General features: G+C 32.6%; 101 protein-coding genes, 1 tRNA gene and 1 pseudogene (1 of these 103 cut by a window edge). 40 read left to right on the forward strand and 63 right to left on the reverse strand.

From position 1 onward, the window contains the following. Positions 1-1,182 carry the 3' portion of a glutamine--fructose-6-phosphate transaminase (isomerizing) gene (glmS, locus tag ACKTTV_RS04285; protein WP_408029577.1) on the forward strand. It extends 675 nt beyond the left edge of the window, so 1,182 of the gene's 1,857 nt are visible here — the last part of the coding sequence; the start codon falls outside the window, past its left edge; its stop codon occupies positions 1,180-1,182. 31 nt (positions 1,183-1,213) lie between these two features. On the opposite strand, the gene ACKTTV_RS04290 is transcribed toward glmS, so the two are convergent. Further along, positions 1,214-2,185: an endonuclease/exonuclease/phosphatase family protein gene (locus ACKTTV_RS04290; RefSeq protein WP_408029578.1), complete on the reverse strand. Its 972-nt coding sequence runs from the start codon at positions 2,183-2,185 to the stop codon at positions 1,214-1,216. A 323-nt stretch (positions 2,186-2,508) separates the two neighbouring features. Here ACKTTV_RS04290 and ACKTTV_RS04295 point away from each other — a divergent pair, with 323 nt between their 5' ends. From ACKTTV_RS04295 to ACKTTV_RS04315, 5 genes are all read left to right on the forward strand, one after another. Beyond that, positions 2,509-2,829 carry a hypothetical protein gene (locus ACKTTV_RS04295; RefSeq protein ID WP_408029579.1) on the forward strand — a complete coding sequence of 107 codons (321 nt, stop codon included), beginning with the start codon at positions 2,509-2,511 and terminating at the stop codon, positions 2,827-2,829. 201 nt (positions 2,830-3,030) lie between these two features. Beyond that, positions 3,031-4,227 carry a GTPase HflX gene (gene hflX, locus ACKTTV_RS04300; RefSeq protein ID WP_408029580.1) on the forward strand — a complete coding sequence of 399 codons (1,197 nt, stop codon included), beginning with the start codon at positions 3,031-3,033 and terminating at the stop codon, positions 4,225-4,227. Positions 4,228-4,590: 363 nt separating this feature from the next. Further along, positions 4,591-5,307, forward strand: coding sequence for an energy transducer TonB (locus ACKTTV_RS04305; RefSeq protein WP_408029581.1), 717 nt, complete (start codon positions 4,591-4,593; stop codon positions 5,305-5,307). A gap of 375 nt (positions 5,308-5,682) precedes the next feature. Next, complete coding sequence (locus tag ACKTTV_RS04310; protein WP_408029582.1) at positions 5,683-6,471, forward strand: energy transducer TonB; 789 nt, start codon at positions 5,683-5,685, stop codon at positions 6,469-6,471. Positions 6,472-6,506: 35 nt separating this feature from the next. Continuing rightward, positions 6,507-9,323, forward strand: coding sequence for a TonB-dependent receptor domain-containing protein (locus ACKTTV_RS04315; RefSeq protein WP_408029583.1), 2,817 nt, complete (start codon positions 6,507-6,509; stop codon positions 9,321-9,323). Positions 9,324-9,400: 77 nt separating this feature from the next. On the opposite strand, the gene ACKTTV_RS04320 is transcribed toward ACKTTV_RS04315, so the two are convergent. Together ACKTTV_RS04320 and aspS are read right to left on the reverse strand one after the other, a co-directional pair. Beyond that, positions 9,401-9,844, reverse strand: coding sequence for a hypothetical protein (locus ACKTTV_RS04320; RefSeq protein WP_408029584.1), 444 nt, complete (start codon positions 9,842-9,844; stop codon positions 9,401-9,403). A gap of 172 nt (positions 9,845-10,016) precedes the next feature. Then, positions 10,017-11,771 (reverse strand): aspartate--tRNA ligase, encoded by a 1,755-nt coding sequence (gene aspS / locus ACKTTV_RS04325; protein WP_408029585.1) that lies wholly within the window; start codon positions 11,769-11,771, stop codon positions 10,017-10,019. A 159-nt stretch (positions 11,772-11,930) separates the two neighbouring features. On the opposite strand from aspS, the gene ACKTTV_RS04330 reads away from it, so the two are divergent. After that, positions 11,931-12,644, forward strand: coding sequence for a M50 family metallopeptidase (locus tag ACKTTV_RS04330; protein ID WP_408029586.1), 714 nt, complete (start codon positions 11,931-11,933; stop codon positions 12,642-12,644). Between the two features lie 172 nt (positions 12,645-12,816). Beyond that, entirely contained in the window at positions 12,817-13,164 is a 348-nt protein-coding gene (locus tag ACKTTV_RS04335) for a HopJ type III effector protein (RefSeq protein ID WP_408029587.1), read from the forward strand. 14 nt (positions 13,165-13,178) lie between these two features. On the opposite strand, the gene ACKTTV_RS04340 is transcribed toward ACKTTV_RS04335, so the two are convergent. From ACKTTV_RS04340 to ACKTTV_RS04365, 6 genes are all read right to left on the reverse strand, one after another. Beyond that, a complete protein-coding gene (locus tag ACKTTV_RS04340) occupies positions 13,179-14,549 on the reverse strand; it encodes an alanine/glycine:cation symporter family protein (protein ID WP_408029588.1) in 1,371 nt (456 codons plus the stop codon). Between the two features lie 174 nt (positions 14,550-14,723). Then, positions 14,724-16,013 carry an aminopeptidase P family protein gene (locus tag ACKTTV_RS04345; RefSeq protein ID WP_408029589.1) on the reverse strand — a complete coding sequence of 430 codons (1,290 nt, stop codon included), beginning with the start codon at positions 16,011-16,013 and terminating at the stop codon, positions 14,724-14,726. Positions 16,014-16,093: 80 nt separating this feature from the next. Further along, entirely contained in the window at positions 16,094-16,675 is a 582-nt protein-coding gene (locus tag ACKTTV_RS04350; protein ID WP_408029590.1) for a Crp/Fnr family transcriptional regulator, read from the reverse strand. 176 nt (positions 16,676-16,851) lie between these two features. Next, positions 16,852-17,103 carry a hypothetical protein gene (locus ACKTTV_RS04355; RefSeq protein ID WP_093670597.1) on the reverse strand — a complete coding sequence of 84 codons (252 nt, stop codon included), beginning with the start codon at positions 17,101-17,103 and terminating at the stop codon, positions 16,852-16,854. A 75-nt stretch (positions 17,104-17,178) separates the two neighbouring features. After that, positions 17,179-18,144: a succinylglutamate desuccinylase/aspartoacylase family protein gene (locus ACKTTV_RS04360; protein ID WP_408029591.1), complete on the reverse strand. Its 966-nt coding sequence runs from the start codon at positions 18,142-18,144 to the stop codon at positions 17,179-17,181. Next, positions 18,111-19,013 (reverse strand): RimK family alpha-L-glutamate ligase, encoded by a 903-nt coding sequence (locus ACKTTV_RS04365; RefSeq protein WP_408029592.1) that lies wholly within the window; start codon positions 19,011-19,013, stop codon positions 18,111-18,113. The genes ACKTTV_RS04360 and ACKTTV_RS04365 overlap by 34 nt, the downstream gene beginning before the upstream one ends. Before the next feature lie 281 nt (positions 19,014-19,294). Between ACKTTV_RS04365 and ACKTTV_RS04370 the strand changes: the two genes are divergently transcribed. The 3 genes from ACKTTV_RS04370 to ACKTTV_RS04380 all read left to right on the forward strand — a co-directional run bounded on the left by ACKTTV_RS04370 (position 19,295) and on the right by ACKTTV_RS04380 (position 22,713). Further along, a complete protein-coding gene (locus ACKTTV_RS04370) occupies positions 19,295-22,117 on the forward strand; it encodes a WD40/YVTN/BNR-like repeat-containing protein (protein WP_408029593.1) in 2,823 nt (940 codons plus the stop codon). A 106-nt stretch (positions 22,118-22,223) separates the two neighbouring features. Next, positions 22,224-22,586, forward strand: coding sequence for a dihydroneopterin aldolase (folB, locus tag ACKTTV_RS04375; RefSeq protein ID WP_408029594.1), 363 nt, complete (start codon positions 22,224-22,226; stop codon positions 22,584-22,586). Positions 22,587-22,642: 56 nt separating this feature from the next. Then, positions 22,643-22,713: transfer RNA gene (locus tag ACKTTV_RS04380), tRNA-Cys, on the forward strand. A 94-nt stretch (positions 22,714-22,807) separates the two neighbouring features. Here the strand turns inward: ACKTTV_RS04380 and ACKTTV_RS04385 are convergent. Next, positions 22,808-24,469 (reverse strand): O-antigen ligase family protein, encoded by a 1,662-nt coding sequence (locus tag ACKTTV_RS04385; protein ID WP_408029595.1) that lies wholly within the window; start codon positions 24,467-24,469, stop codon positions 22,808-22,810. Positions 24,470-24,993: 524 nt separating this feature from the next. Here ACKTTV_RS04385 and ACKTTV_RS04390 point away from each other — a divergent pair. The 6 genes from ACKTTV_RS04390 (at position 24,994) to ACKTTV_RS04415 (ending at position 33,023) form a co-directional block, all read left to right on the forward strand. Next, positions 24,994-25,839, forward strand: coding sequence for an MBL fold metallo-hydrolase (locus ACKTTV_RS04390; RefSeq protein ID WP_408029596.1), 846 nt, complete (start codon positions 24,994-24,996; stop codon positions 25,837-25,839). Positions 25,840-25,849: 10 nt separating this feature from the next. Further along, entirely contained in the window at positions 25,850-27,490 is a 1,641-nt protein-coding gene (locus tag ACKTTV_RS04395) for a S8 family serine peptidase (protein WP_408029597.1), read from the forward strand. Between the two features lie 93 nt (positions 27,491-27,583). Beyond that, complete coding sequence (locus ACKTTV_RS04400) at positions 27,584-29,428, forward strand: M1 family metallopeptidase (protein WP_408029598.1); 1,845 nt, start codon at positions 27,584-27,586, stop codon at positions 29,426-29,428. A 398-nt stretch (positions 29,429-29,826) separates the two neighbouring features. Next, positions 29,827-30,273, forward strand: a complete 447-nt coding sequence (locus ACKTTV_RS04405) for a hypothetical protein (protein ID WP_408029599.1) — start codon at positions 29,827-29,829, stop codon at positions 30,271-30,273. Continuing rightward, a complete protein-coding gene (locus tag ACKTTV_RS04410; RefSeq protein ID WP_408029600.1) occupies positions 30,263-31,165 on the forward strand; it encodes a sensor histidine kinase in 903 nt (300 codons plus the stop codon). The genes ACKTTV_RS04405 and ACKTTV_RS04410 overlap by 11 nt, the downstream gene beginning before the upstream one ends. Before the next feature lie 163 nt (positions 31,166-31,328). Further along, positions 31,329-33,023 (forward strand): glutamine--tRNA ligase/YqeY domain fusion protein, encoded by a 1,695-nt coding sequence (locus ACKTTV_RS04415; protein WP_408029601.1) that lies wholly within the window; start codon positions 31,329-31,331, stop codon positions 33,021-33,023. Positions 33,024-33,061: 38 nt separating this feature from the next. Here the strand turns inward: ACKTTV_RS04415 and ACKTTV_RS04420 are convergent, their stop codons facing one another. Next, positions 33,062-34,657 (reverse strand): Ig-like domain-containing protein, encoded by a 1,596-nt coding sequence (locus ACKTTV_RS04420; RefSeq protein WP_408029602.1) that lies wholly within the window; start codon positions 34,655-34,657, stop codon positions 33,062-33,064. Between the two features lie 54 nt (positions 34,658-34,711). Then, a complete protein-coding gene (locus ACKTTV_RS04425; RefSeq protein ID WP_408029603.1) occupies positions 34,712-35,257 on the reverse strand; it encodes a ComF family protein in 546 nt (181 codons plus the stop codon). Between the two features lie 191 nt (positions 35,258-35,448). Between ACKTTV_RS04425 and ACKTTV_RS04430 the strand changes: the two genes are divergently transcribed. The 4 genes from ACKTTV_RS04430 to ACKTTV_RS04445 all read left to right on the forward strand — a co-directional run bounded on the left by ACKTTV_RS04430 (position 35,449) and on the right by ACKTTV_RS04445 (position 39,533). Then, the gene (locus tag ACKTTV_RS04430; RefSeq protein ID WP_408029604.1) at positions 35,449-36,009 is read left to right on the forward strand and encodes a class I SAM-dependent methyltransferase; all 561 of its coding nucleotides are present in this window, start codon (positions 35,449-35,451) and stop codon (positions 36,007-36,009) included. Positions 36,010-36,074: 65 nt separating this feature from the next. Continuing rightward, complete coding sequence (locus ACKTTV_RS04435; RefSeq protein ID WP_408029605.1) at positions 36,075-36,941, forward strand: hypothetical protein; 867 nt, start codon at positions 36,075-36,077, stop codon at positions 36,939-36,941. A 25-nt stretch (positions 36,942-36,966) separates the two neighbouring features. Further along, the gene (locus ACKTTV_RS04440; RefSeq protein ID WP_408029606.1) at positions 36,967-37,845 is read left to right on the forward strand and encodes a hypothetical protein; all 879 of its coding nucleotides are present in this window, start codon (positions 36,967-36,969) and stop codon (positions 37,843-37,845) included. Positions 37,846-37,991: 146 nt separating this feature from the next. Beyond that, the gene (locus ACKTTV_RS04445; protein ID WP_408029607.1) at positions 37,992-39,533 is read left to right on the forward strand and encodes a glycine--tRNA ligase; all 1,542 of its coding nucleotides are present in this window, start codon (positions 37,992-37,994) and stop codon (positions 39,531-39,533) included. Between the two features lie 139 nt (positions 39,534-39,672). Here the strand turns inward: ACKTTV_RS04445 and ACKTTV_RS04450 are convergent, their stop codons facing one another. Beyond that, on the reverse strand, positions 39,673-41,166 hold the full coding sequence (locus ACKTTV_RS04450) for an ankyrin repeat domain-containing protein (RefSeq protein ID WP_408029608.1): 1,494 nt from the start codon (positions 41,164-41,166) through the stop codon (positions 39,673-39,675). 165 nt (positions 41,167-41,331) lie between these two features. On the opposite strand from ACKTTV_RS04450, the gene ACKTTV_RS04455 reads away from it, so the two are divergent. Next, a complete protein-coding gene (locus ACKTTV_RS04455; protein WP_408029609.1) occupies positions 41,332-41,553 on the forward strand; it encodes a hypothetical protein in 222 nt (73 codons plus the stop codon). Positions 41,554-41,586: 33 nt separating this feature from the next. Here the strand turns inward: ACKTTV_RS04455 and ACKTTV_RS04460 are convergent, their stop codons facing one another. Continuing rightward, positions 41,587-43,125, reverse strand: a complete 1,539-nt coding sequence (locus ACKTTV_RS04460; protein WP_408029610.1) for a G-D-S-L family lipolytic protein — start codon at positions 43,123-43,125, stop codon at positions 41,587-41,589. A gap of 13 nt (positions 43,126-43,138) precedes the next feature. After that, positions 43,139-45,850, reverse strand: a complete 2,712-nt coding sequence (locus tag ACKTTV_RS04465; RefSeq protein ID WP_408029611.1) for a TonB-dependent receptor — start codon at positions 45,848-45,850, stop codon at positions 43,139-43,141. 321 nt (positions 45,851-46,171) lie between these two features. Between ACKTTV_RS04465 and ACKTTV_RS04470 the strand changes: the two genes are divergently transcribed. The 3 genes from ACKTTV_RS04470 (at position 46,172) to serS (ending at position 48,836) form a co-directional block, all read left to right on the forward strand. After that, on the forward strand, positions 46,172-47,110 hold the full coding sequence (locus tag ACKTTV_RS04470) for a bifunctional riboflavin kinase/FAD synthetase (RefSeq protein WP_408029612.1): 939 nt from the start codon (positions 46,172-46,174) through the stop codon (positions 47,108-47,110). 158 nt (positions 47,111-47,268) lie between these two features. Next, a complete protein-coding gene (locus tag ACKTTV_RS04475; RefSeq protein ID WP_408029613.1) occupies positions 47,269-47,496 on the forward strand; it encodes a helix-turn-helix domain-containing protein in 228 nt (75 codons plus the stop codon). 65 nt (positions 47,497-47,561) lie between these two features. Continuing rightward, positions 47,562-48,836 carry a serine--tRNA ligase gene (gene serS, locus ACKTTV_RS04480; RefSeq protein WP_408029614.1) on the forward strand — a complete coding sequence of 425 codons (1,275 nt, stop codon included), beginning with the start codon at positions 47,562-47,564 and terminating at the stop codon, positions 48,834-48,836. 57 nt (positions 48,837-48,893) lie between these two features. Here serS and ACKTTV_RS04485 read toward each other — a convergent pair whose 3' ends face one another. Next, positions 48,894-49,037, reverse strand: a complete 144-nt coding sequence (locus ACKTTV_RS04485) for a hypothetical protein (protein ID WP_408029615.1) — start codon at positions 49,035-49,037, stop codon at positions 48,894-48,896. Between the two features lie 206 nt (positions 49,038-49,243). On the opposite strand from ACKTTV_RS04485, the gene ACKTTV_RS04490 reads away from it, so the two are divergent. The 4 genes from ACKTTV_RS04490 to mgtE all read left to right on the forward strand — a co-directional run bounded on the left by ACKTTV_RS04490 (position 49,244) and on the right by mgtE (position 53,599). After that, positions 49,244-51,019, forward strand: coding sequence for a tetratricopeptide repeat protein (locus tag ACKTTV_RS04490; protein ID WP_408029616.1), 1,776 nt, complete (start codon positions 49,244-49,246; stop codon positions 51,017-51,019). 71 nt (positions 51,020-51,090) lie between these two features. Next, positions 51,091-51,420, forward strand: coding sequence for a DUF4286 family protein (locus tag ACKTTV_RS04495; protein WP_408029617.1), 330 nt, complete (start codon positions 51,091-51,093; stop codon positions 51,418-51,420). Positions 51,421-51,456: 36 nt separating this feature from the next. Continuing rightward, the gene (gene rsmA, locus ACKTTV_RS04500; RefSeq protein ID WP_408029618.1) at positions 51,457-52,269 is read left to right on the forward strand and encodes a 16S rRNA (adenine(1518)-N(6)/adenine(1519)-N(6))-dimethyltransferase RsmA; all 813 of its coding nucleotides are present in this window, start codon (positions 51,457-51,459) and stop codon (positions 52,267-52,269) included. Next, a complete protein-coding gene (mgtE, locus tag ACKTTV_RS04505) occupies positions 52,250-53,599 on the forward strand; it encodes a magnesium transporter (RefSeq protein WP_408029619.1) in 1,350 nt (449 codons plus the stop codon). Before rsmA ends, mgtE begins: the two co-directional genes overlap by 20 nt. Position 53,600: 1 nt before the next feature. On the opposite strand, the gene ACKTTV_RS04510 is transcribed toward mgtE, so the two are convergent. The 5 genes from ACKTTV_RS04510 to ACKTTV_RS04530 form a co-directional block, all read right to left on the reverse strand. Beyond that, positions 53,601-57,899, reverse strand: coding sequence for a T9SS type A sorting domain-containing protein (locus ACKTTV_RS04510; RefSeq protein ID WP_408029620.1), 4,299 nt, complete (start codon positions 57,897-57,899; stop codon positions 53,601-53,603). Between the two features lie 134 nt (positions 57,900-58,033). Further along, positions 58,034-59,482, reverse strand: a complete 1,449-nt coding sequence (locus ACKTTV_RS04515; protein WP_408029621.1) for a T9SS type A sorting domain-containing protein — start codon at positions 59,480-59,482, stop codon at positions 58,034-58,036. Between the two features lie 175 nt (positions 59,483-59,657). Further along, a complete protein-coding gene (locus tag ACKTTV_RS04520; protein WP_408029622.1) occupies positions 59,658-60,914 on the reverse strand; it encodes a T9SS type A sorting domain-containing protein in 1,257 nt (418 codons plus the stop codon). A gap of 83 nt (positions 60,915-60,997) precedes the next feature. Then, entirely contained in the window at positions 60,998-61,684 is a 687-nt protein-coding gene (locus ACKTTV_RS04525; RefSeq protein ID WP_408029623.1) for a LysE family translocator, read from the reverse strand. A 15-nt stretch (positions 61,685-61,699) separates the two neighbouring features. Then, positions 61,700-62,743: a 2Fe-2S iron-sulfur cluster-binding protein gene (locus ACKTTV_RS04530; protein ID WP_408029624.1), complete on the reverse strand. Its 1,044-nt coding sequence runs from the start codon at positions 62,741-62,743 to the stop codon at positions 61,700-61,702. Between the two features lie 133 nt (positions 62,744-62,876). On the opposite strand from ACKTTV_RS04530, the gene ACKTTV_RS04535 reads away from it, so the two are divergent. From ACKTTV_RS04535 to ACKTTV_RS04550, 4 genes are read left to right on the forward strand one after another with little or no spacing between them, the layout of a single operon-like run. After that, positions 62,877-63,215: a PadR family transcriptional regulator gene (locus ACKTTV_RS04535; RefSeq protein ID WP_408029625.1), complete on the forward strand. Its 339-nt coding sequence runs from the start codon at positions 62,877-62,879 to the stop codon at positions 63,213-63,215. An 11-nt stretch (positions 63,216-63,226) separates the two neighbouring features. Then, positions 63,227-63,874 (forward strand): hypothetical protein, encoded by a 648-nt coding sequence (locus ACKTTV_RS04540; protein WP_408029626.1) that lies wholly within the window; start codon positions 63,227-63,229, stop codon positions 63,872-63,874. Next, positions 63,874-64,542 carry a hypothetical protein gene (locus ACKTTV_RS04545; RefSeq protein WP_408029627.1) on the forward strand — a complete coding sequence of 223 codons (669 nt, stop codon included), beginning with the start codon at positions 63,874-63,876 and terminating at the stop codon, positions 64,540-64,542. Before ACKTTV_RS04540 ends, ACKTTV_RS04545 begins: the two co-directional genes overlap by 1 nt. A 2-nt stretch (positions 64,543-64,544) precedes the next feature. After that, positions 64,545-65,249: a hypothetical protein gene (locus ACKTTV_RS04550; RefSeq protein WP_408029628.1), complete on the forward strand. Its 705-nt coding sequence runs from the start codon at positions 64,545-64,547 to the stop codon at positions 65,247-65,249. Here ACKTTV_RS04550 and ACKTTV_RS04555 read toward each other — a convergent pair. Then, positions 65,242-65,511, reverse strand: a pseudogene (locus ACKTTV_RS04555) (16S rRNA (cytidine(1402)-2'-O)-methyltransferase); the annotation flags it as partial. The gene ACKTTV_RS04550 and the pseudogene ACKTTV_RS04555 sit on opposite strands and share 8 nt — an antisense overlap. Positions 65,512-65,581: 70 nt before the next feature. Here ACKTTV_RS04555 and ACKTTV_RS04560 point away from each other — a divergent pair. Then, positions 65,582-66,229 (forward strand): hypothetical protein, encoded by a 648-nt coding sequence (locus ACKTTV_RS04560; RefSeq protein WP_408029629.1) that lies wholly within the window; start codon positions 65,582-65,584, stop codon positions 66,227-66,229. A 103-nt stretch (positions 66,230-66,332) separates the two neighbouring features. Here ACKTTV_RS04560 and rsmI read toward each other — a convergent pair whose 3' ends face one another. Then, entirely contained in the window at positions 66,333-67,010 is a 678-nt protein-coding gene (gene rsmI / locus ACKTTV_RS04565; protein ID WP_408029630.1) for a 16S rRNA (cytidine(1402)-2'-O)-methyltransferase, read from the reverse strand. 117 nt (positions 67,011-67,127) lie between these two features. Between rsmI and dxs the strand changes: the two genes are divergently transcribed. Continuing rightward, on the forward strand, positions 67,128-68,897 hold the full coding sequence (gene dxs, locus ACKTTV_RS04570; protein WP_408029631.1) for a 1-deoxy-D-xylulose-5-phosphate synthase: 1,770 nt from the start codon (positions 67,128-67,130) through the stop codon (positions 68,895-68,897). A 68-nt stretch (positions 68,898-68,965) separates the two neighbouring features. Here the strand turns inward: dxs and ACKTTV_RS04575 are convergent, their stop codons facing one another. Continuing rightward, positions 68,966-69,169, reverse strand: a complete 204-nt coding sequence (locus ACKTTV_RS04575) for a hypothetical protein (protein ID WP_408029632.1) — start codon at positions 69,167-69,169, stop codon at positions 68,966-68,968. 193 nt (positions 69,170-69,362) lie between these two features. Here ACKTTV_RS04575 and ACKTTV_RS04580 point away from each other — a divergent pair, with 193 nt between their 5' ends. After that, entirely contained in the window at positions 69,363-70,181 is an 819-nt protein-coding gene (locus tag ACKTTV_RS04580; protein ID WP_408029633.1) for an alpha/beta hydrolase, read from the forward strand. 101 nt (positions 70,182-70,282) lie between these two features. Here the strand turns inward: ACKTTV_RS04580 and ACKTTV_RS04585 are convergent, their stop codons facing one another. Next, complete coding sequence (locus ACKTTV_RS04585; protein WP_408029634.1) at positions 70,283-73,312, reverse strand: fibronectin type III domain-containing protein; 3,030 nt, start codon at positions 73,310-73,312, stop codon at positions 70,283-70,285. 197 nt (positions 73,313-73,509) lie between these two features. Between ACKTTV_RS04585 and ACKTTV_RS04590 the strand changes: the two genes are divergently transcribed. After that, positions 73,510-74,382 (forward strand): hypothetical protein, encoded by an 873-nt coding sequence (locus ACKTTV_RS04590; protein ID WP_408029635.1) that lies wholly within the window; start codon positions 73,510-73,512, stop codon positions 74,380-74,382. 60 nt (positions 74,383-74,442) lie between these two features. Here the strand turns inward: ACKTTV_RS04590 and ACKTTV_RS04595 are convergent, their stop codons facing one another. The 26 genes from ACKTTV_RS04595 to ACKTTV_RS04720 form a co-directional block, all read right to left on the reverse strand. Then, on the reverse strand, positions 74,443-74,946 hold the full coding sequence (locus tag ACKTTV_RS04595; RefSeq protein ID WP_408029636.1) for an energy transducer TonB: 504 nt from the start codon (positions 74,944-74,946) through the stop codon (positions 74,443-74,445). A gap of 205 nt (positions 74,947-75,151) precedes the next feature. Then, positions 75,152-77,320: an energy transducer TonB gene (locus ACKTTV_RS04600; RefSeq protein ID WP_408029637.1), complete on the reverse strand. Its 2,169-nt coding sequence runs from the start codon at positions 77,318-77,320 to the stop codon at positions 75,152-75,154. 84 nt (positions 77,321-77,404) lie between these two features. After that, complete coding sequence (gene atpG / locus ACKTTV_RS04605) at positions 77,405-78,265, reverse strand: ATP synthase F1 subunit gamma (protein WP_408029638.1); 861 nt, start codon at positions 78,263-78,265, stop codon at positions 77,405-77,407. A gap of 73 nt (positions 78,266-78,338) precedes the next feature. Beyond that, the gene (gene atpA, locus ACKTTV_RS04610) at positions 78,339-79,919 is read right to left on the reverse strand and encodes a F0F1 ATP synthase subunit alpha (protein WP_408029639.1); all 1,581 of its coding nucleotides are present in this window, start codon (positions 79,917-79,919) and stop codon (positions 78,339-78,341) included. Between the two features lie 21 nt (positions 79,920-79,940). Then, positions 79,941-80,498, reverse strand: coding sequence for an ATP synthase F1 subunit delta (gene atpH / locus ACKTTV_RS04615; protein ID WP_408029640.1), 558 nt, complete (start codon positions 80,496-80,498; stop codon positions 79,941-79,943). A gap of 7 nt (positions 80,499-80,505) precedes the next feature. Beyond that, positions 80,506-81,003, reverse strand: a complete 498-nt coding sequence (locus ACKTTV_RS04620; RefSeq protein ID WP_408029641.1) for a F0F1 ATP synthase subunit B — start codon at positions 81,001-81,003, stop codon at positions 80,506-80,508. Between the two features lie 96 nt (positions 81,004-81,099). Beyond that, positions 81,100-81,288, reverse strand: coding sequence for an ATP synthase F0 subunit C (gene atpE / locus ACKTTV_RS04625; protein WP_136950250.1), 189 nt, complete (start codon positions 81,286-81,288; stop codon positions 81,100-81,102). A gap of 44 nt (positions 81,289-81,332) precedes the next feature. Next, a complete protein-coding gene (atpB, locus tag ACKTTV_RS04630) occupies positions 81,333-82,451 on the reverse strand; it encodes a F0F1 ATP synthase subunit A (RefSeq protein WP_408029642.1) in 1,119 nt (372 codons plus the stop codon). A gap of 125 nt (positions 82,452-82,576) precedes the next feature. Next, a complete protein-coding gene (locus tag ACKTTV_RS04635) occupies positions 82,577-82,957 on the reverse strand; it encodes a DUF6168 family protein (protein WP_408029643.1) in 381 nt (126 codons plus the stop codon). Continuing rightward, positions 82,950-83,183 carry an AtpZ/AtpI family protein gene (locus ACKTTV_RS04640; RefSeq protein ID WP_408029644.1) on the reverse strand — a complete coding sequence of 78 codons (234 nt, stop codon included), beginning with the start codon at positions 83,181-83,183 and terminating at the stop codon, positions 82,950-82,952. Before ACKTTV_RS04640 ends, ACKTTV_RS04635 begins: the two co-directional genes overlap by 8 nt. After that, positions 83,152-83,559, reverse strand: a complete 408-nt coding sequence (locus ACKTTV_RS04645) for a bactofilin family protein (RefSeq protein WP_408029645.1) — start codon at positions 83,557-83,559, stop codon at positions 83,152-83,154. The genes ACKTTV_RS04640 and ACKTTV_RS04645 overlap by 32 nt, the downstream gene beginning before the upstream one ends. Beyond that, positions 83,560-85,827 (reverse strand): type IX secretion system periplasmic lipoprotein PorW/SprE, encoded by a 2,268-nt coding sequence (gene porW / locus ACKTTV_RS04650; protein WP_408029646.1) that lies wholly within the window; start codon positions 85,825-85,827, stop codon positions 83,560-83,562. A gap of 147 nt (positions 85,828-85,974) precedes the next feature. Beyond that, positions 85,975-86,670: an ABC transporter ATP-binding protein gene (locus ACKTTV_RS04655; protein WP_408029647.1), complete on the reverse strand. Its 696-nt coding sequence runs from the start codon at positions 86,668-86,670 to the stop codon at positions 85,975-85,977. 15 nt (positions 86,671-86,685) lie between these two features. Further along, entirely contained in the window at positions 86,686-88,164 is a 1,479-nt protein-coding gene (locus ACKTTV_RS04660) for a DUF5687 family protein (RefSeq protein WP_408029648.1), read from the reverse strand. A 163-nt stretch (positions 88,165-88,327) separates the two neighbouring features. Then, entirely contained in the window at positions 88,328-88,828 is a 501-nt protein-coding gene (locus ACKTTV_RS04665) for a DUF1761 domain-containing protein (protein ID WP_408029649.1), read from the reverse strand. 90 nt (positions 88,829-88,918) lie between these two features. Continuing rightward, positions 88,919-89,908 carry a DUF4837 family protein gene (locus ACKTTV_RS04670; protein WP_408029650.1) on the reverse strand — a complete coding sequence of 330 codons (990 nt, stop codon included), beginning with the start codon at positions 89,906-89,908 and terminating at the stop codon, positions 88,919-88,921. Positions 89,909-89,912: 4 nt separating this feature from the next. After that, the gene (locus ACKTTV_RS04675) at positions 89,913-91,457 is read right to left on the reverse strand and encodes a lytic transglycosylase domain-containing protein (RefSeq protein WP_408029651.1); all 1,545 of its coding nucleotides are present in this window, start codon (positions 91,455-91,457) and stop codon (positions 89,913-89,915) included. A gap of 78 nt (positions 91,458-91,535) precedes the next feature. Next, positions 91,536-92,297, reverse strand: coding sequence for an exodeoxyribonuclease III (locus ACKTTV_RS04680; RefSeq protein WP_408029652.1), 762 nt, complete (start codon positions 92,295-92,297; stop codon positions 91,536-91,538). Positions 92,298-92,741: 444 nt separating this feature from the next. Further along, positions 92,742-93,527, reverse strand: coding sequence for a hypothetical protein (locus ACKTTV_RS04685; protein ID WP_408029653.1), 786 nt, complete (start codon positions 93,525-93,527; stop codon positions 92,742-92,744). A 48-nt stretch (positions 93,528-93,575) separates the two neighbouring features. After that, a complete protein-coding gene (locus ACKTTV_RS04690; protein ID WP_408029654.1) occupies positions 93,576-94,052 on the reverse strand; it encodes a hypothetical protein in 477 nt (158 codons plus the stop codon). A gap of 496 nt (positions 94,053-94,548) precedes the next feature. Further along, the gene (locus ACKTTV_RS04695) at positions 94,549-95,202 is read right to left on the reverse strand and encodes a 3-oxoacid CoA-transferase subunit B (protein ID WP_408029655.1); all 654 of its coding nucleotides are present in this window, start codon (positions 95,200-95,202) and stop codon (positions 94,549-94,551) included. 36 nt (positions 95,203-95,238) lie between these two features. Beyond that, complete coding sequence (locus ACKTTV_RS04700) at positions 95,239-95,592, reverse strand: four helix bundle protein (protein ID WP_408029763.1); 354 nt, start codon at positions 95,590-95,592, stop codon at positions 95,239-95,241. Between the two features lie 31 nt (positions 95,593-95,623). Beyond that, complete coding sequence (locus tag ACKTTV_RS04705; RefSeq protein WP_408029656.1) at positions 95,624-96,322, reverse strand: CoA transferase subunit A; 699 nt, start codon at positions 96,320-96,322, stop codon at positions 95,624-95,626. 20 nt (positions 96,323-96,342) lie between these two features. Next, entirely contained in the window at positions 96,343-98,640 is a 2,298-nt protein-coding gene (locus tag ACKTTV_RS04710; protein ID WP_408029657.1) for a penicillin-binding protein 1A, read from the reverse strand. After that, positions 98,640-99,143: a gliding motility lipoprotein GldH gene (locus tag ACKTTV_RS04715; RefSeq protein ID WP_408029658.1), complete on the reverse strand. Its 504-nt coding sequence runs from the start codon at positions 99,141-99,143 to the stop codon at positions 98,640-98,642. Before ACKTTV_RS04715 ends, ACKTTV_RS04710 begins: the two co-directional genes overlap by 1 nt. Next, entirely contained in the window at positions 99,118-100,725 is a 1,608-nt protein-coding gene (locus ACKTTV_RS04720) for a PSP1 domain-containing protein (RefSeq protein ID WP_408029659.1), read from the reverse strand. The genes ACKTTV_RS04715 and ACKTTV_RS04720 overlap by 26 nt, the downstream gene beginning before the upstream one ends. A 301-nt stretch (positions 100,726-101,026) precedes the next feature. Here ACKTTV_RS04720 and ACKTTV_RS04725 point away from each other — a divergent pair, with 301 nt between their 5' ends. Next, on the forward strand, positions 101,027-102,247 hold the full coding sequence (locus ACKTTV_RS04725; protein WP_408029660.1) for a S8 family serine peptidase: 1,221 nt from the start codon (positions 101,027-101,029) through the stop codon (positions 102,245-102,247). 78 nt (positions 102,248-102,325) lie between these two features. Here ACKTTV_RS04725 and gdhA read toward each other — a convergent pair whose 3' ends face one another. Continuing rightward, positions 102,326-103,669 carry an NADP-specific glutamate dehydrogenase gene (gdhA, locus tag ACKTTV_RS04730; protein ID WP_408029661.1) on the reverse strand — a complete coding sequence of 448 codons (1,344 nt, stop codon included), beginning with the start codon at positions 103,667-103,669 and terminating at the stop codon, positions 102,326-102,328. 193 nt (positions 103,670-103,862) lie between these two features. Between gdhA and pheS the strand changes: the two genes are divergently transcribed. Next, a complete protein-coding gene (pheS, locus tag ACKTTV_RS04735) occupies positions 103,863-104,882 on the forward strand; it encodes a phenylalanine--tRNA ligase subunit alpha (RefSeq protein WP_408029662.1) in 1,020 nt (339 codons plus the stop codon). A gap of 112 nt (positions 104,883-104,994) precedes the next feature. Continuing rightward, positions 104,995-105,390 (forward strand): hypothetical protein, encoded by a 396-nt coding sequence (locus tag ACKTTV_RS04740; protein ID WP_408029663.1) that lies wholly within the window; start codon positions 104,995-104,997, stop codon positions 105,388-105,390. A 162-nt stretch (positions 105,391-105,552) separates the two neighbouring features. On the opposite strand, the gene ACKTTV_RS04745 is transcribed toward ACKTTV_RS04740, so the two are convergent. The 11 genes from ACKTTV_RS04745 to ACKTTV_RS04795 form a co-directional block, all read right to left on the reverse strand. Next, complete coding sequence (locus ACKTTV_RS04745; RefSeq protein WP_408029664.1) at positions 105,553-105,915, reverse strand: plastocyanin/azurin family copper-binding protein; 363 nt, start codon at positions 105,913-105,915, stop codon at positions 105,553-105,555. Positions 105,916-105,941: 26 nt separating this feature from the next. Next, positions 105,942-106,499, reverse strand: coding sequence for a carboxymuconolactone decarboxylase family protein (locus ACKTTV_RS04750; protein ID WP_408029665.1), 558 nt, complete (start codon positions 106,497-106,499; stop codon positions 105,942-105,944). Between the two features lie 555 nt (positions 106,500-107,054). Then, the gene (locus ACKTTV_RS04755) at positions 107,055-107,894 is read right to left on the reverse strand and encodes a helix-turn-helix domain-containing protein (RefSeq protein WP_408029666.1); all 840 of its coding nucleotides are present in this window, start codon (positions 107,892-107,894) and stop codon (positions 107,055-107,057) included. Between the two features lie 663 nt (positions 107,895-108,557). After that, positions 108,558-108,899, reverse strand: coding sequence for a YrhB domain-containing protein (locus ACKTTV_RS04760; protein WP_408029667.1), 342 nt, complete (start codon positions 108,897-108,899; stop codon positions 108,558-108,560). 29 nt (positions 108,900-108,928) lie between these two features. Continuing rightward, positions 108,929-109,471 (reverse strand): hypothetical protein, encoded by a 543-nt coding sequence (locus ACKTTV_RS04765; protein WP_408029668.1) that lies wholly within the window; start codon positions 109,469-109,471, stop codon positions 108,929-108,931. Positions 109,472-109,490: 19 nt separating this feature from the next. Next, positions 109,491-110,045 (reverse strand): hypothetical protein, encoded by a 555-nt coding sequence (locus ACKTTV_RS04770; RefSeq protein WP_408029669.1) that lies wholly within the window; start codon positions 110,043-110,045, stop codon positions 109,491-109,493. Positions 110,046-110,226: 181 nt separating this feature from the next. Further along, positions 110,227-110,373: a hypothetical protein gene (locus ACKTTV_RS04775; RefSeq protein ID WP_408029670.1), complete on the reverse strand. Its 147-nt coding sequence runs from the start codon at positions 110,371-110,373 to the stop codon at positions 110,227-110,229. A 238-nt stretch (positions 110,374-110,611) separates the two neighbouring features. Next, positions 110,612-111,154, reverse strand: a complete 543-nt coding sequence (locus tag ACKTTV_RS04780; RefSeq protein ID WP_408029671.1) for a hypothetical protein — start codon at positions 111,152-111,154, stop codon at positions 110,612-110,614. A 136-nt stretch (positions 111,155-111,290) separates the two neighbouring features. After that, positions 111,291-111,836 carry a hypothetical protein gene (locus tag ACKTTV_RS04785; RefSeq protein ID WP_408029672.1) on the reverse strand — a complete coding sequence of 182 codons (546 nt, stop codon included), beginning with the start codon at positions 111,834-111,836 and terminating at the stop codon, positions 111,291-111,293. Positions 111,837-111,841: 5 nt separating this feature from the next. Beyond that, complete coding sequence (locus ACKTTV_RS04790) at positions 111,842-114,571, reverse strand: hypothetical protein (protein ID WP_408029673.1); 2,730 nt, start codon at positions 114,569-114,571, stop codon at positions 111,842-111,844. A gap of 14 nt (positions 114,572-114,585) precedes the next feature. Next, positions 114,586-115,182 carry a hypothetical protein gene (locus ACKTTV_RS04795; RefSeq protein ID WP_408029674.1) on the reverse strand — a complete coding sequence of 199 codons (597 nt, stop codon included), beginning with the start codon at positions 115,180-115,182 and terminating at the stop codon, positions 114,586-114,588. Positions 115,183-115,343 lie beyond the last annotated feature (161 nt).

A 115,343-nucleotide genomic window follows, 5' to 3' on the forward strand; every position in this document is an offset into this window, starting at 1 on the left:
GGAATAAAAGTTCGTAAGATTGAAACCGACAAAGAGGTTGATGCAGATATTCAAGAATTGCAATTAAACCTTGAACAGATTGAAAAAGGTGGTTTTGATCATTTTATGATTAAAGAAATCCATGAGCAACCTAAAGCTATTTTAGATACCTATAGAGGTAGAATGCTTCCAAATGAAGGAATTATTAAAATGGCAGGGATTGATGATAATTTACCTAAATTTTTAAATGCGGATAGAATTATAATCGTTGCTTGTGGTACTTCATGGCATGCTGGTTTAGTTGGAGAATATCTTTTCGAAGATATGGCTCGTATTCCGGTAGAAGTTGAATATGCCTCTGAGTTCAGATATAGAAATCCTGTAATAACGTCAAAAGATGTTGTTATTGCGATATCTCAATCAGGAGAAACAGCTGATACACTTGCTGCTATTAAATTAGCAAAGTCTAAAGGAGCCTTCGTTTTCGGAGTATGTAACGTCGTTGGATCATCTATTGCAAGAGAAACTCATGCAGGAGCTTATACTCATGCTGGACCAGAAATAGGTGTAGCATCAACAAAAGCATTTACTACTCAAATTACTGTACTTTCTTTAATTGCGTTAAAACTAGCTCAAGAGAAAGGAACTTTATCAAAAACAGCGGTAAACAACTATTTACAAACACTTCAACAAATTCCTAATCAGATTGAGAAGTTGTTAGAAATTGATCCTCTTGTACAGCATATTTCAGAAGTATATATGCATGCCACTAACTGTTTATATCTTGGTAGAGGCTTTAACTTTCCTGTTGCGTTAGAAGGAGCTTTAAAACTTAAAGAAATCTCTTATATACACGCGGAAGGATATCCTGCTGCAGAAATGAAGCACGGTCCAATTGCGTTAATCGATGAAAACATGCCTGTTTTTGTCATTGCAACAAACAAAGGGCATTACGAAAAAGTAGTTAGTAACATTCAAGAGATAAAGTCAAGAAGTGGAAAAATAATAGCCATTGTTACTGAAGGCGATGTAACCGTAAAGGAAATTGCGGATCACGTTATTGAAATTCCAGAAACAGAAGAAGCTTTTACTCCATTACTTACTACCATTCCTTTACAGTTATTATCTTACCACATTGCTGTAATGTTAGGTAAAAATGTAGATCAACCGAGAAATTTAGCTAAGTCTGTTACCGTAGAATAGTATTTCTCTAAGAAAAAATAAAAAAAGCTAGTTATTGATAACTAGCTTTTTTCTTTTTAAGTTTTAAATAAACGGGGAAATGATCGGAAAAACCTCCTTCATACCATGGTCCAATAAACGTTCTGAACGGACTTCCTTTTAACTTACCTTTATAAACTCTCATCCAAGGCTTCTTAAATATTTTTGCCTCAACAAACCGCAAACTACTACTCTCATCAAAAAAGTTCTTAGAAAGGATTATTTGATCGAACAAATGCCACTCTCCATAATAGGTTAAAGTACCATTATTCTTTTTATGCAACGCTTTCATCGGATTGAACAATGTATCATCTACTAAATAATTATCTATACTCATAGATGATGGATTATCATTAAAATCACCCATCACAATAAACTTCGGTTCATGACGCTCTTCTTTTTTTATCCTCTCTATTGTATCAGAAACCACTTTAGCCGCATTTACTCTTTTATATTCACTCTCTTTTTCCCCTTCTGCTCTTGACGGCCAATGGTTCACTATTACATAAACCAAATCATTATTTAAAATCCCTTTCACAACCAAAATATCTCTAGTATAATCGGTTGATCCATCCTCATCAGTTATCCCAACATAAACAGATTCAGAGGAAAGCACGGTAAACAAGCTCGGGTTATAAAGTAAAGCAACATCGATACCTCTTTCATCTGGAGAATCGTAATGTATGAATCTATAATTATGCTTGATTAAATTTTTATGCATAATTAAATCGTTCAATACTTTCGGATTTTCCACTTCAACTAATCCAATTATCGCCGGTCCATTGTACGATTCATGTTCGCCAATCATTGATAACACAGATGTAATCTTCCTTAACTTTTGTCTATATTTACTCTTGTTCCATTTAAATCTCCCTATAGGTGTAAAATCTCCATCGTCCTTATGAGGATCTTTTATTGTATCGAACAAGTTCTCTACATTATAAAAAGCTACTGTAAGTGTATTTTTTAATTTATCCTTAGCCATTTTAAGAATTATTTCATCATTTAATTAACTAGTATTTAACAAGGTATAACTTAATTCTAACACCAAAAATTAACATCTACACATTAAGTTATTTATAAAAACCATGAATATATAAAAATTAAAACCTTTCATTTACATTCTTCCAAAAAACAGCTTGAATCTTCCTTAAACCTTTAATATTAAGAAGATGTAAACTATTTAAATTAATCTACATAACTTACTATTAAACAATGTTTTAGTAACACCAGAAAAGTACTCAAACAACTAAAAGTCAATACTTTTACATCAGTAAAACATAACAGTTATAATCAAAAAACAAAAAGATGAGAAAGCTAGTTTTATTCGTATTATTTGCAATGATTAATATTTCTTTATTTGCAACTAATGAAAATCCTACCAAACAGGAAATTAGAACCACGATTGTAAAATTATTAGGAAAAACAGACTTTAAAATTGAAAAAGAACTTACCACGACGGTTGAGTTCATCATCAATAAAAAAGGAGAATTAGTGATTTTGGATATTGCTTGTCCAAATCCTTCAGTATGCGACTTTATAAAAAATAAACTTAATTATAAGAAAGTACACAGTACTATTACTGATGTACAATTTTTTAAAATGCCTTTAAGACTACTTAAAAGCTAAACTTTAGTTGTGTTTAATTAAAAGCCTTGCCTCTAAAGCAAGGCTTTTATATTTTCTTTAATTTTAACAACCTCATATTCCCAAAACGTCCAAGTATTCATGTATCAATAAACTCTACTTCAAACAATCATACTTGAAAAGTACTACAACACCAAGTTATCCTGTAGCTTAACCAGAAGAAATTTGTACTTTTGCCCGCGTATGATAGAAACCAGAGAATCCATATCAGAACGAGTAGTACTCATTGGAATTATTACTCAACATCAAGACGAAAAGCAATCGGAAGAATATTTAGACGAGCTAGAATTTCTTACACTTACCGCTGGTGGAAAAACAGCTAAACGATTTGTTCAAAAGTTAGATAGGCCCAACCCAAAAACTTTTCTTGGGTCTGGGAAACTAGATGATGTAAAAGCATATATTGATTCTCATGATATTGGGACTGCTATTTTCGATGATGAACTTTCACCAGCACAATTAAGAAATATTGAGCGTATTTTAAACTGTAAAATTCTCGATAGAACAAACCTTATTCTAGATATTTTTGCGAATCGTGCACAAACAAGTTCAGCTAAAGCTCAGGTTGAGCTTGCTCAATACCAATATTTATTGCCTCGATTAACAAGAATGTGGACTCACTTAGATAAACAAAAAGGGGGTATTGGTATGCGTGGTCCTGGTGAAACAGAAATAGAAACTGACCGTCGCATTATTAGAGATAAAATAACGTTACTAAAGAAAAAACTCGAAACCATTGACAAGCAAATGTCTGTTCAACGAAAAAATCGTGGTAAGATGGTTCGTGTTGCTTTAGTTGGATATACCAATGTTGGTAAATCGACACTAATGAATGTTGTAAGTAAAAGTGAGGTTTTCGCAGAAAATAAACTTTTCGCAACACTTGACACTACCGTAAGAAAAGTAGTTATTAAGAATATTCCATTTTTAATGACAGATACCGTTGGATTTATAAGAAAACTTCCTACTCAACTGGTTGAATCATTTAAGTCGACACTTGACGAAGTAAGAGAGGCCGATTTATTACTACATGTAGTTGATATATCTCATCCAAATTTTGAAGACCATATTTCATCTGTAAATAAAATTCTTGATGAAATAGACAGTGTTGACAAGCCTACTGTTATGGTATTCAATAAAATTGATGCCTATACTCATAAAACCATTGAGGAAGATGATTTAGTTACGGAAAAAACAAAAGAGCATTATTCTTTGGACGATTGGAAAAAAACCTGGATGAATGATATTGAGAAACAAAGTATTTTTATTTCAGCACTCAACAAAAGTAATCTAGAAGAGTTCAGAGAAAAGGTATACGACGAAGTCAAGAAAATACACGTACAACGTTTCCCTTATAACGATTTCTTATACTATGAATAACAATATTTTACATTTTTTTTAAAATAGGTTAACGAAAATCAAATAGTTTATATTGCTTATTTCCTTTTTTTTTATTAACTTTAAATTCCAGTAATATAAAATATTACGTACTAATTATTAACACTTTAATTCCCCCTAAAGATGAAAAAACCGTACACTACACTACAGATTAGAATACTCAATTCTAATATTCTCGAAGAAAATAGCTATCGTACTTCATATAATTACGTTGTTTAATTATTAATTTTTCTTTGTAATAGTTTAGTATAACATTAATTACATTTTAAGTATATTTTATTAGAGTTACTCTGTTACTCTAATGACTTTACAGCTCTATTACTTAGGAAGCAAACGATAAGCATCATGAGAAAGTTAGCTATATTCTTGCAATTTGTACTAATGGTTCAAGTCGCAGTTTCTCAAGAAGTTTGCGAAACCAAAGAAACCATTGAAAACGAAAATGATATCTCTAGCATTGCCAAGTGTTCAGTTACTGGCAAGTTAAATGATAATGGATCTAACACAAAATCTAAAGTTACCGTTGTTTCTTCTAGAAGTCGCCAAAAAAGACGTTCTAATGAAACCAAACAACTTTTTAGCAACAATGTTGTTAAACAAACTAAAATAAATGACAGTATTCAGCAACTAAAACTGGATCACATAAAAGAAAACATTACGGCAATCAATACAGCCTTAGAAGAAAAATTAGTTAATGAACAGGTATCGTTTAACGATGTTGAGTACATCCCTCAGTTCACAAATTGTTCTGAAGATATAGATGTATCGGAATGTTTTAATTATAAAATGCAAAAGCATTTAATAGATAATATTGTCTACCCAGAAAAAGCACTTAAAAAGAAAATTCAAGGTGATGTTTGGGTAAGTTTTATTATTACTAAATCAGGTCAAGTAAAAAACATTATTGCAACAGGTCCTGAGAACAGTGAAATGTTGAAAGAAGAAGCTATAAGAGTTATCTCTATTCTTCCTCAATTTATACCTGGAAAACAGAATGATCAAAATGTAAACGTAAGCTATACTTTTCCAATAAGTTTTAATTTAGATAACGTACTGGAATAAAATTAACATTTAATAAAGAAGAAAAAGTCATCTCTACTTGACGTTTTTGTCATTATCTATATCAAAAATATGACAGAAAAAAGTCATTTATTTTACTTGTATTGCAAAAAACACAAAAAAAATACAAGTTTTTTTTTCAAATCCATAAAAGATTCCCAATTTCGCTCAATCCTACTATTTATCAGTGGTTAACAGCGTATTCTTTTCTTAATTTTTGAGGATTTTTCACTTAAATTTTCCCCAAAAACATCCTATGCTAGAATAAAAAAATATAAGTCCAATTTTTATTCTATTTTTTTTTATACTTTTGCGCCGAGAAAAACTACTAACCTACTATAATACAGTTGAATAATAATTTTTCTTAACCCCTTATATATGAAAAGAATAATTGTATTGTTAGTATTATTAATACTATCATTTAATGCTTCCGCACAGGAAGTTTGTGAGACCCCAAATGAAGATGCTGCTGACTTAAACAGCATTACTAAATGTTCTATTAAACCTTCGAAAAACCCGAAGAATAAAAGATCAAGACAAATTACCGTAAAGGTATCAGCAAGTAAGCGCTTTCTTAAGAAAAGAGAAATTATAAAAAAACAAAAATCCTCAGGCCTCGGTAGCATAAATACTGCTGGAGTTTCTAGCTTAAATACTGGTCAGGGAATAGAAAACAACCAAATAGCAACTTCGTCATTAGCAAACGAAGAAACCACTGCTATAAGTTCAGGTGAATCCAAGTCTAAAAACTTAAAGAACAACCTAGAATCATTAACTGAAAAATTATCCAGAGAAGAAATTAAAAAAGCAGAACGTTTTAGTACTGTTGAAGAATTACCTTCTTTTGATGCTTGTAATGGTTCAAGTGAAGACGAGCGTTTAGACTGCTTCAATTTAGAGATGATAAAACACATTCAAAAGCATTTCCGTTATCCAAGTGAGGCTGTACGCAGCCAAATTGAAGGAGAAGTTTGGGTTCGTTTTATTATTGACAAAAACGGTTATGTAAAAAACATTAAAACCTTAGGTCCTAAAGGAGGAGATCTTCTTAATGAGGAAGCTAAGAGAGTAGTTACAAAATTACCTCGTTTTGCTCCTGCGAAGAAAAACGGCAGGTCTGTATCTGTTAAATATGGTTTCCCTATTAACTTCTCACTAGAAGAATAAATCAATAATTACACATATATTAAAAACCCCAGAAAATGGTAAAAAAACAATTAACACTAATTGTTTTTACTTTGCTGGCAATTACTTCTATTGCCCAAGTAAAAATAAGTGGAACTGTTTATGACGAGTATTTAGAGCCTTTCTATGGTGCTAAAATAACTGAAGGCAGCAATTTCACTCTCTCAGACACCTCTGGAGAATTTACAATTAACCTTGTAAGTAATCTTCCTTCAACAATAACGGTATCTGCATTTGGATATAGAACAGAGGTAGTTGAAATAACTTCACCTGACCAAGAAATCAACGTTATTCTTAAAGAAAACTTTCTTTTAGACCAAGTTGTAATTTCTGCTTCGCGTGTTCCTGAACGAATCATTGAATCGCCAGTAACTGTTGAACGTTTAGGGTTAAGTGAAATTAGAAGAAACACTTCTAACTCATTTTATGACGGATTAACCAATTTAAAAGGTATTAACTCGAATGAAACTAGTTATGGCTTTAAGTCAATTAACACTCGTGGTTTTGCTGATTTTAGCAATTCTCGTTTCGTTCAGTTAGTTGATGGAATGGATACCGCAGCACCAGCCTTAAACTTTAGTGCAGGGAACTTATCAGGAGTATCTGATTTAGATATTCAAAGTGTAGAAATATTACCTGGTGCATCTTCTGCCTTATATGGAGCAAATGCCTACAACGGTATTATGATTCTAAACACTAAAAACCCATTCGACTTTACAGGAATTAGCACAATTTTTAAAGCTGGTGCTACTCAACAAGAAGCTGGAGGTTTAAATGCCTTTTACGATCTTTCTTTAAGAATGGCGTATCGTTTTAGTGATGCTTTTGCTGCTAAAGTAAATGTTTCTTACTTCGATGCAGAAGAATGGCATGCTACTGATTTTCGCAATAGAGAAGTTGACACAAATGAGTTAATTGAAGGAAATATTGAATCAACTGTAAACTACGATGGAGTAAATACTTATGGTGATGAATTGTTCTATGATTTATCTTTAAACAATCAGTCTTTACCTCCAACACATCAAATTCCTGTAGGAACATTATTAAGAAGAACTGGATATACTGAAAGAGAACTTATTGACACTTATAGATCAAATAACTTAAAATTTTCGGGATCTTTACACTACAGACCGTTTAAAGATGACAGATTAGAAGTTCAATTCACTTCTAGATTAGCTATGGGTGATAACACATTCCAAGGAACTAGTAGATATTTACAACGTAACTATTACATCGGTCAGTCTAAATTAGAAGTTAAAGGAAAAAACTTCTACGTTAGAGGTTATTATACTAGAAACGATGCTGGAAATAGCTATGATTTAACTCGTTCTGGAGTTATGTTAAACGAAGCGTATAGTCCATTCAGAACTTGGGTTGAGGACTTTTTCACTACTCGTTATGGTCAAGGTTTAAGTATTCAGGAAGCAAGAGCTTATGCCGATAGAAACAGACTCCAACCAGGAACAGAAGCGTTTAACACTACCTTAAATACAATTAAAACCACTCTAATTACTGAAGGTGGTAGTGCTATTTATGACAGAAGTGCTTATACTCATGCTGATGGTAACTATAACTTCAAGAGCCTATTAAATGATTGGGCAGATGTACAAATAGGTGGATCATACCGTAAATATTCTCCAGATTCTCAAGGAACTATTTTCAATGATGCAAACGAGCCAATTAGAGTTGAAGAGTATGGTATTTATTCTCAAATTCAAAAGAAATTCTTAGATGATCGTTTAAAATTAACAGGGTCTGTTCGTTATGACAAGTCTCAGAATTTTGATGGAAACTTCTCTCCTCGTTTTGCCGTAAACTACGCATTAGGAGAAAGTAAAACACATATTTTAAGAGCATCATATCAAACAGGTTTCAGAAACCCTACAATTCAAGAACAGTATTTACTTATAAATACTGGAACTAAAACAAATGTTGGTTCAACTAAAGACAACTTAAGACGAATTTTTTATGATTATGGAAATGGTTTTGAAGTTTCTGGTGATGATATTATCAATAATTCATTATTAACCAGATCTGTATATGATGCAAATTTCGGTCAATCAAACGTGAAGTCTGATTATAAAGAAATTCAACCAGAAGTTGTTCAAACCATTGAGGCTGGTTACCGCGGTTTAATTCGTTTAAACAACAACAATAACCTTGATTTAGATATCAATGGATTTGTAAGTAGACATACTGATTTTGTTTTTGCACAAGATGTTGTTGTTCCTATGCTTGGAGAAATTTATCCAAACGGAAATCAAGCATTAAGCGACGCTGATGCCGCTCAAGCTCAAAGTCAAGGGGCACTTGTAGTAAATAATGTTGTAGTTTTAAGTCCGAATGCAAACTACTCATTCTCTCAAGGTTTTGTACAAGAGTTTTTCTTAACCACTAATGCTAATTCAATTGTACATTCTTATGGTATCGGAGTAGGGCTTCATACTAAGTTATTCAAAAACTATGATTTTGGTTTAAACTATAACTACATGGACTTTACCTTTGATGATGAAGATTATGGTTCTTTCGAGCCTAATTTCAACACACCAAAGCATACAGTTAAAGCTCAATTTGGAAACGAAAATTTATTTAAGAATTTCGGATTCAATGTAAGTGCAAGATGGCAAGACGAATTCAGATGGGTTTCTCCATTTGTAAGAGGAACTGTTGATGCTAGAACTGTAATTGATGCTCAAGTAAACTACCGTATTCCATCGTTTAAATCGAAATTAAAGATTGGTGGTACTAACTTATTCGGAAAAGAATACTTCGTAGCTCCAGGAACAGGTCAAATAGGGCAATTATACTATATATCTTGGACTATTAATAACTAAGAATACAAAAGACTTATTCATATATAAAAAAAGCCGTAAACTGATGTTTACGGCTTTTTACATAATACAATGTATAACTAACCAATTATACTGTTCTTAAGCTCTATTAAAACATTTTTAGCATCAGTTTTATTCGTTGATAAAATTGATTTGGAATTAACGATTAGAAATTTTTCATGAGTAGCATCTTCGTTTTCCATTTTAACTGAGGTATAAACAGTATTCTTTATTCTTATTGACTTCGGCTCCCCTATTTTATCGAAAGAATATTCTTTAGCCGGACGAAACAACTTCTTCATTATTAAAACACCATTCTCTACTTTTGCTGTGCAAACAAATCGAAAAAGATAAATTTGTAAAGCAATCATTCCTAAGAGGAAGATTCCCGTAAATAACATTAGCCCAGTAGATCCATTTTTTATCACTCTATCATAAGCCACTGGCATAATAGCTAAGATTACAATTGCACTTAAAAAAACTCCTGGAATTGTTAAGTTAGATGATAATTTTCTCGTTTTCATTTGAGGGTAATTTTTAATTATAGTTTATTTCTTACCATAAAGTTCTTTAAAATATTTTCAGAAATCTCAAATACTTATTATCTGTTACCATCTATCTATTAATTGATATAAAACCATAAAAAAAGCCTCCTAATAAAACATTAGGAGGCTTTTTAAATGAAGTAATTTTATACTATTCTTTAACGTCAAGCTTTATACTTAACTCCTCAAGTTGCTCGTTATCGATAGTTGCAGGAGCATCGATCATTACATCTCTTCCTGAATTATTCTTTGGGAAAGCAATAAAATCTCTAATCGTTTCTTGACCTCCTAAAATAGCTACCAAACGATCAAGTCCAAAAGCCAATCCTCCATGAGGTGGAGCTCCGTATTCAAAGGCATCCATTAAGAACCCAAACTGCGCTTTAGCTTCTTCTGGGGTAAACCCTAAGTGTTTGAACATTATTGCCTGTGTTTCCTTATCATGAATTCTGATAGATCCACCACCGATTTCGTTTCCATTCAATACCAAATCATATGCATTTGCTTTTACAGCTCCTGGATCGGTATCTAATAATTCTAATTGTCCTGGTTTTGGCGAAGTAAATGGATGGTGCATTGCGTGATAATGACCTGTTTCTTCATCAAGCTCTAATAATGGGAAATCAATTACCCATAACGGTGCAAACTCATCTGCTTTTCTTAAACCTAAACGTTCAGCCATTTCCATGCGTAAAGCACTTAATTGTGCTCTTACTTTCGAAGTATTTCCTGAAAGCACACAAATTAAATCTCCTGCCTTCGCACCTGTTGCCTTCGCCCAATTTGCTAAATCATCCTGATCATAGAATTTATCTACTGACGACTTAAAGCTTCCATCTTCATTACACTTCACATATACCATTCCTAAAGCACCAACTTGCGGACGCTTTACCCAATCGATAAGTTTATCAATTTCTTTACGAGTATAAGAAGCACCTCCTGGCACAGCAATACCTACAACCAATTCAGCATCATTAAAAACTTTGAATTCTTTGTGTTGTGCTACTTCATTTAACTCACCAAACTCCATCCCAAAACGAATATCTGGCTTGTCATTTCCGTACTTACGCATAGCCTCGTCGAAAGTTATTCTTGGGAACTTAGCAACCTCAACATCATTAATCTCTTTCAATAAGTGACGTGTCATTCCTTCAAAAATCTCTAGGATATCTTCTTGCTCAACAAACGCCATTTCACAGTCTATTTGTGTAAACTCAGGTTGACGATCAGCACGTAAATCTTCATCTCTAAAACACTTTACAATCTGGAAATACTTATCCATTCCTCCTACCATAAGCAATTGCTTAAAAGTTTGAGGAGATTGTGGTAATGCATAAAACTGACCAGCATTCATTCTTGAAGGAACTAAGAAGTCTCTCGCACCCTCCGGAGTAGATTTGATTAAATATGGAGTTTCCACGTCAATAAATCCTTTATCTGAAAGATACTTGCGAACTTCCATTGATACTTTATGACGGAAAACTAAGCTTTCTTTTACTGGATTACGACGAATATCTAAGTAACGATACTTCATGCGTAAATCTTCTCCACCATCCGTTTCATCTTCAATAGTGAACGGAGGAAGTTTAGCGTCATTTAACACGGTTAACTCCGACACCAACACCTCAACATCACCTGTAGGAATGTTTTCGTTTTTCGAAGCTCTTTCAATCACAGAACCTTTTACCTGAACTACGAATTCACGTCCCAAAGTTTTTGCTTTATCCATTAACTCTTTTGGAGTACGCTCTTCATCAAAAATTAACTGAGTAATTCCATAGCGATCACGTAAATCCACCCAAATCATAAATCCTTTATCACGTGACTTTTGTACCCATCCTGCTAGGGTAACTTCGGTATTTATATGCGATGCTCTTAACTCACCACAAGTATGCGTTCTGTACATTTCTTGAATTTTTAGCTGCGCAAATTTAACCATAAATGTCAGTATGCAAAAAAATTAGAGTAAGTTCGTTTTTTAAATTCAGTAATCTTTGTATTATTAACTGAAAAATCAGTTTTACAGAGGCAATCATTGCTTCTTAAAAGAAATTAAATATTTACTATGAAAGAAAAACAACATTACATACCACTACTACTCACCCTATTCATATTTCTGCTTTTACAGTTACCTGGTTTAACTTTTATTCAATACCCTTTTAGATTGTTAGGAACTTGGTTTCACGAAATGGGACATGGTGTTACCGCTTTGCTTTTAGGTGGTAAATTCATGCATTTAGAAATTTATGAAAATGGAGGCGGTGTTGCTTATTCAAGTGTATCTAATTCCTATTTACCTTACAACATAGCAAGAGCACTTACCGCTGCTGGAGGACTCATAGGATCAACCATTGCTGGGGCAATATGTATTGTTGCTGCCAAAAAACCTAAAACTACCACCTATGCACTTGGAAGTTTACTTTTTGTAATTATCCTCTCATTGATTCTATGGATTCGATCTTTTTGGGGTATCCTGATCCTATCAGCCTTTGCTTTAGGACTTGTTATTATTTTTAAAATGAAAAATGCGAGTCTTCAAAAATCGACTCTCTTATTTTTAGGACTTCAAGCAGTCCTAAGTAGCTATTATGAATTAGGCTATCTTTTTACAAAGCAATTTGAGCGTTTTGGAAAGATTAATTACTCCGATACTGAAACCATTGCTCAAAATACCTTTGGAACCTATTGGTTTTGGGGAATAATCATAAGTGCTATCAATCTTTATATAATTATTAAAGCCATTGTTTCCTATTTTGAAAATAAAAAGAGTAACTATTAAGATATTCTTATGATCACCCCATATTGAAATGGATTAGTCTCCTTCTCTGATTTTTCGCTAACCTTGCTTTGAAAAGCGAGGTTCTTAACGAAAAAAACAAGTCTGTTAAAAATTCAAAATAATTGGTTATGACAGATCCTTCCTCGTTTATTTGCTATTCAAAATAAACACAATGACATTAGAAGATTTTAAAGCCAAATTAAATAGCAATCCTGAACAGATTGAGTTTTCAGAAACAATAGCAACGATTGATGCTAGTTATGACTTTACTCCTACAGCTTTCAAAAACGGAGAAACGAGCAACAATGCGAACGAGAACAATGGATCTTGCAAAGTATTTGCATTCGCATTAGATCAAAAATTTACTCAAGAAGAGGCATTAGCATCTTTCGGACAATTCTATTTCAAAGATGTTTTAGAAAATCCTGAAGGAACCGACCATCAGAATATCCGAAACTTTATCAAATTTGGATTCGACGGACTAAACTTTGAAGGTACTGCACTTACTCCAAAGAAATAACCATAAATAAGCCGTTAATTGTTAAACGCTCCTTCTTTGAGTCTAGTAAAATAATCTTTAGCGGCTTTTTTAACTTTTGGTGCCAAAATTAACGTCGAAAGTACAGTTGGTATCGCCATTAATGCATACGCACTATCAATTACATTAATCACAAACTCCAATTTAATAATCGAAGCAATTACGATAGTGACAATGTAGATGTAGTTATAATACTTCCCAACTTTAATTCCGAATAAGTAACTTAAACAGCTATACCCATAAAATGAATAGGTAAATAAAGTAGAAAAGGCAAAAATCAACACGCAAATTGTGATGATAATACTTCCTAAATTGGCAGGCAACACACTATCAAAAGCCACTAAAGTTAGTGAGATACCATTTCCTTTAAACCCTTGCCAGATTCCTGAAGCTAAAATAGCCAATGCAGTTAAGGTACATACCAACAACGTATCAATAGCAGGACCTAACATTGCTACCAAACCTTCTCGGATAGGTTCATTGGTTTTGGCAGTTCCATGCATCATTGGAGCGGTTCCTAAACCAGCTTCATTTGAAAAGGCGGCTCTTCTAACACCCGTTATAATTAATGTTCCCAAAGCTCCTCCTACAACTGCTTGACCAGAAAATGCATCCGTAAAAATTAAAGAGAAAATTGATGGAACTTCTCCAATTTTTAATATTAAAATTGTTAAAACGGTAATCAAATAAACAACTACCATAATAGGTACCAACTTCCCTGCGACTTTTCCAATTCTTTTTATTCCTCCAAAAATTACCATTGCTGTGATAATGGCAATACTAATTCCTAATAGTAATTTTGCAGTATCAATGTTTGCTTCTCTTACTTCGAAAACATCTACCAACGTTTGAGTTAATTGATTCGCTTGAAAGGCAGGTAAGGTTCCAAATAATCCTGCAAAAGCAAAAAACACAGCCAATGGTTTCCATTGCTTTCCTAAACCTTCAGTAATTACATACATCGGACCTCCTTTAGTATTACCTTCTGCATCTTTACCTCTATACATCACGGATAAACTACAAGTAAAAAATTTAGTAGCCATCCCTACAAAAGCACTCACCCACATCCAAAAAATAGCACCAGGACCTCCAGTAGCAATCGCAATAGCTACTCCACTGATATTTCCCATTCCTACGGTAGCAGCAATAGCAGAAGATAAAGCCTCATAATGCGATAAATCACCTGGAGAATCGTGTTTATCGTACTTACCTGTTAAAACTCCAACGGCATGTCTCATATATCTGAAAGGAACCAGACCTGAGTATATAAAAAGGAATAGCCCTCCTCCAATTAGAAGAATTAATAATGGAATTCCCCATACCCATTGAGAAAATTCAGAAACAACGCTTTGTAATGATAAGTACATACTGCTTTAATTTTGTGCGAAATTAAGGAATCCTGAGAAACTAGTCTTATGATGTAGTTCAAATGCTGTATTGGATGTTTATAGATTCCCAAAGAATTCAACTCTAAAAAGAAAAAGAATGACGAAATCGCCATTCTTTTTTATGATAATTCATTGATCCTTTAATTTGAAAAATTAATTCATCAAATCTTCGATTTCGTCAGCATCAATTGGAATGTTTCTCATTAAGTTAAATGGATCTCCATTTTCTTGAACAACAACATCATCTTCTAAACGGATACCAAACCCTTCATCTGGCAAATAAATTCCTGGCTCAACTGTAAATACCATATTTGCTTGCATAGGCTCGTGTAATAAACCATAATCGTGCGTATCAAGTCCAATATGATGTGAAGTTCCATGCATAAAATATTTTTTATACGCTGGCCAATTAGGATCCTCATTTTGAACATCTGCTTTGTCCAACAATCCTAAACCTAATAATTCTGAAGTCATGATTTTACCCACCTCAACATGATAATCTGCCCAAATAGTTCCTGGCACTAACATTTTAGTAGCTTCATTCTTCACTTTGTTTACAGCATTATATACAGCTTTTTGTCTATCTGTAAACTTTCCAGAAACAGGAATCGTTCTTGTCATGTCTGCCGAATAATTTGCGTACTCTGCACCAACGTCCATCAAGATTAAATCTCCTGCATTACACTGCTGATTATTTTCAATATAGTGCAATACATTCGCATTATTTCCTGAAGCAATTATTGGAGTATAAGCAAACTTCTTTGACCTATTTCTCAAAAACTCGTGGATGTATTCTGCTTCGATTTCATATTCCCAAACACCTGGCTGAACAAAATCCAGTACGCGTCTGAATCCCTTTTCAGTAATATCACATGCTTTTTGCATTAAATCAAGTTCAATAGTATCTTTTACTGAACGTAATCTCTGTAAAATAGGATTACTCTTAGCTACTGAATGTGCAGGATATTTGTTTCGTAACCATTTTGTAAAACGATCCTCTCTAGTTTCAGTTTCAACGTTTGCTCTATAGTGCTCATTGGTATTAATATATATCGTATTGGCATAACTCATCAACTCAAACAATACTTTCTCTAGGTCTTGTAGCCAAAAAACAGTTTTTACTCCACTAACCTCAAAAGCTCTTTCTTTTGTTAATTTTTCACCTTCCCAAACAGCGATATGTTCATTCGTTTCTCTTAAAAATAAGATTTCTCTGTATTGTGGTTTTGGACAATCAGGAAATAGTACTAAAATACTCTCTTCTTGATCTACTCCACTTAAATAAAAAATATCTCTATGTTGTTCAAAAGGTAAAGTAGTATCTGCACTAACTGGATAAATATCGTTTGAATTGAAAACCGCTAAACTGTTATCTGACATTTGAGCCATAAAGTTTTTACGATTTTTTATAAATAGGTTACTATTAATAGGTTCGTATTTCATCTCTGTATTTTTTAATGTTTTAGTAATATCTTGCTTCAAAATTAACTAAAATCATAACGAGAATTTGCAGCCAAATGGCACTATTTTACATTCTTTCTTATTCTACTCATATGTCTCTTTGAAATTCCAAGAAAAGAAGCCAAGTAATGAAGTGGTACTTCATTTAAGAGATTGGGTTCATTAATTAATAATTTTCTATATCTATCTTCAGGCTGAAGTGTCAGTAAATCAAGACGATAATCGTCAATTAAAAAAATTTGATTTTCTATAAGGTTATAATAGAATTGCTTGAAGGCGAGATTACTTTTCATGAGCTCATTAAATTTACTTATTTCTATAATTTTGAGCTGGCATTCACTCAAAGCCTTTATATTTTTTGATGAAGGAATCTGTTTCAAAAAACTCTTTAAAGAGGTGGTACAACTATTCTTTAGTGCTAAATAGGTTGTTTTATCTTCATCATTCACGGTAATTGAATGTTGTAAAATACCACTTTCTACAAAACAGAAATACTTACAAACCTCATCTGCCTCTACAAACATTTTGTTTTTTGGAAGTGTGTAAGAGTCGAATGCTTTCGAAATTTCATCAATACGAACACTCAAAGTATTATCATTGATTACTTCAAAAAGGTAGCTTTGAAAATTTGCTTTATCCTTCATTACTGTGTATTACTTTTGACTTTAAATGTATAAAAAAAGAAAGATGCTATTACTAACATCTTTCTACCCTTCATTCTATTTCACTCACTAAGTGAGTCAAATTCTTTCAACTTTAGTCGAAATATTTTAAAAAAGGATTCTGATTTACATTGGACTAACCACAGTAATAACAGATCCTATTTACTCATGGCGTTTTTAATAAGTCCAATAATGACCATTAAAACTCCACCTCCTACTCCACCACCTGCAATACTTCCTAAGATTCCTCCGAGATCAATACCTAACATTCCAAGTAATTGACCTCCAAGACCACCTCCAAGAATTCCTACAACAGAATTCCACAGTGTTCCCATAGAGAATTTTTTAAGCAAAGCGCCAGCCAGGTTACCACCTAGGGCACCTGTTAATAAACTAATTATTAATTCCATGTTTTGATTTTTTTGGTAGTTATCACTACCTAAATTAACTAAAAATAAAACAATAAAACAAATAAAATCAACACATTACAGTTCTCCAACATGAAACAAAGCGTCTCCCATGTTAATGATTGGAAAGTTATTTTTTGCAATTACATAGCCATTAATTGGAGATTTTACTTTATAATTTGTCTCACCATAAGTATCCATAATACTCCCTAAAATTTCACCTTTTTTGATAGGGCTACCATTCGCCACTTTCGCCGAAAATAACCCAGCGACTTTAGCTCTTACCCATTTCCTTTTGTTTAAATGAATACTTTCGTGTTGAGATTCTATTTCTGGAACATGAGCTATCATTTCAAAATGTCTTAATACTCTTAATGTTCCTTTTATTCCTTCTTGAATTGAATGCTCATCTAATCTCAAAGACTCTCCTCCTTCATAAACAATTACTGGGATATTATTTTTATAACATTCATTTCGAAAAGACTTAGGAATTAGTTTAGAACCAAACATTAAAGGCGCGTTGAAAATTTTAGCCAATTCAAAGCCTCGTTGGTCTTGTGGTGTATACCTTATTTGAGGAAAATTGTTTCTTTGTGCCCCTCCAGTATGATAATCAATAGCGAAATCAACATTTTTAATTAACTCTTTCATTAAATAGTGAGCGATTCTACTTGCTAAGGAACCAGACTTCGATCCTGGAAAGCTTCGGTTAACATCTTTTCCATGCATATTTCTTGTTAAATCAAGAAAGCCAAAGACGTTTAGCAAAGGAAGGACAATTACACACCCCTTATGAATTTTATATCGTTTATCAATAAGCATTCGTCTTACCAGTTCAATACTGTTGGTTTCATCACCATGTAACCCACCTTGAAGTAAAACCGTAGGCCCTAATTCATCACCATTAAAAACATAAACAGGAATTTCGATTAAAGTTCCAGTTGCTAATCTATCAACAGGTATTTTGATCAGTTTAGACTCTCCCAATCCAATTCTTTCATGTCGTATAACTACCTCTTCGTTCTTGAACCCTTTGTCAAACATTTTTTCTCGATATATTTTATAATTCCTTCTGCCACATTAACTTTTGTATAAGCTTCTATTCCTTGCAAACCTGGTGTTGAGTTTACCTCAATTAACAAAGCGCCTCTCTTTGAACGTATCAAGTCAACCCCTGCTACTGGGAGTCCTAAATAGTGAGCTGCTCTAATAGCCATTTCTTCTTCTTTTGAAGATAAACTTACTACTGAACCAACACCACCACGGTGAATATTGGATCTGAAATCATCTTCCAAACCTTTTCTCTTCATTGAAGCTATTACCTTGTCTCCTACAACCAAAGCTCTTATATCTTCACTGTTACTTTCTTTAATAAATTCCTGTAATAAAAAGCTTGTATTCATAGTATGTAAGGTATCAATAATTGACTTAGCTGACTTTTCGGTTTCAGCTAAAATCACTCCCATCCCATGAGTTCCTTCTTGTAGTTTAATAATCACAGGAGCTCCACCTAAAAGATCAATTTGCTCTTTAATATTATCAGTATTAACGGAAAAAACAGTATCAGGAATTGGAATATGCTTCCTATTCATAATTTGTAAGGTTCTCAATTTGTTTTGAGCTCTTAAAATCCCTAACGATCTCGCAGTACTAAAAACACCATTCATCTCGAACTCTTTAACAATAGCTGCTCCATGACCCGTAATTGAAGCTCCAATCCGTGGAATAATAACATCTGGTTCACCTATAATATCATCCCCTTCAAAAATAACCTGTCTTTTTCCTTGACTCAATTTAACAGAACATTTGGCATGATTGATTATGCTTACATCATGTCCGCGATTAATGGCTTCATCATAAAGGCGTTTAGTAGAATAAACCTGATCACTAACCGAAAAGATAAAAATGTTCATAAGCAAGATATTATTATATATGTACAACTACGATTATGATTCTTCATTAAATCTATCTTGCTACCGCTACTATCAGCCATTACCTCTTTTAATTTCAAAATTTGCGATTAATGAAATTATCTCAACGATTTTATGTAAGAATTTTCGTGTTCTCACAAATCTAAGATTTTTTTTAACTTTTATGTAATCTTAGCTTAAAGGAAAATCTTAATAAGTGTTAATTTTTTTGAATTAGATATGGGTTGTAGTACTTTCATTACTTCAACCAAAACATCAACTAAATGAAAACGATTCTAAAAGCAGCCTTAGCGTTGTTGTCTATGAATGTAGTAGCGCAGCAGGCGCCCACTTCTTCAGAGATTATCCAGCAATCTTTGAAAAATAAAGAAGCACTTCATAACAATTCAATTGTTAAAAATATACCTTTTAAAAACATTGGTCCAACGGTGATGAGTGGACGTGTAGTAGATGTTGACGTAAATCCAAATAATACCGCGGAGTTTTATGTTGGGTATGCATCCGGTGGTGTTTGGCATACTGATAATAACGGAACTACATTTACCCCTATTCTTGATAATTCTCCAACACAAAACGTTGGTGATATTGCAGTTGACTGGAAAACAGGGACTATTTGGGTAGGAACAGGAGAAAACAATTCTTCTCGTTCATCATATGCAGGAATTGGTATTTTAAAATCTACAGATAAAGGAAAAACATGGGTAAACATGGGATTACACGATAGTCATCATATCGGAAGAATCCTTATAAACCCAAATAATTCTAACGAAGTTGTTGTTGGAGTCATTGGGCACTTGTATTCTCCAAATGAAGAAAGAGGAATTTTTAAAACAACAGACGGAGGAAAAACATGGAGCAAGACGTTATTTATAAATGACAAAACAGGAATTATTGATGTTCAACAAGTGCCTAATGACTTTAATGTTTTGTACGCGGCTTCATGGGAACGTGAGCGTAAAGCTTGGAATTTCGATGGAGATGGCTCTGGATCGGCAATTTACAAAAGTACAGACGCTGGAAAATCATGGACAAAAGTTACTGAGAAAAATGGTTTCCCTGAAGGAACTGGAGTAGGAAGAATTGGATTGGCTGTGTTTAATGAAAATACGGTATATGCCATTCATGACAATCAATTCAGAAGAAAGAAAGAAAAAGATAAAAAGAAATCTTCAAGTGCATTAACCAAAGAAGATTTCAAAACAATGAGCGTTGCAGATTTTTTAAACTTAACGGATAAAAAGTTGAATACTTACTTAAAAACAAATGGTTTCCAAGAAAAGTATAGAGCTGAAAACGTTAAACAAATGGTACGTGCTGGATCTGTAAAACCAATTGATTTAGCAAAGTATTTAGAAAATGCGAACTCTTTACTTTTTGATACTCCTGTAATTGGAGCTCAAGTTTTTAAAACAACAAACGGAGGTAAATCATGGAAAAAAACGCACGATGGGTATTTAGATGATTTATACTATTCGTATGGATATTACTTTGGTGAAGTAAGAGTTGATCCACAAGATGAAAATGGAATTTACGTTTTAGGAGTTCCTATTTTAAAGTCGAAAGATGGTGGTAAAACATTTAATTCGATTAGTAAAGAAAATGTGCATGCCGATCATCAAGCATTATGGGTTAACCCAAAAAAATCAGGACATTTAATTGACGGAAATGACGGTGGTTTAAATATTTCTTACGATGATGGTGAAAACTGGACAAAACTGAACTCTCCTGCTGTTGGACAATTCTATTCTGTATATGCCGACAACCAGAAAAACTATAAAGTTTATGGTGGTCTTCAAGATAATGGGGTTTGGGTTGCTAACAACAATGCGAAAGTGAACAAGTCATGGAAACAATATGGTAAAAACCCTTATGAAAACTTAATGGGTGGAGATGGAATGCAAGTGGCTGTTGACGATAGAAATCCAAACATTGTTTATACTGGTTATCAATTTGGAAACTACTATAGAATTGATAGAGAAACAGGAAGACAAAAGTACATTCAACCAAAACATACTCTAGGGGAAAATCCTTATCGTTTTAACTGGCAAACTCCTATTTTACTATCAAAACACAATCAAGATATTCTTTATCTAGGAGGAAATAAATTACATCGTTCATTAGATAAAGGTAATAATTGGGAAACTATTTCTGAAGATTTAACTCAAGGTGGTAAAAAAGGAAATGTGGCATATGGAACATTAACCACCATTTCTGAAAGTCCTTTCCAATTTGGATTATTATATGTTGGTTCTGACGATGGTTTTATTAACGTTACCAAAAACGGTGGTGGATCATGGGAGAATATTTCAACAAATCTACCTAAAGATTTATGGGTAAGTAGAGTAATTGCCTCAAAGCATAAAAAGGAACGAGTATACGCTACCTTAAATGGATATCGTTTTGACGATTTCACAACCTATGTTTTCCAATCTGATGACTACGGAAAAACATGGAAAAACATAGCTAATAATATTCCAACTTCACCAGTAAATGTAATTAAAGAAGATCCTTCTAAAGAGAACATTTTATATTTAGGTACTGATAATGGAGCCTATGTTACTTTCAACAATGGAACAGAATGGCATCCATTTTCTAAAATCCCAAATGTTGCAATACACGATTTGGTAGTTCAGCCTAAAGCAAAAGAATTGATACTAGGTACTCATGGACGTAGCCTGTACAAAGCAAACATCGCTTCTTTCCATTTATTAAAGGATACAAACAAGAATACTCTTTTTCCTATTAAAAACTTGAGAAAGAGTTCATATTGGGGAAGTTCATGGAGCAAATGGTTAAAACCAAATACTCCAAAACATGCGGTAGCCTTTTTCTCTGATTCAGATAAAAAAGTAGATCTGACAGTTAAATCTGGAGACATTGTCGTAAATACTATTTCAGTAAATGCTAACAAAGGATTTAATGAAGCTACTTACGATGTTTCTTTTTCAGAAAAGGGCAAGAAAGCATATTTAAAGAAAAACAAAGAAACCGATTTAAAAAAGGCTAAGAACGGAAAATACTATTTACCAAAAGGAAAATATACCGTTGAATACTCAGGAGAGAAACAAACTTTTGAAGTTAAATAAAAATGGCGCCTAAGGGCGCTTTTTTTATGTCATAAATCTAAATTTATTAGTGCTTTATTCTCTAGAAAATACTACTTCAATGTTAAAAGATTAATATCTTTGCTCCATGGGAATAATACAAGTAAATAATATCCGTTTATTTACCAATCACGGATGCTTAGAAGAAGAGGCAAAAATAGGTTCAGAGTACAAAGTTGACCTTGAAGTAAAAGCTGATTTAACCAAATCTGCAGAATCAGATGTGCTAGCAGATACAGTTGATTATGTTCATTTAAATAATATTGTCAAAGAAGAAATGGCCGTTCGATCTAAGTTACTTGAACATGTAGCGAAAAGAATTTTAGATCGTATATTTAAAGAGCTATCTTTAGTGGAAGAAGCTGAGGTTAAGGTTGCTAAGATCAACCCGCCAATTGGTGGAAATGTTGAAGAAGTTGTGATTGTTTTAAAAGATACTCGTAAAAATTAAAAAACATTTGCAATAAACAATAAAAGGTGTAAATTTGCAATCCCAATCACTATTAGGGTGTCGTGGCCGAGTGGCTAGGCAGTGGTCTGCAACACCATCTACAGCGGTTCGAATCCGCTCGACACCTCTGGAAACCCTTGCTAATCATATGATATGATTTTCAAGGGTTTTTAATTTTTAGGGAAATGAAACAAGGCTTTTGATAGTTATTCTAAATAAGTTTATTCCTTTACCAACCCTTTTTTATAATCTTCTAATTCTTTTTTACTTTCAGGGTTAATGGTTATGGCAGAATCTATAATCTCATCAACTCTTTTCTTATTTTTAAAATAAACATAATGATTATATGCTTTAGACATCCAAGTTTTAACTTCATTCGGACTATGCTTTAAAAACCTATTCATAGTATTCATTACCTCAACAGTGTCTTTACCCTCCTTATACAAACCTCTCAATATTAAATAATTACCCTTATCAAAAGGATAATTATTAAATTGATCTTTAGAATAAAACAACGCACTATCCTTATTTTTCAGGTTGTGATAATATACCTCTATAAGACCTCTTACAGGCAGTTTATTACTTGGCATTTGTACAATGGCATTTTTATAATGTTCAATTGACTGTTTATATCTTTTTTCAGCTCTGGCAAAAATAGCTTTATACATTTCTAAAGATTGACCATCGGCTCCTAACTGATTTGGGAGAGTATTTATTTTGTCGACAAGATTTTGATAAGTATAGGTTTTATTTTTAGTCAAGTCTTCATAGGATTTATTTTTAACTGAATAGTATATTTTCTTTTCATACATTGATGAAGAAAATAGCTTCCAATTAAAGAATAAAGTAAACACCACAATTGAAAGTATTGCCAAAAAAACTATATTGATTACGATAGGTTTACGTATTCTTTTCTTTTCCAAAGGTTGAGATTGAGGATTGTTAAATAAAATCAATCCAGATGTTAAAACAAATAAAATAAAAACAGAAGGCCTTTCGAAAGGAAAATTAAAAATACTATCAGACAAAAAAACTACAAGTGCTAGCAACAAACAAAAGAACATGTCCTTTTTATGCACAACCTCTTTATCTAGAAACGAATTAATGCAAAAGTAGAAAAGTAAGACAAAGATACTTGTAAATAAAAACAACCCAAAAACCCCAAGCTCGGCTGCCATTTCAAGAAAATCATTGTGAGCTCTGTAAGGCAAAAAAGAAATACTTCTATTCTTAGTTATCATACTGTCCTTAGAGCTTAATTTCCAGTTTCCCAATCCTACCCCCAATAAAGGGTAATTTTTAAATGTATTTATTGCATTTCGCCAATAAATTTCACGACCCGATAGATTAGTAAATACACTTTTTTGAGAAGTGTTATCTATTTTAACACGAAAATCTGGTGAAAACATTTGCTCAATTCTATTGAGTTTATATCTATTTACTTTATTAATATTCAGGGTAAAAAAGATACTTACCCCAATAAAAACCAATAAAACGCCGCAATAAGTTAAAAGCTCCTTCCTCCTCCTAAACAGTAAAATATATAGTAGAAATAAACCAGAAATTATGAGTAAATTATAAAATCCTGTTCTTGCAGAAATAAACAAGGTTACTGAAAATGTACTCGCTACAGTAAAAAGAGCTAGGAATTTCCAAAATCTTTTTGTTTCGTTTACTATAAAAAAAAGAGCAAAAGGAACTTTTAAAACTAAACTAGCAGACAGAATGTTAATATTTGAGTAATTATGAGAAAGATTACTCAACAACTTACTTGATCTGGCGACATTCTTATTTTCTAAGAAATAATTTATTACAGAAAAGTTATCGACCAATAAAGCGATAAGCAAAGCTTTAAAGAGCCAGTAAATCTGTTTTTTAGACATTATAAAAAGCCATAAAAACACACAAAAAAGACTAATAATTTTAGTCATCAGTTGCATTGCTGATAAAAGTGATTCATTCCTATTTATTGCCCAGGTGGATGAACATAATGCCCAAAAAAACAATATCCAAAAAAGGAATATATAATATTTTACCCCCGTTGGAACCCTTTTTTCAAGGATACTGAATCGTTTATTATAAAACAGCACTATACTCAAAATGTTAAGAATAGAAGCAAACAAGAAATGTGTATGTTTTGTTTCAAGTGCATTGAAGCTGGGAACAAACCCAATCATTATGTATGCACACAAAAAAATGAAAGGGACGTAACTATTGTTTAGCAGTTTTTTTTGCATAACCGATATTAATTTTACAATCGTTGTTTTGAGTAACCCGAGTTTGACTCACGTCTGATTACACTCAAAGCTATATCATCTATTTGGAATTCAGGTTGTTTTGACAACCAAATTAGCTCTTTTGCTTTTTATTAACAAAAAATTAGTTAAAATTCTGCATCTTTGTAGCTATGCGTATATATCCTATTGAAACAGGTAATTTTAAATTAGATGGAGGAGCCATGTTTGGCGTTGTACCGAAGTCTATTTGGCAAAAAACAAATCCAGCCGACGATAAAAACATGATTGACATGAGTATGCGTTGTTTACTTATTGAAGATGGTGATCGTTTAACCCTAGTTGACACTGGTTTAGGAAACAAACAATCGGATAAGTTTTTTGGGTACTACTACTTGTTTGGAGATTTTTCATTAGATACTTCTTTAGCGAAATACGGTTTTCATCGTGATGACATAACCGATGTGTTCCTAACTCATTTACATTTTGATCATTGTGGAGGCGTAATTGAGTGGAATAATGATCGTACTGGTTATATTCCTGCTTTTAAAAATGCTAAAGTTTGGAGTAATGACAGACATTGGAAATGGGCAGTTGAACCGAATCCACGTGAAAAAGCTTCGTTTCTAAAAGAAAACATTTTACCCATTGAAGAAAACGGACAGCTGAACTTCATTCATAGAAATGCCAAAGATCAAATAGGGTTTGACGTAATTTTTGTTGATGGCCATACCGAAAAGCAAATGCTCCCTAAAATTGAATATCAAGGAAAAACTATTGTTTTTATGGCCGATTTATTACCAACGGTTGGACATATTCCGCTTCCTTATGTTATGGGATATGATACAAGACCACTACTTACCATTAAAGAAAAACAAGTTTTTTTAAATGAAGCCGCAGATAAGGAATTTTATTTGTTCCTTGAACATGACGCACATAATGAGTTATGTACAGTTCAACATACTGAAAAAGGTGTTCGTTTAAAAGAGAGTTATAAATTTATAGACATTTTTAATTAAGACTGATATTATGAGAGTTTTGAAGCCTGTATTTTATTCGGCTATGGCTATTACAACCTTAGTTGGTTGTTCTTCAATAAGCAAACTTCCTGTTCCTGCAGGTAGCAATACTGTAATTAACATTGCTTCTAAGAAAGCACCTTTAACAGAATACCAAGAAAACAATTGGCAACATTTAGATTTAGCAACTGACTCTATTCCTGGAATGAGTGTTTTAAAAGCATATAAGTTTTTAAATGATAAAAATGGCACAGAAGTTATTGTTGGTGTTGTTGATAGTGGAACTGACCTAAAGCACGAAGATTTAAAGGATGTTGCTTGGGTTAATAAAAAAGAAGTTGCTGGTAACGGTATTGACGACGATAAAAACGGTTATGTTGACGATATCACTGGATGGAACTTCTTAGGAAAATCATATGCTGAGCACTTAGAATATGAACGTATTTTAATGAACCCATCAATCGCGGATGCTGAAACATTAGCTGAAGTAAAGGCTTTTCAAGAGAAGAAAGTTGATGAAGCTCATAAAACGAAGTTAAACTACGGAAACTACCTATTTGGATGTGTTGAGTCTGGGAAGATTTTAGCTGATCACTTTGGAAAAAGCGATTATACAGCCAAAGATTTAAAAAGTATTAAAAACCCAAGCCCCGAATTAGAAAGAGCTGTGGCTTTTGGCGGACAAATGCTAAGTTACTTTTCATCTATAGATGAAGCGAAAGAATATTTTGAAAAAGAACTAAAAAAAGCAGACAAAACCATCAACGGAGAAAACTTAAAAACAAACTATCGTGAAGTTGTTGGCGATAATGCTTACGACATTAACGATACCCCTGGATATGGTGATGGAAATACAGGGCATTCTGAGAAAGGAGAATCTCATGGGTCTCATGTAGCTGGAATTATTGGTGCTACCAGAGGAAATAATAAAGGAATGGATGGTGTTGCTGGTAATATCAAAATTATGGCAGTAAGAACCGTTTCTGATGGTGACGAGTATGATAAAGATGTTGCTTTAGGTATTCGTTATGCAGTTGATAATGGTGCTAAAGTAATTAATACAAGTTTTGGTAAAGCATTTTCACCTAATAAAGAATGGGTTTATGATGCTATAAAGTATGCAGCCAAAAAAGATGTGTTAATTGTTAACGCAGCTGGAAACGACGGAAAAGACATTGATGTTGAAAAAACTTTCCCTAATGATGCTCCAGATTTAAAAAATGAAATTGCCGATAACTTCATTACTATTGGTGCTATGAGTGCTAATTACAATGAGAGCTTACCTGCAAGTTTTTCTAACTATGGTAAAATAAATGTTGACGTTTTCGCTCCAGGAGTTGATATATATTCAACTACTCCGGAAAATGAGTACGGTAAAAAAAGTGGTACTTCAATGGCTGCTCCAAACGCCGCTGGTGTCGCTGCATTAGTACGTTCTTATTACCCACAACTATCAGCTAGTCAGGTAAAGCATATTTTAATGAACTCTGGAACTAAAATTGGTTTAAAAGTTTTAAAACCAGGTTCACAATCTCAATCGTCTCCAAGAGGTATTTTAGTTCCTTTCTCTGATTTATCTGTTTCTGGACGTGTTGTTAACGCATACAATGCTTTAAGAATGGCAGACAGAATGGTGAACGGAAGAAAATAAATAATTTAATTTAAGTATATTTGAAAAGAGCATTTATGAAAATTAAATGCTCTTTTTGCATAAAAGAGAGCGATTTAACTAAAATTTATTCGTGTGAAAAAACTAATATTAGCAGTACTATCTATTTCTGTATTGAGTTGTGCTTCAGCGCAAGACCAACACACAGCAGATAAAATTCAACAAAAAACGAACAAAAGTGGTTATTGGCAGCAACATGCCGATTACACTATGGATATTGATGTAGATGTGAAAAAATTTCAATACAAAGGAAAGCAGAGTATTACGTATACCAACAACTCTCCTGACGTATTAAACAAAGTTTTCTATCATCTATATTTTAATGCATTCCAACCAAATTCTCAAATGGATGTTCGCTCAAGAAACATTCAAGATCCAGACAGAAGAGTTGGCGATCGTATTAGCAAGCTATCTCCTTCTGAAATAGGGTATATTAAAGTAAAAAGCTTAAAACAAAACGGAATTGATGTAAAACACGAAACCGTAGGAACCATTCTTGAAGTTACATTAAACCAACCTATACAACCAGGTGAGAGTGCAACTTTTGACATGGATTTTGATGCACAAGTTCCAAAACAAATCCGTAGATCAGGTAGAAATAGTAAAGAAGGCGTTGCCTTATCTATGACGCAATGGTATCCAAAAATGGCCGAATACGATTTTGAAGGGTGGCATACACCTCCATACTTAGGAAGAGAATTTCACGGTGTATGGGGTAACTTTGATGTAACTATTCATATTGATAAAAATTATACAGTCGGTGGAACAGGGTACCTTCAAAATCCTCAAGAAATAGGTCACGGTTACGATACCAATGGACTTCCAGTTGAATCTGCAAAAGGGAAAAAACTTACTTGGCATTTTAAAGCACCAAATGTACACGACTTTACTTGGGGAGCTGATCCTGAATTTATACACGACACCTATACTATGAAAAATGGTATTGTGCTACATTTCTTCTATAAAAAAGATATGGATAAAACTTATATCGAAAACTGGAAGAAGTTGCAAAGTAAAACAGCCGATTTAATGAATTATTTCAGTGAAAACATCGGTCAGTACCCTTACAAACAATACTCAGTTATTCAAGGTGGAGATGGTGGAATGGAATATGCCATGTGTACACTAATTACTGGACAACGTAAGTTTGGAAGTTTATTTGGTGTTACCGCTCATGAATTAGCGCATACCTGGTTCCAGTTTTTATTAGCTACAAACGAAGCAAAGCACCCTTGGATGGATGAAGGTTTTACTACCTATATTTCCAATAAAGCGGTGAATGATATTATGAAACAAGGTAAAAAGAATCCTAACTCAGGATCTTATGGTCATTACAACTATATTGTTAATAAAAATGCTGAAGAACCTTTAACAACGCATGCCGACAGATACCATACCAATGGAGCTTACAGCATGGGTAGTTATTCAAAAGGAAGTATCTTTTTATGCCAATTAGAATACATCATCGGAAGTGAAAATGTTAAAAAAACTTTGAAGAAATATTTTGATGATTTCTCATTCAAGCACCCAACGCCTAACGATATTAAAAGGGTTGCAGAAAAAGTTTCTGGAATCCATTTAGATTGGTACTTAAACGAGTGGACACAAACAACGCATACAATCGATTATGGTGTTAAAGGAATTGATGGTAAAAATGTTACATTGGAACGTGTAGGACAAATGCCGATGCCAATTGATGTAGAAATTACCTATACTGATGGCTCTAAGGAAATGTTCAACATTCCTTTAAGAATGATGAGAGGAAATAAACCAACCAAAGCAAAAGTTATTGAAGACTGGACCTTTGCACATCCGACATATACATTTTCAACGTCGAAAAATGTAAAGTCTGTTGAAATAGACCCTTCTCAACTTATGGCAGATAAAAATCTTTCAAACAATACTTTCACTATTCAATAAGAATAGAAAAAAACAAAAAAAGGCGGAGAGTTTTCTCCGCCTTTTTTTGTTTATATAAAATCTAACAAATAACTTTTGATTTTACTAACATGAAATAAAGAGCTCGAATTTTACACAATCCTTTCAAAAAACTATAAATAATTAATTTTCATATTGTTGCATGTGTAAATAAAATAAATTAAGTTTAGATAGTCGAAATCAAGAATACAATTGTTGTTGAAAAATAGGATTTATAAACAGGCCCCTAGAACCCAGAAAAATTTAACTCAAATTCAATAACATACAACGACTATTACAGGGCTTTTATCGAAATAAAACACATAAAATCAGGTGACTCTTATTTTAGCATTCTAAGATTCAATGAGCTCCTGACAGTTTTAATACTGTTACTATTAATTATGACAATTACCGAATTAGAAGAACGTTTAAAAAACTGTAAAGATCTCGTCGATCCCCAAGAAAACTTAACTGAAGAAGACAAAGAAGCTATTATCTCAACAGTTTTCTTCTGTCATCCCAACGTCTTATACATGTATGAAACAACACATCATAACATGCACAAAATAAAAATTCAAAGAGAATGGTTATTTAAGATAACAAAAGACTATGAATCCTATAATTTAATTGTGGATTTATCACGATCAAAACCTCCAAGCGCCGAAATAAGAGAAGGAATTAAAACATTTTTGAGTGATAAAATGAACCGTATCTACATCTATATAGGATCGAACGTACTATTAAAACTTGCTGCTAAGTTTATTCTATATTCAGTATTTAAGGATATGGATTATAAGTTTGTAAGTTCAAGAGAAGAAGCCTTAAAATTATCTACTAATGACAGTTAGTATTCAATTTTTAAAAGAGGTGGTTCAGCATATTGTTGATATTTCAAATGACAAATGCTCTATATCTGAAAACGATATCATTTCTGCGTATGATGAAAATGAATTAAAAGCCGAATTGCTTTCTGGTTTATTCTTCTTGTACGAAACAATTGAACTCCAAAAAAAACGGCTTAGAGAAAAGAATAAGGTTCTTGAAAAAAACAATATAGAACTAGAAGAATATGCCCATTTAGTTTCTCATGATTTAAAATCTCCTTTGCGAGGAATACATTCATTATCAGAGTTTATCGAAGCCGACCTAGAGGATAAAAACTATCAAGGGGTTTCGGACTATCTAACTCTTTTGAAAAAGAGAATAGAAAAAATGGAAAACATGATCAATGGTGTTTTAAAATATTCAAAAATAAGTAAAAGTAAGTCTCCTATTGAAGAAGTAGATGTTGGTAAATGTATTAATGAAATTTACGAAACCTTTTATCATACCGATGTCGACCTTATTGTTAACGACAAATTACCCATCATCAATAGTGAAAAAGTGAAGATATTTCATCTTTTCTTCAACCTAATCGAAAATGGCATTAAACACAATACTAAAACAGAGAAAACAATAACTGTTTCCCATAATGAGAACAGAAATGACCATATTTTCTATATAAAAGATAACGGTCCTGGCATACCAAAAAAATATCAGAAGAAAATATTCTCTTTATTCGAAACCCTCGATGAAAGTAACAAAAACAATACAGGTATTGGTCTTTCAATAGTTCACAAAATTGTTCTTGGCCTTGGAGGAACTATCGATTTAGAGTCTGAAGTTAAAAAAGGAACTACTTTTATCATAACATTACCCAAAAACTTTGAAACTCCTGAATCAAATCTTTTAGATCAATAAGAGTTTACTGTTACTACTGCACCATCGAAATTGCAGGAATAATAATTACTAGCAACAAAAATTTTCTTTAATTTATCTCCTCTTCACACGTTGATTTAGAATCGCTTTATACCTCAACTATTTTACGTAATTTTGTGAATCATTAACACGCGATATAAAAGAAATGTCAGAAGAAAAAAAATCGTTAAACTTTATTGAACAAATAATCGAGGAAGATTTGGCTAATGGAATGCCAAAGGAAAATTTACGTTTTCGATTTCCTCCTGAACCTAATGGTTATTTGCATATTGGACATACAAAAGCGATTGGTATCAGTTTCGGGTTAGGAGAGCATTATAACGCTCCTGTGAACCTTCGTTTTGATGATACTAATCCTGCTAAAGAAGAGCAAGAATATGTTGATGCTATTAAAAAAGATGTTTCATGGCTAGGTTATCAATGGGCTAGTGAATGTTACTCATCTGATTATTTCCAGCAATTGTATGACTGGGCTGTTCAATTGATTAAAGATGGTAAAGCTTATGTAGATTCTCAATCTTCTGAAGAAATGGCGCAACAAAAAGGTACTCCAACCGAGCCTGGTGTTGCTGGACCATACAGAGATCGTTCTGTTGAGGAAAATCTTGATTTATTTACCAGAATGAAAGATGGTGAGTTTGAAGAAGGAACACATGTTTTACGTGCTAAAATCGATATGGCATCTCCAAACATGTTAATGCGAGATCCTATCATGTATCGTATACTTAAAAAAGCACATCATAGAACAGGTAATGACTGGGTAATATATCCAATGTACGACTGGACTCACGGTGAAAGTGATTATATAGAGCAAGTTTCTCACTCTTTATGTTCATTAGAATTTAAACCTCATAGAGAGCTGTATAATTGGTTTAGAGATAATGTATACGATTACAGTAAGTCGAACTATCCATTAGCTCCGAAACAACGTGAATTTTCACGTCTTAACTTAAGTTATACCGTAATGAGTAAACGAAAGTTAATGAAGCTTGTAGAGCAAGGAATTGTTTCTGGTTGGGATGACCCAAGGATGCCTACAATTTCCGGATTAAGAAGGCGTGGATATACTCCTGCTTCGATAAGAAGTTTTGTTGAAACTGTAGGAGTTTCGAAAAGAGAAAATGTTATTGATGTAGCTTTGTTGGAGTTTAAGATTAGAGAAGACTTAAATAAAACGGCTAATAGAGTCATGGGAGTATTGAACCCTGTGAAATTAGTAATTACCAACTATCCTGAAGATAAAGAAGAGGTATTAATTGCCGAAAACAACCCAGAAGATGAAAACTCAGGTTCAAGAGAGGTTCCATTTTCTAGAGAACTTTATATTGAACGAGAGGATTTCAAAGAAGAAGCGAATAAAAAGTATTTCCGTTTAACTCTAGGAAAAGAAGTTCGTTTAAAAAATGCCTATATCATAAAAGGTGAGAGCTGTATTAAAGATGATGAAGGAAATATTACGGAAATTCACTGTACTTATGATCCTTTAAGTAAGTCTGGAAGTGGTACTGAAGAAAGTAAGCGTAGAGTAAAAGGTACATTGCATTGGGTATCTATTAAGCATGCCGTAAATGCTGAAGTAAGAGTTTATGATCGTTTATTCTCTGATGAAGCACCAGATAGTCATAAAGACAAAGATTTTATGGAGTTTTTAAATCCTGATTCTTTAAATACCATTAATGCTTTTGTTGAGCCTAGCTTACAGGAAGCTAAAATAGGAGATCGTTTTCAATTCCAGAGATTAGGGTATTTCAATGTTGACGATGATTCAACTCCTGAAAAACTAGTATTTAATAAAACTGTTGGACTCAGAGACACTTGGGCTAAGTCTAACAAAAAATAATTCCATCCAAAAAAAAGTCCGCGATTTGCGGACTTTTTTTATTCAATTTCAAAAATTTCGTTTTGTATCCAATTTGCTCTAAGCTTAAATTCTTGAGGCATATAAATTACTTTTTCGGGTTGAATCCTTTTTAAATAATTACCAGTATCCCAAACACCATTTTCATTTTCATCAATAATTGCTCTAACTGAATATTCTTTTGGTTCTAATAACTCATAAGTTATCTTTTTAGACGATTTTATTACTTCTTCAATAGCGACCTTATCTCCTAATAATAACTGGATAATAACCGTTTTGTTTTTCTTATTTTGAACATCCAATACAATACTACCATAATCTTCAACATCTCTTGTTCCAAACTGATAGTTTAGAGTATCATTTTTTGTTTGATATAAATCGCCTATAGCATTTGGTAAAACTTGCATACGATAATTCCAGTTCTTCTTTGACTCAAACAAAACGGCAACCTTATTTGAATTTATCTTTTTTAATTTATAAGGCACATTGATTGTGTCTTTATCAACAAATGATATTTTGGTTGAATCAATAGTTTTTATTGGATTATTTGTTTCTAAAAACAACGTGTCTCTTGGATTCAACACAGACGAAATACTTGAGGTAACTTTTAAGGAATCAATCTTCTTTTTTCTCAACCGAACTGTAATAGTGTCAATATAATCCTTCTTTGTAACCAAAAAGTTTAAAGAATCAGCCTCTATTGGCGTATGCCAATAATATAAAGTATCCTTTTCTTTTTCAAATTGAGTAAAGGATTCAAATGGCTCAGGAGTTTTAGATAACAATTTTATTTCTAAATCCTTTTTTCCTCCCTGGAAACCAAATTGTAGTTTTCCTTTGAATAATTCCTTCGGGCGTTTTAATACAAACGGTTGCTTTTCCTTGAACAATCTTATTTCTTTTGCAATAATACTGTCTCTTGGTAACACAATGGTATCATTTATAAACCCTAATTGATCCGTTTTTGGATTAAACAAATAATCATTAGCAGGTTCTTTCAAAGCCATCATAAAATACTTCCCTTCTTTAATATTTGTAAAATTAAACTGGGTAGAATCTAATGTATTTGTTACGTACTCTGGTTTCTTTTTATAAACAATTGAATCTGTAAATGAACTATCAAGTTTGTACAATAAAACACTAATATTTTTCTCTTTTTCTCTGTTAAAAGAATGAGTAATGCTTCCACTTACCTCAAGAGAATCAATAGTAGTCCCTGTAGAAAACACATACTTAAAGCTTTCCAACTTATTCCCTTCATTATTATCCTGAATGGCATTTCCAAAGTTAAAAGTGTAAGTAGTATTTGGTTTTAACATATCCAGTATTTTAATATTAAAATATTTGCTTGGAGTTCCTTGCGGAGTTATTACCAATGGATTTTTCAATGGAGGTGAAACAACCAACTGTTTGGTCAGATCTTTTAAAACCACATATTCATCAAAATAGATTCTAACCGTCTTTTTATCAAAATTAATGCTTTCATAAGGAGGGTTTGCTGTAACCATAATTGGAGCATCCTCATCTTTAGGACCTCCTTCAGGTCTACCTTTTCTAGCACAACTAGAAATTAATACGACCAGAAAAAAAACACAAGTTTTTGATATTATCTTCACTAAGCAAGTATTTTAAATAAAAACCAAAAGTAGTAAAATAACGGTAATCAATGCTCATTCATTCTCTGTATAAGCCATTGTACACACACTTATTTTGATATTTTTAACTTTTAGCAACTCTTCACAACAAGAAACCAATGTTGCTCCAGTTGTAATTACATCGTCAATTAACAAAACATGTTTATTTTTAAGACAATCAACATCTGAAATATGGAATTTCGAATCTGCATTTGAAAACCTTTCAAATCGTTGTTTTAAAGTTTGGGTTTCACTTCTCGAAACTCTTTTTAATACACCCAGAATATAAGGTACTTGTAAATAATTGCTAAGTACTACTCCAAATTTATCAACTTGATTGTAGCCTCTTAGTCTAAGCTTGTTCTTATGCAATGGTACGGGTAAAACGCAATCAACATCACTAAACAACTTTAATTTTTCAATTTCATAACACATCCTTCTTCCAAGAAAAGTTCCTATGTTTTGTTCTTTTTTGTATTTTAACTCGTGAATTAACTTTTTAGTAATTCCATATTTATTAAAATACAAAAAAGAATAAACATTTTGGACCGGCACTTTCCCAAAGAAAATATTTTGTAACATTTTTTTTGTTGTGTCGTTATATATTATAACAGGGAGATCATTTAAACAAACAATGCATAAAAATTGCTCATTTCTTAAAAGTCTTGATTGACAATTGACACATATATTAGGAAAGAAAATAGAGAATACATCCTTCAAAGGTTTCATTTTCAATAGCTTTTTTGTGTAAGATATTAAATTATAGCAGTATTGTGAGTAAAACAATAAGTTTTTTCAAAGAGGCGGTAAAAAATTACAAAACATCAGGGACCTTAGTTCCTAGCTCAAGGTTTTTGGCTAACAAAATGCTTAGCAATATTAATTTTTCCGATTCTAAAGTAATCATAGAACTAGGACCAGGAAATGGGGCGATTACCAAAAATATTCTAGGAAAACTAAACCCAGAAGCAGTATTGATATGTTTTGAAATAAACGATGTCTTTTACAAAGAACTTACAGAGATTGAGCATCCACAACTTATTGTACTTAAAGAATCAGCTGAAAACATTACTTCCGAAATTGAAAAATTAGGGTTTCAAAAAGTAGATGCTATTGTTTCTAGCTTGCCTTTGACCATCATACCCAAACAAATTTCCAGTAAAATACTGAATAACAGCCACTCATCCTTAAAAAAAAATGGAGTTTTCATTCAGTACCAATATTCCCTGTCATACCTAAAGAAATTAAAGGAAGTTTTTGGAAAAAATATCGCATTAGACTTCGAAACACTAAATTTTCCTCCCGCTTTTATTTACAAATGTGTTAAAAAATAGTATTTTAGCGTAAAACTTATTAGTTTTATCCATTGTAATTCCCCCTTAAGATGGTTGCCAAAAATTTGAAAAATAAAGGATTAATAGCCTTCTTACTCTTGTTAGTTATTTTCATCGGTCTTCTGGCCTACCAGAATTCTAGAGACTTCTCAATGTTAAAAGATGCTTTTGATACTGAAAAGCAAGAACTCGAAAACGAACTGCAACAGGTAATTGAAGAATACCAAAGTATTAACTACGAAAATCATGAATTTTCAGGTAAAATTAAAGATCAGCTAGGAAAGGCTATATCTTTACGAGACACTATTCAAGGTTTAAAAGTATCTAACTTTAACCTTTTACGCATGTATAGGAAGCGTATTTCTAATTTAGAAAAGGAAAATAAGGAATTACTGAATAAATTAGATTCTATTAGTAAACTTAATCAAAACTTATTTATTGAAAATGATAGTGTAAAAGGAATATTAAGTGAAACAGAACAGTTAAACTCTGAACTTTACAATAGTAATAGAGCTTTATCAAGAAAAATAGAAACGGCGACAGCTCTTGAAATTTCCAATGTCGATTTCAGCGCCATGAAAAAGAAAAGTAGTGGCAAGCTAACTACGACATATAGATCATGGAAAACAGATGCTTTCCGTGTAAAATTTGATCTACTTGAAAACAAAATCATCGATAAAGGCATAATTCCAATTTACATACAATTAATAAATCCGAAAAACGAAGTAATTTACGTAAAGGGAAGGACTCAGCTAAAAAATGGAAAACGAATTATATACACCAATACCCTAAAAGCCAACTACTTTAACAACACACTCGCCATCATGTCGTTAATTGACGTAGATAAGGAAAAAATGGAAAAAGGAAACTACAAAGTAAAAATTTATGTGAATGGAAAATACTTAAAAGAATCAATTATTAAACTAAAATAACAACCCTAAAATCCCCTGAATTATAATGAAAGCAAACACTACAAAAAATGCGGTTTTAATAGTTCTTTTGTTCGCTGTTTTATTTTTAACACTCTACAACCTAAAAGTCTCTAGTGAAATAAAAGACCTCCAAGGTGTTTTTAAACAAGAAAAGAAAGATTTGAAGAATGCCTTAGACGAAATGATTAAAGACTACACCGATGTTGTTGTGCGAAAGAAAAGCCTTTCGAAGAGACTACGAGTTGAAGTTGAAAAAATGAAAAACTTACGTGACTCTGTAGCCAAACTAGAAGGAAACAATTACAACTTAATAAGAAAATATAGAAGTAAAATAGCAAGTCTGGAAAGAGAAAACAGACGTTTATTTATAAAAATTGATTCGCTTAACTCCGCCAATCAAGCCTTAGCTCAAGAAAATGTAATTACTAACGAAATTTTAAGTCAAAAAGAAACAGTAAACACCGAGTTAATTGAGAAAAACAAAGAGTTAGAAGCTAAAGTTGCTGTTGCTTCGAAAATTGAAATAAGTCCAGTGAAGGTGATTGCTATGAAAGAACGAAGCAGTGGAAAACTTACTAGCACTTCCAGATCAAGTAGAACCGACGCTTTTAAGGTTAACTTTGATTTACTAGAAAATGCTGTAACTACTGCTGGAAAGAAAAGAGTATACATTCAAATTATTGATGAAAAAAAGAATGTAATTACCCCTAAAGGTAAAGCTAGCTTAAATAATGGTGCAAGAATTCAATACAGCGATTCTCTTTTGGTAAATTATAATAATACCAGATTAAGCTTAGTTTCTTTTATTTTGGTTAATCGCGATGAGATATTTAAAGGAAAATACACCATAAGTGCTTTTGTCGAAGGAGAATATTCTGGAAACTCATCTGTTAGTTTAAGATAAACGCACATAACATATTGTAAGAAAAACACATAACAAATACTTATTTGAATTCATAAGTATTATAAAAATCAAAAGTGGAGGTTAAAAATCTTCACTTTTTTTTATGGATTTAACAATAGTTTAAAAGCTTCTGTTATTTTTGCAAAATGGCAAAACAAGAAGATTTATTTAAAAAAGTAATTTCGCACGCAAAAGAATATGGTTATATCTTTCAATCTTCTGAAATTTATGACGGATTGAGTGCGGTATATGACTACGCTCAAAATGGAGCTGAGCTTAAGAAAAATATTAGAGACTATTGGTGGAAAGCCATGGTTCAAATGCATGAAAATATTGTTGGTATCGATGCCTCAATTCTTATGCACCCAACTACTTGGAAAGCTTCAGGCCACGTTGACGCTTTTAATGATCCTCTTATTGATAACAAGGACAGTAAAAAAAGATATCGTGCCGATGTTTTAGTGGAAGATTACTGTGCTAAGATTGAAGCAAAAATTGAGAAGGAAGTAAAAAAAGCGCAAAAGCGTTTTGGCGAAGCTTTCAACAAAGAAGAGTTTGTGACAACAAACCCTCGAGTTCTTGGCTATCAGGAAAAAATTAATACGATACTAAGCAGGTTAGCAAAATCATTGGAAAATGAAGATTTGGCTGATGTTAAATTATTGATTGAAGAACTTGAAATTGCTGATCCTTTAACTGGAAGTAAAAACTGGACAGATGTTAAACAGTTTAACTTAATGTTTGGAACACAATTAGGAGCATCCGCTGATAGTTCAATGCAAGTATATCTTCGTCCAGAAACTGCTCAAGGTATTTTTGTTAACTTTTTAAATGTTCAGAAAACCGGACGTATGAAAATTCCTTTTGGAATTGCACAAACTGGTAAGGCATTTAGAAATGAAATTGTAGCGCGCCAGTTCATTTTTAGAATGAGAGAGTTCGAACAAATGGAAATGCAATTCTTTGTAAAACCTGGAACTCAAAAAGAATGGTATGAAAAATGGAAAGAAACTCGTTTAAAGTGGCATTTATCTCTTGGAATGGGTGAAGATAACTATCGTTTCCATGACCATGAAAAGTTAGCACACTATGCTGATGCAGCTGCCGATATAGAATTTAAATTCCCTTTCGGTTTCAAAGAATTAGAGGGAATTCATTCTAGAACTGACTTTGATTTAAAAGCGCACGAAGAATTCTCTGGAAAAAAGCTACAATATTTTGATCATGAAGAGAACAAAAGTTATGTACCATATGTAGTTGAAACCTCTATTGGTTTAGATAGAATGTTCTTAGCTGTTTTTGCTAATTCATTACAAGAAGAAGAGCTTGACAATAACACCACAAGAGTTGTGTTAAAGTTACCAGCTGTATTGGCTCCTGTTAAGGCAGCTATTTTACCTTTGGTTAAAAAAGATGGCTTACCTGAGATTGCACGTAAAATTGTAGATGACCTAAAATGGGACTTCAATGTTGCTTATGATGAAAAAGATGCTGTTGGACGTCGTTACCGTCGTCAAGATGCTGCAGGAACACCTTTCTGCATTACGGTAGACCACGATACCTTAGAAGACAACACTGTTACCATACGTCATAGAGATACAATGGAGCAAAAACGTGTTAAAATAGACGATTTAAGAGCAATTATCAAAGAAGAGGTAGATGTACGTACCTGGCTTCAAAAAATGTAATAAAACTACTTTTAAATAACGCAAAAACCTATCTGAGTTCAGATAGGTTTTTTTATTAATAAATGATTTAAATTTAAAACTAGTAGGTTTCTTCGAACTATTAGGTTTTAGTTGAAAATCCTACTTTATTTTCGCTGATTTAGTTCACTCTTAAAAATTTTAGGCTAACCTTCTCCTTTTTCAAGATTTCATTTTCCATTGCTAAATCATAAGCACTTTCGTTAAAATCAGTTGTAAGGTATTTGTTAGCTCCATTTTCCAGAAGTAAGTTCAATAGCTCTTTATTTTTAGCTTGCATTGCGGCCAAATGCAATGGGCTTAAATTTAAGTTGTTCTGATTGTTTATATTTGCCCCTAATTCAATGGCTTTTTCTAGTAAAAAAGGACTACTTTTTTCAATAGCTATATGAGCCAAGTTATTTCCTTTTTTATCTGTTGACTTAGGATCGACTCCAGCCTCTAGCAATTTTGCAATCATATGCGAAGCTTCTTCTTTTCTTTTCTTACTATAACCATTAAATACATGATGAAGTAAATTCATACCTTCTTTATCTGACACTAAAGGATCTGCTTTTTTTTCGATTAAAATATCAAAAGCTTTCTTAGACCTCCTCATAATAGACAAAGTTAATGCCGATTCACCTTTATTGTTTTTATGGTTTATATTGTTTGTATGTGGCAGTAATTTCTCAAGGTTCTCAGTCTTTGACGATACAGAATTTATCAAAGCTATATTTCCATTTTCATCAACCTGGTTAGGAGAAACTCCTTTTGAAATAAAAAAATCAAGCAACTCAGGTGTAGCTCTTCTTGATGCTAAATGTAAAGGAGACTTCCCTTCCCAATTTACCATATCAATTTCCATTTTCAGTTCATTTGATAAATAATTAAAAACTTCCATATCGAGTGTTCTTCTTCTCCTTCCATAAGAGGCGAACAATACTGGATTTTCACCCTTTTTATTAATGGTTTTATAGGATACTCCTTTATTAACCCAGAGCTTCATTACATTTAAATTACCACCTCTTGCTGCGTAATTAAAAAGGTTATTACCATCGTTATCTTCGCATTTAATTGAAACACCCTTATCCAAAAAGTATTGAAATATTGATAAATCCTTTGCTTTAGAACCTGATAATACCATTAAAGCATTGGCTCCAGATTTATTTTTGTGACTAGGTTCAATACCATAAGAAAAAATTAAGTCATAAATAGATTTATCTTCGACACCACCTATTGCAGCCATAAGTAACATATTAGTCCCTCTTGAAGAACTAAAGTTAGGGTCAGCTCCAAGCTCCAATAAATGTTTAACTAAATCTTTGTTTCCTTTATAAGCAGCCCATAATAAATATGGGATTCCTCCATGAGTTTGTTTGTTTGCCGGATTTCCTTTAAGAGTAAGCATATATTTCAAACTTTCAACAGGAGCGTCATCAATAATTCCATAGGCAGTTCCGTCGAAAGCAAAAGGTCCTTTCTCAATAGGGTCGTGCCCCTCCTTTATCTTTTGTTTTATTTGAGCAATCGTTGGTTTTCCTTTCCAAAAATCTCTATCTAAAAAAATATTTTTCTCTTGTGCATTTATTCCGAATGATAGAAAAAGAAAGAGTAGTATCACGTGTGTTTTCATATCAAATGATCTGTTTATTTAGTTTATAGTTTCATTATGTTGGTATTTCCAATAAAAGGTTGAAAGAACAACATTGACAAATCTAACTATTTAAAATCATTCTAAATAAAAAAATCAATAGAAAAACACTAATTTTACAACCTCAACGCATAATTATAACTTAAAATGAAGTTGATTAAAATATTATTCGCAATATTCTTGCTTTGGATGATTACTGGTGCTGTACTTCTCAATATTGAACATCCAAAAGCAGAAGTTGTTATGGGGCTCGGAGTATTTTACATGGCCTTTATACTTATGCCTGTTTTTATTTATTACCGATACAAGGATGGTAAGTACAAGAAATACATTTTAGATTCTGATAAAAACAAAAAGGTCGAAGATTAATCTTCGACCTTTTTATTTGGTTTATTTAAATTACTATTCCAATGCTGGAGAGTAATTTGTTGGATGATCTGCAGCTTTTGCCAATCCATTAGTGGCATCTGCGAAATTCGATCCATATGTTGTATCAATAGCTTTTAAAATGGTATTCGCCATTAACGCATATCCTCTACCCGTTAAGTGAATTCCATCTAGACTTACTAAACCACCGAAAACAAGACTTGCATTCGTTGTAAATTCATCAAATACAATTCCTGTAGTAGATGCTTGCTCCAAAAGCGCTTTAAAATCAGCCAACGCTAATCCTTTTGCACTTGCAACACTAGTTATTGTAGCATTATAAGCATCAGTAGCGGTTTTTACTCCAGCCACTTCTTCAGCAGTTAAAACCCACTGATCTCCTAATGGAGCTGAAACCCCGTTTATCATCTGTGGATTACCTCCAACCGTTGTTCCAATAAAAGCTGAAGCAGGCAACACTATTAAATCGTCAGCAGTTGTTTGTCTTAAACTCAGTAATCGAGGATTAATTCCTGTTAAATCAGTTAATCCCTCTTCATCTAAAATTACTACAGCATTCTGTCCTTCAGCAAAAGTAATGGTACGTTTTGCAATTTCAGCATCCGCCATTTCTTGTGTCATTGGGGTGTTTGCTACTAAAAACGCAAATGCCTGTTGTATTCCTACGTTATATGCAGCATATCCTTGATTTACCGCTCCTGCTGTAGCGGCATCCATTGGTACTGGGTTATAAGGGACTGTTGTAAAATAAGGCAACGAAGTAATATAAGGAACTGTTGCTACAACTCCTTTTGCTCCATTAGCGGTTAAGGCATCAACAAGACCTGAGAAAGTCTGCGCAAAAAGATCTGGATCTGTAATATCTGTTGATCCATAAGTCGCAGGGTCAGGGTTTCCTGTTTGGTTTTCACCTGCTCCTCCAGCAATTGCATATCCCAATACATCATTTCCTCCGATTTCAGACAGTGTAAAGAATGTTGGTTGTTTGGAAACAGCCTCTGCGATCACAGTAGATTGTGTTGGTGACATTCTTACAAAGTAAGGATTTGCCGTACCATTTGCCAAACCTGCTAAAGAACCATATCCAGGTGCTACAAAATGAAAGCTCTTTGCTCCTGGAACACCATAGTTATGAAAGTCTGGAGCCCCTGTAGCTGGAACACCTACTTGTGTCGTTGGCATTTTATCAAGCCTTGCAGGTCCAGCTCCATTAAAGTAAAAACGCGGTTCTTGCACTACCGTTGTACCACTTACCAAACCACCAATATTATCAGACATTAATGGTTGATTAAAAGTACCTCCATTGGCCATAGAAAACTTTCCAGACAAGATATTCGGAAAAGAATTCTCTTGTCCTTTTATAAACATTGCTCCATCAGTGAAACCTGCTGTAAAGGAAGCTCCAACTGAAATATATTTTGAAAAGTCGGCACTTCCTGCTTGCAAAGCAACATCAGGAACTACTGGACCTTGAATTTCTTCTAATTCATTATTTACATCACAGGCGGTTAAAGCTACTGCTAAACCTAAAACCCATCCTATATTTTTTTTCATCATCATCACGTTTTTAGTTATTAATAGTCCAAGAAATAAAATACTGTGAACCTATTGCTCCAACTCCAGGAGCACTTAAATACTCTTGTCCTGTTAAATTAGCTCCACCTAACTTAAATACAGACTTCCATTTTGGAACTCTATAATTTACCTGTGCATCTATCACTGTTCTTGAATCGATAACAGCATCTAAGAAAGTAGATTCCCATAAGTATTCATCTTGCCATCTAGCATTCACGTTAAATCCGAAGTTTTCAAACAAATTTGTTTTTCCAAACTGTAACTTCACCTTATGTTCAGGAGTGTTAAACCCTGCCTCAAAGTCAGGATCAGAAGCTTGATCAAAATCAAACTTTGCATAAGTATAGTTAACACCTAAGTTAAACCCATTAAAAACTTTTGTATTTAATCCGATAGTTGCTCCATATGAACTAATATCTGCTGCAGAGTTTGTATATGTTGAGAATACTCTCGTGTCTCCATTTGCTAAAGCAAGTAAAGCATCCGCATTTCCAACAGTTCCATATAATGGCACCATTACGTTCTCATTTGCAATGAAATCTTCATATTGGTTATAATAAACACTTAAATCAATACTTAATTTTTGGTCAGATACAGGAATAACTCCACGATATCCAACTTCATAAGCTGTAACTTTTTCTGGCTTTACCAAATCTACCACCGCTTTTGTTGGAGCTCCTGCTAAAACAGACGCCAAAGAAAATGCATTCTCATATGCACTTCTACCAACAATTGATCTCTGAGTATCTCCAGTCAAAGCTTGACCAGGAGTACTTAGGTTTATAGGAGTTGTAACATATCTATCTAAGTTATCTGGAGCAGATCCTACTAAGAAAGCTCTACCTGCATTTAAACCAATATATTGATCTTGAGTTGTTGGGTTTCTGAATCCTGTTTGGAAAGAAGCTCTGAAGTTATGATCTCTTGTTTCACCAGCTGCGTAAGCTACCGAAATTCTAGGTGAGAAATTACCATCGAAGTTTTGAGCTTTATCATAACGGATAGATCCTGTTAACTTTAAACGATCATCCATTAATTTCTTTTGAATTTGAGAATATACTCCGTATTCATCGTAATCAATTGGACCATCAAAGTCAGTAAATATTGTTCCTTGAGAATTTAAAACATATTGACGGTAAGAACCTCCAAATTGAACTTCAGCCCAATCAATATAGTCTCTTAAATTTAAGTTGGCATCAACGTGGTACAACTTTGTATTATCAATAAACTTAGCTCCAGTTGATAAATCACCATCAGCAACTACTTCATCAAAAGCTGCTTGGAATCCAGGAGTTCCAGGAAGAAGTCTACCTGTATCTGCAACTCTTCTAGCCTCTGCATGAGAACCAGTCATTAAATAAGCTCCAGCATATTGAGTGAACCAATCTGTATCCGATTTCCACTTTCTGTTAACATTGATAGCTGCGAAACGAGTATCATAAGAATCTCCTGCATCTTCATCGGTAACATATCCTCTTACGAAGAAGTTTTTACCTCTAGCCTCAATCTTGTGTTGTTGCATAAAGAAATTCTTGATGCTATACCTATTTGTACCTTGATAAATGGTATTTCCTACCCCAATTTTAGTATCATAAATTAATTCTAAACGGTCGTTACCCCAAGGTCTGTAATGTAAAGCTCCACCAAACTTAACGCTTCTTGCATCATAGTTCATTAAATCTACTTCATTATACCCTGTTCTACTAACTGTTCCAATAGCTCCACCAAGATTTGTAGAAACCTCATCACCATAAACGTTTAATCCGTCATAGTCATTGTTAGACCTATCTCCAGGAACATGAGTTCCTAAATCTCCATTTGTATTTCTATAATCTGTAGCGTACCATTCAGTTCCTTGTAATAAAGAGAATGTTGCTTTTGCTGCAAACTTATCATCAAAAGCATGCGCCATTCTAATACCTACATCGTAAAAAGCATTGTCTCCTGCCGCTTCCTGACTGGTAATTCCTGTTTTAACCACCGTACTAATCCCTTGATGGTCAAATGGGTTTTTACTGGTCATAAACATAATACCATTAAAGGCATTTGCACCATATAATGCAGAAGAAGCTCCAGGAAGTAATTCAACACTCTGAACATCTAATTCTGATAAACCTAGTAAGTTACCTATTGCGAAATTTAACGCAGGAGATGAATTATCCATCCCATCAACTAACTGTAAAAACCTTGTATTTGCAAATGTCGCGAAACCACGAGTATTTACAGATTTAAAAGTTAAACTGTTTGCATTAATATCAACACCTTTAAGATTTTCTAAACCATCGTAGAATGAAGGAGAAGAGGTATTTCTTATTTCTCTAACATCCATTCTTTCAACAGTTACTGGAGATTCCATAATACGTTCAGGAGTTCTCGAAGCAGAAACTACTACCTCATCCAAAGCAGTATCATTTTCTGACAAACTCACTTCTACATTTTGATTGTTTTGTGTTATCTCAACCGATTTCGTTTGATAACCAATTAAAGAAACTTCAATTGTAAAAGGAGGGGTGTCTGTAACAGTTAATGTAAATTTTCCATCGAAATCTGTAGTTGTACCTACAGCTTTTCTTGAAACCTTGATATTAGCTCCTGGCAGGGGACCTCCCAGTGTTGCGTCATTCACAGTACCCGTAATTGTTGTTTGCGAAAACATCAAACTACTGCACAATGCAAATGCAACTAGTAATAATCTATTCATCATAATAATTGTGTAAAATAATTTGTTAACTAAACGCAAAATACGATTTTTTTTGTTTTTCTAATTATTTGTGTTAAATTTTATTAAAACCTCTATATTTTACTAATCGTTTGCGAAAATTTTAACACAACTTCATTGAACTCCTATATCTCAATGAAAAATCCGCAATCTGTAGAAAACAACATAAAATCCAATATCCTACTTTACCTTTTTGAATTTCCATTAGACCGCAAACAGATTGCAATGTTTGTTTATGTATAAATGTACATACTGTTTCAAAATGTGTCTTACAAATTGTACATTTGTAAAAATTTATATTGTAAATTGGAAGTAACCCATTCTATTTTTGATTTTAATCCCTCTCAAAAAACGTATGTTACCATTGGAACTTTTGATGGGGTTCATATCGGTCATCAAAAAATCATTAAGAAATTAATTGAGGATGCTAAATTAAATAACAAGAAGTCCGTTGTACTTACTTTCTTCCCTCATCCAAGAATGGTGCTTCAACAAGATGTATCTATTCAGCTTATAAACACTATTAAGGAAAGAACTCAACAATTAGAAAACCTAGGGCTTGACTATTTAATTATTCATCCATTTGACAGAGAGTTTTCGCGTCTTACTGCATTAGACTTTGTTAGAGATGTTTTGGTAAACAAGTTGAATATTGATAAGTTGATAATCGGATACGATCATCATTTTGGAAAAAACAGAGAAGGAAACATAGAGCAACTAACGGAATATTCGTACTTATATGACTTCCATGTTGAGGAAATACCAGCTCAAGACATTGATCATGTCTCGGTTAGCTCTACAAAAATTAGGAAAGCACTTCTAAATGGCCAATTAAAAACAGCTAACAAATACCTTGGGTATAATTTTAGTTTAACAGGCACAGTGGTGACAGGGGAGCAACTAGGGGGAAAAATAGGTTTTCCTACAGCAAACATCCATATTGAGGAGGAATACAAATTAATTCCAAAGACGGGCGCCTATGTTGTCAAATCTAATATAGATAACCAGTCGGTATTTGGAATGATGAATATAGGGGTTAGACCCACTGTCAGTGGTGATAACCGAACAATCGAAGTACATTTCTTCGATTTCAATAAAGATATATACAGTCAACAAATCACAATTGAGCTACTCTATTTTCTAAGAGAGGAGCAAAAATTTAATTCGATAAATGAATTAAAAGAACAATTAGAAAAAGATGAAAGAAACGCGGGCGAATTCTTAAAAAGTTACGCCAACTTCTAATTTCAAAAATTATTAAATAAATCCCCCCTTATTCTTAAACCTCTAGAATTAGCCTTTGACGCAACTGTAGACAAAGTTAATTCTTTTAAAGTCTTTATAATGACACACTTGTCATTATGTAATTCATATGTTTTTAAGAATTTGTATCAAAAAAAAGAATGATACTGTCAAAAGAGGAGATAACTTTAAAAAAGATTGCCCTTTGCGTTAAAATTCTACGAGATGAGTATAATGTGACTTTGAGTGAATTTTATATTGACACGGGGATTCATTTAGCGAGGATTGAACAGGGGAAAACTAACATCACCATTTCTACGCTACAAAAAATATGCGAATACTTCAATATCACCCTATCTGACTTCTTCATGATGATGGAAAAAATTTAGTATTAACAAGGCATTGCTTAAATCTATTACTTCCTTTATCTTTGCTCTTCTTAAAAAAATAAAAGATGTTACAAATTCAGTTTATTAGAGAAAACAAACAAACTGTTTTAGAAGGGCTTGCAAAGCGTAATTTTGCAAATGCTGAAACAATTATTGATGAAGTATTAAATACAGACGAAGCTAGAAGATCTACTCAAGTTTTACTAGACAATGTATTAGCTGAATCTAATAAGCTGTCCAAGGAAATAGGTGCTCTTTTTAAGTCTGGTGAAGTTCAAAAAGCGAACTTAATTAAAGAAAAAACTGGTCAGTTAAAGGAGCAATCAAAAGAGCTTACCGAGAAACTAAATACAGTTTCGGATAAGCTACAAGATCTTTTATACCAAATTCCAAATGTACCACATGCTTCGGTAGTTGCTGGAAAAAATGAGGAAGATAATGAAGAGGTATACAAAGAAGGTACTATTCCTGATCTTGGTGACAAAGCGTTACCTCACTGGGAGCTTGCAAAGAAATATGATATTATCGATTTTGATCTTGGAGCAAAAGTAACTGGGGCTGGTTTTCCTATTTACAAAGGGAAAGGGGCTCGCTTACAACGTGCTTTAATTTCTTATTTCTTAGATAAGAATACGGCAGCTGGTTATACTGAAGTACAGGTGCCTCACTTAATTAATGAAGCTTCTGGTTACGGAACTGGTCAATTACCAGATAAAGAAGGACAAATGTATCATATTACAGTTGATGATTTGTATTTAATCCCAACAGCAGAAGTTCCAATAACAAATATGCTTAGAGGTGATTTATTGAAAGAGGCCGACTTACCTAAGTCTTTCACTGGATACACTCCTTGTTTTAGAAGGGAAGCTGGAAGTTATGGAGCACATGTAAGAGGTTTAAACAGATTGCATCAGTTTGACAAGGTTGAAATCGTAAGAGTAGAGCATCCAGATAATTCTTATAATGCTTTAAACGGAATGGTTGAGCATATTAAAGATATTTTAAGAGAGTTAAAACTACCTTATAGAATTTTACGTTTATGTGGTGGTGATACTGGTTTTACCTCAGCTTTAACTTTCGATTTTGAGTTGTACTCTACTGCTCAAGAACGTTGGTTAGAAATTAGTTCTGCTTCGAATTTTGAAACGTATCAAGCTAACAGATTAAAACTACGTTTTAAAAACAAGGATGGAAAAAGTCAATTAGCCCACACCTTAAATGGTAGTTCATTGGCTTTACCTAGAGTATTAGCTGGAATCCTAGAAAATTATCAGACGGAAAATGGAATAAAAATTCCTGAAGTATTAGTTCCTTATTGTGGTTTCGATATGATCGATTAATTCTTATAATTAGGGATGTATAAAACAAAAAGTAAGTTTCTGTAGAAACTTACTTTTTTAGTTTGCAATTACTGCAACCATTAATTTCTTATATCTATTCATTTCTAAAAGAGCATCAAAATACTGAGATATTTGTCCGTTTTTCATAAACTCATTTGCTCTTTCTTTTGCCGATTCGTATTGTTTTGATAAAGTTTTCATTTGTGTATAATTTAGTTATGCTACATAGAAAACAAAGTTCGTGCCAAAAAATAATTTTGTTGAATTTTATGTTGTAAACGAAACTTGTTTTCTGTGATATTAATTTGTTATAAAATATTTAAAAAGAAAGTAACCCTTTGATAATAGGTCTTTTTTTAAGATTTTTGTGTAACTAGTGTTTCTAAAAATTCATTGGTCCCATTTTAATGAAAAAAAATATAGCCTTTCTTTTTTTGTTTTTTCTTTGTTCTTTTTCTTTTGCTCAGAAGAACAATTTTATCATTGCTGAAAATTATTTCAGAAATAATGAGTTCAAAAAAGCGATTCAACTTTATAAAGAATTATATAAAAAGAGTCCATATAATACTACTTATTTAAAACGATTAGTTACCTGTTATCAAGAAACAAATCAGTTTTCTTTGGTTGAAACCCTTGTTACCGAAAAAATTAAAAGATTTCCAAAGCAAACTTTTCTTCTAGTAGTCTTAGGACATAACTACGAAAGACAACAGCTTTCTGATAAAGCGAATGAATACTATCAAAAAGCACTAGAAACCATTAAAAGTAAACGAGGGTATGGTAGCGTAACAGCCAATCTTTTTAAAGAATATAATAAACTGGATTACGCTATTGAGGCATATACCACTGTTATGGAACAAAATCCAAAAGCTAATTTTGGATTTCAGCTAGCTCAGATTTATGGTGAAAAAGGAGATTTTGGAAAAATGTTTGAATCTTATGTTGATCTAGTAGATAAGAATGAGAACTTCGTTAACAATGTAAAACGTTATGCAAACCGATACATTAATGAAGAGCCAGAAAACGAAAATAATATTCTATTCAAGAAAGCATTACTAAGAAAATCTATTAGCAACCCAAAAAACATCTGGAATAATCTTCTTGCTTGGCTTTTTATAAAACAAAAACAATATCAAAAAGCATTAACTCAATACAAAGCTTTAATAGCTCGTGATGCAGATCATTTATCTAGTGTGAAAGAGCTAGGTAAGATAGCCTTTGATAATTTAGATAATGATACGGCTAAAGATTGTTTTAACTTAGTTATTGAAAAAACAAATTATGAAAGCGATAAGTTTCATGCCATTTACATGAACTTAATTATTGATATTGCCAACAAAGAACCAGAGTTAGATAACAAGTTTAAATCAGTTTTAGATCAATATGGTATCAGTAGAAAAACTATATACATACAACTTGCCTATGCTGATTTTTTAACCTTTCAACGAAACAATCCAGAAGAGGCTATTTCTGTTTTAGAAAAAGCACTGAGTTTGGCTGGTTCAAAGTTTGCTAAGGCCTCCGTTAAATTAAAACTAGGAGAAGTCCTTGTGTTTACAAGAAAGTTTAATAAAGCCTTAATTTATTTCTCTCAAGTTCAAACAAAGTTTAAGAATCATCAATTGGCGCAAGAAGCTCGCTTTAAAGTAGCCCAAACCTCCTATTTTAAAAGCGATTTTACTTGGGCAAAAGCACAATTAAAAATATTAAAAGGTTCCGCTACACAACTAATAGCCAATGATGCCACTGAGCTTTTTTTAACCATTTCGGACAATCAACCTTCAGATAGTATTCCTACAGGATTGAAAGAATATGCAAAAGCAGATTTACTTGCTTATCAAAATAAAAATGAGGAAGCTATTAGTATTTTATCAGAGGTTATCACAAACTACAAAAATCAACCAATTGAAGATGAAGCTCTATTTAAACAAGCAGAACTTTATGTAAAAAAGGAAAAATTTAATGAGGCTATTTCTAATTTTGAAAAAGTCCTATTGCTAAATCCTGAAGGGGTTTTAATTGATAATAGTTTGTATGCTTTAGCAGAATTATACAATACAAAATTAAATAACCCGAAAAAGGCTTCAGAATACTACCAAAAGATTATTTTTGACCACGCTTCAAGCATCTATTTAGTAGACGCAAGAAGAAAGTTTAGAAGGTTAAGAGGCGACGACATTTAATTAACTCATGCATAGACTATTTCACGTACTAATGTACCCTATATCTTTGCATTTTTATCGAATTTAAATTTATGTACATATATAACGTTACTGTAAACGTAGACGAAAGTATTCAAGCTGAATGGTTAGTTTGGATTGAAAAACATATACCAGAAGTTTTAGCTACAGGTCATTTTTTAAGTGCAAAAATGACACAGGTTTTAGTCGAAGAAGAAATGGGAGGTGTTACCTATTCTATTCAATATAGTGCTAAGACAAAAGAAGACTTAGAGAACTATTATAAGTTTAGCGCAGAAAAATTAAGAGGCGATGGAATGAAAAAATTCGCTGATAAAATGTTAGCTTTTAGAACAGAATTAAAGCTTATTAAAGAGTTTTATCCTGTTTCAAATAATAACTAATAGTTTTAAAAATTCTTAAAACGATAACTGAAAGAAATGAGTGTAAGAGCGAAAAAACATTTAGGACAACATTTTTTAACTGATGAAAATATAGCGAAAAAAATAGCTGATTCTCTAACAGAACAAGGCTATGACAATGTTTTAGAGATTGGTCCAGGAATGGGAGTTCTTACAAAATATTTACTAGAAAAAAGACCAAAAGTTACTGTCATGGAGCTTGATTCTGAGTCAGTAACTTATTTACAGGAAACATTTCCATTGGAGCATATTAAACTGGATACCTCTGCTGAAAAATTTACTATTGTTGAAGGCGACTTTTTAAAGCAAAATTTAAAAACTTTTTTTTCGGGAAATCAAGTGGCCATTATTGGTAACTTTCCATATAACATTTCTTCTCAAATCGTATTTAAGGCAATAGAGAATCGTGAATTTGTTCCAGAGTTTTCAGGAATGTTTCAAAAAGAGGTAGCTCAACGTATCGCCGAGAAAAAAGGAAGTAAAACCTATGGAATACTTTCAGTACTTACTCAGGCCTTCTACGATGCTGAATATTTATTTACAGTACCGCCTACTGTTTTTAATCCACCGCCTAAAGTTGACTCAGGAGTTATCCGACTCATTAGAAAAGAGAACTATACACTTCCTGTTGACGAAGCTTTATTTTTTAGAGTAGTAAAAACAGCCTTTAACCAACGAAGAAAAATGCTTCGTTCAAGTTTAAAATCATTTAATCTTTCGGTCACTTTAAAAGAAGACCCTATATTTGCTATGCGTCCTGAACAACTGTCAGTACAGGATTTTGTTGATTTAACATCTAAAATAGCAAACAATGGCACTGGAAATCACTAAAGAACTTATTGAGAATGTAGAAGATTTAATTCTAAACAAAAAAGACGTTGCTTTAAACGACTTTTTTGCAGAGACACATCATGCCGATATTGCTGAAGTTTTAGAGGAACTTTCTTTTGACGATGCTATTTATATTATTCGTTTATTAGATTCTGAAACCACTGCCGATGTTTTAATGGATGTGGATGAAGATGTTCGTGAAAAAATATTTGAAAGACTTTCTTCTAAAGAAATTGCCGAAGAAATTGAAGAGTTAGATACCGATGATGCAGCCGATGTCATTGCCGAACTTCCAGAAGAAAGGAAACAAGAGGTTATTCAAAAGATTGAGGACAAAGAACACGCCAAAGAAATTGTTGAATTACTTCGATACGATGAGGACACAGCTGGTGGATTAATGGCAAAAGAGCTTGTAAAAGTAAACGAGAACTGGAATGTACTTACTTGCGTAAAAGAAATGCGTTTACAAGCTGAAGAAGTTACAAGAGTTCATTCTATTTACGTGGTTGATAGTGATGGAAAACTAAAAGGTCGATTATCTTTAAAAGATCTACTGATGGCTTCTACTCGATCGAAAATTGCCGATGTATATATTCCTAAAGTTGATTTTGTAAATGTTCATGACAAAGCTGAAGATATTGCTAATGTTATGATGAAATATGACTTAGAAGCAATTCCTGTTGTTGATGAGCTAGGTGTTTTAGTTGGACGAATTACCATTGATGATATTGTTGATGTTATTAAAGAAGAAGCCGATAAAGATTATCAGTTAGCAGCCGGAATTACCCAAGATGTTGAAGCAGGTGATTCAATTATTCAACTTACAAAGGCAAGACTTCCTTGGTTGTTTTTAGGTTTAATTGGAGGTATTGGAGCCTTTTTAATTATGGGTGAATTCGAACATACTTTCAAAAAACATGCATTCTTATTTTTCTTTACGCCATTAATTGCAGCAATGGCAGGTAATGTTGGAGTACAATCTTCCGCTATTATCGTTCAAGGACTTGCCAATGATGATGTAAAAGGGAGTATTAAAAATCGTTTGGTTAAAGAGATGCTTTTGGCATTATTGAATGGAGTAGTGTTAGCGATTTTCTTATTTTTATTTGTTTTAGCTTACGAGCGCGACTTTATGAAAGCTTTGGCTATCTCTGTATCTTTAATTGTTGTTATCGTCGTAGCAGGCTTAATAGGTACCTTTATTCCTTTGTTTTTGGATAAAAGAGGAATAGACCCTGCTATTGCAACAGGGCCTTTTATTACTACTAGTAATGATATTTTTGGAATATTAATTTACTTCCTAATTGCTCAATTGATATTGGGAGTGTAAATTACTTTTTAATAACTTTTCTTGTAGCTGTTTTTCCGTTGGTTCCTGTAATTTTTACCAAATATATTCCATTCGGATATCCTGACATATCAATTGAACTACTTTGAGTACTCAATAATTTTGTTCCTAAAAGGTTATATAAAGTACAGTTTTTAAACTCGCTATTGTTCTTTAATGAAATAACTAATGTATGACTTACTGGGTTAGGTGCAACTTTAACCTCATTTTTAAAATATTCATCGTCAACAGAAGCTGTTTGACAATTTTCACTAAAAATTGCTGCTGCATCCTTTTCCCATGCTGCATTACCCAAAGATTGCTGAGCATTATCAACTTGAATACAATTTAAATCTGGATTATTCAACGCAACAAAACCTGTGATATTCGTATTCCTTCTATTCTTAATATTTAGGCTTCTTAGCTTATTGTTTTCACATGAAACACTGGTAAGTCTAGTATTTCTAGATAAATCAAGTGCCTCTAGCTTGTTATTGTTAACATTGATAATCGATAGAGATCTGTTTTCCGATAGATCTATTTCCGTCAATAGATTATCTTGTAAATAAAGATCAGTTAAACGAATAGCTCTATTCAAGTTAACTTTATTGATTTTATTATTTCCAGCCCACAAATCTGTTAAATACAAATTGTCTGAGACATCTAGTTCTTCAATATTATTTCCAACGCAAAACAAACTTTTCAACAACCTATTGTCAGCCGTGTTTAATACGGTAAAGTTGTTTTCATTTATATTTAGAGTTCTTAAGTTTATAACACCCCTAGTGTTAATGTTTTCTAGCTTATTATTGCTTAAGTCTATTGTTTTTAATTGCACAGAATAATCTGGCAGTACTACATTATCAATTTTATTATGAGAGCATATGGCTTTCTCTAATCTTAAATTACTGCTAATATCTAAACCTGTAAGTGCACATCGAACAGCAGAAACTTCTCTTAAGTTAGTACAGGCAGAAACATTAATATTGGTTAAAGAAAGATTATCTAATAGATGAATTTTTTTCAAACGAATATTGCGCTTAAAATCAACTGTTGTAAGTTTTGTATGAGAAAACGCTAGCTCTTCTATTTTACTATTATTAGGAATTTGAACCTCCTCAAGATAAGTTCCTGTAAAACTAACTTTTAACAAGTTAACATTTGAGCTTAAATTTAAATTTGTTAAACCTGACCCTGTAGCTATAATATTTTCTAAAGCTAAACATTCCGTTACATCTAAGCTTACCAAACCATCATTCTCTCCAAAAGTTAAATCAATAAGCGCTGTATTATTAGCTAAACTTACATTTGACAAACGTCTATTCCCTGTAAAATTTAAATGAGTTAGCTTAGTATTCGTCGATAAATCAAGAATACTTAAATCGTTCTTTGAACAATCTAACTTCACTATCTTAATAAACGCTTCTATTCCTTTAAGAGACGTAATGCTTTTATCACTACAAAAAATGTTTCCAGTGAATGCTTCCGCCTCCGGCACTTGAATTTCAGTATCTCCATTAGAGTTTATGGCAGGAATTCCTAATAAATAAGCTTTAAAGTTGGCATCAGGTATATCAACAATAGCCTCTATTTGACATGATTCTCTATAGGCTGCCGTATCATCTTTTACCCAAGCAGCATTACTATCAGACTGTCCTGCGTCATCTACCTGAATACAACCTAAATCTGGGTTTGATGTAGCTGTAAAACTTGTTATATCTGTATTTCTTCCATTTTTAACATCTAAGCTCTTAAGTTTATTATCTTTACATGAAACAGTTGTTAATTTAACATTTCTAGATAAGTCGAGTTCTTCCAATTGATTATTATCGACATTTAAAACGGACAACAACCTGTTTCCTGATAAATCAATTTGCGCTAACTTATTATTTTGAATCCTAAGGTTGAGCAATCTTCCAACTCGAGGCAAATCAATTTTATTTATTTCATTCTTTTTAGCGTTTAGAGTTGTCAGAATAGGATTGTTTGACAGGTTTAATTCTTGAATATTATTTTCTTCACAATACAAAACACGCAAAAATCGATTGTGAGTCACATTCAGAGTAGTAAAGTTATTGTTATTTAAGCTTAAGGTACTTAAATTCACTAGTCCAGAAGTATTAATATTATCCAAGTTGTTATTATTCAAGCCTAATGTTCTTAATTGTCTTGAATAAACTGGTAATACTATATTTTCCAAACGATTATTTTTTAGAAAAGCCTTCCCTAAGGCAGTGTTTTGACTAATATCAATTGCGGCAAGTCCATTTTCGGTTGCTTCAATTTCCCTTAAGTCTGTACATAATGAAATGTTAACACCTCTCAACTGCTGATTTCTAAACAATTTAATTTTCTTTAAACGAATGTTGTTTTTAAAATCGATTACCGTAAGCTTCGTATGATCAACATCTACTTCTTCTAACTTACTATTGCTAGGGAGAACCAAATTTTCTAATTTAGCCCCCGTAAAGACAACTTTTCTCAAATTAACATTTGTACTTAAATCTAATCCAGTTACCTTAGAATCGACGGCTGAAATTCGCTCTAGCTTTAAGCACTTTGACACGTCTACATTGATTAATGCATCATATCCTAGACTTAAATCTTTAAGCTCTATATTATTGATCAAATTTACATTTGACAAAGCCTGATTTCCATAAGATTCTAAATGTGTTAATTTTTTATTCTCAGACAAGTCCAGATTTACCAAACGATTATGTGAACAATCTAATTTGACAATATTTACAAAGGCTTCTATTCCCTTTAAATTGGCTATATCTTTACTTCTACATTCAATATTTCCAACGAAAGCAGTTGCCTCTGACACTTGAATTTCAGTATCTCCATTGGTATTTATAGCTGATGTACCTACTAAATAGGCTTTGAAGTTTGCATCGGGTATATCAACAATGGCTTCTGTTTCACATGTTTCTTTAAATGTAGCGGTATCGTCCTTTATCCAATTAGCATTACCTCCAGACTGTACCGGATCATCAACTTGAATACAAGTTAAATCAGGATTTCCTAATGCGTTGAAATTAGCTATTCTATTATTCCTTCCATTTTTAATATTTAAACTTTTCAACTTATTATTACCAACATATACTCGTCTTAACAATAAGTTATCTGTAACATCAATATTTTCAATAAAATTGTTGGAACAGTTCAATGAACTTAATTGAGTATTACCAGAAACATCTAATGCCTTTAATTGATTTCCATTCAAAAACAAAGTTCTTAAAGTTCTATAATTAGAAACATTAATACTAGTCAGCATATTATCACTCAAACTCAATAACCTTATTCTTTGGGCATTAGGCAACAATATTTCTTCCAATTTATTTTCATAGCCTTCAATTTTTTCTAATCTTGTATTCGTACTTAAATCTATACGTGAAAGGTTACTTTTAGAAAAATAAATCTCCCTTAAGCCTAAACAATTTGTGACGTTAATTGATGTCAATTCATCGCAATTAAAAGCTATTAGAAAAGTAAGATCTGGATTAAACGAGCAATCGAGTTCTTTCAGTGAAGTTCTCATGCTTGTTAACTTTTTTAACTTTATGTTTTTCGACAAATCCAACTGAGCAATTTTTGTATCACTAATATCTAAATTTTCAAGGTTGACACAATTAGATATATTAATAGTTTGAAATGGTCCATTATTTAAAATAATACTCTTTAAGTCATTATTATTCTTAAAATCCAAATGTGTAATTCTTGAGCCAGTAAGCTTAAAATCTGTCAAATTACCATTACCTGGAATTTCTATATTACTTAAGTCTCCACCATTTGCATCAATTTCTAATAAATTAATATTCTGGCTTAGATCAATGTTTGTTAGCTTAGTTCCATAAAAATAAACATTCTTTAAAGCCAAACTTTGAGAAACATCAATTGTTGTTAATGATTCATTTAAACCAAACTTTAAATCAACGAGTTTAGGATTGTTTATCATCAAGCTCTGAAAGCTATTAGCTTCACAATCCAAATGGGTTAACTCAACATTATTTGATAAATCAAGACTTGTTAAGAGGTTTCCAGAACAATTCAATTTGGTTAAGTTGATAAACGCCTCTATTCCTTTTAAAGATGAAATACTGCTATGTCTACAATCAATACTTCCTGTAAAGACATTTGCCTCTGACACCTGAATTTCGCCATCGCCATTGGTATTAATGGATGTGTTATTGACCAAATAGTCCTTAAACTTTTGATCTGGGATGTTCACAATTTCATTGGCATATGAAAATGAAAACGAGATAAGGGGGATAAATAAAATTAGTAGTTTAATGTTTCTCACAATAAATTTCGATTAATAAAAAATTAAAATATAGGTTGATTTTTCACTCAAATAGGAAGCCTAAGATTCAGTAAAGGGGAAACTTTACAATCTTATTTTATCATAAAAAGAAGCTTTATTTCGTTTGAAAAAAACTAGCTTTTAATTATTTTTTTAATAGCTACTCGACCATCTTTTCCTTCTACTTTGAGTAAGTATAACCCTTTGGTTAATCCAGATAGGTCTAATTCATGAGAAGTTGTCTTAAATACTTCTTGCCCAAGATTATTAAAGATGGTACACTTTTTATAATCATATTGATTCTTCAAAGTAACTTTGGCGTTATTAATTACTGGGTTTGGTACCACTCCAACCTCATCATTAAAGAGAGGGTCGTCAATTGAAGCTGTTTGACAGGTTTCACTATAAATTGCTGGATCATCTTTTTTCCAAGCTGCATTATTAGCTGAATCAGTTGGGTTATCTACTTGGATACATGTCAAATTTGGATTTTCATTTGCCTCAAAAGTAGTTATCAAAGTATTCTTTCCATTTTTAAGGTTCAGTGACTCTAACCTATTAGATCGAAACGAAACTGTTTCAAGAGCTATGTTTACAGAAAGATCCAATTCTTTAATCTCATTGTTTGAAGCGTATATGGTTTCTAATAGTAAGTTTTTAGAGAGGTCAAGTCCTTCAATCTGATTATATGATATGGTTAAAAACCTCAAGGCAATATTTTTGCTTAAATCAATATTTTTCAAATGATTACTTCTCACACCTAATGATCTTAATCTTATATTTTCTGAAAGATCCAACTGTGTAATTTCATTTGTGTTTAGCTGTAAAGATTCTAATTCTAAATTTCTAGAAGTGTTAATCGTTGGAAGATGGTTATTAATAATATGAATGGTTCGTAAACGTGAACATCCACTTATATTAATTGATTGAAGTTCATTATAAGAAGCTCCTACAATTCGCAGATTATCATTTGTTTTAAAATCAATATCAACCAGTTTGTTATTCTCTAACCTAACTGATCTTAACTTACCATTGTTTGGAAATGTAATGGATGTCAATGCATTTTTTCGCCCATCTAAAGACATTAAATTAATATTGTTGCTTAAATCAGCTTCAACAAGTTTACATTGAGAAAAATCAATCTTTTCTAAATTGACACAAGTGCTAAGATCAAATGCAGAAAGGTAGAGGTTATTATTACAATTTAGATCTGTGAGTTTTATACACTGGGAAATGTTTATACTCCTCAACAAGTTTCCCCCACAATTTACACGGGTCAACTCGACATTTTTCGATAGATCTAGATTTTGAATCTCATTAATTGAACAATCAAGACGAACAATATTAATAAATGCTTCAATACCTTTTAAGCTTTTTATTTCTCGATTCCTACAATTTAGGAAACCGTCGAAAGCTTCGGCTTCAGAGATTTGTATTTCATCATCACCATTAGTGTTTATGTATAACCGATCTAGCAATATTTGCTTAAACTTTGGGTCAGGAATATCAACTATTTCATTGGCGATTGTGGTTAAAGTGAATAGGAAAAGGGGGAGGTTAAATAGTAGTTTGTTGGTTTTCACAATTCTTCTTTTGGTTATTTTAGTTTTTGGTAAAAGTATCCCCATCAATTCCGAACATTTCCTATAATTACGTTAAAATTTCAATTTTAACTGTTAATATCCTTAACACTCGATTTTTGATATAAAAAAACCCCTGAAAATTCAGAGGTTTGTTTCAAGTAAACTATGTTATGTCCTAGCTTTTAAATATTTTTTTAATGGCTACCTTTTTATCAACACCCATGATTTTTACAATATAAATACCCTTTGATAGGTGAGACATATCAATTAATATCTCTTTTGTTTTAAGAATTTCTTGCCCAGTAACATTAAAAATTGAACAGCTTTCGAATTTTGAAAAATCTTCCACTCCTATAGAGAGTATATCTTTAACTGGATTAGGAGTAGTTTCAACACCGTTACTAAACGACAAATCAAATAGAGATGCTGTAGCACATTGTATCTTAAAAGTAGCTGAATCATCAACATTCCAACCAGGTCGATTGTCAATTAATTCCAAATTATCAACTTGAATACATGATAAATCAGGATTATTATATGCTCTTAGCTGTGTTAACTTAATATTATTCCCATTCTTAAGATTCAATGAATGTAAATCGGCTCCATGACATGTTAAACGTTCTAAATTTATATTTAATGATAAATCTAAGTCACGTATATCAGTTCTCGCGCAATGCAACACTTTTAAGGCTGCATTATTTCTTAAGTCTAATTCATTTATTGGATTATTTCCACAAGAAAAAAAAGAGAGGTTAGGGTTGTTAGATGTATCAATTGACTCCAACTCGTTTCGACTACAAACCAACGTAACCAATTTAGAATTTCCAGATGTATTTAATCCACGTATTCTATTAGAAGCACAAGATAAAATTCTTAACTCTGTATTATTGCTTACGTCTAAATTAGTCAAATTGTTTTGTTGTATCCATAAATGATTAAGATTAACATTGTTTGATATATCAATAGAAGAGATCCTGTTATCAAAAATCATTAAGTAATTTAACTTTGTATTTCGAGTTAGATCAATAGAGCGAATTCTGGTTCTATTACAAGATAAAGTAGTTAAATCTAAATTGCTAGAAACATCTAAATCCGTTAAATCATTTCCTCCACATGTTAATGATCTTAATTTTGTGTTTTTCGAGACATCTAAGGAAGTCAATGAATTTTTAGAGCAATCTAATTCTTTTAGGTTAACAAAAAACTCGATTCCCGTTAAGTCCTGAATAGCCAAACTATGACAATTAATTTTTCCAGAAAAAAGGTTTGCTTCTGAAACTTGAATTTCATTGTCATTATTGGTGTTTATTGCTCCATTTCTGAGTAAATAGTTTTTAAAGTTTGCATCTGGAACATTTACGATATCGGAAGATTGTCCTGCTACTATGTTAAAATACAGCAGCAAATTTAGTAGTAAGAAATTGGTTTTCAATGTAGTAATTTTTGGGGTTTGAAGAGACCAAAAATACCTTCTAAGAATATTTAACAATTACTTAATCTGTTAAAATTTCCGTGCTATTTGTTAAAATTTTCGATTTGAACTTTATCGATAAGATTATCCATTTTTTCCTTAGGAATAAAGCCCTTCAACATAAAAAATGCACCAAAAACTATTAGCAAAACCCCCATACCTCTTTTGATTCGGTAAATAACCAATGGTGTTAATTTACTCTTTAACTTTTTCGCTAGAAGAATTTTTATCAAATCGGTAAAAGCATAACCAAAGATTACAATCACAAAATACCAAAAAATTGAAGTAGGATTCATGTTTAAGGTAGGACCAACAACGACCATAATACCAAGCCAGCCTGCCAAAACACCAATATTAATAAAATTGAGTAAAAAACCATTTAAAAACAATTTAAAGTAATTGTTGGCTTTTGGAACCTCTACTTGGTCTTGGTCCACTTCTTTTTTATTACTCTTATCCAGATATGTTATAATTCCATAAACGATAAGAATAAGCCCTCCGATTAAAAACAATCGAGGATCATCTTTTATTTTTTCTAGCAGATTTCTACTTCCATAGTAGGCTATTAAGATAAAACTAATATCACCCAAAATAACACCAATATCAAAAGCTATTGCCGCTCTGGCTCCTTTTAGGATACTTGTTTTTAAAAGCATAAAAAAGACTGGCCCTATCATAAAAGCCATAAAAACACCTACTAAAAAAGCATTCTTTAAAGTGTAAAAATCCATTAGTTATTTTTTTTTCTAAACCTCATCAAAATCTACTGAAATCTCTGGAGTTGTTGGGTGCGCAACACATGTTAACACCAAGCCTTCTTCTAATTCATCATCTGTTAAAACAGAATTTTTACTCATTACAGCTTTCCCTTTCGTAACCAAAGCAATACAACTACTACAAACTCCTCCTTGACAAGAATATGGCGCATCTAATTTATTTCGTAAACTGGCAGCCAATATCGTATCTGTTTGTTTCATGGTAAAAGTGGTTTCTTCGTCATCAAGCATTACAGTAATTTCCGTTTCACCATCTTTAATTTGACTTGTGTTTTCTTCAGACGAAGAGGCGGTAAATAGTTCAAAATTCACAGCATCTTTACTCAAACCATTTTCTAACAATGTTTCTGAAGCAATATTGATCATTTCTTCAGGACCACATAAAAACGCTTCATCAAAATTAGTAGCCTTGTAAATATTTTTAACAAAGTAATTTACGTGCCCTTTATCTATTCTTCCAAAAAGAGCATTGTCATCTTGTTCTCTACTGAACACATAATGCACATTTAAACGCTCTGAGTATTTATTGCTCAAATCATCCAACTCTTCATAAAAAATAGTATCAGCTTTACTTTTATTTCCATAAACTAAAGTAAAGTTTGCACTTGAATCCTCTAAGGTAGCTTTCACCATGGAGAGCACAGGAGTAATTCCACTTCCAGCTGCAAATCCAATATAATTCTTTCCTGTTGCAGGCTCTAAAACAAACTTCCCTTCAGGTTCAGAAACTTCAAGCTGGTCTCCATTCTTCAACTCGGTAGTTGCAAATGTTGAAAACTTTCCATTTTCAACAGCTTTAACTGCTACCTTTAATTCTCCACTACTTGGCGATGAACATATAGAATATGCTCTCCTTACATCTTCTCCATTAATATCTTGCTTTAAAGTAACATATTGTCCAGCCTTAAATAAAAAGCTCTTTTTTAACTCTTTAGGAATATCAAATAAAATTGAAACGGCATCTGCTGTTTCTTTAATAACTTCTTTTATAAGTAGTTTATAGAATTTTGCCATGTTGCTAGTTATATTCAGCAAAAATAGCAAACAAAAAGTGAACAAATGATGTACTTTCTAAGTAAAATAATACCTAAGAATTTTATACATAAGAAAATTATGTATATATTTGACAAACAAAATAAAATTCGAAATGGGAAATCAAAAATTGTATAAAGGCTCTTTGCAAACAATTATTTTAAAATTGCTTGCTCAAAATGATAAGATGTACGGCTATGAAATCTCGCAAAAGGTTAAGGAATTAACCAAGGGAGAATTGCTGATTACAGAAGGCGCTTTGTATCCTGCTTTGCACAAATTGGAAGCTGAAGGACACCTAGAAGTTGAAGTTGCAAAAGTAGGAAACAGGCTGCGCAAGTATTACAAGTTAACGGAACGCGGCACGAAAGAAACCATAAATCGGCTTTCGCAAATGCAAGATTTTATTCAAACGATGCAACAACTTGTAAACCCTAAATTGAGCCTTGACTAAAAAACACCGCTATGGAATTAACAACACATCAAATACAAAGAGTAGAAAATTACTTAAAACATAAAGGAATATACTACGAGGATATCAAAATTGAAATTTTAGACCATTTTCTTTCTGATATTGAAGATCAAATGTATAATAATATCTCTTTTGAGGATGCTTTCACAAATTCGAAACTTAAATGGCTCCCTCATTTAACATACTCTTCAAGTTTTCATACTGGTTACGCATATAGCAAACCTAAATTTGTAATTGAGAAATTGAAAACATTTGTAAAATATAACAATTACAAAATTTACGGTATAACTCTTCTTTTAATACTTGGCATTAAGCTAAATAAATTCGAAATAGTTGTACCTCATTCATCAATTGTAAGAGCTATTGTTGATGGTTGGATCCTATTCACAAGTGCAGCGATAATCATTAGTTATATTTTTATCCTTCTAAAAAAAGTCAAAACATCATATCGCTTCATTTTCGAAACACAAATACTAGGATATTTATTCTTTCCTCTATTCATGCGAGGCTCGAATTTCTTGAAGAATGGAAATGCTGATTTATTTGATATTTCAATTATCTTATACAGTATCGTTATTGTTCATTTCGCAGTAAAAGTTTTTAGAAAACATTTGGAATTCATTAAAACCGATATTGCCTAATGGAATTGACGAAACTTCAAATACAACAAATTAACAATTTTCTAGAAGCTATCGGAATCGAGTATATGGATATACGTTTTGAAATGGTAGATCATATTGCTAGTGAACTAGAAGACACCATTGAAAACCTCGATGAGTTCTTTGAAGACAATCGTTTGCACACTCCTTTTTTAAAATATATGATGAGTAAAAAGGAGAGTTATAAGAAAAAGTACGACCGTATAGTGAAGAGAAAATTTTGGTCGGATTCGATATCTATACTTAAAGATGTTCTAATTCAAACCTTCAAACCTTTGAATGCTTTAGTCTTAAGTTTAATCGCTACGGGCATTTTTTTTTCACTAACGCTGGAAAACAACTATATAATGTACTTCCTAGCCACTATAGCAATGGGATATTCAGCTTATTACCTTATTGCTACAAAAAAGTTTATGAAAACCTATGGCAAATTAAAAATTATACAGTCGTACAACCTTACAGCAAGCATAGTTTCTAATGTTGCTCTTCAAGTATATATTATTTTTTATCTAAGAATACCTAATGATGATTTAATCACATTTCTTATTAATCCTCTTTTGATTACGTTTTTGGTGTATTTTCCTTTTGGCAGTAGCCTAATGGCTCAAATGGAAAACATTGAAAACAAATACAAACAAATTATTCAATAGCTATGAAATTAACTAATCAACAAATTGATCAACTCTATAAATTCACTAGAAAACATTATGTTGAACATTATGATTTACAAACTGAATTAGTAGATCATCTTGCCAATGATATTGAAAGTATTTGGAAGGAATCTCCAAGCTTATCATTTGAAAAAGCATTGAATACTTCTTTTAAAAAATTCGGTGTTTTTGGTTTTATGGACATCGTTGAGCAAAAACAAAGCCAATTAAGAAAACGATATTTTAAAATACTTTTAAGCTTTACTAAGCAATGGTTTCAGCTACCAAAAATATTCTTGACTGTTATTGGAGTTTTAGTATTGTATAAAATTCAGGAGTTTAAAAACTCATATGACCTTTATTTCGGTATTCTATTTTTGTTAATATTGGTTCAATCCGTTATAATGGTAGCAAATAACCGAAGACTTAAAAGAAAACATAAAATATCAGGTAAAAAATGGATGCTCGAAGACATAATTCAGGTTCAAGGTATTTTTAATTTCTCCTTTTTACTTTTCAATCTCTTTCAGTGTTTTTCTATTGGAAACAAGGATTTTCTTGGCACAACAGAACCAATAAGAGTACTATATGCTGTTTTTATGGTAGCAGCAATAATTCTGACTTATATAGCTTTATTCCTTATTCCAAAAAAATCTGAGGAGTTATTAAAAAAGCACTATCCAGAATATACATTAGAACTTACTTAATCTTTTTGCCATCAACAACAATAACAATCTCGTCTTTCGCAGGTTTTTCAGTATAATATGATAGGATTTCTTTTACACTTCCTCGTTTGGTTTCTTCGAATAATTTGGTCAATTCTCTAGATACAAAAACTTCTCGGTCCTCACCGAAAGATTCAGCAAAATTACCTAACGTTTTAAGCAGTTTATGTGGGCTTTCATAAAATATCATCGTTCTAGTTTCTTCCGCTAAGAGCTTTAATCGAGTTTGCCTTCCTTTTTTTACTCATCTCAATCCCTAAGACCAATAATTATCAAAAAATCAATACCTTAGCATTAAATATAAATTCGCAAAAATGAAAAAATTACTTACACTGCTATTACTTACATCAATTAATTTTTGTTATGCACAAGTTGAAGAGAATTGGGAAGATCATTCAAAAAAATTACCTGGTTACGTTATATTAAAAGATGGAAAAAAAATTGAAGGATATCTTAAAAGGTTTCTGAAAATAAAGAGTCAAAGAAAAGTCAAATTCTTTAAAACATTAGACGATAAACCGGTTGTATACAAACCAAAACAATTGAAAGCATATCAAATAGGTGATGATTACTACGAATCACATCCATACGAGGGGTTATCGGGTAAAACAAAAGTTTTCTTATTAAGAACCCTAAAAGGAAAAATTAGCTTATTTGAGTATTATATGAGAGTTGAGGACGACCAAAAAATGGAATTAACGATTTCAAAAAAAGGGAATAAAGAAGTTATTCTAGATTTTGATGGAACTAAAGTTGTTGCAGAAGGTTTTGCCTCGAAAGAAGGTGGAAAAACATTGAAATTTTCTTCTACTAAAGTTTTATTTAGTTTCAAAAAAGTAATGAGCAAATATGTTTCCGATTATCCTGAATTGGCAAAAAAAATAAAGAACAAAGAAAAAGGATATAAAGTATATAATATTTTAAATATTGTTAATGAGTATAATGCTCATTTCGGTGAATAATCTTTGAAAACATAATTTCTTTCATCGTTCTGTAAATAAAACACTAGAATGCAAACAGTTTAATCAACTTCTGTTAAACTGTTTGTATTTCACTTCTATTGAGCTATTTAACCTTTTTACCATCAACAACAATAACAATCTCTCCTTTAACAGGTTTATCGGTATAGTATGAAAGTACTTCCTTTACACTTCCTCGTTTGGTTTCTTCGAATAACTTGGTCAATTCTCTAGATACAGAAACTTCTCGATCCTCACCGAAATATTCGGCAAAATTACCTAACGTTTTAAGCAATTTATGTGGGCTTTCATAAAAGATCATCGTTCTAGTTTCTTCCGCTAAGAGCTTTAATCGAGTTTGCCTTCCTTTTTTCACGGGTAAAAAACCTTCAAAAATAAATTTATCATTTGGCAATCCAGAATTCACTAGTGCAGGAACAAAAGCCGTAGCACCAGGCAAACATTCAATATCAATGTCATTTTGAATGCAAGCTCTTGATAATAAAAACCCAGGATCAGAAATAGCTGGAGTTCCAGCATCTGAAATTAAAGCAAAAGTTTCTCCACTTTGTAGCCTCTTAATAATAGTTTCTACCGTTTTGTGTTCATTATGCATATGATGCGATTGCATCTGCGTTGTAATTTCAAAATGTTTTAACAATTTTCCACTAGTACGCGTATCTTCTGCTAAAATCACATCAACCTCTTTCAGTACTTTTATTGCTCTGAAAGTCATATCTTCTAAATTTCCAATTGGCGTAGGAACTATAAATAATTTGCTCATAGCGCAAAACTACAAAGTTTTATGGTTTCGAAATGAATAAAGGAAAAAATCATCAATTTCTTTGGTCTTATTTAAATTGCAAATGTTATCATCATTGCTTTTTGTACTTTTGCTCCCATGTCACAAAAGCTGTTAAATACTATAAACTATCCTTCGGATTTGCGAAAGCTACCTACAACTGACTTACCATCAGTTGCCAAAGAACTGCGCAAGTTTATTATTGATGTAGTTGCTACTAAAGAAGGGCACTTAGGAGCTAGTTTGGGAGTTATTGAACTTACCATTGCATTACACTATTGTTTTAACACTCCTGAAGATCTATTAGTTTGGGATGTTGGGCATCAAGCTTACGGTCATAAAATTTTAACAGGAAGAAAAGACATTTTTGATACCAATCGTCAACTAGGCGGAATTTCTGGTTTTCCTAAAAGAAGTGAAAGCAACTTCGATACTTTTGGTGTTGGACATTCTTCTACTTCAATTTCGGCTGCGCTCGGAATGGCTATTGCCTCAAAGCTTCAAGGAAAAAACAAACATCATATTGCAGTTATTGGTGATGCCTCTATTGCAAGTGGTATGGCGTTTGAAGCTTTAAATCATGCCGGCGACACGAATGCAAACTTGTTAGTTATTTTAAATGATAATGCTATTGGTATTGACCCTTCAGTCGGAGCTTTAAAAGATTATTTAACAAGAATAAAGTCTTCTAGAAGTGATATTGAACAACACAATATTTTCGAGGCTTTAAATTTCGATTACTCAGGTCCTATTGATGGCCATAATTTTGAAGAATTAATACGTGAACTAGAACGTTTAAAAAAGGTTGAAGGTCCTAAATTTTTACATGTAATTACCACTAAAGGAAAAGGACTACGACAGGCGGAAGAAAATCAGGTAAAATACCATGCTCCAGGTAAGTTTGATAAAGTATCTGGTGATGTTCTCCCTAAAGAAAAAAGTAGCTTTACAAAATTCCAGGATGTTTTTGGAAAAACTATTGTTGAACTGGCTAGAGAAAACGATAAAATTGTTGGTATTACTCCAGCAATGCTCACAGGAAGTTCATTAAAATTTATGCTTGATGAATTTCCAGAAAGAACTTTTGATGTAGGAATAGCGGAACAACATGCCGTTACCTTAGCTGCTGGAATGGTTGCCGAAGGTTTGGTTCCATATTGTAACATCTACTCTACATTTTTACAACGTGCCTATGACCAAGTAATTCACGATGTAGCACTGCAAAATTTACCGGTAATATTTTGCTTGGATCGTGCTGGTTTGGTTGGGCAAGATGGTGCTACGCATCATGGTGCCTTTGACATTGCCTTTTTAAGATGCATTCCAAACCTTATTGTTTTTGCACCAAGAAATGAAATTGAACTTCGAAATATTTTGTATACAGCTCAACTTGGTTTGGAAAATCCAATTGCAATTCGTTACCCTAGAGGAAAAGGTAGACTAAAAAACTGGCAAGTTCCTTTCGAAAAGATTGAAATTGGAAAAGGAAGTATCCTGAAAGAAGGGGCAGATCTTGCGGTACTTTCAATAGGAACTATTGCTAATAACGTGACAGATGCCTTAAGTTCGCTTGAAAACACTAATGGTATTGCACATTATGATCTTCGTTTTGTAGAACCACTAGATCAAGAACTAGTGTTAAGTATTTTCAAAAAATTCAATAAGATAATCACCATAGAAGATGGAACCGTAAATGGTGGATTTGGTTCAGCCATTTTAGAATTCGCCCATCAACAAAAATATAAGGGCGATATACATGTATTAGGAATACCACATGAGTTTATCCATCATGGAACGACAGATGAACTTCAGAAAGAATGTGGGATTGATTCAGATTCAATAAAATCTTGTATCGAAAAGCTGAGATAAATATTTTGCTTTTGCTACATTAATGCTTACACGTTCTATATAGCAAAAGCAAAATCAATATTGAAAGCTTATTCTAAAGCCTCCTCTTCTTGCTCTTTGCCTCCTATAAGCCATAAAATGGCTCCAAGAACTACAATACCAATTTTAATACCCCAGGCAGTAGTTTCTCCCCATGAATAAATCCACATTAATACTCTTGGCACCATATTAACAAAGTTCAATACAATGGCTAAAATTCCGAAAAAGACTAAAGTTGATCCCGTTTTTCTCATGATAATGTTTTTAATCGTTGTTAATCAAAAATGTATATTGTTCTTAACAATTAAAAATCAAGCTATTATTCGTAAACATCATTTTATTATTTGTTGAAAAACAAGATCTTAACATCTGTTTAGGATGATTTTTTTATTTAAAAAATCAATTTAAATTGTACTTTACGTAAAAAACCGAACACAACTTAAACTCATGAAACTAAAACTATTTTTCTTCTTTTTTGTATGCCATAGCTTTGGTCTTATTGCTTCACAAGTTGAAACCTTAGAAATAGAAAGTGCATCAATGAATAAAACGATAAAGAACATTGTAATTCTCCCCGATTCCTATACTGATCAAAAAACAGGTTTCTCGGTTCTTTATCTCTTACATGGTGCTTATGGTAACCATTTGGATTGGCTGTCAAAAGTTCCTGAAATTAAAAAATACTCAGATGATTACAATATGATTATTGTTTGTCCTGATGGCGGTGCAACCAGTTGGTATTTTGATAGTCCCATTGATTCAAGTATGAAATACGAAACTTATATTTCATCAGAACTTGTGAAAACTATTGATAAAAAGTATAACACGAAGCCTAAAAAAGACCATAGAGCAATTACAGGTTTGAGCATGGGTGGGCATGGAGCCTTATACTTAGCCATAAAGCATCAAGATATATGGGGAGCCGCTGGAAGTATGAGTGGAGGTCTTGATATTAGGCCTTTTTCAAAGAATTGGGATATCCATAAAAGACTGGGTCAATATAAAAGCAATAAAAAAATCTGGAATAAACATACTGTTGCTGGATTGACTCATTTGCTGTCCGATAATAGCATGAAACTTATAATCGATTGTGGATATGGTGATTTTTTCTTTGAGGTTAATAAAAGGCTTCATGAGAACTTATGTAAAAATAATATTGAACACGACTATATTGAAAGACCAGGAAAGCACGATTGGGATTATTGGTCAAATGCCATTCAATATCAGTTGCTGTTTTTTAATGACTTTTTTAAATTAAGAAAGTAGCGGTTACTGATTAAACTAAGCTTTTTTTCACTCAATAAAAGAGTGGTTCGATTAATTCGAACCACTCATCATATAATTTACATGCGCTAAATTATTTTGTTTTACTTCTTAATAATTCTCTTAGACAATTTTTTCTCTCCAAACTTATCAAACAACTCAACTATATAAACATTGTTACTCGAAAGTTTAGATATGTTTATAGAAGTTCCTTCAACTTGAGATTCATATACTTTTTTCCCTGTAAGGTCAAATATTTTCACACTTAGATTAGAATCTGCTCCTTTTATAAACAATGTTTCAGAAACAGGGTTCGGGTAAACTTCTAATGATGACATCAAATTCGGTTTACTTCTTTCTACTGTTCTTAATGCAGAATTTGTAATATTCACCGTATAATCCTCTACTTCGCCATACGCAAAAGAAGCCTCACATGCCGTTGGAGTAGCATTGTATTTCATTACAATTCTCATCCTTGTAGCACCAAGACTTGCTGAAGCAGGCACTGTGAATGATCCATTTATGGCGGCATTTTTTGATCTACTCTTGGTCCAAACTGTTTCTCCAGGATCAGCAAAATCTCCATCCTGATTATAATCAATAAACACTCCATAGCCTTCACTATAAATAGTTCCGACCCAAACTGGAGTAATTGATATGTTTGTTGAAGCACCTCTACCTAAATTTGTAGATATCGAAGTGAAATCTGAGTATCCATTTCCTCCAGTAGATGTATTGTTAATTGTTCCAATAGTAACATTACCAATATACTCATCAGCCACACTATTACCTCTTGAAGAACAATATGTCACAGAGTTTCCAGGAGTAGTTACATTCAATGTATTACTCGATTGAGAAATATTTCCAGCCGCATCCTTTGCCTTTACCGTAAAGGTATAAGAAGTACTCGCTTGCAAACCACTAACTTGGTATGTCGTTGTAGTAACAGTTGTCAGTTTAGTAGCTCCTCTAAAGACATCGTAACCTGTTACTCCAACATTATCCGTTGATGCTGTCCAACTTAAACTTAATGAAGTTTGGGAAATATTACTTGCTGCTAAATTACTTGGTGCAGTTGGAGCTTGCGTATCTGAACCTCCACCACCAGTAGTAATGCTTAAATCATCAACAGCAATATCACTAGACCAGCCATTTCCAGTTTTACCAACAATTCTTAGCTTCATTTTCTTACCAAGATAAGAGGCTAAATTAACTGAAATTGAATTCCATTGATTCCCTTTACTTCCTGACGCAGTCCAAAGGTCTGACCAACTAACTCCATCTAATGAACCTTTTATCGTTAATGATCCAATATTACTTCCATACATATGGTTTTTAAACGCAAAAGATGCTGATGTCTTTCCTGTCAAATCAACGCAAGGACTTTCTAAAATAGCCGTTGCATTATGCCCAATTTGCCCAGCACTATTATTGGTTGACGCTTCTAAGAACATATAATACGTTCCTTGAGCAGCCGAGCTTGGCCCTGTGTTTGATGAAGGTGTTCCTCCACTATCTCTTACCCAGTTTCCATCATCTCCGGTTACTTGTGTCCAGCCATCACCAGATTCAAATCCTTGACTATACGGAAAAGTTGATACCGTCGAAGAACAAGGTAACTGAATATCTGTGGTAGTTGCGGTTACAGTATTACTTGATAAGGATGTGTTTCCTGCTGCATCCTTCGCTTTTACATAAAATGAATACGTAGTTTGTGGAGATAAACCTGTAACGTTGTACGTATTAGAAGTTGCCGTTGCTATTTTAGTTGAACCTCTGTACACGTCATATCCCGTAACTCCAACATTGTCAGTCGAAGCTGTCCAGTTTAATGTTAAAAACGTACCGTTTATAGCACTTGCAGCTAAATTTGTAGGTTTAGTCGGTGCTTGATTATCTACAATATTATTATTTAAGATCGTAATCACGCTTCCGTTAGATGGATTCCAAACATTTAATCCAGAAGGAATTGTAAAAGGGTTTGAATTTGAGACTGAACCAACACTGTTCGCATTATCTACTTTAACAGTTCTAACTTCAATTTTATTGGTATCAACAAAAATCCACTTGAATTGGTTAAAGGTCCCACTGTTTCGAGTCCATCCTTTCGCGTCGTTAGAAGAACGAAGTGGTGCTCCCCAACATCCTTCACCTACATAAACAGTTCCATTTGTATTATCTCGAATAAAGCCTTCGTCACAACCTGCTCCACCTGAACAAGGCTTCATTGGCCAAGTAGATTTTACAGTATGAGAATCGGATTCAAAAACTAAATTTACTCCGTTATTGTAAAACAACTGAGCCCAATTTGAATACTCATCGTTTCCTTCAGATTTTGAAGAAACATGAGGTCGCATCGGTTTATGATATTGTGCCGATTTCCAAATAGAATTATTAGTACTTAATTTTCCACTTAACCAAGACCTTTGACTTCCTCCAGCAGAAATTTCAGAGTTCAATGTAAAAATTGTATACAGGTTTGATCCAAAAGTGATATCGTAATAAATACTTGTAGAGGGAACATTAAACAAATGATAAACACTGTTATTTGATCCTTCATGATTTCCTCTTGCTGGAATAATAGGAAACATTCTTCCATCAGTTGCTATCGTATTTTGCCAATCGTTAAACCAGTTTTGCCATTCTGAACTAGAATCGCCATTGGTCATATCTCCACCAAAAAAAACGGCGGTTGGCTTTAATTTAGAAACTAAAGTATTTGCATTTCTTCGAGGAGTTCTGTTGTTTCTTGAATCTCCTCCTGCAATAAACGACATCTTTTGATTATTACTAGGAGCTGTTTTGAACCAGAAACGACTGCTAGTTCCTTGACTATCTCGTATTACGAAATAGTAATTGGTGTTTGGAGTTAAACCAGTCAATTTTGCAAAGGTGTTTTTCATTCCTTTGTAAGACACGGAACGATCCACTGTCTTTGAATTTGGATAACTTGACCAGGTTGTTCCAAAATCTGTTGTACCGTAATAAACGGTAGGACTTGTACCCGAAATTTGATTCCAGCCAATCATAATTGTGGTGGATGGATTGTCCGTAATAATTAATCGGTACTTGTCGTTGGACGAATAGGTTGCAAAGGTTACCAGTAGTAGTAACCACAACATAGTTGTTTTCATAATGAAGGGTATTTTGGTTAGTATTATTTTAACGCATGTAAATATATTTTTACATGTCAAGAGTATATAACTAAAAAAAACTATTAATAGTATAATAATCTAAAAAAGAAGTTGTTAACTATAAGTAAATAATTTTCTAACCAATATTTAACCATAGGCAAATTGACTCGATTTTATATTTGCCCAAATCTTTAAGTATGAAAAACTCAACCCTTCTACGTATTTTAAAGATTAGTTCATTTCTTATATTTTTAGGAAGAGCTTATCAACACTTATTCTGGGATGCTCCGTTTAGAAGTTTTTTCTGGGATCAAAGTTTACTAGAACCTATAGTAACTTCAGTATTTGGAGTTTCTTGGCAATCGTATGTAACTAATTTAAACACGGACCACGCGATTCAGTTTTTAACGCGATTCACTGGTTTCTTGTACTCTATATGCGCGGTAATCTGCTTAATTATCCATGAACGATCTAAACGTTGGATGTATTCCATTTTAAAACTAGGCTCCGTAAGTTTAATTCTTTTAGCTCTTTTGTTAACTAAAGAGAAGTTTTACCACTTGATAATGTTCTTTGAGCACACCATTCAATTTGGAGTTCCAGTAGCCTTAATCTATTTTTTAAAGAACCAGAATCAAGAAACTTTAATTTTCTATTTAAAAATTTTTATAGCGCTTGCTTTTACTTGCCATGGAATGTATGCTATAGGCTATTTTTATCCACTTCCTGGCAATTTTGTTACTATGACCTTAAACATATTGCCAATACAAGAAGAAATGGCTAAAAACATGCTCTTTTTAGCTGGTATTTTGGATTTTGTAATAGCTATAGCCATTTTTATTCCAAGAATTGCTAAAATCGCTTTATTATATGCCGCTTTTTGGGGCTTTGCAACGGCATTCGCTCGAATTCTAAGTGGTTTTCATTATGATGTTTCATTTAGTATAACACACCAGTATTTATATCTGGTGATTTATAGATTACCTCACGGCATAATTCCTTTACTTTTATTTTTCTTGGTAAAGCAACCTATTAAAAGCACTAGGATTACTAACCTAGTTTCTGTTTAATTTTATCAATATCTGATAAAAAAAAGCGAACCCAAGGGTTCGCTTTTATGTTATATGACTCTATTGCACATTAAATACAATAGGCAATGTATATCCCGTTCTAACAACTTTTCCTTTTTGCCTGCCTGGTTCCATTTTAGGTAGTAGTTTAGCTATTCGAATAGTCTCTTTCACTATAACTGGATGAGAAGCCCTCGCTGTAATATTTTCAGCCAATCCACTTACGCCAATTTTAAACATTAAATAAATTATTACTCTTCCTGGGCGCATTTCAATGCATCTATTTTCGTATTCATTAGTCTCTTCATTGAGTACTTGCTCCTTTTCAATACAATCAAAAATATCTCTATTGAAAGCTTCCATTACATGTTCATTCATTTTTCTATTCAAACAAGCCTTCCTTCCTTTTTTTCCCAATGCATATTCACAACCTGGAAAAACAGGGACTTCGTTTATAACTGAAATTGGAACACTTTCAACTACTTTATCACTATTGCTTTTACTTTCTGTTTGACTGTATAATGACGCCGAAGCTAAAAGAATGATGAATACTATAGATTTCATAATAATCGCTTTTAAATCGAACCAAATATGAGTTAAATAATAGCAATTAATTGTTCTATCTATTATCTGTAGAAGTAAGATTATTATTTGCCCTAATTCATAAGAATAAGTTAAAGTCATTTATCAAAAAACCTTCTCTAACCTTAAAATAAAAAAGAGGTTGACCGAAAATAATCTTAGTCAACCTCTTTTATCTTTTCACGCTTTATTCTACATTAAATGTAATGGGTATGGTATAGCCCACTCTGACTATTTTTTTGCCGCTCTTCCCTGGTGTCATTTTAGGGAGCAATTTTGCCAGTCTTATAGCCTCCTCTTTCATAACAGGGTGAGGAGCTCTGGCTGTAATATCCTCAATAAGCCCAGTTTTACCAATTTTAAACGAAAGATAAATTCTTTTCTTACCTGGAATTAAACTAACACATTGGTCTTCGTATTCATTCGTTTTTTTGTTTAAAACCTTATTTTTCTTTACACATAAAGCGAGTTCAGCGTTAAAATTATTGATTACGTGTTGTCTCATCATAGTATTAAAACACTTTTTCTTTCCAGCACTTGTTACTTCATTTTCACAACCTGGAAAAATAGGTACTTCAGTTATTATTGAAAAAGGAACATCATCCAACTCCTTTATATTTTTAATTGGCGTCAACAATAATTGAGTCGTCTCTTTTTCATTATTCTTGGAAATATCCTGATTTTCTTGTTCAGGAGAATAGGTTCCGAACACTTTATTTTCGTTATAGATTAAAGTTAGTAATCTAAATACTTCTTTTAAATTTTGATTATTAGAATGAGTATTCATTTTTACTTCTAAAGAATCGACTATTTCTTTAGCTTCGGTTCTACTCATTGTAGATAGTAAATACCTTAGACATGCATCATTTGAATATGAAGAATAGGTATTATGAATTTTCCTAACCAAAGCTCTATTACTATCAAAGTAATAGTATAAATCATTGTTCTTTGTATCTGAATGTTCTGGATTGCATTCATCTTGACTTAAAACTAAAATATCAATTATATTATTGATTACTATTTTCGCAGTCCTATTGTTTAGTTGGAAAAAACGCTTATTATCAACTAAAGTATATAAGAATAACTTTTTCTGATAAAAATTGTTTGGATGAAAACTACTCAACTTTTCTAGTACCTCATCGTATTCTTTTGAATTAGTTACATCTATGACTGTAGTTTCTTTATGAAGCGGATTATTCTCTAAAAACGTTAAATACGTTTTCCATGTTCTAAAGTCACTATAACGTGCTTTTATTGCTATTTTACCATCTTCAATTTTCTTATCATAATGATATTTTAATAGCTGAATATGTTTTATAACTCCTAAAAAACTAAATATTTCATCATCTTTAAGTTTATTTAGTGTATCCTTATTTACATTTAATCCTGCATCAATTAATATCTCTTTCTCATTTAGAATATTGGTTATTATATTACTTCTATTAAATCCCTTCTTTAAATAGTTTATAAAGGAATCACTAAACTTATAATCTGTTTTTATGCCCAAAAGAAGTTGTGTATCTCTTGGTAGTTTCGATTGATGAAGAAAAACGTACGATTTTACATCTAACTTTTCCCGAAAGCTGTTACTTCTTTCAATGATTTTAATCAACTTTTCCTCATTTGGTGTATTTACAAACTCATTATCAATAGAATCATAAATATACTCTTCTGCCAATAACACATCTTTCATATTATTACAAGACTCTCCGTTACAAAGCCTTAAATATTTCAAACAAAGATTATGATCAATATAACTGCTAAATCTTTTATATGTTTTCAGTAAATACGCGTATTTCTCATTGTTATTACGCCAATTTTTAAAATCTACTAAAGCAAGACTAAAATAAAGTGTATCCATTTCTGTCAACTTTTCATTAGCCAATACATTTTCAATCTCCGAGATAATTTTACCTTTTATTACATATTTATAAGAATACCTTTTAATTAAAGATTGCACCTTTAATTTTGCTTTTAAAACATTACTATCCAATAATTCAAGATAATGATAGTAATCATCAATATTCTCAGTTAAAAGACCTATATACGATTTTGCATAATTGTTATATGTTTTATTTAATACTTCTTTATCAATATAGTTTAAACCTACATGTTTACCTTTAAGGTTATGCAGTAATAAGCCCTTAGCAATATGAAACTCTATAGAGTTTTTATCAAGGTTATTGGTCAATATATTAGCTTCTTTAATGTTTCCTCCAAAAGAACAAGCTGTTATGACTCGATTAAACTTTAAAAATGAATGGTTAGTATTAATTGCGTAATCATCAATAATAGACATTTGTGCATTAACAGTAGATAAGCACATACACAACATAGCGAACAAAATGTTTTTCATAGATACAATTTTTAAATTTTGACCAAAAATAAAAAATCCAAAACAAAATGTTTTGGATTTTTGATATTATAAAGAATATTCTTTTTAGTTATTCAATGCTTCTGCACCACCAACGATTTCAAGAATCTCGTTTGTAATAGCAGCTTGACGAGCTTTGTTATAAGTTAATAATAACTCATCGCGTAATTCCGTAGCATTATCTGTTGCTTTGTGCATTGCAGTCATACGAGCTCCGTGTTCGGCAGCAAATGAATCACGAATAGCTTTGTATAATTGCGTTTTTAATGATTTAGGAATTAACTCTAAAACAATCTCTTCTTTTGAAGGTTCGAAAATGTAATCTAAGTTTACGCTTTCATCACTTTCAATAGGCTTAATTGGTAAAAATTGCTCTACTTGTACAATTTGAGTAGCAGCATTTTTAAACCTGTTGTAGATGATCTCAATTTTATCATAAGAACCATCAACATATAAGTTCATTAATTGCTCAGCTACTAACGCTACATTATCAAAAGTCAAATCATCGAAAATATCATTTCTATTTTCAATTACATTGTGTTCTTTAGATAAGATATCGTTTCCTTTTTTACCAATAGTAAGTAAATCTACAGCAACTCCGTTATACTTTCCGTTGATTGTTCTAACTGTTTCTTTAATAATTGAAGAGTTAAAACCACCACACAATCCTCTATTCGAAGTTACAGCAACTAATAATACTTTCTTTACTTCTCTTTCTGTAGAATAAGCTCCACCTGCATCACTATCTAGAGTAGCACTTAAGCTCTGCAATAACTCTGTAAGCTTAGATGAATAAGGACGCATTGCCGTAATAGCATCTTGAGCTTTTTTCAACTTTGCAGCGGATACCATTTTCATGGCAGAAGTAATCTGCATTGTTGATTTAATAGAACTAATTCTGTTACGTATTTCTTTTAAGTTTGCCATACTAGTAGTTATTTAGTATTGAGCATTGAGCATTGAGAAATTTCATCTCAATACTCAACACTAAAATCTTTAATTAAGCTGAAAATTTAGCTGAAATCTCTTTAGCTGCTGCAGTTAAAGTATCAATTACTTCATCTGTTAATTTACCAGCCTTTAATGTATCTAATGTACCTCTGTGCTTCGCATTTAAGTACTCGATATAATCGCTTTCGAATTCTTTTACTTTGTTTACTGGAACATCTTTTAATAAGTTCTTAGATCCAGCATAGATAATTGCAACCTGATCTTCAACAGTAAAAGGATCACCTTGATTTTGCTTTAAGATCTCAACGTTACGCTTACCTTTTTCAATTACATTTAAAGTAGCAGCATCTAAATCAGAACCAAACTTAGCGAATGCTTCTAATTCACGATATTGAGCTTGATCTAACTTTAATGTACCAGATACTTTCTTCATTGATTTAATCTGAGCAGAACCTCCTACACGTGATACAGAAATACCTACGTTAATTGCAGGACGAACCCCTGAGTTAAATAAATCAGACTCTAAGAAGATCTGTCCATCAGTAATCGAAATTACGTTTGTTGGAATATATGCAGAAACGTCTCCAGCTTGTGTTTCAATAATTGGTAATGCAGTTAAAGATCCTCCACCTTTTACTTTACCTTTTAATGAAGCTGGTAAATCGTTCATTTCAGCAGCAATAGCATCATCATTGATCACTTTTGCAGCACGCTCTAATAATCTTGAGTGTAAGTAGAAAACGTCTCCAGGATACGCCTCACGTCCCGGTGGACGACGTAATAATAAAGATACCTCACGGTAAGCTACAGCTTGCTTAGATAAATCATCATAAACAATTAAAGCTGGTCTACCAGTATCACGGAAATATTCTCCGATTGCCGCTCCTGCGAATGGAGCATATACCTGCATTGGAGCAGGATCAGATGCATTTGCAGCTACGATTGTAGTATATGCTAAAGCACCTTTTTCTTCTAACATGTTTGCGATAGCCGCTACCGTAGAAGCTTTTTGACCTACAGCAACATAAATACAGTAAACTGGCTCTCCTGCATCATAAAACTCTCTTTGATTTAAGATAGTATCGATAGCAACTGTTGACTTACCAGTTTGACGGTCACCAATGATTAACTCACGTTGTCCACGTCCAATAGGAATCATAGCGTCTACAGACTTAATACCAGTTTGCATTGGCTCAGTTACAGGCTCTCTATAGATTACCCCTGGAGCTCTACGCTCTAAAGGCATTTCAAAAGTTTCTCCTTCTATTGGTCCTTTACCATCGATTGGATTACCTAAAGTATCAACTACACGTCCAACTATTCCTTCTCCTACTTTTAAAGAAGCAATTCTTTCAGTACGCTTTACTGTTGATCCTTCACTAACTCCTGTTGAAGGTCCTAATAATACAACACCAACATTATCTTCCTCTAAGTTTAATACGATTCCTTCTAAACCGTTATCAAACTCAACTAATTCACCGTATTGTACATTTGATAAACCGTATACACGAGCAATACCATCACCCACTTGTAATACAGTTCCAACTTCATTTAACGTAGCTTTCGCTTCGAAATTTGTTAATTGTTCCTTTAAAATTGCTGATACTTCAGCTGGTTTAATTGCTGCCATCTTATATCTTTTGATGTAAAATTAAATTTTTGGAATATAATGACTGTTGTCAAATTCTCTTCTTAATTCGTTGAATTGGTTTGAAATACTTGCATCATACTGCACATCACCAACTCTTAAAATAAATCCACCTAATATTTCTGGATTTACTATATTTTCAATACTAGCTTGGTTTCCTGTTAACTCAACTATCTTCGCTAATATTCTTTTTTCTAAATCGTCTGTTAAAGGCACTGCTGTAGTAACCCTTGCCACTTGCATGCTTCTATGATAATCATAAATAACTGCATATTGTTTCGCTATTGGCTCAAGCATTACCATACGCTTGTTTTCTTCCAACACATTAAACAATCCTTTTAAAACGTTATTTACTTTATCTCCAAAAAGTGCTGTTAAAACCTTACGTTTATCAGCGGCCTTTATTACTGGACTCTTAAGCATTGCATCTAAATCGCTACTTTCCGCAATTGTGTCAACAATTAACTTCATGTTATCGTTAACCTCACTTTCGCTCCCTGTATCTGTTGCAAGGGTTAAAAGTGCCTTTGCGTAACGTAATGCTGGTCTTGCTCCTTTCATTGAATGATTAGTTTAAAGTAACTTCTTCTAACATTCCTTCAACAAGCTTTAATTGCTCGTCTTGTGAAGCTAATTCTTTCTTTACAACAGTTTCTGCGATACCAATTGATAACTCAGCAACTTGTTGCTTCACGTGAGCTAAAGCAGCCTGCTTTTCTTGCTCAATTGCAGCTTTTGCATTTTCAATTAATTGAGAAGCCTGTCCTGACGCTTCTTCTTTAGCATCAGCTACGATTTTATCTTTAATCTCACGAGCTTCTTTTAACATAGCATCTCTTTCAGCTCTTGCTTCTTTTAACAATCTATCGTTATCAGCTTGTAAGTTCTGCATTTCTTTTTTTGCTGCTTCCGCTGCATCTAATGCATTCTGAATACCTTCTTCACGTTCTGTTAAAGCATTCATTATTGGTTTCCAAGCAAATTTGATCATTAAAAATAATATGATCACTAAAATTATTGCCTGCATGAAAAACAACCCTGGTGAAAAATCTTCTAATAAGCTCATTTTATAATTGATATATGTGTATTAATTTTCTATTGTTTAATTTTTAAACATTCCCTGTAACCAACCGTTACAGGAGAATGTTTGTTTTTTTTCGGACTATCTTCCTAAGATTAAAGCACCAAATGCTAAACCTTCTAATAATGCTCCGATGATGATCATCGCTGTTTGGATTTTACCAGCAGCCTCAGGTTGACGAGCAATTCCTTCCATTGCTTTTCCACCGATTTGACCTAATCCGATTCCTCCACCGATTACGATTAATCCTGCTCCAATTAAATTGTACATACTAATTGATTTATATATAATTAAACAAATTCTTATTTCTATTCTTAATGATGGTCATGTTCTTCAACAGCCATTCCTATAAACAATGATGATAACATTGTAAAAATAAATGCCTGTAAGAATGCTACCAATATTTCAATAACTGAGATAAATAAAGACAATGCTAACGATATCCCTGTTGAACCAACCGCTCCAAACTGATTCTTTAAAGTAATCATTAAAGCGATTAAGCTCATTACTACAAAGTGTCCAGCAGTCATGTTCGCAAACAAACGAATTAATAAAGAGAATGGTTTTGTAAACATCCCTAATACTTCGATTGGTGCTAAGATTATTTTCATTGGAACCGGTACTCCTGGCATCCAAAAAATATGCTTCCAATAATCTTTATTACCACTAAATTGAACTATAATAAAAGTAAACAATGCCAAACATACGGTTACTGCAATTTGACCCGTTACATTAAATCCTAATGGAGTTAATCCTAATAAATTTAAAATCCAAATAAAGAAGAAAACAGTTAACAAGAACCCCATAAATTTACGGTAATGCTTTTCTCCAATATTTGGTCTTGCAATTTCATCTCTTACATATAAAACTAAAGGTTCTAAAACACGACCAACACCAGTTGGAATTGCTCCTTTTTTATAACCTCTTGCTAAAGATCTAAAACCTAAAAACATTAAAAGTCCTGCCAGTAACATTCCGAAAACACTCTTCGTAATAGAAAAATCTAAAACTTTGTGAGCATTTGTCGCATGATGAGACTCATCAAAAGAAACCGTTGTAGCACCTTCGTTCAACTCATAAATCTTACTATGAATTTTCACCAACTTCACATCACCCTTATCGACAATTACATGACCGTCATCATTATGATGAAATGCAGAAGACATGAAAGTTTTCAACCCTTTACTCGTCCAAACGATTACCGGTAAAGGAAAACCAACATGTTTACGCTCACCTGCATCATTTGTATACGAATACAACGCAAAATCGTGTGAATCTGCTAAGTGATGTTTAATATATCCTCTGATACCTTCAGGAGTATTGATTTGACCTCCTTTACTTGAAGTTTCACCGCCACCAGCGAATGCTGTGAACGAACTAAATACTAGTGCTATTACTGTTAAATAGTAGATAGGTTTTTTTGCTATCATCATACCTTTCTAAATATAGATTTACTTGGTCTCTAAATTTCCGTGCAAAGGTAAACAATAAATTAGAACTACAAACCCTTTTTTTATTTAGTTTTTCTAAGGTGTTTAATTGCCTCTCTCTCTGAAAACTATTTGTTATTCAACAGCTTCGAAATAAAGACAGCTTCTAATGCTAAATACAGAAAAAAAGGAAGGATCAAAGAAATTTTCTCTGCCTTGGTAGAAGGATCTTCTCCAAAAATCGCGCTCTTAAAAAGAATGAGAAAAAAACCAATTTTAATAAACATGGTTGCTAAATAAGCATAACCAGCCTGATTGGGAATTTTTTCAGCTATCAATTCTACTATTCCATAAATTATAACAGCCGAAACTGCATAGAAGACATAAACTGATAATAGTGAAAAGTTAAGAGTGAGCTCCTTTTCTTGGAGGATATAATAATGAGGTAGGTAACTTGCTATAAATGCGATAAACACTACAACAAGAAAAATTAGAATACGTTTAGTCATCGTTGTCTTTTGATAGTTTACTTACTTGACGAATTACTGAAAACATAGCGCCAAATACCGCTGCAAGTGTACAAATTTTCGTGTAAAGTTCACTATCGTTTGGAAATTTATTATCTAACCATTTACCTAGTAAACTCCCTAAGTAAATGGTTAGACCCATTTGCATGGCTATTCCAGAAAAACGAACGAATTTATTAAGCTGTCTTTTCGGCCTTTTTTTGTTCATTCTTCTTCAATTCTTTGATTGCTCCTTTCATAGAACATGTAGCATTAAAAGTAGCACCTGGTTCTACAGATAACTTTCCTATTACTACATCTCCAGTAATATTTGCAGTTGCTTTTACCGTTAACACACTCGAAACAGATAGATCTCCAGCAAACTTACCTTCAATATCTGCATTGGTACATTCGGCTTTTCCTTTTATAAAACCTGCTTCTCCAATAATAATTCTACCATTGGTTTGAATGTTACCTTCAAGAGTTCCATCAATTCTAAAATCACCTTCAGAAACAATATCACCAACAATTTTGGTGTTTCCTCCAATTACATTTCTCTCTGAAACTACTCTATCACTCGATTTTTTATTGTCTTTACTAAACATTTATGGGGACTTTATGGGGTTAATTTTTGATTTACTTAATTGTTCTAAAATCTCTTCTGCTTTTTTACCTGCATCTGTATTAGAATAACTCAAAGAAACAAATTCAAGTGCTTTCTTATAACTCTCTTGATCTTTGCACTTTCCTATACATAAGGCTTTTAGCAAAGCTAATTTAGGAATTAAATTTGAATCTTTCACTCTTGGCTCAAACTTATCGATTTCAACCAAGGCTTCTTCAAACTTATTTAGCTTATAAATTATATATATTTCTTTGTATCTATTTAGAACCTCATCCGTTTTCTTCTCTTCTACCAGCTTTACATTAGGTTCTCTAATAATTTGCGCAAATTTACTATCTGGATACTGACTAAGCACTATATCTTTATGTTTTTTTGCCTTTTCTTCATCATTAGCATTCAAATAAACTTGATATAAATGATAGTTTATTGCTAAATCGGATTGTTTATGCCCCTCAATACTTAAAAGTCTTTCAAAATTTGAAGTTGCCAATTCAGTATTTTTAAACTGTTCTTTATAAATAAGTCCTAATTGATATAACGCATCGTTCCTATCTTCTTTTAACTTGGTAATATCTTCCTCCTTAGTTGGTATTGCATCCAAGTAAGTAGCCAGTTCATACTTTGGATTTACCTTTTCTTCTTCAGACTCACTATCCGTAGTATCATCCTCAGCAATTAAACTTCCGTCTTTATCAGAAAGTCTCCAGTTATCTTCAAGCGGACGATTTCCCCAAACCCGTTGGAATTCAACCTTACCAAATTGTATCGTTTGATCATTATAAAAATACCATTTTCCACCTTTGGCATTACTTCCAATTAACGAGGTACTTCCGAAAGAACTTCCAAAGTTCTGAGCGTTTAACAATTGTTGTCTTCTTTCTTCATCCTCCTTCTTTACTTTATCAATATACTCTTGAAAGAATTCTTTTCGCTCATCGTCACTCATAGCTACAACCTTCAAGATACTATCATTTGTTTTAACAGTTTCTTCGTACTTTCTTAAGGTGGTTAACCCTTTATTCTTTCTACGAATTCTACGAATTCTCTTTTCTGTATCAAACTCTTTAGACACTTTCCCTAAAACGCTATCGTAATAAGTTCCTGCCAAAACATATTCTTGTTTATCAAAAGCAATGTTCCCTAATTGCTCGTAGGCATAGGTTCTTTGATAATCACTGTTCTTTTTGGCTCTTAGTGATTTATTGAAATACTCAATTGCATTATCTATTTTATTTCTTCCAACTTCAAGCACCCCTGCTTGATAATAGAGTGAATTCAAAAACTCACGATTATCTGTATTTCTTATTAGCTTTTTTAACCTACTCAATACTAATACTGAAGCGGAATCGTTCTCAGTGTTTTTAGCTAATTCAATATTCGCTCTAATTCTATATTTTCTTGGTGCTCTTCTGGTATCAGCAAGTTTTTGGAATACCATTCTTGCAGAATCTCGTCTATCTAATTCGCTATAGATTTGCCCAAGGATAAACATATTTCGCGCTGATTGTTCTTTATTCTTAAAAGTTCTTGATGCCAACGCTAAATGCTCAATTACTTTTTGAATGGTATCCGTTTTCTCGTAAGCCATTGCCATAGCAGTATGAGCACGTTCTCTTTGAGTATCGGTTAAACTCTTTTCGTTTTTATCTAACTCAATTAACAGGTTTAGTGTTTCTATTGCGAGTTTTTCATTGTCTAATCTGATATTTGCTTTTGCTCTCCAAATTTTAGTATCGTAAATTAAACTCGCTTTTGGGTAGTTAGAAATCACATAGTTCAAAGCTTCAACAGCTGGAATAAATCGTTGCGTATAATAACGGGCCTTTCCTAGAAGTAAATAAGCCTCATCAATTTTACCGTTTCTTTCAATTCCATCAATATTCATGGAATGCTTCTGAACCGCTTTTACCGCCTTTTCTTCGGCCTTATCAAAATGAGATAATGGTTTACTTTCTTCCTCCTCTTCTGAATCGTCAAAACCTGTTCCTGGCTTAAAAGAAGGTGCTTCTATTGTATTTTCATTGAAGGTAATTGGCTCGATAGGTAATCGCTTCCAGAAATTATCTTCATGTTTCTCTTCAATTTCTTTTAGTCCCTTTAAAAATGCTTGTTCACCATTAAACAACACATTGTATTTTGTTGTTAATGCATGAAAATTACGGTTTACAAAAGTATTCTTTCTGGTACCACAGGAATACACTATGGCAAAAACAATACTGAAAACTAATATTTTGGATAGTTTTTTCATAAAAAAAATACGCATTTACTTTACAACAACTATACTGGTAAGTTATTGTGTGTAAATGCGTAAAAATAACAATTATATGGTAATTTTATCGTTACTCACTAAGATTTAAGCTGTATTTACCTATACAGGCACCTACAGATTAAGTTCTTACGCCGAAAAGTAACTCTCTAATTCTTTCAATGTTTCGGTAGATGTATTGATGTCTTTTACCAAATTTCCGTTTTCTAACACTACGATTCGCTCACAAACATCGGTAACATGACTTAAATCGTGGCTAGACACTAAAACGGTAATATCTTTATCTTCTGCTAGCTTCTTTATCAGGTTTTTTAAACGGATTTGCGTTGTTGGATCTAAGTTTGCAAATGGTTCATCTAAAATAACAACTTGAGGATTCCCCATCATAGCCGCTACAATTCCAACTTTCTTTTGATTTCCTTTACTTAAATCACGTAAATATTTTTTCTTCCCTAATATTTCGTCATTAAAAAACTCTTTAAAAGGTTGTAAAAAAGCCTTAATATCTGCTTTGTTCATCCCTCTTAAATTCCCAACAAACTCAAAATATTCATTTGGTGTTAGGTAGCCAATCAAAAAACTTTCGTCAATAAACGAACCTGTAAATGTTTTCCAATTTTCACTTTTATTTACGACAACATCGTTGTTAGAGATTTCTCCTGATGTTGGTCGAATTAAATCTAATAAAGTATTGAAAAAAGTCGTTTTTCCAGCACCATTATTCCCAACCAATCCAAATGACTGCCCTGTAGGGATATCTAAATTTTCTATATTTAAAACCTGTGTGTTTCCGTATTTCTTAGTAAGATTTGTTACTTGTATCATAATATTGTTTTTTGATTAGTTTTCTTGATCAAACGCGTGAATCATAGCATACTTATTGGCAATATACTTTCTGGTAATAAATGCCATTATTTTTTCATGGAACGCTATTCCTAATAAACCTAAAGAGGTTAGTACGATAACTGCCGTTTCGAAATTTACAAGCCAGTTTAATATACCAAAAATAGCCATTGGAATAACCATTAAAGGAATTCCAATTAACCATTGAACAGCCCCAGTACCTTGATAGTTGAATGCTGCTTTCTGATCGAGGTTGATTTTTTTTCGATTAAACGTTCCTCCCCACATAATTACATGGGTATTTACTCCCACATTATATACAGCTGCTGCGAAGTGCGCCAATAAGATTTTCCAACCAAAGTATACATATGGAATCCCAAGAACAAAAAGTATAACAACACTTATTGACATAAGCATAAATTTAGACTTTAGGTAACGCTCATATTTAAAGTTCTGACTCATGAGCATTTTATAATAACCACTATCCCAAGCTGGAATAAACTGGCCAAAATTGATTAAGAAGATTCCTGTTGTAAAAACTCCGATAAAGATGAAAAAGAACTCTCTATCTGCATACTCTGGATTTGGATAAAATACTAGACCGTATAGTAATCCAATAATTAGCATCCAAAGTGTTGACTTTGTTCTTTTATTTCTCATAATTAGCTTTAAGTCTAATTGCATAAAAGGAGCGATGTCACCAAATTTCTCCGTCCAAGTATAATCAGTAGCCTTTACTTCCTTAACTTCTGTTTTTACTGCTGAATCCAAGAATAAACTATCTTTTAATATTTTAAAGTTGAACATATAAAGACCTACAAGTAAAACGGCAGGTATTATTAGTAAAATAGGGTTTTTACTAATGGCTAACATTCCTGAAGAAACAAAATCAGAAAACGATACAATTTTAAAATAATCTAAAGCGAATAACCCAGAAGCTACGCCTAAAAGTGGTAAAAACGACAAATCACTTTTAGCACTTAAGTTTTCAATGATAAAATTCAAATAATTTATAATCAACACCACTAAAAATATAGCCGCTAACCAAACAAATGTTTGCGATACATTGTAGTCTTCACCGATTAGTACGAATGTAAACGGCACAAACGCAAATAGTGGTAAAAAGTTAAAAAACGATGTTGCAGATTTACCTAAGACATAATTAACTACTTTGCTTCTTTTCACAGGTAATGTTAACAGTGGTTTTATTGTCATTACGGGTAATTTCTGGAGGAAAAAACGCGCAATTAAGTCACCTAAGATCCAATAGAAAAGAAATCCATTTATAATTAAAAAAGGATCACTTTCAGGAAAGAGCTTTTTAAGTGTTGGAAACATTAACACTCCGAGAGATAAAAAGACAATCAAGAGATATAGACCGAAGAAACCGAGCAATATTTTTATTCCAATTCCTTTTTGCCAATAGGAAGAACGAAAATATTGTTTCCATTCTAAATTTAAGAAGTGTGAAATCATTTGATTTATTTAATTGTTGATGTTTATTGGTAACTCAATTTTTTAGTTTGTTACAAAATTTAAGAAATTTGTTTAGATCCATAGCTTAAAAAACTCGGGATACAGACATAAAAAAATCACTAACTTTTTAGGTTAGTGATTGATTTTTATAACAATTAATGAGTTAGGCCCATTGGCAAACTACTCCACCCATTAAGGCTAGCGTTATTACCCAATATCCTACATTTATTGCGATATATTTAAACGTTTTTCTTTCAAATAGCGCCTTGGTGCCAATTATAGGTAGCACAATAAAGAGTCCTGTTAACGTACCATGTAAAGCGCCATGCTTAAAAGATCTAAAGCGATCTCCATAGTTGGTCATAAACTCTTTGTAAGTGGTAAACCCCTCTCCCGTTTGATCCATAAAGCCAGGTTCTCCTGCTAATGTTTGAAAAACGCCAAATTGATGAATAACAATAGACTGAAGAAAAAGTGCTAGTAAAAAGCTAAATACAAAACTCAACCCAAAAATCACTAACATGTTTCCTCCTTCTAAATCTTTTTGAGTAAAGTTCATTTCCTTCATCCATGCCTTTTGAAAAAGCATCGGACCATACCAAAGAAATCCCATGATCATTGGTATAACAGCGGCTCCTAAAATTGCAAAATAGTTTGTTTCCATTGTTGAAAAATTATAGTTAACTACCTCTAATATAGCAAAAAAGCTGTCATTTTATAAAATGACAGCTTTTATATTAGCTCGAATTTGGCTTTATTTAATTTTTAGCGTTTTTGCTATGGCTTCCAATTCAAAAATAAAATTTCTCTTATTTACTGATGGGGCATAGGTAAAACCTTCAAAAACAACCAATCTGTTATTTTCTTTATCAACAATCGTATAATTTAAGAAAGGTCCAGCCATGAAATCGTTTTTAACCTCCCATTTTCCTCTCGTTTCATAAGCTTGCTTACCATTGAACTTAACTTCATAGGTATGCGGTGTATAGGCAGCTTCAGTAATCATATACATTCCTTCTTTACTTCCTGGAATATACTTTTCACCAATAGCATCTCTCATTGCAGAAATATTATCTGCAACATCCATTCCTTCTTCTAAAGGAACACTATATACAAGAATGTTATTACTTCCATCGCCTCTGGCAATTCCACTTTTTAAATGCTGACGCAACCATAAAAAATCACCTGTATCATCAACCAACTTATATCTCTCTGGTATTACAACACTTAGCCCTAAGTTTTGAATTGTCTTAAATTTAGATTCATCCAAACGTTGTTTTCTAAATATATTTTGGATAAACTTAATATCTTCTTCTTGGAAAATTTTTATTATTTCTTTCCCTCGACTATTAATCAAGTTTATTAAACCCTCTTCATCCTTGGCAGATGCATGTACAATAATTTGAGGGTCTGCATATTTATTTCTTTCAATAGAGATATCCTCATCTTTTCCTTTTTTCAAGATCAAGATTGCTTTACTGTTTTTAATAAAACCTTTGTAGCCAGAAGGATCAATCTGACTTACGCTAAGCAAGGTTTCTGGCTGAGGAAGCCCAACTTGATGTTCTCCGAAAACAGTTCGGATTTCATCTCCAATTTTTCCTTCCCAATCATTTGCTTTAACAACTGCTAAAATTTTATTTGTGTTTCCTGAGGAACCCGGTAACGTAATATCTTCCTTCGTTCCTTCCTTGCAAGAAGTTACTATTAACAGTAACAGGGGTATTAATAATAGTTTTCTCATGCTTTTAACTTTTAAATATTTTAAGTTTCATTCCTGGTTTAAGACTTTTCTTGCCCCAAAAATCATTCCATTCTCTTAATTGTTCTATAGAAACTGGAGAAAACTTTTTTGATATTGACCAAAGTGAATCTCCTTCTTCAACTGTATATATTTCGTGTTTGCCCGTTGGCAGTGGTTTTTTCTTTCTAGGTTTCTTGTTTGAAACGGACTTTGGAATTGCCATACGTTTTGGGTAAATACTCAATCGTTGACCTATTTTAAGGTTATGAGTTCTCATACCATTCCAACGTTTAATATCGCGAACTCGAACTCCAAATTTATTGGCTATTTTCCCTAAGTAATCGCCGCTTTTTACTCGATATACAATACGCTGGTCCATTTCAAAATACTTTGGCAATGGCTTTTCACGTTTTGCTTCGTCTTCTTTTGCTAATTCATAGATCTCCTTTTCTTTATCTAGAAAGTCAATCACTCTTTTCTTAGGAAGTCTTACTGCATAGTTACGTCCTTCAACATGCGGAATAATATTCAGTTTGTATTCAGGATTCAAAAAAGTAAGCACTTCTTCATCAATATTAATTTTCTGAGATATTTGCTCAAAACTAATCGTTCCTTTTACTTGAATCGTATCTGTTTCAAAGTGAAAAATATCTGGGCTTTCTGGGTATAAATCGTGCTTATCAGCATACTCAAAAATATACATTGTTGCATAAAATGCTGGAACATACCCTGCTGTTTCTCTGGGCAAGAATGGACGGATATTCCAGTAGTTTCTAAACCCTCCAGATCTCTTGATGGCTTTTGAAACATTTCCTGGGCCCGAATTGTAAGCAGCTAAAGCCAAATCCCAGTCTCCAAAAATTTTATACAATTGACTTAAATATTTACACGCCGCTACTGTCGATTTTACTGGATCTTGACGTTCATCAACATAAGAACTTATTTTTAAATCGAATTGTCTTCCTGTTCCATACATAAATTGCCATAAACCTGTAGCACCAACATATGAACGAGCTCTTGGCCTTAAGGCTGACTCTACAATAGACAAATATTTCATTTCAATAGGAACATCAAACTGATCAAGATACTGCTCAAACATTGGAAAATAGTATTGAGCCTTTGCCATTAGCGCTGGATAATACCTTTTTCTATACTTTAAATATCTATTAATTTCCTTTACCAAAGCTGGATTATAAGCGAGATTAAAAGGCGTTTTATCATCAAGTTCCTTCAATCTCTTTTTAAGAAGTTCTTCCGATAAAATAGCTGTTTTTCCACCAATAATATCTTTATCATTGATCACATATTGAACGCTATCAAATAGTGAAGAATTAAACTTTTCTTCAATAAGAAGACTATCAATTACTTTTAAGTCTTTATCCGAAAACAATTCTTCTTTATCAACTACTACAACGGAATCTGTTGCTTTTATAAGCTGATTTGTTATGGACGGATTTAATGAATCTTTTACCTGTGTTAGGGAATCGACAGGTTGTTGCGCTATTGATAAGCTGGTATAAAAAAATAGTAGTTGTAGTAAGCGTTTCAAAAGAGTAATTTTTAGTAATTTCTTAATTATATAAAACAAAAGAGCGCATGTAATACTGCGCCCTTAAATTAACGTTTTTTAAACATTCATTTCGACCACGATTGGACAATGATCGGAATGCTTAGCTTCTGGCAAAATATACGCCCTTTCTATTTGATCTTTTAAAGGGTTTGACACCATGCAATAATCAATTCTCCATCCTTTATTATTCGCACGGGCATTTGCTCTGTAGCTCCACCAACTATAATGGTGAGGTTCTTTATTTAAATGACGGAAACTATCGATAAATCCACTATCAATAAACTTTCCTATCCATTCCCGTTCTTCTGGTAAAAAACCAGAAACTCCTTTCATTTTCGGATTATGAATATCTATTTCTTCATGACAAATATTATAATCTCCACAAATAACAACATTTGGAACTTCTTTTCTAAGGTTATTTACATACTCCTGAAACTCGTCCATGTAGTTAAACTTAAAATTTAATCGATCATTATTTGTTCCAGAAGGTAAGTACAAGCTCATGATTGAAACCCCATCGTAATCCACTCTTAGATTACGACCTTCAAAATCCATACTTTCGATTCCAGTACCATACTCAACATGGTTCGGTTCTGTTTTACAAAAAACCGCTACACCAGAGTATCCTTTTTTCTGAGCCGAAAACCAATATTGATATGGATAACCAGCTTCGGTAAAATCATCAGCATTCAATTGATCTTGTTGAGCCTTTGTTTCTTGAATACAAATTACATCGGGATTCGCTTGTTTAAGCCACTCCAAAAAACCTTTTTTAATTGCTGCTCGTATACCGTTTACGTTGTATGAGATTATTTTCATTTCTATATTTGAATTATTTGTAGAGTCCCTTTAAGTTTATATTTTGAGTTCAATACCAAAAATATAAAACTTTTTACATCTGACACTAATTCATAAAAGAAACCCTTTCCATCTTGTAAAAAGGGTTTCAACTAAAATGCTATTTTTGTTTTATTAACTTAATCCTTATAGTTAATATCTGTATTCAAATAATTTCTCTCTTAATTTTAATCATTACTAATTTGTTAATATAGTATAAAAAAATAGTATCCAACGATTTTACTTAATTGATATTTTCTTTATCATTTAAATATTTCATTCGAGAGTCAATATATTTCGATATTTTTTTGTAAAACTTTATAACAAGAATTGACATATAAATTATAAGAATTATTAGTAAAAATACTAATATCTGCATTAAAATCATTCCTGGGCTAATTTCATTAATATTTGTTTCCATATTTTTTATTCTTTAGTTACAGTCATATTTATAGCATTTCCTGTTATATTATTAAAAAACACTTTAACTATCCAACTTTCAGTATATGTTAAATGAAGATTTCCAATAGAAATTCCAAAATCAAAGTGTCCATTTATAGTAACAGTTGTATAGCTTCCACTATAATTATAAAAATACGAATCTTGAACCCAATTAGTAAAAGGCATTGATCCTGTTTTAAATGAATTAACACTTTCTAGACTGAACTCATTTTGATTTGTGTTTGGATCATCTAATTTACTTGTAACATGAACATTCAAATATACAGGTAATATCATTGAATTAGTGAATTGTCCTTTAAATTTAGTTGTTTTTGTTCCATTTTGATTGTTCGTTAATTCATAACCACTTATAGAAAATGTATTGTTAAAATTGTTTAAAAAACTTGAAAAATCACTTACTGAGTTAAATTGAGCTAAAGTATTTAAGTTAGTATTTATTTTAAAGGAATCGTTACCCGTTAATATTCCGTTAATTTGATTTATTAAATTTTGAGTTTCAGTTAGACTGCCATCAGTATTTGTAAGTGAAGTAGCTACTCCATTTTCATTGGTATTGCTTCCCCCAATAGAACCTCCTCCAGCTCCAGTATTATTAGTACCCCCTGAAGAAGTTCCAGAACTAGAGCTTCCTCCACCACTATTACATGGTACTGATTGCCACTCATAAATCTCTTCTGGGTGTGTACAACCATCTGCTGCATGGGTAGTATGACAATGACAATCCTCCGTACCAACAAGAACTAATTCCATGCAAGTTCCAGCATGTCTGTTTAAACTAATTTGTTCTATATCAAAAGGCTATATAGTTACTTTATCTATCAACGATAAATAACTACCTCTATCGATACTTTCCCTTTCCTCTTTAGTTAAACTATATTTAACCAAATAGGCTTTATACTGATTGTTTTTAGATAGCGAAAGAACCAAGTTATGTATATCGAAGTTGTTTCTATTCTGATTATCAATTTTGAAAGTATAGGAATGGTATGTTCCATCAACACTTTCTAAATAAGTTGCATATTCTTTATTTAACTTAATTTCATGATTTCCCCCCTTTAGACCATTGTTTTGTTGATTAATTTTATCAATCCTATTTACCAGAATATGATTCTCTTTAATTTCTTTCTTTTGAATAGCTCTAACAACAAATTTTTTGTTGTTATCTAGGGTTATTTGTTCGTTGTTATTTTGGCAGCTAAAAAACCCTCCTGTAAATATGATAAACAGCAGTGTTTTTGCTACTAAATATTTAAATTTTCTTTTAATTCCTCTCATTTTTAATGTTTTTAAAAGTTTGACTTTCAAAACTATAAACTCAAAAATTAAGATCAGTAAGTCAACGACTTACTAAAAGTAGGTCACTGACTTACTTTTTTGTTTTTTAAGAGGCTTAATTGTTTAAAAATAAGTCTTTTGTGTAAATTTTATAGGTTTCCATAAATTAACACAAATTCTCTAACAATGTCTATAACTATTTTTAATCTATACTTTTTTCTTAATCTTTTCTATATGTGATTTCACCGTTATATGAGATTTTTGCAATATAACACCCCCTTCTTCAACGAAGGGTCCAGAGACTAATTATACTACAATTCTAAATTGTATTCCCTTTTAAAAGAGTTTTTCTCTTCATAGTATGTTAATCGATTTCATTGGAAGGTTATTTTAATTACAGGGGAATAACCAAAAATTAACTATCTGACATTCCCCCTCAGGCTATAGAATATTAACATACAAACCTAAGCTTACATATGGTAGAGCCTTTTTTTTCTTAAATATCCATTTCAGGTACTTCGCCATTTACAACAAGAGTACCTTCAGTTGCTGCTTGAATTTCTTCTACAGAAACCCCTGGCGCTCTTTCTAACAAATGAAAAGCATTGTCCTTAATTTCCAAAACAGCCAAATTGGTTACTATTTTAGTTACACAACCTACTCCTGTTAATGGTAAAGAACACTTTTTTAATAGCTTTGATTCTCCACGTTTGTTTGTGTGCATCATTGCTACAATAATATTATCAGCACTTGCTACTAAATCCATAGCGCCTCCCATTCCTTTAACCATTTTACCAGGAATTTTCCAGTTGGCAATGTCGCCATTCTCAGCAACTTCCATAGCTCCTAAAATAGTTAAATGAACGTGTTTTCCACGAATCATAGAAAAACTAGTTGCTGAATCAAAGAAACTAGCTCCTGGAAGTGTTGTTATTGTTTGTTTTCCTGCATTTATAATATCCGCATCTTCTTCACCTTCAAAAGGAAATGGTCCCATTCCTAAAACACCATTTTCACTTTGAAATTCAACTTCAATATCATCACGAACAAAGTTGGCTACTAATGTTGGAATTCCAATTCCCAAGTTTACATAGTATCCATTTTTTACCTCTTTTGCTATTCGTTTAGCGATTCCGTTTTTATCTAACATGATTTTTTTGGATTAGTTGATTTGAAAATTTGATAATTACTTCTTTTTAGAGGTCGCTATAATTTTACTAATTATTTTAGATATTGATTCTAAATCTTTAATTAGCTTTACGCTAGGCTTAGGATAAAACTCAGATCTATTACATAGTTCTAACCAATAAGTTAATTCATCTGCTTCTTTCGCAGAAATTTTAAATTTATGAATAAAATCTGCCTTACTCTCAGCATTCTGAGCTTCTTTTATATTTGCTCCTATAGATGTTCCACTCCTAAAAATTTGAGAAGCCATTTCATATCTATTTATGGCTCGTATCTCTTCTGAAAATTTGATTATATCCAAAGCAAATTCTAAAGTCAACTTAACAATTAAATTTTCTTTATCATTTCTCATTTTCAAATTCTCAAATCAAAAAATTAACTAATTACTTCTTGCGAACAGTTCTTTGTTCTATTCGTTTCTCATATTTCTCACCTTGAAAAATACGTTGTACAAAAATCCCTGGAATATGGATATTATTAGGATCTAATTCTCCTACAGGTACTAATTCTTCCACCTCAGCCACAGTGATTGTTGCAGCACCACACATATTCGGATTGAAGTTTCTAGAAGTTCCTTTGAAAACCAAGTTTCCAGCGGCATCACCTTTCCAAGCTTTTACAAAAGAAAAATCTGCTTTAAATGCTGGTTCTAACACATACATTTTACCGTCAAACTCTCTTGTTTCCTTTCCTTCAGCCACTTCTGTTCCGTATCCAGCAGGAGTATAAAAGGCTGGGAAACCAGCTTGAGCAGCTCTACATTTTTCTGCTAATGTACCTTGAGGAGTTAGTTCTACTTCCAACTCACCTGATAACATTTGACGCTCGAACTCATCGTTTTCACCAACATATGATGAAATCATTTTTTTAATTTGACGATTTTGTAAGAGTAATCCTAATCCAAAATCATCGACACCTGCATTGTTTGAAATACAAGTAACATCTTTAACTCCAAGTCGCACTAACTCAGCAATGGCATTTTCAGGAATTCCGCATAATCCAAATCCACCTAACATTAAAGTCATTCCATCCTTTACACCAGCTACTGCTTCTTGAACGTTTTTTACTTCTTTATTAATCATATATAGCTGTTTGTTTCGTTTTAAAAATCTTCCTCATTTTCTTCGCCCTCTCCATCATCTAAACCTTCTTTCTTATCGTCTTGTTTTGAACAATCGATATTAATGGTTAATTCTCCAGATGGCTTTTTGAAATCACTCTTACTAATACTTAGCGTTTCATCTGCATAACATTTTTGCATAAACAAAGCCCAAGTTGGTAATGACATTGTAGCTCCTTGCCCTCTACCTATTCCGTAAAAATGTGTTGCTCTATCTTCACCACCTGTCCATACTCCGGTTGCTAAATTCGGAACAATCCCCATAAACCAACCGTCTGATTGATTCTGTGTTGTTCCTGTTTTTCCTGCAATTGGATTGGTAAATTTATATGGAAACCCTGTGCTTTCTTTATTTTGCCTTGTCCATCCAGAACGTAACCTAGCTCCCGACCCCGATTGGGTAACCCCTTTCATTAAATCTAAAATAACATAGGCAGATTCTTCACTAAGAACCTCTTTTGTTTCTGGAACAAACTCCTCTAAAACTGTCCCATTTTTATCTTCAATACGTGTAATCATCATTGGACTAACACGCAGTCCTTTATTTGCAAAAGTAGAGTAGGCGCTTACCATTTCGATAAGAGATAAATCAATAGCTCCAAGTGCAATTGAAGGGTTCGCATCAATTGTTGAGTTAATACCTGCTGATTTAGCCAATCGAGCCACGTTAATTGGAGAGACCTTATCAATTAATTGCGCAGTAACCACATTTGTCGAATTTGCCAAAGCGGCTTTTAATGTTAACTCACCTCCGTATTTGTTGTTAGAGTTTTTCGGAGTCCAATCTTTAGGCATTCCATATTTTTCCTTCGGAATTGTATATGGAGTGTTTGGTAATTTATCGCAAGGCGACATTTTTAACTGGTTAATCGCAGTTGCATATACAAAAGGTTTAAAAGTAGACCCAACCTGTCTTTTCTGTTGTTGAACTGCATCATACTTAAAGTATTTATTATTGATTCCACCAACCCAAGCTTTAATGTGCCCAGTTTGTGGCTCAATAGAAACCAAACCTGACCTTAAGAAATGCTTGTAATATCTAATAGAATCATATGGTGTCATTACGGTATCGCGATCGCCTTTCCATGAAAACACTCTCATTTCTGTTTCAGTATTAAAAGCTTTTTCTATCTCGCTTTCACTGGCTCCTTTTGCTTTCATTTTTTTATAACGATCAGAATTTTGTTTAGCTCTTCTCATCGTACTTGCAATTTGCTTTTTATCTAGATCATAAAAAGGAGCTGTTTTATTTCTCTTTTGTTCTGTATGAAAGAAAGATTGAAGGTTTGCCATATGAGATGTTAAAGCTTCTTCAGCATACTTTTGCATTCGTGAATCAATGGTTACATATACCTTTAAACCATCTTTATATATGTTATATGGCTCTCCATCTGGCTTTAAGTTATCTTTAGCCCATCTCTTTAGAAATTGTTTTAAATTCTCTCTAAAATAAGTTGCCAATCCATCACTGTGGCTTTCAGGGGTAAAGTTAATTTTCAAAGGAAGGCTTTGTAAAGAATCTCTTTCTTGTTCGGTTAAGAAACCATTTTTCTTCATTTGAGAAAAAACAACATTTCTTCTTGCTAACGACTTCTTTTTTGAAATTGCCCTATGCGGATTAAATTGTCGAGGGTTTTTAAGCATTGCCACGATAATGGCTGATTCCTGTAAATCTAATTCCTTAGGTTCTTTACCAAAATAAATTCTTGCTGCCGAACGAATACCAACTGCATTAAAAATGAAATCCTGTGTATTTAGATACATTGTAATGATTTCGTTTTTGGTATATTGACGTTCAAGCTTAACCGAAACCACCCATTCTTTCATTTTCTGAGTAATTCTTTTAAGCTTATTTGACGAAGCTCTTTTTGTAAAAAGGTTTTTCGCTAGCTGTTGTGTTATGGTACTTGCTCCTCCACCTGCTCCCATTTTTGCAACAGCTCTGGCAAGCCCTTTAAAATCTATTCCAGAATGATCATAAAAACGCTCATCTTCAGTAGCCACAAGAGCTTTTATTAAATTGTCTGGTAAATCTTTGTACTGAATAGGTGTTCTGTTCGCTTTTACGTAGTATTTTCCTAATGTTTTTCCATCTGCCGAAATTACTTCAGTGGCTAAATCACTTTTCGGATTTTCAAGTTCTTCGAAAGTAGGTAATGGCCCAAACACTCCTAAAGACGCCATTAAAAATAGTAGGCAAATAAATAAAAAGCCTCCTAAAATAATTCCCCAAAACCACTTTACGTATTTTCTAAAGTTTGTTGTTTTTCCCTCTGTCATTACTTTGTTTTTTCAATTCTGAATCCAACATCAGTAACTCCTTCTAAATTTTCAATTCCGCTAACCTCACCGTTTTTCCTCATAGCTTGTCGAATTTTAAAGGTATAGTCTCCTTTAGTTGGAAATAGTATGTTTTCTTTATAATATAGTTTGCTCTCTTTAATATCTGAAAATCCTTGACCTAAAAACTTTCCTGTTCCATCAGCCATATCGTACTCTAAAGTATCTACTACCGTATTCCCATCAGGAAAATTCATCTGTGCAATTACAAATAAGTTACTGTAGCCGTAATCTTTATTATTTCTAATATTGATAAACAGGTTATTTAGGTTCAAAGTATCTTCAACTGAAAACGTAAATTTCAACTCATTATTTTTATTCCATTTTTGATCAGTTAATGATAAATACTCATCAAAAACTCTTTTTTTATCACAGGAAATAAAAAACATTGACACAATTAAACTACCAACTACAAGTTTACTTTTGCTTATTGTTTTCAGCATTATTTTTATTATTGTTTCTTCTTTTATTGTTATTATTTTGAGGCTTATTTTGCTTATTTTCAGCTTTTGGAGCCACGTTCTGATTCGACTCAGACTTTTGCTTATTATTATTTCTTCTTCGTTTGTTATTATTATTTTGTGGTTTGTTCTGTTTATTTTCAGCCTTTGGTGCTGAATTTTGATTTGATTCGGTCTTTGGTTTATTATTATTGTTTCTTCTCCTTTTGTTATTATTGTTTTGTGGCTTGTTATTATTCTGCTGTTTATTATTCTGTGGTCCCTTTTTAGAACTCTGTTGATTCGGTTTTTTCCCTTGATTGTTATTGGCTCCTCCCTTTTTATCTTGAGGTTTCCTATTTTCAACTTTTTGGGGTTTACCTTGGCCTTTGGTTCTATTATTAGCCTGCTTGTTATTGGTTTGTTTGTTATTATTATTTCCTTTTTTCGATTTCCTTCTATTTCTTCTAGGCTTTTTAGGAGTATCGAATCTAGTTAAACTATCTTGACCTACAACATTTTCAAAATCTTGTTTTGGTTCTTCAACTTCTAATACCTCTGATTCATATTCTTCAAGAGGAGAACCTAATTCGTCAGCTTCATTTAACTCAATAATTTCATGAACCTGATCTAATGATAACTTATACCATTTATAACTTTCCTCCTTATAAGTGTACCAAAGTAATTGCTTGAAGATATCCATTTTGACAAAAACGGCTTCTCCTTTTTCTGTTTTTAACACTAAATCTTGTTTTGGAAACTCTTTTAAGGCGTCTAAATAAGAATCCAATTCAAAATTTAAACAGCACTTTAATTTACCACATTGCCCTGCCAACTTTAGCGGGTTTAGTGATAACTGCTGATATCTTGCTGAGGCCGTATTTACTTTTCTAAAATCAGTTAACCAAGTAGAACAACACAATTCTCTACCACAAGATCCAACACCTCCTAATCTAGCGGCCTCCTGTCTCATTCCGACCTGTTTCATTTCTACTCGAATTGAAAAAGCACTGGCCAAATCTCTAATAAGCTGACGAAAATCGACACGATCATCTGCTGTGTAGTAAAAAGTTGCTTTTGTACCATCTCCCTGATATTCTACATCAGAGAGCTTCATTTTTAAGCCCAACTTTCCTATAATTTCTCTTCCTCTACGTTGTGTTTCTTTTTCGCGCTCCCTTGCCGTTTGCCAAACGTCTATATCTTTTTGAGATGCTTTTCGGTATATTTTCTTTACATCTTCACTATCAGCGCTAACTTTTCTCTTTCTCATTTGAACTTTTACCAGCTCACCTGCCAAAGACACAACGCCAACGTCATGACCTGAAGATCCTTCTACAGCTACCACATCTCCCATTGAGATGCTTAACTTTTCTGAATTTCTGTAAAAATGTTTTCTTCCGTTCTTAAAACGAACTTCATATATATTAAATGGAGCTTCACCTGTAGGTAAAGTCATATTTGATAACCAATCAAAAACAGCCAATTTTGTTCCACTACTACATGATCCAGTGGCACAATTCCCATTGCTTTTACAGCCATTTGGAACACTGCTTTTGTTAGTTGCGCAACTGCTACAACCCATAATTTATATTTATATTTTTACAAACACATCTTAAACCTGAACATTTTCAGCATCAAGAAACACTTGCACTTTATTGATTTTAAGTTATTTATTTTTTCTTCTAGAATATTTTCTTAATCAGTAAAGATACATATTCTTAGTCAATGTAAAAATTGAATTTTCCCATCGATCAGCAAGCTTTAAATTATGGAATTTGCAAAAAACACAATTAATCATAATGTATTTATTATTAAACACAACTAAAAATCAATATTTTAGCAAAAAATCAAAACAATTATTAACATTTTACCTTTCTAACAGAATGAAAAAAACAAATTTGAAAGTAGCGGCTCTAATGATTTTTGGAGCAATTTTTATTGGGTGTAATGATCAAGACACGTTAAACAGCCCTTCTGATGAAAATGCAATTGACAATGAGTCTAAAGTCATCAATAATCAATACATTATCACTTTAAAAAAGGGGACTTTGAGCCAACCTTCTTCAAGAGGTAGTAAAAGAGCTTATAACTCGTCTATGGAAACGCTCAAAAGTGAAGTAAGCAATAAATTCCAAACTCTAAAAATCGAGAATGACAACATTAAGGCAACCTTTGGATATGCCTTAGAAGGGTTCGTAGCGAAATTAACAAAAGCACAGATTGAGGAGTTAAAAAATGATCCTAGAGTCAAAAGAATTGAAGAAGATTACATGATTACCTTAGCACCTAAAAAAGGTAAGCCAGGAGGTGGTGGAGGTGGAAGTACTCCACAAGAAACTCCTTGGGGTATTACGCGCGTAGGAGGCGCTGCCAGTGGAGTTGGTAAAACAGCATGGATTATTGACTCTGGAATCGATTTAGACCATCCAGATTTAAACGTTGATAGTGGAAGAAGTAGAACATTCGTAACATCTGGAAAAGATGCAAGATCTGCTGATGATGGAAATGGACATGGTTCGCATGTTGCTGGAACTGTTGGTGCTCTTGACAACAGCACAGGTGTTGTTGGTGTAGCTCCAGGTGCTAATTTAGTTGCTTTAAAAGTACTTGATAGTAGAGGTAGCGGACAATTCTCTTGGACTGTTCAAGCTCTTGATTACGTAGCAGCTAATGGAAGCGCAGGTGATGCCGTAAACATGAGTTTAGGACCAAGATCAAGATACACTGATTCAGCAGTTGATCAAGCTACTTTAAATGTGGCGTCATTAGGAATTAACATTGCTATAGCAGCAGGTAACTCAGACGACGATTGTTCTTTTTACTCTCCTGCAAGAGTTAACCACCCGAATGTTTACACTGTGTCAAACATGACAATTAACGAAGTTCTAGCTTCATCTTCAAACTATGGAGATCCTGTAGATTATGCGGCTCCTGGAACCTCTATTAAATCTACTTGGAAAGGTGGTGGATACAACACTATTAGTGGAACATCAATGGCTTCACCTCACGTTTGTGGACTTCTATTAACTGGAGGTGTTACTGGAGATGGCTTCGTTCAACAAGATAAAGACAATAATCCTGACCCTATTGCGGTTAGAAATTAACTTTAATCATTTATACAACCAAAAAAACCTCATGATTCACTCATGAGGTTTTTTATTTATTCTGAATGGAAAAGTGTTTTACACTACTCCTTGATCGATCATTGCTTCAGCAACTTTCACGAATCCAGCTACGTTTGCTCCTTTTACATAATCAACATATCCACCTTCTTGTGTTCCATAAGTTACACAAGCCTCATGAATACTGTTCATAATTGCATGTAATTTGCTATCAACCTCTTCACGAGTCCAAGATAAACGCAATGAGTTTTGAGACATTTCTAAACCAGAAGTTGCTACACCACCAGCATTAGATGCTTTTCCTGGTGCAAAGAATATTTTAGCTTCTTGGAATACCTCAATAGCTTCTGGAGTAGAAGGCATGTTTGCTCCTTCAGAAACACAGATACATCCGTTAGCTACTAAAGTTTTTGCTTCTTCTCCGTTTAATTCATTTTGAGTTGCACATGGTAATGCCACATCACACTTAACACTCCAAGGTCTTTCACCTTTAAAGAATTTAGCTGAAGGATATTTTTCAACATATTCATGAATTCTACCACGTCTTACGTTTTTTAACTCCATAACGAAAGCTAACTTTTCAGCATCGATTCCTTCTTCATCATAAATATAACCAGAAGAATCAGATAAAGTAACTACTTTACCACCTAATTCAGTTGCTTTTTCAGTAGCATATTGTGCTACGTTACCAGAACCAGAAACCGCTACGATTTTTCCTTCGAAAGAATCGTTTTTAGTGTTTAACATGTTTTGAGCGAAGTATACATTTCCGTAACCTGTAGCTTCAGGACGGATTAATGATCCTCCCCAAGTAGCTCCTTTACCAGTTAATACACCAGTAAATTCATTACGTAAACGCTTGTATTGACCGAACATATATCCGATTTCACGACCTCCAACACCGATATCACCGGCAGGAACATCTGTATCAGGACCAATATGACGAGATAATTCAGTCATAAAAGATTGACAGAATGCCATAACTTCACGATCTGACTTTCCTTTAGGGTTGAAGTCAGAACCTCCTTTACCACCACCCATAGGTAATGTTGTTAAAGAGTTTTTGAAAACTTGCTCAAATCCTAAGAACTTTAAGATTGATAAGTTTACTGATGGATGAAAACGTAACCCTCCTTTATAAGGACCAATCGCCGAATTAAATTCAACTCTATATCCTCTATTTACTTGAGTTTCTCCATTATCATCTACCCAAGGCACTCTAAACATTAGTACACGCTCTGGCTCAACCATACGCTCTAATAATTTCTTACCTTGATATTTTGGATTATTTTCAATGAACGGAATTACTGTTTCTGCTACTTCGTGTACAGCTTGCAAAAACTCTGGTTCATATGCATTACGTTCTTTAACGTAATCCATAAAAGCATTTATTTTAGACTCCATAAACCTTTTAGTTGTTCTGTTATTAAATTTTAACAATTTTACGGAGCAAAGATAGTTAATTTACAATTTGTTAAATTCAATTTTTTTGTTTATTTTAAAGTATTCTACAACGTTTTCGTTATTCCTTAAAATCCCATGATTTTTTAACTAAAAAACCGTAAATTTGCCACTTAATTTTTGTGATTAATACATAATGTTAGATAAGGTAAAGGAACTAATAGGGGACGTTAAGACGTTTCAAGCTACATCTAAAGAAGAAATAGAGGCTTTTCGAATTAAATATTTAGGAAGTAAAGGATTATTGAGAGATCTTTTTGCTGAGTTTAAAAATGTTGATGCAGAATTGCGTAAGGACTTTGGACAGGCTTTGAATAATTTAAAGAAGTCTGCGGAAGCTAAGGTTACCGAATTAAATGAAGCTATTGAAAACTCCATAGACGAAAAAGGTAATTATGGTGATTTAACCAGACCTGCTGAACCTATTGAGTTAGGGTCTCGTCATCCAATTTCAATTGTTAAAAACCAAATTATTGAGGTTTTTAACCGAATTGGGTTTACCGTTTCGGAAGGACCTGAAATTGAAGATGACTGGCATAATTTTACAGCATTAAATTTACCTGAGTATCACCCTGCTCGTGATATGCAGGATACTTTCTTTATTGAAAAGAATCCAGACACTTTATTAAGAACTCATACCTCATCGGTTCAGGTACGTTATATGGAAAATAATGAACCTCCAATCAGAACGATTTCACCAGGTAGAGTTTTCCGTAACGAGGATATTTCTGCACGTGCTCACTGTATTTTCCATCAAGTTGAAGGTTTATACATTGATACCGATGTTTCTTTTGCTGATTTAAAACAAACATTATTGTATTTCACCAAAGAAATGTTTGGAAAGTCTAAAATCCGCTTGCGTCCATCGTACTTCCCATTTACCGAGCCTAGTGCTGAAGTTGATATTTACTGGGGACTAGAAACTGAAACTGATTATAGAATTACCAAGGGAACTGGATGGTTAGAGATTATGGGATGCGGAATGGTAGATCCGAATGTTTTGAAGAACTGTAATATTGATCCTACTAAATATTCTGGATATGCTTTTGGAATGGGTATTGAACGTATTGCCATGCTTTTATATCAAATTCCAGACATTAGAATGTTCTACGAAAATGATAAAAGATTCTTAGAGCAATTCAAATCTGTTATTTAAACAACATTTATTTGAAAGGATTTAAAGCTCTTTCAATTTTTAAAACATATTAAATTAAGGTTGCGAAGCTATCATGTTTTGCAACTTTTTTTATAAAAAACAACCTAAACCAATGAAAAAAGACATTCATATTCCAGAAGTTACTGATGTAGAAATGGCTATTGTGTTAGAGCATAACGAAGCTCATAATGTTGATGAGTGGATTGTTTATTTAATTAATAAAAAAGAAACCCCATTAGAAATGGTTGTTATTGTATCCCAAGGATTTTCAGACACAAAAACCACTTCTATATTCAGAAAGAAGATAGATATACTCTCAGGGAAATCTTCAGCCAAGATAGAATTAATTCAACCAGATCTATTTGCTTTAGACAATAGATTCCAAGTAACTTTTTTTGAAAACAACACCCTTTACGATAAAACATTTTTATTTAAAAAGAACACTATAAAAGAGGGTAGCTTGAGAAACATAAAAGACCTCAACAAACGCGGTGTCGTTTGTAAATAACACAACAAAAGGATGTTCTTTCGAACATCCTTTACTCAAATTATACATTTGAAAATTATTACCTTGAAATAGCTATCCATTAAACATATACATTTACTTCATAATAAGCATACTTATAAAATTCAATTGTATAATTCGAAAAACTAAAACCTACTATTAATATTATTGTACAGTAAGTGTATACTGCGGGGTTGGATTTAAAGGACAGAAGTACACGTACTTACCTTTCTTTAATGTTACTTTTTTAGTTTTCGATTTACCATTATTCTTCACTAAAGAAGTAACATATGCGTTTTTAATATGGTTTGCTTCGTCAGTTTTTCCTTCAGGAGCTATTACAAACCCTACATCATGACCTACTTCATTATTTGCAATCTCGAAAACATACGTTCCTTCTGAAAGTGTAATTGATTTTTGAGTAAACTCTCCTTTAGTTTGTTCAAGCGCCACTGTTTTTACTTCTTGTGCATTCCCTTGAAATGCAAACCCTACTAATAAAACTAATACTGCTACTATTTTTCTCATTTTAATTTATGTGTTATTTATTATTTTTAAGCGTTTACTGAATATTTTCCTGCTTCTACTTTCGGGAAATCAATTTCTGTTTCAGCAATATGATTTACATAATTTGTTAAGGTATTTGCTACCACATTCAATACTATTTCTAAAACATCTCCATCGTTATAACCAGCATCCTTAACAGCCTTTATTTCTTCTGAAGTAACATTACCTCTATTCTTAGTAACACTTTGAGCAAATTCTAATGCTGCTTTTACTTTGTCATCCGAAGCCTCACCTTTTCTATTGCTCTCAATTTCAGCTTCAGATAAACCATTCATCTTACCAATAGCTGTGTGCGCTGATAAACAATAGTTACAAGTATTTTCTTCTGCAATTGCTAAGGCTAATTGCTCTCTAAATTTGTTTGAAAAGTTTCCGCTAGCCGTTAACTCTCCTAAACTTAAATACGTTTGCAACGTGGCCGGTGAATTTCCGAATACCTTAATTAGATTAGGAATAAACCCTAATTTTTTATTTACTGCATCAAATAATTCTTTTGATTTTCCTGTAGTTGTTTCTGGATTTAAAGTTTCTATTCTTGTACTCATAATTTTTAATCTTAAAGGTTATTTATTTTATTATTTAAATTTTTACACTCGTTATTATTTATTGAATCTTCATATTCTTGGTATCCCCAACAGTTCGGACAATTTGTTTTTTCTGGCTTCATATACTTTGGTTTTTATTTCTGATACAAAGATGCAACCAGAATACACCTCAAAAAATGGACAAAAGTTCCTATGACTTGGACAAATGGGAAAAACAGGTGTTTTTAGGTTTTATTATTGATGTTTGACCTCAAAATTGAATTAGGAATTGCTTACCACCAATCAGGAGTTATCAGTTGTAAATTTTGAGTTATGAGTTAGGAGTTTTGTCTTTTGGGGCGGGAGTTTTTAATCTTGCTAGCCCAATTAATTATATAAGATTTAGTACATGACAAAAAACGACACTGCATTAATTGATGTCAAAATATATTTTGGTTGAGAGTGCCCTTCGAAGCAGTCGAGAGATCTTTTACTAAAACTATTAATATGGTCTCGACCTGACACTGAAAATAATCTAACGTATTTTTGTCATGCACTAAAATATAGGTTAAAAGTTTATGCAGTTTTTTGAAATTGTTTAGGAGATTTCCCTGTGGCTTTTGTAAAGAAACGTGAAAAATAAGCTGGGTCGTTGAACCCTAAATCGAATGCGATATGCTTTATGGCTTCATTGGAATATAACAACTGTCTTTTGGCTTCTGTTATTATCCTGTTTTTAATAAAATCACTTGGTGTTTGACTTCCTATTTTTTGAAAATGTTTACTAAGAGACTTAGGAGACAACCCTAATCTATTTGCATAATCAGTGACACTATGCATTTTTTTGAAGTTTTGTTCGACTAGTAAGCTAAAGTCTTTATACAACTTAGTTTCTGTATCATCTTTGATTGACTCGTATTCTTTCTTTACTCTAACAGAACAAACAATAAACTGTCTTAAATAAGACTGCAACATATCATACTGTGCTGTTTCTTCTTGCTCAAACTCTTCAATCAAACTTTCTAGAATAAAGTCTAACTTCTTAATATCCTTTTCACAAGGTGATACAAAAGGAGTTTTATATATATTATTAAAAAGAACACCATTACAAGCTACCTCAGCATCATGTGCCTGAATACAATAAAAATCTCTTGTAAAACTTAATTGGTAGGCTTCTTTTATTTTTTCAGACTCTATTGAAAACACCTGTCCAGGAGAAAGAAAAAACAATACGTTTCCATTAAAATCGTAGCTTTCAAAATCAATGTTATAGACTCCATGACCTTCTTTAACCCAAATAATTTTATACGAATCTATTTGCTCTTGCTTATTTAACACACATGCTTTTTCAAACACAACTTGTTGTAAGGAAAATACATTTTTAAACTCGTATGTTTTTATGTCTTGTACAGCCAAAGTTAACACAATTTAGAAGGAACCCTAAAATTATAAAAATAGATGAACTCATTAGCATCATTCACAAACAAATCTGGTAAATTTTGATAGAATTAACACTATTTGAACTTTATCCAGAATTATGGGTTTAATAAGGAGTTAGTCGTAAAGAACATAATTACTAACAAAAAGACGACAACCTCAGAGAACCAACCCGAACTCATGCTGGTAAATCGTGATATTAGACAGAAAAATGCACTTAGAAAAACATTAAAAACTACAAATCAACAAGTTAAAAAATCAAAATCAATTTCCATTTTCGTCAAAAAGTATCTTTTTTTTGTCAAAATCTTGCAAAGAAATACTACACACTCCGACTATATAACAGTAAATCATAATTTTACGTAACAATAACCCCTAAATATTATCACTATGTTGTTTATTTACGAATCTTCAAAAGAAACCTTTAAGTTTTACGTTCCAAGCAAAAAAGCAAAGAGTGCTTTTTATTGGAGTTTTAGTTTGAATTAGGCTATTTGCTATTACCAAATAGTTCAAAACCACAAAGCTAAATTGAATACAAATTAATTATTATTTTGTGATACCGCTAAGTTATCACAAAGAAACGAACTGTAGTTACTTAACTACAGTTCGTTTCTTATTTATACAATCAAAAACTCTTAATTACTTATAATCGTAGCGATCTTCGTCTGGATACCAATATAAATCTAAACTCTCCGACATCGTACCATTTTCATAATCTTTTAAGTGACTCTCTAAATGACCTGAAGAACTAAAATTAACAACTCTACCCGTTTCTTTCTCCACTAAAAAAGGAATACCGGTAGCCACAGAATACTTACGATTTCCAGTCTCAATAAACTTTTGAAAATTATAACTGTAAACATTTCCATATGGTTTTTCAACTGTTAATTGAGAAATAACGACCAATTTATCTTCTTCAGACCCATTTATTTTTCTTAAATATTTTTTGGCTATTTCTAGCATTTCACTATTTGTTAGCATAGTTCCTATTCTTTTCTAACCTAAAGACATCAATACGTATTTATAACTACCCGCTCTTGATTAATATGGATTGTAAAAGCTTCTTCTGTTACTTCAATATGACTAATTGGACTATCCATAACATTATAAGTCACAAGCTCTTTTTCTTGCTTAGAAAAACCTTTACCTACTAATTCGGACTCTATCCAAGAAAAGACCTCTGGTTGCTGCTTTTTAAACTCAATTTTCACAGACTGAATTGCCCAATAATCGTCATCCATTTCAACAATCATAGGTTTTATGTCTTGTAATTTACGCCTATTCATCTGTTCTTTGCTAGGAACACCTTCGTCATCTAAACCATACATTGATGTTTTAAAACTACCAAATTCAACAGGAAACCGATCTTTAAAAATCCAAACCAACGTACGCACAAAATCATCTAAACTACTTTCTAGTACTTGATTGCAAAATACTTTCTTATTTGGAAAAAATAAATCTCGCCATTTTGGGTCGTCCCAACTACTTTTACCAATAGCTCTGTTATTCTCACTTACATAAAAAAGCCATTCTGTTATTTTTCTATCTATCATAACAAATTAATAAACAACACTAAGGCACCCTAAACTCCCATTTAGCTCTGTTAATTTCCATAAGAAACTTCGAAGGAGAAACGGTCAACCTTAATATTGGGCTGTCGACTAATTCATAAGTCGTTATTCCTTCTTGGCTATTTTTTTCATATTCCTTTCCATTCAATTGTTCCTCTATTATTTCTTCAATGTTAGAAATTGGCTCTTTAAATTCATATTCCATACCTTCCAAAATAGAACTTTCATCTTCAGAAATCAACCCATCTTTGGTTTTAAAACTCTTCAAATCATTTCTGAAAATAAATCTATCTTCAAGAACATCATAACCATTTTCATCTTTTAAATACTCCACATTCTCCTGATTAAGGTCTACAAAGGAAAAATAGACTCTTGGATACTTCTCTTTAAATACATTAATTGTTAAACTTATAACTTTTTCTAACGGTTCTTTTTCAATAAAATCATAGAACTTCATTTTTTCTTTTTTCCATTTTTTCCAAAAAGGATCGCTCACCCCTATAGATATTCCTTTCTTTAGATATAAAAAATCTAAGTTTATGTCTGATATATTCATTTCTTGTTTTTTTCAATTATCTAAAGTACACGTAATTTTCTGTTAGCGAAACAGAGACAGTACAGCAACAGGATAAACCTATTCAAAAACCAGCATTTCAGCCGATAAAAATGGCTAGTTAAAGCCAAAATGAAAAGCCACTAGTTGCCTAATGACTTTTCAAATTAGATTATTCTTTCTATTATTTATGACTATAACGGTCTTCATCTGGATACCAGAAAGAATGTAATGATGTTTGAAAATCCCCATTCTTGTAATCTTCATATTGTTCTTCAGAAGAATAACGGGTTCCAAAATGTAAAACTCTAGATCGTTCTTTTTCTACCATAAAAGGGGAGTAGTTTATGACGTATTTAGGATCTAATGTTTAGGAAAAGAGTTTAACCCCAAAATCATAAATATTTCCGAGTGCTTTTTTTGTCACCCTTGTAATCATTAACTCATGACTGTTTTCTTCCCTACTTCAAGAGCTTTTTCTTCCTCCATTTTTCTTAAATATTTTTCGGCTATTTCTAGCATTTCACTATTTGTTAGCATAGTTCTTATTCTTTTCTAACCTAAAGACATCAATATGTATTTATAATTACCCGCTCTTGATTAATATGGACTGTAAAACCTTCTTCTGTTACTTCGATATGACTAATTGGACTATCCATAACATTATAAGTCACAAGCTCTTTTTCTTGCTTAGAAAAAACTTTACCTTCTAATTCGGACTCTATCCAAGAAAAGACCTCTGGTTGCTGCTTTTTAAACTCAATTTTCACAGACTGAATTGCCCAATAATCGTTATCCATTTCAATAATCATAGGTTTTATGTCTTGTAATTTACGCCTATTCACCTGTTCATTGCTAGGAACACCTTCGTCATCTAAACCATACATTGATGTCTCTAAGCATTCAAATTCAACAGGAAACCGATCTTTAAAAATCCAAACCAACGTACGAACAAAATCATCTAAACTACTTTCTAGTACTTGATTACAAAAAAGTCTTTCATTAGGAAAGTGTAAATCGCGCCATTTTGGGTCGTCCCAACTACTTTTACCAATAGCTCTGTTATTCTCGCCCACATAAAAAAGCCATTCTGTTATTTTTTTATCAATCATAACAATTCTTTTTATATAAATATTCTATACTCTAATTTACTTCCAAATGTATTCATCATTCCACCTCACGAAGGGATTCTTACGGCAGTGGGACGGCGCTTAAAGAATACAAAAAGCAAGCTTAAAAAGACTTTACTTAATGTTTAATACCTTTTCTATCTATTTTAATTAATAGATATTCTTTCGAAGCTCTTATACTTTCAATCACGGAGTCTTTTATTTGATAACGAAATTCTTTACTGAATAATTCCTCTTTATCAAACACAAATTCATTAATCACATCTTCAATCCAATTAAAAACTTCAATTTGAGGATTAACAAAACTAATTTTAAGATAGTTTAAAGTAATTACTGAATCATAATGCTCCTCAAATTCAAGGGGATGGATATCTCTTAATTCGCGCATATTAGTTCCTTCTATCACCTCTTTACTACCATCATCCCACTCCATTTGTCCCGTCTCAATATACCCATATTCCCAAGGATATTCATACAAAAAAATGGAAATCATCTCTTTTATAAAGTTCTCCAAAGAACAATTTAAAAGTTCTTTCCTATAATTTTCTCTGTGCGGAAAGTTTAACTTTAAATACAGCGGGTCATTGTATTCATTATTATCTAAAGTGTATTTGTATGGCGATCTGTAATATAACCATTCTCTTTTCTCTCTATTCTGTTTCATTACTTTTATCTATATATAATATAATCTACTTTATCTTTCATTTTACTCAAAATATACTCTTCTTCAAAACGTTCAAATTCCAGTTGAAATTTTACTTTATCAGAAAAGTATTGAGCATTCACATAATTATCGATTACAAACTTCGACTTAGCCTCATTCATACTTTTGTAAATTTTCCTCAACTCCTCCTTAGAAATATCAACCTTCGGTTTCAACTTCAAACTATAAACCTCTCCATTAAGATTAATTGCTCTTAACTCTTTTAGATCGAGTTCAAAAAACATTCTAATATCAGAATCACTGAATCTACTAAAATTAGGATGATTATGAGTCATTATTGCTCCCTTTAACTTCTTAATTCTTTCGGGTGTCATCTTTTCCCCTTCGCCAAAAGCCCATCCGATCCTCACCTCATCATTACTCCTAGAAGTAAAAGGTCTTAAAGTTTTAAAATTCCCCTCAGAATTCCAAATAAAAGCATACTCCCATTGATCATCTGCGTCTTTTATTTTCCCTACCTTCTTTAGAATTAATTCTTCGGCATTTTTTAACTCAATTGGAATCTCATCCAATACTTTAGGTAGAATTTTGGAAAACTTTGATATAAACGGGCTTATTTTCAAAGACTCTTGCAGAAGTCTGACATTTGAAAGCTCATTCAAAAGTCTCGATTTGAAAACCTCATCAACCTCCCCCTTTTTCGCCATATCATCCAAAGACTTTGTGAATTTAGGATTTTCTACAATTTCCTTAGCGGATTTCTGCAACTTTCCTTTTAAAAACACCGAAACCTCCCCCACTAAGGCAACCATTTCCAGATAAAACAAGTATTCAGAAATACTTTTCCCTAACTCCGTATCATCAATACTTGTAAGCTTTAGCAAGGTATTTACCGCACCAGAACTCACTTCGATTGCTCCAGCGGCTGCTTTAACAGTTTTAATTGCTGACGTTACCTGTCTAGTTTTAAACAATAAGGTTTTTCCATTTTTAAGAAGCTTTACCAAGCGACCTACTTTAATAAGGTTACCAACACCAGACACTGTGGTTATAATATCTACCGCATATTCCACTCCCGTAAATACATTTTTCCAAAAGGCAGTTTGGTCATTGGCATACAATAAAAATGCTGGTAGTTTTGTGCTTAATGAACCTTCTTCTTTATTTTGTTCTTTTAAAATAAAGCCCGGATTTTCACTGTCCTTTACTAGGATAGGCGAAAACGGATGATAACTGTATTTAAAAATTTCATAAATATCTCGGCTAGATTCCCTAAATCTTGACTTTTCTTCTCCATAACCTACATTAATTATTTCTGACTCTTCTTTTATTCCAACTTTTACCCTAACACTAAGATCAATTTTAGCCTTACTTTCTTCCCAGTTTATTTTTGCATTGTCTGAATGAAAACCTAAAATCTTGTTTGACTCATATGCCAAAATAACAGGACTGGCTTCTGTAATTTCAATTAACTTATTCGTTTTGGGGTTACTATTTGCATACGAACTATTTTTCCAAATACTCCAAATGAAATAAACATAGGCTTTGAATTGCTCTCCATCCAAACCATCGACCAGTTTTTGTAAAAGTGTTTTATTATCTGCTTTAATGGTAAGTAACTTTTTTAAGTACTCGTTATTCTGCTCTCTTACATAAACCAACTCTTTTTCTTCAACTACTTCCCTTCCTAGATCTTGCTTGTTTTTATACTTATGGGTATATCTATGATATAGAATTTTTAATAGTTTTAGCAGTAAATCTTCTTCATTAGTTCCTAAAATATCAGTGATATTACCGCTTGCCAGTGTCTCTACTGCTGCCCACAAAGAAGCTTTATTGTAAAACACAAAATACAATGCTTCTGGTATTTGATAAATAAGCGCTTTTCTATCTTTTAATCTTGACTTATTGGCTACTGGGGTTATATGGTATCCTACACGCTCTAAAAAACGATGACGCCATTTTGACCTGAAGTCATTTACTTCATTATAAAAGTTAAAAATAGTTTCGTTTAAAAAACTAAGCACACCTGATAAAGTTTTGAAACCAATTCTCAAAGCTATCATTGGAATTTCGTTTTCATCTAATAAAAAAGATGGTAACATTTTGTTTGCATCTTTTTTATAGTAATACGATAATTGATAGGGGTTTTGATCTCCCAATCGTTTTGACAAAATAGGAAAACGATGTACTGACGCATTTAAAGAAGCTACAGACATTCCTAATTTTTCATTGGCTTTTTCGCCGTAAACATTGGTGTAGTGATACGTATTTTCGTTAAAAAGAGAGAAATCCCCTGGATTAAAACTGATATAGTCTTTTGAATTATCGACATGTACCACCTCAAGTACCCCAACTAATTGATTATTTGGATTGATAAAAAACCGAAATCCTCCACTATAGATTTCCTCAGGAATAATTACCTCTACTAATGGTTCTTGAAAATCAGCATCGGTAAACACTCTGTCATCGTTCTCATAAGAAATATTTTTATAATAAATATCCCCTAATAAAACATGCTTATAATAAGCTACATTATTAGTATCCATAAAGAAGTTTTTAGAAATACTTACCTCTTTATTTTCCCTTGGAAAATCTTTTAAAAGCATGTTTTCCTCTTGAAAATCTTGCTCTCGTGTTATTTTTATTTTTATGATCTCTTGATCTACTTTTTGGGTAAAATCAGGAATTTTTAAGTAATCGATGAGATCATCCATCGTTATTATTTTACTCATACTTTTTCTTTTTTCTAATTAAACAATCGAAAACCTATTCCTATGTTGTGAGTTGGTTGGTTTAATTCATTTAGATTGATTCGATAGCTTGCAAACCATTTTTCCTTACGATTGTATTGGATTCCTATACTGAGATTATCAAATTTTGTAGAATTACCTCCTACTTCTGAAAACAAATACATCCCATTACTATAACTTTTTGCATACTCGATTTTTTTAGTAGTTATGATTTCCTTTGGTACTTTCAACTTGTAGGAAAGTCGACTATCCAACAAGCTTCCTTTAACTAAATCGAAGCTATAAATCTCAAAATCATCGTTGATTAGTGTGTCTCGATACACTCTAGCCTGCTCGTAGTTCACCGTGTCATTAAGAAAAACTGTGTCTTTTATAATTTTGGTAATATCATTTTTATGAACATAAACCTTCTTATATTTTATAGTTTGCACTTTGAGTGTATCCACTTTGGTCTTCCAAATCGTGTCGTGAACAATAGTAACTTTTGATTTTTTTACTTCTAATACTCTCTTTCTTTTTATCAATAAATTCAAGAAAAGTAAAACAGCAACTAACACCAACATTAAGTTTTTAATTTTAGTAATTTCCTCCATGATTTTTTCATTTTTGACAGTAGAATGGCGGGTGAACACGAATTGTATTCACCTAACCATTTTTCAAAATAGTATTGATTCTTAATTGAGTTAAGACATGATGTTAAGCCAAACCAAGGGGATAAACCCCATTGGTTTAGGTTTCCTATTAAGAATTGCAG

The organism is Tenacibaculum xiamenense (assembly GCF_964513065.1).
GTDB lineage: Bacteria > Bacteroidota > Bacteroidia > Flavobacteriales > Flavobacteriaceae > Polaribacter > Polaribacter xiamenense.

What these genes read in the sequence shown, in the direction of transcription:
- ACKTTV_RS04580 (WP_408029633.1), top strand. Translation starts at nt 69,363, where the DNA reads ATGAAACTAAAACTATTTTTCTTCTTTTTTGTATGCCATAGCTTTGGT.
- ACKTTV_RS04535 (WP_408029625.1), top strand. Translation starts at nt 62,877, where the DNA reads ATGGGAAATCAAAAATTGTATAAAGGCTCTTTGCAAACAATTATTTTA.
- ACKTTV_RS04600 (WP_408029637.1), bottom strand. Translation starts at nt 77,320, where the DNA reads ATGAAAAACATTTTGTTCGCTATGTTGTGTATGTGCTTATCTACTGTT.
- ACKTTV_RS04740 (WP_408029663.1), top strand. Translation starts at nt 104,995, where the DNA reads ATGAAAAAAGACATTCATATTCCAGAAGTTACTGATGTAGAAATGGCT.
- ACKTTV_RS04785 (WP_408029672.1), bottom strand. Translation starts at nt 111,836, where the DNA reads ATGAAACAGAATAGAGAGAAAAGAGAATGGTTATATTACAGATCGCCA.
- ACKTTV_RS04410 (WP_408029600.1), top strand. Translation starts at nt 30,263, where the DNA reads ATGACAGTTAGTATTCAATTTTTAAAAGAGGTGGTTCAGCATATTGTT.
- ACKTTV_RS04530 (WP_408029624.1), bottom strand. Translation starts at nt 62,743, where the DNA reads ATGGCAAAATTCTATAAACTACTTATAAAAGAAGTTATTAAAGAAACA.
- atpB (WP_408029642.1), bottom strand. Translation starts at nt 82,451, where the DNA reads ATGATGATAGCAAAAAAACCTATCTACTATTTAACAGTAATAGCACTA.
- ACKTTV_RS04365 (WP_408029592.1), bottom strand. Translation starts at nt 19,013, where the DNA reads ATGAACATTTTTATCTTTTCGGTTAGTGATCAGGTTTATTCTACTAAA.
- ACKTTV_RS04315 (WP_408029583.1), top strand. Translation starts at nt 6,507, where the DNA reads ATGGTAAAAAAACAATTAACACTAATTGTTTTTACTTTGCTGGCAATT.
- ACKTTV_RS04390 (WP_408029596.1), top strand. Translation starts at nt 24,994, where the DNA reads ATGCGTATATATCCTATTGAAACAGGTAATTTTAAATTAGATGGAGGA.
- ACKTTV_RS04750 (WP_408029665.1), bottom strand. Translation starts at nt 106,499, where the DNA reads ATGAGTACAAGAATAGAAACTTTAAATCCAGAAACAACTACAGGAAAA.
- ACKTTV_RS04670 (WP_408029650.1), bottom strand. Translation starts at nt 89,908, where the DNA reads ATGAGAAAACTATTATTAATACCCCTGTTACTGTTAATAGTAACTTCT.
- ACKTTV_RS04485 (WP_408029615.1), bottom strand. Translation starts at nt 49,037, where the DNA reads ATGAAAACTTTATCAAAACAATACGAATCGGCAAAAGAAAGAGCAAAT.
- ACKTTV_RS04745 (WP_408029664.1), bottom strand. Translation starts at nt 105,915, where the DNA reads ATGAGAAAAATAGTAGCAGTATTAGTTTTATTAGTAGGGTTTGCATTT.
- ACKTTV_RS04295 (WP_408029579.1), top strand. Translation starts at nt 2,509, where the DNA reads ATGAGAAAGCTAGTTTTATTCGTATTATTTGCAATGATTAATATTTCT.
- porW (WP_408029646.1), bottom strand. Translation starts at nt 85,827, where the DNA reads ATGAAAAAACTATCCAAAATATTAGTTTTCAGTATTGTTTTTGCCATA.
- ACKTTV_RS04405 (WP_408029599.1), top strand. Translation starts at nt 29,827, where the DNA reads ATGACAATTACCGAATTAGAAGAACGTTTAAAAAACTGTAAAGATCTC.
- rsmI (WP_408029630.1), bottom strand. Translation starts at nt 67,010, where the DNA reads ATGAGCAAATTATTTATAGTTCCTACGCCAATTGGAAATTTAGAAGAT.
- ACKTTV_RS04560 (WP_408029629.1), top strand. Translation starts at nt 65,582, where the DNA reads ATGAAAAAATTACTTACACTGCTATTACTTACATCAATTAATTTTTGT.
- ACKTTV_RS04790 (WP_408029673.1), bottom strand. Translation starts at nt 114,571, where the DNA reads ATGAGTAAAATAATAACGATGGATGATCTCATCGATTACTTAAAAATT.
- ACKTTV_RS04345 (WP_408029589.1), bottom strand. Translation starts at nt 16,013, where the DNA reads ATGAAATACGAACCTATTAATAGTAACCTATTTATAAAAAATCGTAAA.
- ACKTTV_RS04705 (WP_408029656.1), bottom strand. Translation starts at nt 96,322, where the DNA reads ATGATTAATAAAGAAGTAAAAAACGTTCAAGAAGCAGTAGCTGGTGTA.
- ACKTTV_RS04770 (WP_408029669.1), bottom strand. Translation starts at nt 110,045, where the DNA reads ATGAATATATCAGACATAAACTTAGATTTTTTATATCTAAAGAAAGGA.
- ACKTTV_RS04620 (WP_408029641.1), bottom strand. Translation starts at nt 81,003, where the DNA reads ATGAGCTTATTAGAAGATTTTTCACCAGGGTTGTTTTTCATGCAGGCA.
- ACKTTV_RS04490 (WP_408029616.1), top strand. Translation starts at nt 49,244, where the DNA reads ATGAAAAAAAATATAGCCTTTCTTTTTTTGTTTTTTCTTTGTTCTTTT.
- ACKTTV_RS04445 (WP_408029607.1), top strand. Translation starts at nt 37,992, where the DNA reads ATGGCAAAACAAGAAGATTTATTTAAAAAAGTAATTTCGCACGCAAAA.
- ACKTTV_RS04575 (WP_408029632.1), bottom strand. Translation starts at nt 69,169, where the DNA reads ATGAGAAAAACGGGATCAACTTTAGTCTTTTTCGGAATTTTAGCCATT.
- ACKTTV_RS04550 (WP_408029628.1), top strand. Translation starts at nt 64,545, where the DNA reads ATGAAATTAACTAATCAACAAATTGATCAACTCTATAAATTCACTAGA.
- ACKTTV_RS04715 (WP_408029658.1), bottom strand. Translation starts at nt 99,143, where the DNA reads ATGCTGAAAACAATAAGCAAAAGTAAACTTGTAGTTGGTAGTTTAATT.
- ACKTTV_RS04395 (WP_408029597.1), top strand. Translation starts at nt 25,850, where the DNA reads ATGAGAGTTTTGAAGCCTGTATTTTATTCGGCTATGGCTATTACAACC.
- ACKTTV_RS04690 (WP_408029654.1), bottom strand. Translation starts at nt 94,052, where the DNA reads ATGAGAGGAATTAAAAGAAAATTTAAATATTTAGTAGCAAAAACACTG.
- ACKTTV_RS04335 (WP_408029587.1), top strand. Translation starts at nt 12,817, where the DNA reads ATGACATTAGAAGATTTTAAAGCCAAATTAAATAGCAATCCTGAACAG.
- ACKTTV_RS04330 (WP_408029586.1), top strand. Translation starts at nt 11,931, where the DNA reads ATGAAAGAAAAACAACATTACATACCACTACTACTCACCCTATTCATA.
- serS (WP_408029614.1), top strand. Translation starts at nt 47,562, where the DNA reads ATGTTACAAATTCAGTTTATTAGAGAAAACAAACAAACTGTTTTAGAA.
- ACKTTV_RS04350 (WP_408029590.1), bottom strand. Translation starts at nt 16,675, where the DNA reads ATGAAGGATAAAGCAAATTTTCAAAGCTACCTTTTTGAAGTAATCAAT.
- dxs (WP_408029631.1), top strand. Translation starts at nt 67,128, where the DNA reads ATGTCACAAAAGCTGTTAAATACTATAAACTATCCTTCGGATTTGCGA.
- ACKTTV_RS04460 (WP_408029610.1), bottom strand. Translation starts at nt 43,125, where the DNA reads ATGAAAAAAAATATAGGATGGGTTTTAGGTTTAGCAGTAGCTTTAACC.
- ACKTTV_RS04545 (WP_408029627.1), top strand. Translation starts at nt 63,874, where the DNA reads ATGGAATTGACGAAACTTCAAATACAACAAATTAACAATTTTCTAGAA.
- ACKTTV_RS04455 (WP_408029609.1), top strand. Translation starts at nt 41,332, where the DNA reads ATGAAGTTGATTAAAATATTATTCGCAATATTCTTGCTTTGGATGATT.
- ACKTTV_RS04795 (WP_408029674.1), bottom strand. Translation starts at nt 115,182, where the DNA reads ATGGAGGAAATTACTAAAATTAAAAACTTAATGTTGGTGTTAGTTGCT.
- ACKTTV_RS04680 (WP_408029652.1), bottom strand. Translation starts at nt 92,297, where the DNA reads ATGAAAATAATCTCATACAACGTAAACGGTATACGAGCAGCAATTAAA.
- ACKTTV_RS04450 (WP_408029608.1), bottom strand. Translation starts at nt 41,166, where the DNA reads ATGAAAACACACGTGATACTACTCTTTCTTTTTCTATCATTCGGAATA.
- ACKTTV_RS04440 (WP_408029606.1), top strand. Translation starts at nt 36,967, where the DNA reads ATGAAAGCAAACACTACAAAAAATGCGGTTTTAATAGTTCTTTTGTTC.
- ACKTTV_RS04665 (WP_408029649.1), bottom strand. Translation starts at nt 88,828, where the DNA reads ATGGAAACAAACTATTTTGCAATTTTAGGAGCCGCTGTTATACCAATG.
- ACKTTV_RS04305 (WP_408029581.1), top strand. Translation starts at nt 4,591, where the DNA reads ATGAGAAAGTTAGCTATATTCTTGCAATTTGTACTAATGGTTCAAGTC.
- atpA (WP_408029639.1), bottom strand. Translation starts at nt 79,919, where the DNA reads ATGGCAGCAATTAAACCAGCTGAAGTATCAGCAATTTTAAAGGAACAA.
- gdhA (WP_408029661.1), bottom strand. Translation starts at nt 103,669, where the DNA reads ATGGAGTCTAAAATAAATGCTTTTATGGATTACGTTAAAGAACGTAAT.
- ACKTTV_RS04760 (WP_408029667.1), bottom strand. Translation starts at nt 108,899, where the DNA reads ATGCTAACAAATAGTGAAATGCTAGAAATAGCCAAAAAATATTTAAGA.
- ACKTTV_RS04700 (WP_408029763.1), bottom strand. Translation starts at nt 95,592, where the DNA reads ATGAGAAATGATAAAGAAAATTTAATTGTTAAGTTGACTTTAGAATTT.
- ACKTTV_RS04775 (WP_408029670.1), bottom strand. Translation starts at nt 110,373, where the DNA reads ATGGTAGAAAAAGAACGATCTAGAGTTTTACATTTTGGAACCCGTTAT.
- ACKTTV_RS04370 (WP_408029593.1), top strand. Translation starts at nt 19,295, where the DNA reads ATGAAAACGATTCTAAAAGCAGCCTTAGCGTTGTTGTCTATGAATGTA.
- ACKTTV_RS04590 (WP_408029635.1), top strand. Translation starts at nt 73,510, where the DNA reads ATGAAAAACTCAACCCTTCTACGTATTTTAAAGATTAGTTCATTTCTT.
- ACKTTV_RS04635 (WP_408029643.1), bottom strand. Translation starts at nt 82,957, where the DNA reads ATGACTAAACGTATTCTAATTTTTCTTGTTGTAGTGTTTATCGCATTT.
- ACKTTV_RS04765 (WP_408029668.1), bottom strand. Translation starts at nt 109,471, where the DNA reads ATGATAGATAGAAAAATAACAGAATGGCTTTTTTATGTAAGTGAGAAT.
- ACKTTV_RS04595 (WP_408029636.1), bottom strand. Translation starts at nt 74,946, where the DNA reads ATGAAATCTATAGTATTCATCATTCTTTTAGCTTCGGCGTCATTATAC.
- ACKTTV_RS04415 (WP_408029601.1), top strand. Translation starts at nt 31,329, where the DNA reads ATGTCAGAAGAAAAAAAATCGTTAAACTTTATTGAACAAATAATCGAG.
- atpE (WP_136950250.1), bottom strand. Translation starts at nt 81,288, where the DNA reads ATGTACAATTTAATTGGAGCAGGATTAATCGTAATCGGTGGAGGAATC.
- ACKTTV_RS04640 (WP_408029644.1), bottom strand. Translation starts at nt 83,183, where the DNA reads ATGAACAAAAAAAGGCCGAAAAGACAGCTTAATAAATTCGTTCGTTTT.
- ACKTTV_RS04710 (WP_408029657.1), bottom strand. Translation starts at nt 98,640, where the DNA reads ATGACAGAGGGAAAAACAACAAACTTTAGAAAATACGTAAAGTGGTTT.
- ACKTTV_RS04660 (WP_408029648.1), bottom strand. Translation starts at nt 88,164, where the DNA reads ATGATTTCACACTTCTTAAATTTAGAATGGAAACAATATTTTCGTTCT.
- ACKTTV_RS04355 (WP_093670597.1), bottom strand. Translation starts at nt 17,103, where the DNA reads ATGGAATTAATAATTAGTTTATTAACAGGTGCCCTAGGTGGTAACCTG.
- ACKTTV_RS04720 (WP_408029659.1), bottom strand. Translation starts at nt 100,725, where the DNA reads ATGGGTTGTAGCAGTTGCGCAACTAACAAAAGCAGTGTTCCAAATGGC.
- folB (WP_408029594.1), top strand. Translation starts at nt 22,224, where the DNA reads ATGGGAATAATACAAGTAAATAATATCCGTTTATTTACCAATCACGGA.
- atpG (WP_408029638.1), bottom strand. Translation starts at nt 78,265, where the DNA reads ATGGCAAACTTAAAAGAAATACGTAACAGAATTAGTTCTATTAAATCA.
- ACKTTV_RS04780 (WP_408029671.1), bottom strand. Translation starts at nt 111,154, where the DNA reads ATGATTGATAAAAAAATAACAGAATGGCTTTTTTATGTGGGCGAGAAT.
- ACKTTV_RS04540 (WP_408029626.1), top strand. Translation starts at nt 63,227, where the DNA reads ATGGAATTAACAACACATCAAATACAAAGAGTAGAAAATTACTTAAAA.
- ACKTTV_RS04425 (WP_408029603.1), bottom strand. Translation starts at nt 35,257, where the DNA reads ATGTTACAAAATATTTTCTTTGGGAAAGTGCCGGTCCAAAATGTTTAT.
- ACKTTV_RS04290 (WP_408029578.1), bottom strand. Translation starts at nt 2,185, where the DNA reads ATGGCTAAGGATAAATTAAAAAATACACTTACAGTAGCTTTTTATAAT.
- aspS (WP_408029585.1), bottom strand. Translation starts at nt 11,771, where the DNA reads ATGTACAGAACGCATACTTGTGGTGAGTTAAGAGCATCGCATATAAAT.
- ACKTTV_RS04645 (WP_408029645.1), bottom strand. Translation starts at nt 83,559, where the DNA reads ATGTTTAGTAAAGACAATAAAAAATCGAGTGATAGAGTAGTTTCAGAG.
- ACKTTV_RS04310 (WP_408029582.1), top strand. Translation starts at nt 5,683, where the DNA reads ATGAAAAGAATAATTGTATTGTTAGTATTATTAATACTATCATTTAAT.
- ACKTTV_RS04320 (WP_408029584.1), bottom strand. Translation starts at nt 9,844, where the DNA reads ATGAAAACGAGAAAATTATCATCTAACTTAACAATTCCAGGAGTTTTT.
- ACKTTV_RS04685 (WP_408029653.1), bottom strand. Translation starts at nt 93,527, where the DNA reads ATGGAATTAGTTCTTGTTGGTACGGAGGATTGTCATTGTCATACTACC.
- ACKTTV_RS04495 (WP_408029617.1), top strand. Translation starts at nt 51,091, where the DNA reads ATGTACATATATAACGTTACTGTAAACGTAGACGAAAGTATTCAAGCT.
- pheS (WP_408029662.1), top strand. Translation starts at nt 103,863, where the DNA reads ATGTTAGATAAGGTAAAGGAACTAATAGGGGACGTTAAGACGTTTCAA.
- ACKTTV_RS04695 (WP_408029655.1), bottom strand. Translation starts at nt 95,202, where the DNA reads ATGTTAGATAAAAACGGAATCGCTAAACGAATAGCAAAAGAGGTAAAA.
- ACKTTV_RS04725 (WP_408029660.1), top strand. Translation starts at nt 101,027, where the DNA reads ATGAAAAAAACAAATTTGAAAGTAGCGGCTCTAATGATTTTTGGAGCA.
- ACKTTV_RS04525 (WP_408029623.1), bottom strand. Translation starts at nt 61,684, where the DNA reads ATGGATTTTTACACTTTAAAGAATGCTTTTTTAGTAGGTGTTTTTATG.
- rsmA (WP_408029618.1), top strand. Translation starts at nt 51,457, where the DNA reads ATGAGTGTAAGAGCGAAAAAACATTTAGGACAACATTTTTTAACTGAT.
- ACKTTV_RS04475 (WP_408029613.1), top strand. Translation starts at nt 47,269, where the DNA reads ATGATACTGTCAAAAGAGGAGATAACTTTAAAAAAGATTGCCCTTTGC.
- hflX (WP_408029580.1), top strand. Translation starts at nt 3,031, where the DNA reads ATGATAGAAACCAGAGAATCCATATCAGAACGAGTAGTACTCATTGGA.
- ACKTTV_RS04360 (WP_408029591.1), bottom strand. Translation starts at nt 18,144, where the DNA reads ATGTTTGACAAAGGGTTCAAGAACGAAGAGGTAGTTATACGACATGAA.
- ACKTTV_RS04340 (WP_408029588.1), bottom strand. Translation starts at nt 14,549, where the DNA reads ATGTACTTATCATTACAAAGCGTTGTTTCTGAATTTTCTCAATGGGTA.
- ACKTTV_RS04465 (WP_408029611.1), bottom strand. Translation starts at nt 45,850, where the DNA reads ATGATGAATAGATTATTACTAGTTGCATTTGCATTGTGCAGTAGTTTG.
- ACKTTV_RS04385 (WP_408029595.1), bottom strand. Translation starts at nt 24,469, where the DNA reads ATGTCTAAAAAACAGATTTACTGGCTCTTTAAAGCTTTGCTTATCGCT.
- atpH (WP_408029640.1), bottom strand. Translation starts at nt 80,498, where the DNA reads ATGAAAGGAGCAAGACCAGCATTACGTTACGCAAAGGCACTTTTAACC.
- ACKTTV_RS04585 (WP_408029634.1), bottom strand. Translation starts at nt 73,312, where the DNA reads ATGAAAACAACTATGTTGTGGTTACTACTACTGGTAACCTTTGCAACC.
- mgtE (WP_408029619.1), top strand. Translation starts at nt 52,250, where the DNA reads ATGGCACTGGAAATCACTAAAGAACTTATTGAGAATGTAGAAGATTTA.
- ACKTTV_RS04655 (WP_408029647.1), bottom strand. Translation starts at nt 86,670, where the DNA reads ATGATACAAGTAACAAATCTTACTAAGAAATACGGAAACACACAGGTT.